The 115,343-nt window shown below is 61.7% G+C and carries 108 protein-coding genes and 1 tRNA gene (2 of these 109 cut by a window edge); 62 read left to right on the top strand and 47 right to left on the bottom strand.

The window, feature by feature from the left end:
• Positions 1-1,177, bottom strand: partial view of an ATP-dependent helicase gene (locus FYB92_RS12540; protein ID WP_003618305.1) — the 5' portion only. The gene continues 1,067 nt to the left of window position 1, outside the view; only the first 1,177 of its 2,244 coding nucleotides appear in the window; it begins with the start codon at positions 1,175-1,177; the stop codon falls past the left edge of the window.
• Positions 1,178-1,215: 38 nt separating this feature from the next.
• Between FYB92_RS12540 and FYB92_RS12535 the strand changes: the two genes are divergently transcribed.
• Positions 1,216-2,016 carry a JAB domain-containing protein gene (locus FYB92_RS12535; protein WP_332828768.1) on the top strand — a complete coding sequence of 267 codons (801 nt, stop codon included), beginning with the start codon at positions 1,216-1,218 and terminating at the stop codon, positions 2,014-2,016.
• Positions 2,017-2,019: 3 nt separating this feature from the next.
• Here the strand turns inward: FYB92_RS12535 and FYB92_RS12530 are convergent, their stop codons facing one another.
• Entirely contained in the window at positions 2,020-2,721 is a 702-nt protein-coding gene (locus FYB92_RS12530) for an HAD hydrolase-like protein (RefSeq protein ID WP_003618310.1), read from the bottom strand.
• A gap of 103 nt (positions 2,722-2,824) precedes the next feature.
• On the opposite strand from FYB92_RS12530, the gene FYB92_RS12525 reads away from it, so the two are divergent.
• Complete coding sequence (locus tag FYB92_RS12525) at positions 2,825-3,517, top strand: RadC family protein (RefSeq protein WP_003618313.1); 693 nt, start codon at positions 2,825-2,827, stop codon at positions 3,515-3,517.
• Between the two features lie 75 nt (positions 3,518-3,592).
• Here the strand turns inward: FYB92_RS12525 and FYB92_RS12520 are convergent, their stop codons facing one another.
• The 3 genes from FYB92_RS12520 to FYB92_RS12510 form a co-directional block, all read right to left on the bottom strand.
• Positions 3,593-4,786 (bottom strand): 5-(carboxyamino)imidazole ribonucleotide synthase, encoded by a 1,194-nt coding sequence (locus FYB92_RS12520; protein ID WP_332828767.1) that lies wholly within the window; start codon positions 4,784-4,786, stop codon positions 3,593-3,595.
• Positions 4,783-5,241, bottom strand: coding sequence for a 5-(carboxyamino)imidazole ribonucleotide mutase (gene purE, locus FYB92_RS12515; protein WP_048858915.1), 459 nt, complete (start codon positions 5,239-5,241; stop codon positions 4,783-4,785). The genes FYB92_RS12520 and purE overlap by 4 nt, the downstream gene beginning before the upstream one ends.
• A 132-nt stretch (positions 5,242-5,373) precedes the next feature.
• On the bottom strand, positions 5,374-5,574 hold the full coding sequence (locus FYB92_RS12510) for a YdcH family protein (RefSeq protein WP_003618318.1): 201 nt from the start codon (positions 5,572-5,574) through the stop codon (positions 5,374-5,376).
• 162 nt (positions 5,575-5,736) lie between these two features.
• Here FYB92_RS12510 and FYB92_RS12505 point away from each other — a divergent pair, with 162 nt between their 5' ends.
• On the top strand, positions 5,737-5,907 hold the full coding sequence (locus tag FYB92_RS12505) for a YdcH family protein (RefSeq protein WP_064504908.1): 171 nt from the start codon (positions 5,737-5,739) through the stop codon (positions 5,905-5,907).
• Between the two features lie 63 nt (positions 5,908-5,970).
• Here the strand turns inward: FYB92_RS12505 and FYB92_RS12500 are convergent, their stop codons facing one another.
• The 3 genes from FYB92_RS12500 to rpmE all read right to left on the bottom strand — a co-directional run bounded on the left by FYB92_RS12500 (position 5,971) and on the right by rpmE (position 7,931).
• Entirely contained in the window at positions 5,971-6,549 is a 579-nt protein-coding gene (locus tag FYB92_RS12500) for a DUF1013 domain-containing protein (protein WP_040510500.1), read from the bottom strand.
• 366 nt (positions 6,550-6,915) lie between these two features.
• Positions 6,916-7,497, bottom strand: a complete 582-nt coding sequence (locus FYB92_RS12495; protein WP_003618323.1) for an Hsp20 family protein — start codon at positions 7,495-7,497, stop codon at positions 6,916-6,918.
• A gap of 203 nt (positions 7,498-7,700) precedes the next feature.
• Positions 7,701-7,931 (bottom strand): 50S ribosomal protein L31, encoded by a 231-nt coding sequence (gene rpmE / locus FYB92_RS12490; RefSeq protein WP_003618327.1) that lies wholly within the window; start codon positions 7,929-7,931, stop codon positions 7,701-7,703.
• A gap of 348 nt (positions 7,932-8,279) precedes the next feature.
• Here rpmE and mscL point away from each other — a divergent pair, with 348 nt between their 5' ends.
• Positions 8,280-8,774 carry a large-conductance mechanosensitive channel protein MscL gene (gene mscL, locus FYB92_RS12485; RefSeq protein WP_003618329.1) on the top strand — a complete coding sequence of 165 codons (495 nt, stop codon included), beginning with the start codon at positions 8,280-8,282 and terminating at the stop codon, positions 8,772-8,774.
• A gap of 262 nt (positions 8,775-9,036) precedes the next feature.
• Positions 9,037-9,423, top strand: coding sequence for a hypothetical protein (locus FYB92_RS12480; protein WP_003618332.1), 387 nt, complete (start codon positions 9,037-9,039; stop codon positions 9,421-9,423).
• 405 nt (positions 9,424-9,828) lie between these two features.
• Here the strand turns inward: FYB92_RS12480 and secF are convergent, their stop codons facing one another.
• The 3 genes from secF to FYB92_RS12465 form a co-directional block, all read right to left on the bottom strand.
• Entirely contained in the window at positions 9,829-10,782 is a 954-nt protein-coding gene (secF, locus tag FYB92_RS12475; RefSeq protein WP_332828766.1) for a protein translocase subunit SecF, read from the bottom strand.
• Positions 10,783-10,793: 11 nt separating this feature from the next.
• Positions 10,794-12,347, bottom strand: coding sequence for a protein translocase subunit SecD (gene secD / locus FYB92_RS12470; RefSeq protein ID WP_075594966.1), 1,554 nt, complete (start codon positions 12,345-12,347; stop codon positions 10,794-10,796).
• Between the two features lie 69 nt (positions 12,348-12,416).
• Positions 12,417-12,545: a hypothetical protein gene (locus FYB92_RS12465; RefSeq protein ID WP_332828765.1), complete on the bottom strand. Its 129-nt coding sequence runs from the start codon at positions 12,543-12,545 to the stop codon at positions 12,417-12,419.
• A gap of 122 nt (positions 12,546-12,667) precedes the next feature.
• On the opposite strand from FYB92_RS12465, the gene FYB92_RS12460 reads away from it, so the two are divergent.
• Positions 12,668-13,678, top strand: coding sequence for a Gfo/Idh/MocA family protein (locus tag FYB92_RS12460; RefSeq protein WP_040511674.1), 1,011 nt, complete (start codon positions 12,668-12,670; stop codon positions 13,676-13,678).
• A gap of 265 nt (positions 13,679-13,943) precedes the next feature.
• Here FYB92_RS12460 and FYB92_RS12455 read toward each other — a convergent pair whose 3' ends face one another.
• The 3 genes from FYB92_RS12455 to FYB92_RS12445 all read right to left on the bottom strand — a co-directional run bounded on the left by FYB92_RS12455 (position 13,944) and on the right by FYB92_RS12445 (position 18,539).
• Positions 13,944-15,755, bottom strand: coding sequence for an ABC-F family ATP-binding cassette domain-containing protein (locus FYB92_RS12455; RefSeq protein ID WP_062808719.1), 1,812 nt, complete (start codon positions 15,753-15,755; stop codon positions 13,944-13,946).
• Positions 15,756-16,004: 249 nt separating this feature from the next.
• Positions 16,005-17,384: a trehalose-6-phosphate synthase gene (locus FYB92_RS12450; RefSeq protein WP_040511677.1), complete on the bottom strand. Its 1,380-nt coding sequence runs from the start codon at positions 17,382-17,384 to the stop codon at positions 16,005-16,007.
• A 417-nt stretch (positions 17,385-17,801) separates the two neighbouring features.
• A complete protein-coding gene (locus tag FYB92_RS12445) occupies positions 17,802-18,539 on the bottom strand; it encodes a response regulator (protein ID WP_003618344.1) in 738 nt (245 codons plus the stop codon).
• Between the two features lie 124 nt (positions 18,540-18,663).
• On the opposite strand from FYB92_RS12445, the gene FYB92_RS12440 reads away from it, so the two are divergent.
• The 11 genes from FYB92_RS12440 (at position 18,664) to thiL (ending at position 30,389) form a co-directional block, all read left to right on the top strand.
• A complete protein-coding gene (locus FYB92_RS12440; protein WP_075632130.1) occupies positions 18,664-19,200 on the top strand; it encodes a sigma-70 family RNA polymerase sigma factor in 537 nt (178 codons plus the stop codon).
• A gap of 127 nt (positions 19,201-19,327) precedes the next feature.
• On the top strand, positions 19,328-19,894 hold the full coding sequence (locus FYB92_RS12435; protein WP_332828764.1) for a sigma-70 family RNA polymerase sigma factor: 567 nt from the start codon (positions 19,328-19,330) through the stop codon (positions 19,892-19,894).
• A 168-nt stretch (positions 19,895-20,062) separates the two neighbouring features.
• Positions 20,063-20,248 carry a NepR family anti-sigma factor gene (locus FYB92_RS12430; RefSeq protein ID WP_040511681.1) on the top strand — a complete coding sequence of 62 codons (186 nt, stop codon included), beginning with the start codon at positions 20,063-20,065 and terminating at the stop codon, positions 20,246-20,248.
• On the top strand, positions 20,249-22,060 hold the full coding sequence (locus FYB92_RS12425; RefSeq protein WP_408902369.1) for a sensor histidine kinase: 1,812 nt from the start codon (positions 20,249-20,251) through the stop codon (positions 22,058-22,060).
• A 96-nt stretch (positions 22,061-22,156) separates the two neighbouring features.
• Positions 22,157-23,875, top strand: a complete 1,719-nt coding sequence (gene cydD / locus FYB92_RS12420) for a thiol reductant ABC exporter subunit CydD (RefSeq protein ID WP_075594964.1) — start codon at positions 22,157-22,159, stop codon at positions 23,873-23,875.
• Positions 23,875-25,572, top strand: a complete 1,698-nt coding sequence (cydC, locus tag FYB92_RS12415) for a thiol reductant ABC exporter subunit CydC (RefSeq protein ID WP_247065877.1) — start codon at positions 23,875-23,877, stop codon at positions 25,570-25,572. The genes cydD and cydC overlap by 1 nt, the downstream gene beginning before the upstream one ends.
• Before the next feature lie 152 nt (positions 25,573-25,724).
• A complete protein-coding gene (locus FYB92_RS12410) occupies positions 25,725-26,099 on the top strand; it encodes an OmpA family protein (RefSeq protein ID WP_332828763.1) in 375 nt (124 codons plus the stop codon).
• 61 nt (positions 26,100-26,160) lie between these two features.
• Entirely contained in the window at positions 26,161-27,999 is a 1,839-nt protein-coding gene (gene recQ, locus FYB92_RS12405; protein ID WP_075624181.1) for a DNA helicase RecQ, read from the top strand.
• A gap of 218 nt (positions 28,000-28,217) precedes the next feature.
• The gene (gene nrdR / locus FYB92_RS12400) at positions 28,218-28,724 is read left to right on the top strand and encodes a transcriptional regulator NrdR (RefSeq protein ID WP_003618354.1); all 507 of its coding nucleotides are present in this window, start codon (positions 28,218-28,220) and stop codon (positions 28,722-28,724) included.
• A gap of 86 nt (positions 28,725-28,810) precedes the next feature.
• A complete protein-coding gene (nusB, locus tag FYB92_RS12395; RefSeq protein ID WP_075624174.1) occupies positions 28,811-29,362 on the top strand; it encodes a transcription antitermination factor NusB in 552 nt (183 codons plus the stop codon).
• Positions 29,363-29,405: 43 nt separating this feature from the next.
• A complete protein-coding gene (gene thiL / locus FYB92_RS12390; protein WP_332828762.1) occupies positions 29,406-30,389 on the top strand; it encodes a thiamine-phosphate kinase in 984 nt (327 codons plus the stop codon).
• Positions 30,390-30,601: 212 nt separating this feature from the next.
• Here thiL and FYB92_RS12385 read toward each other — a convergent pair whose 3' ends face one another.
• Positions 30,602-31,771, bottom strand: coding sequence for a hypothetical protein (locus FYB92_RS12385; RefSeq protein ID WP_062808725.1), 1,170 nt, complete (start codon positions 31,769-31,771; stop codon positions 30,602-30,604).
• A 150-nt stretch (positions 31,772-31,921) separates the two neighbouring features.
• Here FYB92_RS12385 and FYB92_RS12380 point away from each other — a divergent pair, with 150 nt between their 5' ends.
• The 4 genes from FYB92_RS12380 (at position 31,922) to FYB92_RS12365 (ending at position 34,795) form a co-directional block, all read left to right on the top strand.
• Positions 31,922-32,740, top strand: a complete 819-nt coding sequence (locus FYB92_RS12380; protein ID WP_332828761.1) for an SDR family NAD(P)-dependent oxidoreductase — start codon at positions 31,922-31,924, stop codon at positions 32,738-32,740.
• 223 nt (positions 32,741-32,963) lie between these two features.
• Complete coding sequence (glk, locus tag FYB92_RS12375) at positions 32,964-33,944, top strand: glucokinase (RefSeq protein ID WP_192264704.1); 981 nt, start codon at positions 32,964-32,966, stop codon at positions 33,942-33,944.
• A gap of 47 nt (positions 33,945-33,991) precedes the next feature.
• Complete coding sequence (locus tag FYB92_RS12370) at positions 33,992-34,120, top strand: hypothetical protein (RefSeq protein WP_264986177.1); 129 nt, start codon at positions 33,992-33,994, stop codon at positions 34,118-34,120.
• Between the two features lie 327 nt (positions 34,121-34,447).
• Positions 34,448-34,795 (top strand): hypothetical protein, encoded by a 348-nt coding sequence (locus FYB92_RS12365; protein ID WP_003618367.1) that lies wholly within the window; start codon positions 34,448-34,450, stop codon positions 34,793-34,795.
• A 53-nt stretch (positions 34,796-34,848) separates the two neighbouring features.
• Here the strand turns inward: FYB92_RS12365 and msrA are convergent, their stop codons facing one another.
• From msrA to FYB92_RS12345, 4 genes are all read right to left on the bottom strand, one after another.
• Positions 34,849-35,397, bottom strand: a complete 549-nt coding sequence (msrA, locus tag FYB92_RS12360; protein ID WP_332828760.1) for a peptide-methionine (S)-S-oxide reductase MsrA — start codon at positions 35,395-35,397, stop codon at positions 34,849-34,851.
• Positions 35,398-35,582: 185 nt separating this feature from the next.
• Entirely contained in the window at positions 35,583-38,279 is a 2,697-nt protein-coding gene (locus FYB92_RS12355; protein WP_192264702.1) for a valine--tRNA ligase, read from the bottom strand.
• Between the two features lie 653 nt (positions 38,280-38,932).
• Positions 38,933-40,372 carry a TolC family outer membrane protein gene (locus FYB92_RS12350; RefSeq protein WP_040511690.1) on the bottom strand — a complete coding sequence of 480 codons (1,440 nt, stop codon included), beginning with the start codon at positions 40,370-40,372 and terminating at the stop codon, positions 38,933-38,935.
• Between the two features lie 126 nt (positions 40,373-40,498).
• The gene (locus FYB92_RS12345; RefSeq protein ID WP_062809837.1) at positions 40,499-41,197 is read right to left on the bottom strand and encodes a protein-L-isoaspartate O-methyltransferase; all 699 of its coding nucleotides are present in this window, start codon (positions 41,195-41,197) and stop codon (positions 40,499-40,501) included.
• 185 nt (positions 41,198-41,382) lie between these two features.
• Between FYB92_RS12345 and FYB92_RS12340 the strand changes: the two genes are divergently transcribed.
• From FYB92_RS12340 to FYB92_RS12315, 5 genes are all read left to right on the top strand, one after another.
• Positions 41,383-41,456, top strand: a tRNA-Cys gene (locus FYB92_RS12340).
• A 271-nt stretch (positions 41,457-41,727) separates the two neighbouring features.
• A complete protein-coding gene (locus FYB92_RS12330; RefSeq protein WP_408902400.1) occupies positions 41,728-42,816 on the top strand; it encodes a tyrosine-type recombinase/integrase in 1,089 nt (362 codons plus the stop codon).
• Between the two features lie 899 nt (positions 42,817-43,715).
• Positions 43,716-44,156, top strand: coding sequence for a glycoside hydrolase family protein (locus FYB92_RS12325; RefSeq protein ID WP_332828759.1), 441 nt, complete (start codon positions 43,716-43,718; stop codon positions 44,154-44,156).
• The gene (locus tag FYB92_RS12320) at positions 44,153-44,590 is read left to right on the top strand and encodes a hypothetical protein (RefSeq protein ID WP_225578658.1); all 438 of its coding nucleotides are present in this window, start codon (positions 44,153-44,155) and stop codon (positions 44,588-44,590) included. The genes FYB92_RS12325 and FYB92_RS12320 overlap by 4 nt, the downstream gene beginning before the upstream one ends.
• A gap of 306 nt (positions 44,591-44,896) precedes the next feature.
• Positions 44,897-45,157 (top strand): hypothetical protein, encoded by a 261-nt coding sequence (locus tag FYB92_RS12315; RefSeq protein WP_332828758.1) that lies wholly within the window; start codon positions 44,897-44,899, stop codon positions 45,155-45,157.
• Between the two features lie 50 nt (positions 45,158-45,207).
• On the opposite strand, the gene FYB92_RS12310 is transcribed toward FYB92_RS12315, so the two are convergent.
• From FYB92_RS12310 to FYB92_RS12290, 5 genes are all read right to left on the bottom strand, one after another.
• Entirely contained in the window at positions 45,208-46,575 is a 1,368-nt protein-coding gene (locus FYB92_RS12310) for an AAA-associated domain-containing protein (protein ID WP_003618377.1), read from the bottom strand.
• Between the two features lie 9 nt (positions 46,576-46,584).
• The gene (locus FYB92_RS12305; protein WP_408902399.1) at positions 46,585-48,228 is read right to left on the bottom strand and encodes an ABC transporter permease; all 1,644 of its coding nucleotides are present in this window, start codon (positions 48,226-48,228) and stop codon (positions 46,585-46,587) included.
• Positions 48,229-48,302: 74 nt separating this feature from the next.
• Positions 48,303-48,794: a dUTP diphosphatase gene (gene dut / locus FYB92_RS12300; protein ID WP_332828756.1), complete on the bottom strand. Its 492-nt coding sequence runs from the start codon at positions 48,792-48,794 to the stop codon at positions 48,303-48,305.
• Positions 48,791-50,092: a bifunctional phosphopantothenoylcysteine decarboxylase/phosphopantothenate--cysteine ligase CoaBC gene (gene coaBC / locus FYB92_RS12295; protein ID WP_332828755.1), complete on the bottom strand. Its 1,302-nt coding sequence runs from the start codon at positions 50,090-50,092 to the stop codon at positions 48,791-48,793. The genes dut and coaBC overlap by 4 nt, the downstream gene beginning before the upstream one ends.
• A gap of 13 nt (positions 50,093-50,105) precedes the next feature.
• Positions 50,106-50,912 (bottom strand): class I SAM-dependent methyltransferase, encoded by an 807-nt coding sequence (locus FYB92_RS12290; protein ID WP_332828754.1) that lies wholly within the window; start codon positions 50,910-50,912, stop codon positions 50,106-50,108.
• Positions 50,913-50,941: 29 nt separating this feature from the next.
• Here FYB92_RS12290 and mutM point away from each other — a divergent pair, with 29 nt between their 5' ends.
• From mutM to gyrB, 6 genes are all read left to right on the top strand, one after another.
• Positions 50,942-51,808 carry a bifunctional DNA-formamidopyrimidine glycosylase/DNA-(apurinic or apyrimidinic site) lyase gene (gene mutM, locus FYB92_RS12285; RefSeq protein WP_062808736.1) on the top strand — a complete coding sequence of 289 codons (867 nt, stop codon included), beginning with the start codon at positions 50,942-50,944 and terminating at the stop codon, positions 51,806-51,808.
• Between the two features lie 103 nt (positions 51,809-51,911).
• On the top strand, positions 51,912-52,181 hold the full coding sequence (rpsT, locus tag FYB92_RS12280; RefSeq protein ID WP_003618383.1) for a 30S ribosomal protein S20: 270 nt from the start codon (positions 51,912-51,914) through the stop codon (positions 52,179-52,181).
• A gap of 377 nt (positions 52,182-52,558) precedes the next feature.
• A complete protein-coding gene (gene dnaA, locus FYB92_RS12275; RefSeq protein ID WP_332828753.1) occupies positions 52,559-54,013 on the top strand; it encodes a chromosomal replication initiator protein DnaA in 1,455 nt (484 codons plus the stop codon).
• A 111-nt stretch (positions 54,014-54,124) separates the two neighbouring features.
• Positions 54,125-55,249, top strand: a complete 1,125-nt coding sequence (gene dnaN / locus FYB92_RS12270) for a DNA polymerase III subunit beta (RefSeq protein WP_075624171.1) — start codon at positions 54,125-54,127, stop codon at positions 55,247-55,249.
• 25 nt (positions 55,250-55,274) lie between these two features.
• A complete protein-coding gene (recF, locus tag FYB92_RS12265; protein ID WP_332828752.1) occupies positions 55,275-56,399 on the top strand; it encodes a DNA replication/repair protein RecF in 1,125 nt (374 codons plus the stop codon).
• 98 nt (positions 56,400-56,497) lie between these two features.
• On the top strand, positions 56,498-58,966 hold the full coding sequence (gene gyrB / locus FYB92_RS12260) for a DNA topoisomerase (ATP-hydrolyzing) subunit B (protein WP_040511702.1): 2,469 nt from the start codon (positions 56,498-56,500) through the stop codon (positions 58,964-58,966).
• A gap of 145 nt (positions 58,967-59,111) precedes the next feature.
• On the opposite strand, the gene FYB92_RS12255 is transcribed toward gyrB, so the two are convergent.
• A complete protein-coding gene (locus FYB92_RS12255) occupies positions 59,112-59,789 on the bottom strand; it encodes an HAD-IA family hydrolase (RefSeq protein WP_239015761.1) in 678 nt (225 codons plus the stop codon).
• Between the two features lie 72 nt (positions 59,790-59,861).
• On the opposite strand from FYB92_RS12255, the gene glmU reads away from it, so the two are divergent.
• From glmU to FYB92_RS12220, 7 genes are all read left to right on the top strand, one after another.
• The gene (gene glmU, locus FYB92_RS12250) at positions 59,862-61,256 is read left to right on the top strand and encodes a bifunctional UDP-N-acetylglucosamine diphosphorylase/glucosamine-1-phosphate N-acetyltransferase GlmU (protein WP_408887737.1); all 1,395 of its coding nucleotides are present in this window, start codon (positions 59,862-59,864) and stop codon (positions 61,254-61,256) included.
• Positions 61,256-63,079 (top strand): glutamine--fructose-6-phosphate transaminase (isomerizing), encoded by a 1,824-nt coding sequence (gene glmS / locus FYB92_RS12245; RefSeq protein WP_075632086.1) that lies wholly within the window; start codon positions 61,256-61,258, stop codon positions 63,077-63,079. Before glmU ends, glmS begins: the two co-directional genes overlap by 1 nt.
• Before the next feature lie 54 nt (positions 63,080-63,133).
• Positions 63,134-64,123, top strand: a complete 990-nt coding sequence (locus FYB92_RS12240; RefSeq protein ID WP_075594946.1) for an FAD-dependent oxidoreductase — start codon at positions 63,134-63,136, stop codon at positions 64,121-64,123.
• 24 nt (positions 64,124-64,147) lie between these two features.
• Entirely contained in the window at positions 64,148-64,345 is a 198-nt protein-coding gene (thiS, locus tag FYB92_RS12235) for a sulfur carrier protein ThiS (protein ID WP_003618401.1), read from the top strand.
• Positions 64,346-64,354: 9 nt separating this feature from the next.
• Positions 64,355-65,128 (top strand): thiazole synthase, encoded by a 774-nt coding sequence (locus FYB92_RS12230; RefSeq protein WP_003618403.1) that lies wholly within the window; start codon positions 64,355-64,357, stop codon positions 65,126-65,128.
• Entirely contained in the window at positions 65,125-65,757 is a 633-nt protein-coding gene (locus tag FYB92_RS12225) for a thiamine phosphate synthase (RefSeq protein ID WP_192264679.1), read from the top strand. The genes FYB92_RS12230 and FYB92_RS12225 overlap by 4 nt, the downstream gene beginning before the upstream one ends.
• Before the next feature lie 354 nt (positions 65,758-66,111).
• On the top strand, positions 66,112-68,739 hold the full coding sequence (locus tag FYB92_RS12220) for a cation:proton antiporter (RefSeq protein WP_332828751.1): 2,628 nt from the start codon (positions 66,112-66,114) through the stop codon (positions 68,737-68,739).
• 342 nt (positions 68,740-69,081) lie between these two features.
• Here the strand turns inward: FYB92_RS12220 and FYB92_RS12215 are convergent, their stop codons facing one another.
• Both FYB92_RS12215 and lysA read right to left on the bottom strand, forming a co-directional pair.
• Entirely contained in the window at positions 69,082-71,874 is a 2,793-nt protein-coding gene (locus tag FYB92_RS12215) for a DUF4175 domain-containing protein (protein WP_332828750.1), read from the bottom strand.
• Entirely contained in the window at positions 71,871-73,229 is a 1,359-nt protein-coding gene (gene lysA, locus FYB92_RS12210; RefSeq protein WP_075624167.1) for a diaminopimelate decarboxylase, read from the bottom strand. The genes FYB92_RS12215 and lysA overlap by 4 nt, the downstream gene beginning before the upstream one ends.
• Before the next feature lie 268 nt (positions 73,230-73,497).
• Here lysA and FYB92_RS12205 point away from each other — a divergent pair, with 268 nt between their 5' ends.
• Positions 73,498-73,920 (top strand): cytidine deaminase, encoded by a 423-nt coding sequence (locus tag FYB92_RS12205; protein WP_075594941.1) that lies wholly within the window; start codon positions 73,498-73,500, stop codon positions 73,918-73,920.
• A gap of 310 nt (positions 73,921-74,230) precedes the next feature.
• Here FYB92_RS12205 and FYB92_RS12200 read toward each other — a convergent pair whose 3' ends face one another.
• Positions 74,231-74,425: a hypothetical protein gene (locus FYB92_RS12200; RefSeq protein WP_003618417.1), complete on the bottom strand. Its 195-nt coding sequence runs from the start codon at positions 74,423-74,425 to the stop codon at positions 74,231-74,233.
• On the bottom strand, positions 74,422-75,861 hold the full coding sequence (gene argH / locus FYB92_RS12195; RefSeq protein ID WP_075632085.1) for an argininosuccinate lyase: 1,440 nt from the start codon (positions 75,859-75,861) through the stop codon (positions 74,422-74,424). Before argH ends, FYB92_RS12200 begins: the two co-directional genes overlap by 4 nt.
• Positions 75,862-76,093: 232 nt before the next feature.
• Here argH and FYB92_RS12190 point away from each other — a divergent pair, with 232 nt between their 5' ends.
• The 9 genes from FYB92_RS12190 (at position 76,094) to FYB92_RS12150 (ending at position 85,151) form a co-directional block, all read left to right on the top strand.
• A complete protein-coding gene (locus FYB92_RS12190) occupies positions 76,094-76,891 on the top strand; it encodes an N-formylglutamate amidohydrolase (protein WP_332828749.1) in 798 nt (265 codons plus the stop codon).
• A 68-nt stretch (positions 76,892-76,959) separates the two neighbouring features.
• Positions 76,960-77,844 (top strand): shikimate dehydrogenase, encoded by an 885-nt coding sequence (locus tag FYB92_RS12185; RefSeq protein WP_075632127.1) that lies wholly within the window; start codon positions 76,960-76,962, stop codon positions 77,842-77,844.
• A gap of 44 nt (positions 77,845-77,888) precedes the next feature.
• On the top strand, positions 77,889-78,497 hold the full coding sequence (gene coaE, locus FYB92_RS12180) for a dephospho-CoA kinase (RefSeq protein WP_075632083.1): 609 nt from the start codon (positions 77,889-77,891) through the stop codon (positions 78,495-78,497).
• Positions 78,494-79,174 carry a DNA polymerase III subunit epsilon gene (gene dnaQ, locus FYB92_RS12175; RefSeq protein ID WP_075632082.1) on the top strand — a complete coding sequence of 227 codons (681 nt, stop codon included), beginning with the start codon at positions 78,494-78,496 and terminating at the stop codon, positions 79,172-79,174. The genes coaE and dnaQ overlap by 4 nt, the downstream gene beginning before the upstream one ends.
• A 149-nt stretch (positions 79,175-79,323) precedes the next feature.
• A complete protein-coding gene (locus FYB92_RS12170; RefSeq protein WP_003618431.1) occupies positions 79,324-81,669 on the top strand; it encodes an adenylate/guanylate cyclase domain-containing protein in 2,346 nt (781 codons plus the stop codon).
• The gene (locus FYB92_RS12165) at positions 81,666-82,574 is read left to right on the top strand and encodes an ABC transporter permease (RefSeq protein ID WP_075632081.1); all 909 of its coding nucleotides are present in this window, start codon (positions 81,666-81,668) and stop codon (positions 82,572-82,574) included. Before FYB92_RS12170 ends, FYB92_RS12165 begins: the two co-directional genes overlap by 4 nt.
• A 2-nt stretch (positions 82,575-82,576) precedes the next feature.
• Positions 82,577-83,272 (top strand): hypothetical protein, encoded by a 696-nt coding sequence (locus FYB92_RS12160; protein WP_003618435.1) that lies wholly within the window; start codon positions 82,577-82,579, stop codon positions 83,270-83,272.
• Positions 83,272-84,228 (top strand): MlaD family protein, encoded by a 957-nt coding sequence (locus FYB92_RS12155; protein ID WP_003618437.1) that lies wholly within the window; start codon positions 83,272-83,274, stop codon positions 84,226-84,228. Before FYB92_RS12160 ends, FYB92_RS12155 begins: the two co-directional genes overlap by 1 nt.
• Complete coding sequence (locus tag FYB92_RS12150; protein ID WP_075632080.1) at positions 84,225-85,151, top strand: hypothetical protein; 927 nt, start codon at positions 84,225-84,227, stop codon at positions 85,149-85,151. Before FYB92_RS12155 ends, FYB92_RS12150 begins: the two co-directional genes overlap by 4 nt.
• Positions 85,152-85,599: 448 nt before the next feature.
• On the opposite strand, the gene FYB92_RS12145 is transcribed toward FYB92_RS12150, so the two are convergent.
• The 7 genes from FYB92_RS12145 to sucC form a co-directional block, all read right to left on the bottom strand.
• The gene (locus FYB92_RS12145) at positions 85,600-87,063 is read right to left on the bottom strand and encodes a SulP family inorganic anion transporter (protein ID WP_075632126.1); all 1,464 of its coding nucleotides are present in this window, start codon (positions 87,061-87,063) and stop codon (positions 85,600-85,602) included.
• 482 nt (positions 87,064-87,545) lie between these two features.
• Positions 87,546-88,073 (bottom strand): 6-carboxytetrahydropterin synthase, encoded by a 528-nt coding sequence (locus tag FYB92_RS12140; RefSeq protein WP_332828748.1) that lies wholly within the window; start codon positions 88,071-88,073, stop codon positions 87,546-87,548.
• Positions 88,073-88,819, bottom strand: a complete 747-nt coding sequence (gene queC / locus FYB92_RS12135; RefSeq protein WP_003618445.1) for a 7-cyano-7-deazaguanine synthase QueC — start codon at positions 88,817-88,819, stop codon at positions 88,073-88,075. Before queC ends, FYB92_RS12140 begins: the two co-directional genes overlap by 1 nt.
• A gap of 1 nt (position 88,820) precedes the next feature.
• On the bottom strand, positions 88,821-89,456 hold the full coding sequence (queE, locus tag FYB92_RS12130) for a 7-carboxy-7-deazaguanine synthase (RefSeq protein WP_075632078.1): 636 nt from the start codon (positions 89,454-89,456) through the stop codon (positions 88,821-88,823).
• A 56-nt stretch (positions 89,457-89,512) separates the two neighbouring features.
• On the bottom strand, positions 89,513-90,505 hold the full coding sequence (bioB, locus tag FYB92_RS12125) for a biotin synthase BioB (RefSeq protein ID WP_408902398.1): 993 nt from the start codon (positions 90,503-90,505) through the stop codon (positions 89,513-89,515).
• A 173-nt stretch (positions 90,506-90,678) separates the two neighbouring features.
• Positions 90,679-91,551 (bottom strand): succinate--CoA ligase subunit alpha, encoded by an 873-nt coding sequence (gene sucD, locus FYB92_RS12120; RefSeq protein WP_003618449.1) that lies wholly within the window; start codon positions 91,549-91,551, stop codon positions 90,679-90,681.
• Positions 91,551-92,753: an ADP-forming succinate--CoA ligase subunit beta gene (sucC, locus tag FYB92_RS12115; protein WP_003618452.1), complete on the bottom strand. Its 1,203-nt coding sequence runs from the start codon at positions 92,751-92,753 to the stop codon at positions 91,551-91,553. The genes sucD and sucC overlap by 1 nt, the downstream gene beginning before the upstream one ends.
• Positions 92,754-92,937: 184 nt before the next feature.
• Here sucC and FYB92_RS12110 point away from each other — a divergent pair, with 184 nt between their 5' ends.
• From FYB92_RS12110 to mltG, 11 genes are all read left to right on the top strand, one after another.
• Positions 92,938-93,762, top strand: coding sequence for a ferritin-like domain-containing protein (locus FYB92_RS12110; protein WP_332828746.1), 825 nt, complete (start codon positions 92,938-92,940; stop codon positions 93,760-93,762).
• 29 nt (positions 93,763-93,791) lie between these two features.
• Entirely contained in the window at positions 93,792-94,694 is a 903-nt protein-coding gene (locus FYB92_RS12105; protein WP_332828745.1) for a Dabb family protein, read from the top strand.
• Complete coding sequence (locus tag FYB92_RS12100) at positions 94,691-94,813, top strand: hypothetical protein (RefSeq protein ID WP_332828744.1); 123 nt, start codon at positions 94,691-94,693, stop codon at positions 94,811-94,813. The genes FYB92_RS12105 and FYB92_RS12100 overlap by 4 nt, the downstream gene beginning before the upstream one ends.
• Positions 94,810-95,571 (top strand): glycine betaine ABC transporter substrate-binding protein, encoded by a 762-nt coding sequence (locus tag FYB92_RS12095; RefSeq protein ID WP_062808751.1) that lies wholly within the window; start codon positions 94,810-94,812, stop codon positions 95,569-95,571. The genes FYB92_RS12100 and FYB92_RS12095 overlap by 4 nt, the downstream gene beginning before the upstream one ends.
• Positions 95,572-95,600: 29 nt before the next feature.
• Entirely contained in the window at positions 95,601-96,839 is a 1,239-nt protein-coding gene (locus FYB92_RS12090) for a class I SAM-dependent methyltransferase (RefSeq protein ID WP_332829014.1), read from the top strand.
• Positions 96,839-97,366: a YdcF family protein gene (locus FYB92_RS12085; RefSeq protein ID WP_332828743.1), complete on the top strand. Its 528-nt coding sequence runs from the start codon at positions 96,839-96,841 to the stop codon at positions 97,364-97,366. Before FYB92_RS12090 ends, FYB92_RS12085 begins: the two co-directional genes overlap by 1 nt.
• Before the next feature lie 65 nt (positions 97,367-97,431).
• On the top strand, positions 97,432-98,403 hold the full coding sequence (gene fabD / locus FYB92_RS12080) for an ACP S-malonyltransferase (RefSeq protein WP_075632075.1): 972 nt from the start codon (positions 97,432-97,434) through the stop codon (positions 98,401-98,403).
• 71 nt (positions 98,404-98,474) lie between these two features.
• Positions 98,475-99,236 (top strand): 3-oxoacyl-[acyl-carrier-protein] reductase, encoded by a 762-nt coding sequence (fabG, locus tag FYB92_RS12075; protein WP_332828742.1) that lies wholly within the window; start codon positions 98,475-98,477, stop codon positions 99,234-99,236.
• A 269-nt stretch (positions 99,237-99,505) separates the two neighbouring features.
• The gene (locus tag FYB92_RS12070; RefSeq protein WP_003618476.1) at positions 99,506-99,745 is read left to right on the top strand and encodes an acyl carrier protein; all 240 of its coding nucleotides are present in this window, start codon (positions 99,506-99,508) and stop codon (positions 99,743-99,745) included.
• A 72-nt stretch (positions 99,746-99,817) separates the two neighbouring features.
• Positions 99,818-101,104, top strand: coding sequence for a beta-ketoacyl-ACP synthase II (fabF, locus tag FYB92_RS12065; protein ID WP_003618478.1), 1,287 nt, complete (start codon positions 99,818-99,820; stop codon positions 101,102-101,104).
• 51 nt (positions 101,105-101,155) lie between these two features.
• Entirely contained in the window at positions 101,156-102,145 is a 990-nt protein-coding gene (gene mltG, locus FYB92_RS12060) for an endolytic transglycosylase MltG (protein ID WP_075624444.1), read from the top strand.
• A 127-nt stretch (positions 102,146-102,272) separates the two neighbouring features.
• Here the strand turns inward: mltG and FYB92_RS12055 are convergent, their stop codons facing one another.
• The 8 genes from FYB92_RS12055 to FYB92_RS12020 all read right to left on the bottom strand — a co-directional run bounded on the left by FYB92_RS12055 (position 102,273) and on the right by FYB92_RS12020 (position 109,824).
• The gene (locus tag FYB92_RS12055; protein ID WP_062808756.1) at positions 102,273-103,052 is read right to left on the bottom strand and encodes a lipid-binding SYLF domain-containing protein; all 780 of its coding nucleotides are present in this window, start codon (positions 103,050-103,052) and stop codon (positions 102,273-102,275) included.
• A gap of 152 nt (positions 103,053-103,204) precedes the next feature.
• Positions 103,205-103,993 (bottom strand): inositol monophosphatase family protein, encoded by a 789-nt coding sequence (locus tag FYB92_RS12050; protein ID WP_048859330.1) that lies wholly within the window; start codon positions 103,991-103,993, stop codon positions 103,205-103,207.
• Positions 103,994-104,045: 52 nt separating this feature from the next.
• Positions 104,046-104,576, bottom strand: coding sequence for an MmcB family DNA repair protein (locus tag FYB92_RS12045; protein ID WP_408902366.1), 531 nt, complete (start codon positions 104,574-104,576; stop codon positions 104,046-104,048).
• Positions 104,577-104,986: 410 nt separating this feature from the next.
• Positions 104,987-105,784, bottom strand: a complete 798-nt coding sequence (locus FYB92_RS12040; protein WP_062808758.1) for a nucleotidyltransferase family protein — start codon at positions 105,782-105,784, stop codon at positions 104,987-104,989.
• Positions 105,781-106,563, bottom strand: coding sequence for a sterol desaturase family protein (locus FYB92_RS12035; RefSeq protein WP_003618490.1), 783 nt, complete (start codon positions 106,561-106,563; stop codon positions 105,781-105,783). The genes FYB92_RS12040 and FYB92_RS12035 overlap by 4 nt, the downstream gene beginning before the upstream one ends.
• A complete protein-coding gene (locus FYB92_RS12030) occupies positions 106,560-107,678 on the bottom strand; it encodes an LptF/LptG family permease (RefSeq protein WP_003618491.1) in 1,119 nt (372 codons plus the stop codon). Before FYB92_RS12030 ends, FYB92_RS12035 begins: the two co-directional genes overlap by 4 nt.
• Positions 107,675-108,913 carry an LptF/LptG family permease gene (locus FYB92_RS12025; RefSeq protein WP_048858922.1) on the bottom strand — a complete coding sequence of 413 codons (1,239 nt, stop codon included), beginning with the start codon at positions 108,911-108,913 and terminating at the stop codon, positions 107,675-107,677. Before FYB92_RS12025 ends, FYB92_RS12030 begins: the two co-directional genes overlap by 4 nt.
• On the bottom strand, positions 108,913-109,824 hold the full coding sequence (locus FYB92_RS12020; RefSeq protein ID WP_332828741.1) for a metallophosphoesterase: 912 nt from the start codon (positions 109,822-109,824) through the stop codon (positions 108,913-108,915). Before FYB92_RS12020 ends, FYB92_RS12025 begins: the two co-directional genes overlap by 1 nt.
• A gap of 184 nt (positions 109,825-110,008) precedes the next feature.
• On the opposite strand from FYB92_RS12020, the gene FYB92_RS12015 reads away from it, so the two are divergent.
• Positions 110,009-110,986, top strand: a complete 978-nt coding sequence (locus FYB92_RS12015) for a diacylglycerol kinase family protein (RefSeq protein ID WP_332828740.1) — start codon at positions 110,009-110,011, stop codon at positions 110,984-110,986.
• Between the two features lie 7 nt (positions 110,987-110,993).
• Positions 110,994-111,980: a hypothetical protein gene (locus tag FYB92_RS12010; RefSeq protein ID WP_332828739.1), complete on the top strand. Its 987-nt coding sequence runs from the start codon at positions 110,994-110,996 to the stop codon at positions 111,978-111,980.
• Here the strand turns inward: FYB92_RS12010 and spt are convergent.
• The 3 genes from spt to FYB92_RS11995 all read right to left on the bottom strand — a co-directional run.
• A complete protein-coding gene (gene spt / locus FYB92_RS12005; protein WP_332828738.1) occupies positions 111,955-113,166 on the bottom strand; it encodes a serine palmitoyltransferase in 1,212 nt (403 codons plus the stop codon). The two genes, FYB92_RS12010 and spt, sit on opposite strands and share 26 nt — an antisense overlap.
• Positions 113,167-113,171: 5 nt before the next feature.
• Positions 113,172-113,423: an acyl carrier protein gene (locus FYB92_RS12000; protein ID WP_003618505.1), complete on the bottom strand. Its 252-nt coding sequence runs from the start codon at positions 113,421-113,423 to the stop codon at positions 113,172-113,174.
• 217 nt (positions 113,424-113,640) lie between these two features.
• Positions 113,641-115,343 carry the 3' portion of a fatty acyl-AMP ligase gene (locus FYB92_RS11995; RefSeq protein WP_181920726.1) on the bottom strand. The gene runs 34 nt beyond the window's last position, so 1,703 of the gene's 1,737 nt are visible here — the last part of the coding sequence; the start codon falls outside the window, past its right edge; its stop codon occupies positions 113,641-113,643.

Below are 115,343 nucleotides of genomic sequence, written 5' to 3'. Positions count from 1 at the left end.
AGGGCAGGCCGATGGTGATCAGCCGTTCCTCGAACGCGCGGGTCTGGAACCCCGCACGGACCAGGATCGCGCATTCCGACAGGGGATGCCCGTCATTGTGCAGGCGCTCCAGCTCCTCGCCCACCATGCGGGCCTCGTCATCGGAATCCCATACGGAGATGACGCGCACCTTCTCGCCCTCCGCATCCTCGCGCCCGGGGTGCAGCGTCTTGCCCAACCGTTCCTCGTTATGGGCGATCAGGCCCGACGCCGCGCCAAGGATCTGCCGGGTGGAGCGGTAGTTGCGCTCCAGACGGACGACGTGGGCGCCGGGGAAATCATGTTCGAAGCGCAGGATGTTTTCCACTTCTGCCCCGCGCCAGGAATAGATCGACTGGTCATCATCCCCCACGCAGCAGATGTTGGCCTGTCCCTCCCCCCGCTGTGCCAGCAGGCGCAGCCACAGATACTGGATCGTGTTGGTGTCTTGGTATTCATCAACCAGGATATAGCGGAAGAACCGGTGATACTGCGCCAGCACGTCGGGATGGGTGCGCATGATTTCGGTCATGTGCAGCATCAGGTCGCCAAAGTCACAGGCGTTGAGCTGGATCAGGCGCTTTTGGTAATCGGCATAGATCTCGCGGCATTTACCATCCGCAAAGTCGCAGTCCTCTGCCTTGCTGACGCGTGATGGGGTCAGGCCACGGTCCTTCCACCGCTGGATGACGCCCATGATTCCCTGCGGCGGCCAGCGTTTGGTGTCGATATGGCGTGGTTCGATCACCTGTTTGAGCAGGCGGACCTGATCGTCGGTATCAAGGATGGTGAAACTGCCCGACAGTCCGACATATTCCGCATGGCGGCGCAGCATGCGCGCGCACAGGGAATGGAACGTGCCCAGCCACAGCCCCTCCACCGGCGCGCCAAGCAGACCGGCGACTCGTTCACGCATTTCGCGTGCGGCCTTGTTGGTGAAGGTCACGGCAAGGATCTGGTTCGGTCGCGCGCGACCCGACAGCAGGATATGGGCAAAACGCGTCGTCAGCACGCGCGTCTTGCCCGTGCCCGCACCGGCAAGGACAAGCAGCGGGCCGTCCGTCGTTTCGATCGCGGCGCGTTGCTCCGGGTTGAGCCGGGCAAGGTAATCGGGTGCACGTTCGGGGGGAACGTGGTCGGGGGGGAAAAGACTGTCCATCACGCGGTTATCTATAGCAATGTCAGTCCCGGCAGGCCATGACCACGCGCACCGGACCCGCATCATTGTGGAATGGGTGTGTGATCGGCCATGATGGGGTCGATGAAGGCAGTGATGGTGAAAGAGACGTGGTGGCGCGTATAGGCGGTGGCGCAGGCAGCCCCGGTGGCCATCGTGCCCGCATGCGTGCGCGGATACGCACCGCGGGCGGGATGTCGCTGGCGGATTATGAGATATTGGAGGTCCTGCTTTTCGCCGGGGTTCCGCGACGTGACACCAAACCGATGGCCAAGGATCTTATCGCGCGTTTCGGCTCTTTGTGCGCCGTTCTGGCGGCGGGGCCAGATGAACTGCGCGCTGCGGGCGTGGGGCCACGGGCCTGTTCCGTGCTGGCGCTGCCCGTGCTGGTGGCGCGACGGCTGTGCCGCGGGGATGCAAGGCCGCAGCCCTATATTCATGACCTGCATGCGGCCTGGACCCATTATGCCACCACGCGCGCGGCCATGGCGGGGGTGCCTGCGCCGGGCGGACGCGGGCAGGTGACGATCCTGCTGCTTGATGCGACGAACCGCCTTGTGGGGGATGAACGGGTGGCGGATGGTTCTGCGGCCGATATGTGCCGTGCGATCCTGCAACGTGTGCTGCATCTGCATGCGGTTTCGATGGTGGTGGTGTGGGATGGCGGGACAGTCCCGCCCACCACGCGACAGATGGAGGACGCGGCCACCGTCATGCGGCAGGTGGAGGCCCATGGCCGCCTCCTTTCCACGGTGATGCATGATTGCATCATCGCGGGGGACGGGGGCTGGACCTCCCTGCGTCGGGAAAAGATGCTGTAGGGATCAGGCGGCGTGTTTCGCCATCAGGCGGAACTGCGTGTCGATTGCCTCAAGCAGTTCGCCAGGTTGGCTGACCAGTGCGTCGGCCCCCGCGGCAACCAGTTCGTCATGCCCGCCATATCCCCAGAGTACGCCAAGCGCGCGGACATGGTTTGCATGTGCGCCGGTGATGTCGAACCGGCGATCCCCGATCATCAGCGCGTGGTTGCGCGCGACATCATGTTCACGCAGCAGTGCCGCGATCAGTTCGGGTTTTTCCGCGCCGCTGTCATCCGCACGTGCGCCCGACATCCCGTCGAAATATTGCGACAGGTCGCGCAGATGCAGGATCTTGCGCGCGAGGTAGCGGGGTTTCGACGTGGCGATGAACAGCCGCGTCCCCGCCGCATGCAGGCTTTCGATCACATGGCGCATCCCGTCGAACACCGGGCTTTTGCGCATGCCGCCGCCTTCGTAATGCCTGCGGTAAAGGTCCATTGCCTCATCCACGCGGTCATCGCCGTAATGGGCAAGGATATGTGCCAGAAGATCGCGCAGCGGTGGCCCCACCACCCATGTCAGGTCAATCGACAGGTCGGGTTCATGCCCAAGGTCGCGCAGCACGGCATGGATGGATTCGATGATGCCATCATGTGATCGGATGATCGTGCCATCAAGGTCGAACAGGACCGCATTGCGCGGGGCGGGGGGAGCGGAAAAATTCATACGGGTATGTAACCTCCGTCTGTTATCGATTATTGGACCTTACTATGCCCTGTTGTCGGGCTGTCTGTCGCGAATTTATCGACATTTACGGATCGACCCGCAAATGGGAACTTATGCCCCCCGACATGATACAGCCTCCGCCCCATGGGGGGACGCCGGCGATGGCGGGGAAATGGACGACCGGGCATTGCTGCGTCATGTGCTGTGTACGCTGGAACCGGGGAATGCGGATATCGACATGTTGCTTGATATCCTGCTGGCCCGTTTCGGTTCCGCCGGGATGGCGCTGTCGGCCCATCCGCACGACCTTGATGCGGTGCTTGGTACCCACCCGCTGCTGTCACCCATGATCGCCACGGTGCGCGAGGCGGCGTTGCGCATGCACCGTGCCTATGTCCGCCATGGCGACGCCCTGTCAGGGCACGGGCGTATTGTGGATTACCTGCAGGCAGTCATGGCGCATGACTGTACGGAGCAGTTCCGGGTGCTGTTCCTCGATGCGGAATATCGCCTGATCGAGGACCGCGTCATGGGGGTTGGCACCGTGGACCAGGCGCCGGTTTACCCGCGTGAGGTCATGCGCCGCGCCCTGGACCTTGATGCGCGTATCCTGATCCTTGCGCATAACCATCCCAGCGGCGATCCCATGCCGTCGGCCACGGATATCCAGATGACCCTGCATATACAGCAGGTGGCCAGTGTCATGGGCATCCACCTGCACGATCATTTCGTGGTCGGGAACGGGCGCAGCATCAGCTTTCGCCGGATGGGGCTGATTGCCGACGATAATCGGTGATCCAGCAGTCGGTATTTCATGGGCGGCATGCATGTTGCATGCCCGGTTTACAAATGCCGGACCGGCCGCCGGTCTTCAGGGGGAGTGTTCCCCCTGGTTCCCACCGACATCATGCCCATCAGCATCCCCATTAACCTCCATAGGGGACGCCAGCGGGCCAAGGGCATCTTCCACCCCGAATTCGCCAGGCAGTCCCCCATGCGGGAACAGCACATTGACATGCCCCATCTTGCGCCCGGGGCGGGCCTGCGCCTTGCCATAATGATGCGCCAGCAGGCCGGGCGTCGCCATGATCCGGGGCCATAGCGCCATGTCATCCGGCCCGATCAGGTTTTTCATCACCGCATCATTGTGCCGTGTCGCAGGCGGCAGCGGCAGGCCGGTTACAGCGCGGACATGCATCTCGAACTGGTCCACGGGACAGGCATCCATTGTCCAATGCCCTGAATTATGCGGGCGTGGCGCAATTTCATTGACCAGAAGCCCGCCATGGCGATCGACGAACATCTCCACCCCCATGATGCCGATCAGGTCGAGCGCGCGGGCGATGTCCGTCGCCAGTTCACGCGCGCGCGTGGCAAGTCCGGCGGGAATACGCGCCGGCGCAAGGCTGAGGTCAAGGATGCCATTGTGGTGACGGTTTTCCGTCGCATCGAACGCCACGACCTCGCCCATGGCATTGCGCGCGACCATCACGCTGACCTCGCAGGCGAAATCGACCATGCCTTCGGCCACCAGTGGATGGGGCGACAGGCGGGCGAAGGCGGGGGCAAGGTCTTCGGGCGTATGGATGCGCGCCTGTCCCTTGCCGTCATAGCCCAGGCGCGTGGTCTTGAGGATGAAGGGATAGCCCAGTGTCTCTGCTGCGACGGCAAGGTCGGAGCCGGTCTCAATCAGGTAGAAAGGGGCCAGCGGGATGCCCGCATCGCGCAGGAATGTCTTTTCCGCGATGCGGTCCTGGCTGATGCGCAGGATACGGCCCGACGGATGCACCGGACATAGCGAGGACAGCAGGTCCAGCCCGTCAGCGCTGATATTCTCGAACTCGAACGTCACGACATCGACCGCAGTGGCAAAGCGGCGCAGCGCATCATGGTCGTCATAGGCCCCGATGGTCACGGCATGCGCGACCTGCGCGGCAGGGCCATCGGCCTCGGTCGTCAGGATGTGGGCACGAAAGCCAAGGCGGGCGGCGGCAATGGCCGACATACGCCCCAGTTGGCCGCCCCCCACGATGCCAAGGACGGCGTTCGGGCAAAGCGGTTTCATGTCACGGGTTCCTGCGCGACGGAGTCCGTCTGTTCTGCGCGCCAGTCCTCCAGCCGGGTGGCCAGCGCCCCATCGCCAAGCGAGAGGATGGAAGCGGCCAGCAGCCCCGCGTTCTTTGCCCCGGCCTTGCCGATGGCAAGGGTTCCGACCGGCACGCCACCGGGCATCTGTACGATCGAAAGCAGGCTGTCCATGCCCTTGAGCGCCTGGGATTCAACAGGGACGCCCAGCACCGGCAGGCTGGTCCATGCCGCGCACATGCCCGGCAGGTGTGCGGCCCCACCCGCACCCGCAATGATGACCGAAAGCCCCCGCGCCCGCGCCGTGCGGGCATAATCCGCCAGACGGTCGGGCGTGCGGTGGGCCGACACGATGCGGATTTCATGGGCAATGTCCAGCGCCTCCAGCACGGCGGCGGCATGGCGCATCGTTTCCCAGTCGGACTGGCTGCCCATGATCAGGCCCACGCGCACGGCGCTGTCCCGGGGGGAGGAAGGGGCGGGGGAATTGGTCACGGCGTCTGTACTTTCACGACTTTCGGGCGGGGAAAAGGATCATGCCCGCGGCAGATAGGCGAAACGCCGCGATCAGGCAATGCTGTCGGGGATCAGTCGACTTTCAAGCCACATGATCTCGTCCTTGAGCAGCAGCTTGCGCTTCTTGAGGCGCTGGATCTGCAACCGGTCCACTGGGTGTTCGCCCATCCGGCTGATGACGGTGTCAAGGTCGCGATGCTCGCTGCGCAGTTCGTGCAGCTTGCGAAGGAGGGTATCCCGGTCTGTCAGCATGGCGCTCCATCCAGCACATGAACATGACGCCATCCTAAGCACATTGCAGGCAAAAAACGAAATGATGGCGAATTCGCCGTCATGCAGGATTTTGTCATGGCATATGGCGTGCCGCTTGCGTTAGCGTACCCCGTCGTAGCCAAACATGCTGGAGGAGATTCCATGCTGTACGAAGCGCGTATCAACAGCCTCAAGACCCGTCACGCCCGTCTGGATGACCAGATATTTGACGAAGACAGGCGGCCAATGCCCGACCAGCGGGTACTGATGCGACTCAAGCTCGAAAAACTGCGGCTCAAAGAAGAAATAGAGCGGCTCAGCGTGCGGGGCTGAACCTTACGGGCCAGCCGGTCCCTGCTGTATTGACGGCAGGGACCGGGGCACGCAGGGCGGAAATCAGATCGGATCGTTGTCGAGTTCGATGGGCTGCGGCACGGCCTGTCCCTCCCGGGCGAGGCGTTCGTTTGCTGCCGTCACCATCGCATTCAGGTCGGTCTGACTGCACAGGCCCAGGATGACCGGATCGCGTGGCTTGATGTTCGGGCTGTTCCAATGCTGGCGGCTGCGGACCTTTTCAATGGTGTCCTTGGTCGTGCCCAGCAGCTTGACCATCTGCACTTCCGACAGTTGCGGGAAATTGCGCAGCAGGAATGCAATCGCATCCGGGCGGTCGTTACGCTTGGCCACGGGGGTATAGCGCGCGCCCTTGGATCGGCGGTGGATCGGGTTGGGGGCAGGCAGGATCTTCAGCCGCTGGGCCGGGTCCTTTTCACAGCGTTCGATTTCCGCCTGCGTCACCTGATGGTTTTTTACCGGGTTATAACCCACGATCCCCTGTGCCACTTCACCATCGGCGATGGCCTGTACCTCAAGCGGGTGCATGCCGCAGAATTCAGCGATCTGGGTAAAGGTCAGCGCAGTCTTTTCAATCAGCCACACTGCGGTGGCCTTGGGCATAAGGGGCAGAGCGTTCATTGCAAAACAGGTCCTACTGCGTGTGATGGCGCCACGCGCAGGCACCTTGGAAAGAAGGGCAAATCGTCAATGCCGTGGAAGGCATCGTGCGTGCCTGCTGGCGCGCAAAAAACAAAAGCACTTGAAGCAAGGGATATGAAGGTGACGCACCCAAAAGGTCAAGGGCCGTATGCGTGTGTGGCACCATTTCATTTGACCGACCCACTGGTGATCGACCCACAGGGCATACCCCAGATCCGACCCATCAGGACAGGCCAGTCATATAAAGCCAGTCAGACAAAGCCAGACAGGGCAGGCACACCAGACACGAAAAAGGGGAGGCTGCATGCAGCCTCCCCCCTTGGCTTGGTGCCGGGTGGATATGGGTCAGGCCGCCTGGCGCGATGTGCCCGCATGGTCCGCTGTTGTTGTGCCTGACGCTGATGCGAAGGGGGCGTGTGACTGCGGTGCGGCGGTGGCTGCGTTTCCTTCGTCAGTGCTGCCGGGCGTCAGGGTGTCCGGGGTCTGGGCGCCCGGGGCCGGGGTGGCGGTGCCTGACGAAATGGGAATGCGGCGTGGCTTCAGGGCTTCGGGAACGACATGGCGCACCGCAATGCAGAGCAGGCCATTATCGAGGTTGGCATTTTCCACCACGATATGGTCAGCCAGCACAAAGCGGCGTTCGAAGGCGCGCCGTGCGATTCCACGATACAGGATTTCACGGTCGGGCTGTCCGCCCGTCACACGTCCCGCCACCACAAGCGTGTTGTCCTGTACCGTCAGTTCGATGTCATCGGGGCCGAATCCTGCCACCGCCATCGTCAGCATATAGCGCGACTCCGCCACCTTTTCGATGTTGTAGGGGGGGTAGGACGGGCTGACGGGGTTCTGTGCCGCTGTATCCACAAGTTGCGCCAGACGGTCGAACCCGATCGCGCTGCGGAACAGGGGGGCAAAATCGTAACTCATGAAAAACCTCCTGGATATGAGCAAGGCCTGTTGTCATGTGGTCCCCCACGGGGGGCGGACCACGATCATGTCGGTATCCATCGCGACCCGACATCGGCATCGCGACCCCCTGGAAATGGAAATGCCCGGCGCCTTTTTCAAGGGCCGGGCATTCATGGACTGACAGGCAGGCTGATATACGCAGGAAGGAATCCTGGTGTGCCTCAGCCCTTCTTGCGCTGGCCCAGGCCACCGAACTTCTTGTTGAACTTGGCAACCTGGCCCCCGGTGTCGAGCATGCGCTGCACGCCTGTCCACGCCGGATGCGACTTCGGATCGACGTCAAGGCGCAGCGTCGCGCCGGGCGTGCCATAGCAGGAGCGCGTCTTGTACTCGGTGCCATCGGTCATGATGACGGTGATTTCGTGGTAGTCGGGGTGGATGCCGGACTTCATGTTCACAGACTTTCGTGCTGAATGGCCCCGATGCCGACCGGGGCAGGAGTTTCGCAGGCGTATAGACGAGGACGCCCGCCCGATCAACATCTGATTGCCGCGCGATCTGGCTATTCTGTATCGGCCCCCCTGCATCGGTCCCCCTGCATTGGCTGTCCTGCATGTGCGTGGCGTACTGCATCGCGCATGTATCCGTGGCGTTACAATATCCCCGCAACTTGTGAAATTCTGTCACCCGTAAGCATCACTTTTACTGTTGTCGAGACAGTATGTCATTTCCCCTGTCGTAAATGTGGCGGGGGGTTGTTAGACAGGTTGCAGAATAGTTTTCAAAAGAGGAAGACACAGATGGCGCAAAAGCCTACGCATCTGCATGTGCCCGATATTCATGCTCCCGGCTGGCTGGGGGATTTTCGTGCGTTCCTGATGCGCGGAAACGTGGTGGACCTCGCGGTCGGTGTAATCATCGGCGCGGCCTTTACCGCAATCGTCAACAGCCTGGTGAAGGACATCTTCACCCCGTTCCTTGGCCTGCTGATCGGGGGGATCGACTTTACCAACCTGTTCATCACCCTGCGTGGTCCCCACATGCCCACCCTGGCGGAGGCGCAGAAGGCCGGGGCGGTGACGCTCAATCTTGGCGTCTTCCTTAACGCCGTGATCCAGTTCATTATTATCGGCTTTGTGATTTTCTGGGTGGTGCGCATCATCTCCCGCTTTGCCGAAAAGAAAGCCGCCGCACCCGCCGCTCCCCCGCCGCCGCCGCGCAGCGAGATCCTGTTGCAGGATATCCTTGACGTCCTCAAGGAACAGGAAAAATCGAAGACACCCCCCACCGCCTGATCCTTCGATCACGCATCGTGGCGAGATGATCTGCAAAGGGCGGGTTCCGGCATATGCCGGCCCCGCCTTTTTTTATGCCTGCGCCAATCCGTGGGCCCGCCCATTCGGGGTGGGCGCAGGAAACAGGTGACACAGGAACAAGAAGTACCAAGAATTACAGGGCGACATGTTTCAAGGAGGCGTCATCCGATATCCTTGCCCATGGAGTGGGGGAACGTGCTAGGCTCGGGGCCTGATGAAAAGTATTTTCAGGCAACTCCGCATGTCGGCCATCGCCATGGCCGGGTGCTGTATCCTCGCTGCCTGTCATGGGCAGGTAAGGGACGTCAATCACCTGCCCCCCGATGTGCAGAGCTATCTGCTGGTCACGACCTATGCGATGGCCGAAGGCGGCCTGCTCAGTCGTGTGCAGGACGGCGCCTTATCGCGTGAGCAGGTGCAGGATATGTCGATTTCGCTGAAATACGGCAAACTGATGATCCTGAACAACCTGATGCACCCGTCGCGGCGCAGGCGCGAGCGCGCGCGCCAGGCGGTTGAACTCATTATCGCCTGTACGGACCAGCCCGACATGACGCGCAAGGATGCCCCACCCGCGCCACGCTGCATCCCCGATGCCCGCACCCTGCTGAAGAATGCCGGGCGATAAGAGATTGTTTGAAAACAAGTCATTGATAAAAAAGGAAAGTTTTTGGGTGCTGCCTTTTTTCAGAAAGACAGCGTCTTCTGAAGCTTTTTAGAAAAAGCTTCACCAAAAACCTTTATAATTTCAGGGTATTATCGATCCTGACTTTTCAAACAGTCTCTAAGTCATGAAAAATGCCGCCTTAATATAATCAAGGCGGCATCCAGAATATCTTTGGTTTCAGGGGGCAACTGGTTGAAGGGGTAGAACCAGCAGCCCACTGAAATCGTTGGTCAAGCTTTTTCAAAAAGCCCTGCAAGATACCGCCTTTTCAAAAGAAAAGGCGGCACAGGAACTTTTCTGTTTTCTTCTCAGTGGGGTATTTCAAGAACCTTGCCATTCCAGAGGGACGGGAGGCCCTGATGGGGTTCAGTTTCGTGCCCCCGGTCGTGCATTGCGCCGCAGCCGCTTTTCACCCAGCAGCAAGAGCAGGGGGGCGGCGATGAAGATGGACGACGACGTCCCGACCACGATCCCGAACAGCATAACCCAAGCAAAGCCCGAAAGGCTGGCCCCCCCGAACAGCGCGAGCGGCAGCGCGGCAAGGAACACCGTGGATGAGGTGCCCAGCGTGCGGCTCAGTGTTTCGTTGATCGACAGGTTGATCAGTTCCGCCAGTGGCATGGAACGATATTTACGCAGGTTTTCGCGGATGCGGTCATACACCACCACCTTGTCATTGGTGGAATAGCCAAGGATCGTCAGGATGGCCGCAACCATCACCAGATCGAATTCGAAATGGGTCAGCACAAGGAACCCGACCGCCTTGGTCAGGTCCAGCACAAGCGTGACCACGGCGCTGACCGCGAATTCCCACTCAAAACGGAACCAGATATAGGCAAGGATCATCAGAAGGCTGATGCCCAGTGCAAGCATGCCGTTGCGGAACAGTTCCGCCGAAACGGAGGCCCCGACTGCATCCGCGCGCAAAACCTGCGCGCCGGGGATCGTGCCGATGGCATGGCGCACGGCATCGACCATGCCCTGCGTTTCGGCTTCATGCGCGGGGTCGCTCTGCGGTGGGGTATCAAGGCGGATCAGCACATCATCGGGACTGCCAAAGGACTGCACCCCCGCTGCCGTGACATGTTGTGTGGCCAGTGCCGCGCGGATGGCCGACACGTCGGCTGGTCCCTGCGTATGGGCTTCCACCACGATGCCGCCACGAAAATCAAGGCCAAGCGTCAGGCCCGGATGGAAGAACAGGATCAGGGACGCGACCGACAGCACGGCCGATGTCGCAAGCCCGATGAAGCGCCCGCGCATGAAGTCGATTTTCGTGCCACGGGGGACAAAACGCAAAAGGGGACGATCAAGGATCATGTCAGCGCGCCTCAGACCGGCAGGACTGTCGGACGGGTGCGCGCATACCAGCGCACCATCAGCATCCGTGACAGCACAAGGGTGGTAAACAGGGTCGTCACGATGCCGATCGTGATGGTCAGGGCAAAGCCCTTGACCGGCCCGGTTCCGAAAACGAACAGCATGACATGCGCAAGCAGCGCGGTGGCATTACTGTCGATGATGGTGGAGGTCGCGCGTTCGAAACCCGCCTGCATCGCCTGAAGTGCGGTGCGGCCACGTGCGATTTCCTCGCGGATGCGTTCATTGATCAGGATGTTGGCATCCACCGCCATGCCAAGGGTCAGCAGCATGCCCGCCATGCCCGGCAGCGTCAGCGTCGCTTCGAACATCGACAGGATGGCGATCATCAGCACCAGGTTGGCCATCAGCGCGATATTCGCATACCAGCCGAACCGGCCATAAAACAGGGCCATGAACGCGATCACGAGCACAAGCCCCGCCAGCAGGCTCATCGCGCCTGCCCGGATCGAATCGGCGCCCAGCGACGGCCCGATGGAGCGCTGCTCGATCACGTTCAGCGGCGCGGGCAGCGCGCCTGCGCGCAGCAGCAGCGCCATGTCGGTTGCCTGTTGCGCACTGAACCCGCCGGTGATCTGGCCCGAACCGCCGGTGATGGCGGTACGGATGACCGGGGCCTCGATCACCTTGTTATCCAGTACGATGGCAAAACGTTTGCCGACATTGGCGCGTGTAACCTCGCCAAACTGGCGCGCGCCGACGGAATCAAAGGTGAAGTTGACGGCCCATTCGCCGCTTTGCTGGTCAATGGAGGCCGATGCGTTCGTCAGGTCCGCGCCATCGACATCCACATGGGTGTAGATCGGCAGCGTGCCCTGTGAGGTCTCGCTCATCGGCACGATGGTCACGCCCGGCGGCGGCACGGCCGAACCGATTGCGGAATCCGCGACAAGGTGAAACGTCATCTTCGCCGTTGTGCCCAGAAGGTGCTTCACGCGCTCGGGGTCGCTGATACCTGGCAGTTCGACGATGATCCGGTCTTCGCCCTGACGGGTGATCTGCGGGTCGATGGCCCCGGTGGCGTCAATGCGGCGGCGCACGATCTCGATTGACTGTGTGATCGCATCGCGCGCGCGCTGGTGGCTGGCCTCGTCGGACAGGGCGACGGAAATCAGCCCATCGGGCGTCTGGGTCACGGTGAACTCTGACGGCACGTTCATCGGCATCGCCCGCAATGCCTTGAGGTCGGCTTCGGCTTCGGCCGGTGCGCGCGGGGCGAACGTCACCGCATGCGTGCCCGTTGTGAGGTTGCGATACCCCAGCCCGCCCTTCAGCAGTGTCTGGCGTGTCTCATCCGTCAGCGTCCGCAGCCGGTCGGAGGTGACGCTGTTCATGTCCACCTGCAACAGCAGATAGGACCCGCCGCGCAGGTCAAGCCCAAGGTGGACCTGCCGCCAGGGGATGGATTGCGCGGGCTGGCGCATGAAATTGGGCAGGCACAGCGCCAGGCCGATCAGGCATATGCCAATGACCGAAGCCATCTTGAGCCGACTATAATACATCATGACTGAAAGGAGTGCTCCCCACGCCCGGCCGCGGCCGGCTCCCTGTCTGTTGGTCTCGTATCTGTGGCGTCATGGCGTCATGGCGCATGACAACAGGGCGGGAACATGCCGGTCCACAGCGCAGGATGCAACCGCTGTTGCGGTGGTCGGGGTCATTGCGTTGCCGTTTTGTCGCATCCATGTGGGGTCTGGGGGCATGTCCACCCCCCATGCGTATTACAATATGCATCATCGGACGTGCGGGGCACGCGGGTTGTGAAACGCGTCCATTCATGACACTGCTCGGACATGAAAAAGCATGGTGTGGAGCGGCGGTAATGATGCAGGCACGGTCGGATGGCGCGATGGCGGGACGCCGCCTGCGGGTTGGAATCGCGGGCGCCGGGCATTTCGGGCGGTACCATGCGCTCAAGGTCGCGGCGTCCACGCGTGAAGCCCTGTCGGGCATTTATGATCCCGACCATGCGCGTGCCGAAAATGTCGGACAGGAGGCCGGGGGCGCACCCGCGCTGTCCTATGCCCGCTTGCTGGAGGTTTCGGACGCCATCGTGGTGGCCGCACCCGCCGAATATCATTTCGACCTGGCGCAACAGGCGCTGGAGGCGGGGCGGCATGTGCTGGTGGAAAAGCCGATCGCCGCCACGCTGGAACAGGCCGACCGCCTTGCCGCGCTGGCCACCGGGCATGGGCTTGTGCTGCAGGTTGGCCATCTGCTGCGTTATTCGGCGGAACATCGCGCGATTACCGAACGTATTACCCGTCCCCTTTATATCGAGGCGACACGCATCGCGCCGTACAAGCCGCGTGGAACGGATGTGTCGGTCATTCTTGACCTGATGATCCATGACCTCGATCTTGTGCTGGCGATCGTGGACAGTCCCATCGCCAGTGTCGATGCATTGGGCGCCGCCGTCAGTTCAGAGCATGAGGACATCGCCAATGCCCGTGTCCGGTTTGAAAATGGTTGTGTCGCCACCATCACCGCCAGTCGCATTTCCCTCAAGACCGAGCGGCGCATGCGTCTGTTTTCGCAGGAAGGATATCTGTCGGCGGATTTCATGCGCCGCGAACTGACGATGATCGGGCGCAAAAGCGGCCTGCCCCTGCCGGGGACGGGTGGTTTCAGGCGACAGAGCGTGACATGGAACGACCATGACACGCTGGCGGCGGAACATGAGGCATTTGCCGCGTCCTGCCTTGATGGCGCACCCGTTCTGGTGGATGCACAGGCCGGGCGGCGCGCACTTGCGGCGGCCCTTGCCGTGGGGCAGAGCATCGCCGATACCCGCGCGCGTATGGAGGTATCGGGACTGCTGCAGGGAGTGGATTAAGCGGTTATTTGGGGTGGCTTTTCAGGTTGTTTGAAAAAGCCCCCAAAATAACAATTTTTTTTCAGTAGGTTATCGGTTCCATCGCATTCCGGGCAGACTTTTGGAGACTGTTTGAAAAGTCAGGCGATATAACATCCTGAAATGATAAAGGTTTTTGGTGAAGCTTTTTTCTTAAAAAGCTTCGAAAGACGCCGCCTTTTTTCCAAAAGGTGGCACCCAAAAACTTTTCCTGTTTTCTATCAACGAGTTGTTGCCAAATAGTCTCTTAGTTCGATTTCAGGGATTCACGGAGCATTTCAAGCTCCAGCCACCGTTCTTCCGCTGCCGTCAGCCTGGCCTGCGCGTCTTCCAGTTTCCGTGTCGTGCTGGTGAAGGCATTCGGGTCACGGGCATAAAGGCCAGGATCGGCAAGGACGGTGCGCAGTTGCTCGATCTCCGCCTCCATGTCCGCGATCTGTCCAGGCAGGCGTTCAAGCGCATGCTGGTCCTTGTATGACAGCTTACGGCTTGCCGGTTTCGTAACAGGGGCCTGCGTGGCCCGTGCCTTGGGCGGGGTGGGGGCAACGTGCCGGGTGGCAAGGGTCGCATCCTGCCGTTGCGCCAGCATGTCGCTGTAGCCCCCGGCATATTCGATCCACCGCCCCGCGCCTTCCGCCATCAGGACGGAGGATGCGACACGGTCAAGGAAGTCACGGTCATGGCTGACCAGCAAGACAGTGCCCGAATATTCCGCAAGCATGTCCTGCAACAGGTCGAGTGTTTCAAGGTCAAGGTCGTTGGTCGGTTCGTCAAGAACCAGAAGGTTTGACGGCCGCGCCAGCGCACAGGCCAGCATCAGCCGCCCCCGTTCCCCCCCCGACAGGACGCCCACCGGCGTGCGGGCCTGTTCGGGGCGGAACATGAAATCCTTCATATATCCGATGACGTGGCGTTTTTCATGCCCGACCTGCACCATGTCGCCGCCCCCACCCGTCAGCGTGTCGGCAAGGGTGCTGTTGGGGTCAAGCTGCCTGCGCTGCTGGTCCAGTGTGACGATGGACAGCGCCGTGCCAACCGTGACGGTACCACTGTCGGGCGTATCCAGCCCCGTCATCAGGCGCAGCAACGTACTCTTGCCCGCCCCGTTGGCCCCTACGATACCCAGCCTGTCGCCGCGCAGGATACGCAGGTCGAGATCACGCACGATGTCGTGCGCGCCATAGGATTTGCACAGGTTTTCGGCAACGGATACCAGCTTGCCCGACAGTTCGGATTCCCGCGCTTCCATCCTTGCCCCGACGGCGGGCTTGATCGCTTCGCGCCGGGTCTGGCGCAGGGTGGCAAGTTCGGCCACACGGCGGACATTGCGCTTGCGCCGCGCCGTCACGCCATAACGCATCCAGTCTTCCTCGCGCGCGATCTGGCGATCGAGCTTGTGCGCCTCGCGCTCTTCCTGCTCCAGCACCTCCTCGCGCCAGGTCTCGAACCTGGCAAAGCCGTGGTCAAGCCTGCGCGTGATCCCACGGTCCAGCCAGACGACCGAGCGCGACAGCGTTTCCAGCAGGCGACGGTCATGGCTGATGATGACCATGGCCGAAGACAGCGACAGAAGTTCGCGTTCCAGCCATTCGATGGTCGGCATGTCGAGATGGTTTGTCGGTTCATCCAGCAGCAGCAGGTCAGGTTCCGGCGCCAGTGCGCGCGCCAGTGCGCAGCGTCGTGCCTCGCCCCCCGACAGGTTGGCCGGGTTTTCAAGCCCCGTCATGCCCAGTTCCGACAGAAGCGCCGTCGCCCGGTAATCCGGATCGCCCGGCCCCATGCCCGCCAGTACGTAATCCAGCGTCGTTTCAAACCCTGACAGGTCGGGTTCCTGCGGCAGGTAGCGCACGGTCGTGCCCGGTTGAAGGAAGCGTGTGCCAGAATCCGCCTGCAATTCGCCCGTGGCAATGCGCAGCAATGTCGATTTGCCGCAGCCATTGCGCCCGACAAGGCAGATGCGTTCGCCCGGCGCCACGCCAAAGCCCGCCCCGTCAAGGAGCGGCGCACCGCCGAGGGTCAGGGTGATATCCTGAAGGAGGAGAAGGGGAGGTAAGGCCATGCGCGTTTGTCACCTACTCCCGCCGCAGGCGCAAGGGGGACGATCACACCCGGCCGGGGCGCGCCCAAGCGTCACATATCCCCAAACACACCCCTTTGGGATACATATTTATGGGACATGCGCACGGAACATATATTCCGTCAGGCAGGGGCGTTGGCCTGCTTTCACGCCGTGGTCCCGATCACCGCGTCAGTGTCCGCGACGGGTTCTATGGGCGCGTGTCAGCGTACGAGCGTTGCCGGGTGCGTGTTATCGGGCAACGGTGGCTTCGAGCGTCCGCAGGAATGCCTGCCCCCATCCCAGTGCGGTGCAGCCCTCCAGATGCGTGCGGCATGCCTGCCAGCGTTCGCGGCGTTCGGCCTTGGGCATGCCCAGCGCACGGTTCAGCGCATCGGCAAGGTCATCATGGTCCAGCGGATTGACCAGCAACGCCGCCTCCAGCTGCCGGGCGGCCCCGGCCATGCGCGACAGGATCAGAACGCCCGGATCATCGGGGTCCTGTGCCGCAACATATTCCTTGGCCACCAGATTCATGCCGTCACGCAGCGGCGTGATATAACCGATCTGCGCCTGGCGCATGTAACCGGCCACGACACGGCGCGCGCTGCCGCGCGTCAGGAAACGCAGCGGGGTCCAGTCGGCCTGCCCGCGCTGTGCATTCAGCTTGCCGATCATCCCTTCGAGTTCCTGGCGCAATGCCCTGTAGGAGGGGACATCCACCCGGCTTTCAGCGGCAATCTGCAGGAACGTCACGTTGCGTTGCCATATGGGATAGCTTTCAAGCAGGCGGTCATAACCTGCCAGCCGGTCGCACAGGCCCTTGGTCGGGTCCATGCGATCCACCCCGAAAATCAGTTTCCGCCCGGCAAGGGAGGAACGCAGTTGCTTCAGTTCCGGGGCCTCTACTGCCTCGGCGGCGGTCCGGGCGAAGGCATCGGGGTCGATTTCCACCGCGAAGGAGCCAACGCGCACCGTATGCCCCTCGAACGACAGGGTATCTGGGGCAACCAGCCTGGCGCCTGCCGTGCGTTGTGCGGCAAAGATGAAATTGGCGGTGTCGTCGCTGGTCTGGAAACCCAGAAGGTCCGCGCACAGCATGTCCCGCAGGAATGTGCCCCCGTCTGGCGCGATGGCCAGCATGTCTGGCGCGGGGAAGGGGGTATGCAAGAAGAAGCCGATCGGCATGTTGACCCCCTTGCGGCGCAGTTGCGCGGCAAGGGGCAGCAGGTGATAGTCGTGGATCCAGATCGTATCGTCGTCGCGCAGCAGTGGAAGCAGGTTTTCGCAGAACCGTTCGTTTACCGACCAGTAGGTCGAAAGTTCGCGGCGTTCGAAATGTATGAACTCCGGCAGGGAGTGCATCAGCGGCCACAGGGTCGAGTTGGAAAAGCCGGTATAGTAATGTTTGTGTTCGGCCGGTGTCAGGCCGATCGTGGCGTATTCGACCCCCCCTGCGTGCTGGATCTGTGGCGGGGTGGTTTCCGCATCCGCGCTGGTGGTGCCGTTCCACCCGAACCACATCCCGCCCTGCAGTGCGAGCAGGTCATGCAGCACAACCGCCAGCCCCCCGGGCCTCAGGCCCTCCTTGGGAACGGGGACGCGATTGGAGACGATGACCAGCCGTTTCATATTTTCCTCTTCCAATCTGTCCGGGCATCCCTGCCGGCGCGTAGGCCCGTTCCCGGCCGATGCGTTCCTTGCTGGCATGCGTGACCAAGGGTGCCATCACAATGTCGCAGGGGGCAGGCCCGACGCAAGGCGGTCGTTGTCATGCCTGTACCGCGCGACTGTTCTGCGTCCTGCCCCGGTGTTGTGGGGTGTTGCCCCACCCCATAGGCAGGAAGGGCCGGGCAAGGGCAAAGGTAACAGCAATATGCACACGCCCTGCCGTCCCGCCCCGGTCGATCCTGTGGGCGGTACGGTGATCGGCCGCAGGCAGTTACAAGGTCAGTCCAGTATGGTCGGCCCGGACGCGTTCATCAGGATTTCGGGTCCAGAACGCTGGTTTCAGGGGCGCTGCTTTCAAGTGGGCTGGTTCGGGGCGTGTTAGCTTAGGGGCAGGCCACCACTGACTGCCTGATACGTTGCGATCGCCAGTGTCAGGGGCTCAAACGGTTTGGTGATGACAAAGGCGGGTTCAATGCGTTCCCCCGTCAGCAGGCGTTCGGGATAGGCGGTGACGAAGATCACGGGAATGTTCTGCTGTTGCAGGATCTGCGATACGGCCGCCATGCCATCACCCCCCGCACCAAGGTTGATGTCGGCAAGGATGAGGCCGGGACGTGTGCGCGTCGCGATTTCGATGGCTTCCTTTTCCGTTGCGGCGACACCGGCGATCCTGTGTCCGCATTTATGGACCAGTTCTTCGATATCCATCGCGATGATGGGTTCGTCCTCGATGATCAGGACATTCGTCTGCGCGCATGAACGCAGGCCGGAATATGCATGTTCCAGCGTGACGCGCGCCGTATCTTCGTCCAATCCCAGAACGCGCGCCGCATCCGCAAGGCTCAGTTCCTCAAGTGCGGTCAGCAGCAGCAGTTGCCGGTCCAGTACCGTCAGCTCGCCAGTGGCGCACTGCGCGGTGGAAGACATGTAATGGCGCGATATCCATTGGTACAGGCGCAGGCGCGGGCGCAGGGTGGGATCATCGACGGCGATAAGTTCACGCAGACTCTCGGCCACGAGGAGATCCCCCCGTGACTGGCTGCCGGACAGCGCCCTTGCATAGCGTCTGGCGTAAGGAAGGGCGCGGAGCAGATCTTGACGCCGGGAAAGCGGCATGTGGACTTTATCCCCCCGAAGAAATTGTTACACCATAAACCATTACGGCGTTAGGCTGCCTGACCAAGGAGAGTTGAACACACTGACCCAGAGCATATCAGCCAATACGCAGAGCGTAACCCAACTGCGCAAGGAGATCATGTCTCTTTTGCCGCAATTGCGGGGCTTTGCCAGATTTTTGACCGCGGAGGTGTCCTCCGCCGATGATCTTGTGCAGGAAACGGTCCTGCGTGCGCTGGCCGCGCTGGATCAGTTCCAGCCGGGCACGAACCTGCGTGCGTGGCTTTATACCATCGCGCGCAACCTTTTTTATGAAACCGCGCGCAGGCGCAGGCGTGAACGTGATGTGATGTCTGATTACGCCGCAAGTCCCGACCTTGCGCGTTCCGACGCACCCGCCAGCCGTGGCGATGACCTGCGCGACCTTGATGGGGTGATATGGCGGCTGACGCCCCGCCTGCGCGAGGCGCTGTTGCTGGTGGGGGTGCAGGAAATGACCTATGCGGAGGCGGCGGACGTATGCGGCGTAAGCGTCGGCACGGTCAAGGCGCGGGTGTCGCGCGCGCGGGCGCAGATCATGGTCATGGTGAACGCCGCGCGTGATGGCGCGGCAATGCCCGATCTGTCCGGTATGTCCCCACACGACGATCCCCCGGAATAAGGGGCAGGGGACGGCCGCTTTGGCACCATGGGGCGTGGGGTGGGCTACAACTCACGGTTATGTTACAATGCGGATGCAACCCTTTTCCCGGCCCGTTCATTGGACGGGTATGAAAGGGGACAAGACAATGACAAATGACTTTCACGACCAGGTGATAGCACTCCTGCCCCGACTGCGGGTTCAGGCCCTGTCCTTGACGCGTAACCGCGCGGCTGCTGATGACCTTGTGCAGGACGCCGTGTGCAACGCGCTATCCGCGCAGCACAGCTTTACCCCCGGAACGAACTTTCCCGCATGGATGCACCGTATCCTGCGCAACCGCTTTATCTCCGACCTGCGCAAGAAGCGCGAAACCGGCGATATCGAGGATGTTCCCACCGCAGCGCTGGCATGCAGCGGCGCGCATGAGGAACGCCTTGCGGTCAAGGAACTGGCCAGCGCGATGGACCGCCTGCCCGCCGATCAGCGCGAGGCGCTGGTGATGGTTGTCATGCAGGGCATGAGCTACGAGGAGCTTGCCGAAGCCAGCGGATGCGCCGTTGGCACCGCCAAGAGCCGCGTTTTCCGCGCCCGCCGCCAGCTTGAGACATGGCTTGAAGGTGAGGAGCAGAGCACGGAGACGGTGCGCCTGCGTGGAGTCGTCGCCCGCCTGCGTCAGGGGGGCGTCGCCCGCGACGAGCTTCGCTCGCGCTAGGGGTATTGGTTACCAATTCTTAAAAATGGCACTTTGAATTGTGATCAAAATGTGGCACGGGAGGAGGCGGGGTCTTGGTTGTTCCCGACTTCTTTCGGAAAATAGATTGCAACTGCGATGCTTATCCGAAGTTTGTGGGTAGATGAATATAAGCTTCGGGATGATGAGATGCCGTTAAAGGAGAACTGTCCTCCTAGGCAACAACCAGATAAAAAAAGCAAAAACAGTTCGGATGATGCATTCGAACTGTGGTTGAAGCGGGGACTGCACCAATTGTTCGATGATGTGGCCAACGAACCGGTACCTGACGAACTGCTGCGCTTGATAGAAAACGACCGCGAGCGTAAAAAATAGATGAACACCATGTTCCGCCGTTCCGCCCCCAGGAATGGCGAGGGCAGGTCGTACCGCACCCTTCTTCGTATCGGGCGTATGTTCGATGCGGTGCGGGTGCGGATGATGGCCATCATCCTGTTCGCGGCAATGCCCATCGCCCTGATCGGCGCGGTGCAGGCATGGCGTAATTATCACAAGACACTTGCCGCCCCCGGTTATCGTACCGACATGACGCTGGAGCGCGTTAACCTCGAAATCCGTCATGAGGTCGATGACCTTGGCAGCATGCTGCGTGTCGTCGGCCATATGGCGCTTGATGACGAAGGTATCCGGCGCATGCTGGAACTGGCGCAGTCCCTGACGGGGCATCATTATGACCAGATCGCGCTGGTGGATGCGTTGGGCAACATCGTGACGCAGGTGGGGCGGACAGAGGGCGCGCATCGCCTTGTCCTTGACGACATGCCTCGTTTCCAGGGGGACGTGCGTGTCTCCTATATCAATGGCGGGGCGGAGTCCCACAACCTTCCCATCGCCTTTCGCGTGACCGTTGCAACCATGATCGGCGATGGCAGCGGCCACCTTGCCCGTAGCGGGTTCCTGACGGCCATCATGCCGCTGTCGTGGGCGGACCGGAAGCTGCGTCCGGGTGATCCCCGGCTTGATATCGTCGTGCGCGACAATCCGGTTGCGATATGGGTGCTCAACCCCGACGGGTCCGCCGCCGCCCCCCTGTGCGGGGATTGCGACTGGCCCCTGATGCCGTCGGCCATGCTGCTGGGGCGGGTGCAGCGGATCATGCGCAATGGGCATGACCATGCGCGTGGCACCCTGCCTGATGGCGCCTTCTCCCTTGGCCGGGTGGAAGGTGGTGTGTTCGTGCTGGCCGCGACGCGGCGCAATGCAAAGGAACGCCATGCGGTGCTGATGTTCGCCATTGCGCTGGTCAGCAGCGGGCTGCTGTTGCTGACGGGGTTGCTGGGTGCTTCGAAAAGCGCGGATGTGCTGATTGTCTCCCCCCTGCGCAAGCTCACCGCGTCGGTCAATCTGTGGCAGCTTGGCGGTGTGTATGATGTGCGTTCCAACTGGGCGATGCCGTTCGAGGTGCGCCAGCTTGCCCATGCCTTCAGCAAGGCGACACGCCGCCTGGCGCGCCATGAACGTCGGCTGGAACGTGCGGCCGTGCGGCAGGAGCTGCTGCTTAAGGAAATGCACCACCGGGTCAAGAATAACCTGCAGATCGTGGCCTCCCTGCTGAACCTGCAGGCCGGGCGTATCACGCAGCCCGCCGCGCGGGAGGAGTTCGCGCAGGCGCGTGACCGTGTGCGCGCGCTGGCGACGCTGCATCGGTATCTGTACGCCGAAGGTGGGTTGTACAACCTGAATATGCAGAGTTTCGTGCGTGAACTGTGCGGTCAGATCATGCATGCGATCGGGGAGGCGGATGACGGGCGCATCACCCTTGATATCCAGGTGGAAGACCTGCTGATGGTTCCTGATCAGGCGGTGCCGCTGGCCCTGATCGTGACGGAGGCGGTTAGTAATACCATAAAATACGCCTTCCCCGATGGTGCGCGCGGCACGTTGGAGGTCGGGTTGCGTCAGGTGGACAGGATGCGCGCCTGCCTGTGGATCGCCGATGACGGCGTGGGCATGGCGGCGGGGCGCGTACGGCGCGGAAACGAGGAACGTAGCGGCATCGGGCTACAGCTTATCCGTGGTTTCGCCCGGCAACTGGGGGGGGAGTTGCAGATGTTCGAGGAAAACGGCACGCGTTATGTGCTGGTGTTCGTCCTGCAGCAGCCCGAACCCGATCAGGATGATATCTGAGGGGTAAAAATTGCATGGCTGCCCCATGCCAGCGTTACACCCCCATGGGGCCTGATGACTGTCCCTGATCCGGTTCATTCGGTATAGGGAGCGATCATGAGTGATGACAAGACAGTGATGAAGGCGTGGACGCGGGCGCAGTCACGTCTGGGGCGCAGGCAGGCCATGCCGGTCGTGTGCCTTGGCCTGATCTCCAGCATGCTGGGCGCGGGGCAGGTATGGTGCGTGGCCAATGTGCTGGGCCATGTGCTGCTGCCGTCCGGTGCGGGGATATCTGCGCAATGGTCCCTGATGGGGCTGGTGGTCGCAGCGGTGCTGCGCGCCGTGTGCCAGGCGCTTTCGGACATCGCGGCGGCACGCGCGGGCATGCATGCCCGCAGGCGGCTGCGTGGCGATGTCGTGTCTTCCATCCTTAATGGCGGTCCCGCCCTGCTGCGTCAGCATCACAGCGGCGCGCTGACGGCGCTGACGGTGGACCGGATCGAGGCGCTTGACGGTTTCTTCGCCCGCTGGCTGCCTGCATCCGTGCTGTGGATGGCCGCGCCCTTCATCCTTGGTGTCATCGCCGCTTTCGTGCAGCCCGGCTCGGCGCTGGTCATGGCGTTGTGCGGGATCGCAGTGCCATTCGGGCAGGCGCTTTTCGGGATCGGGGCGGCTGTTGCCTCACGCAACCAGTTCCTTGCGATGCAGCGGCTACAGGCGCGCTTTCTTGACCGTGTGCGCGGGATTGCGACCATCGTGCTGGCCGGGCGGACGGAGGACGAGGCCCGCAGGCTGGCTGCTTCCGCCGATGACCTGCGGCGGCGCACGATGAAGGTGCTGCGTGTGGCGTTCTTGTCTTCGGCATCCATTGACTGTGCCATGGTCGTGGCCTTGGTGGTCATTGCGCTGCGCAACGGGGCGGCGCTGCTGGCGCTGCACCAGTCGGGGGCACCGGCGGCGCAGATGACGGAAACGGCGGTACGCGCCCTGTTCGTGGTGCTTCTGGTGCCGGAATTCTTTGCGCCGTTCCGCGGGCTGGCGCTGGCGTATCAGGATCGTGCCCATGCCTCTGGCGCTGCGGCGGCGATGCTGGCACTGCCGTCCGCAACCCAGGTCCGCGCGGCGGAGGAGACGGTCCTTGACGCAGGTGGACACCACGGTGTTGGCGTGCGTTTCGAACATGTCGATTTCACATGGGATGCCGCGCGCGGCCCCACCCTGCGTGATGTCAGCTTTAGTGTGCCCGCCGGTCAGACGGTGATCCTTGCCGGGCCTTCAGGTTCGGGCAAGTCGAGCCTGATTGAAATGCTGCTTGGCTTCATTGCCCCGGCGCGGGGACGGGTGCTGCTGAATGATACGGACATTACGACGATCCTGCCGCAGGCGTTGAGCGAGATGATCTCATGGATCGGGCAGAAGCCGGTGCTGTTTGCGGGTACCTTGCGCGAAAATATCCTGTTCGCCCGTCCCGACGCGGACGAAGGCGCGGTGCAGGCGGCAATCCGTGCCGCGTCGGTTGATCGCTTTGCCGAAGGGCTGCCACAGGGACTGGAAACCCGTATCGGCGAAGGTGGGTTCGGCCTGTCGGGTGGGCAGGCACAGCGCATCGCGATTGCGCGGGCTTTCCTCAAGGACGCGCCGCTGCTGCTGCTGGATGAACCGACATCGCATCTCGACCCCGCGACGGAGGCAGACGTCTTCGACTGCCTGCGCAGGTTGGCGCAGGGCAGGACGGTCATCCTTGCCAGCCATTCGGCGGCGGTGGGCACCTTTACGGGGCAACGGGTCGATCTTGACCATGGACAGGTGATTTCAGGGGAAACGGCGGCATGATGCGTTCGCGCACGGAACATCGTCACCATACCGGCCGGCGGGGGCATGTCCTTGCGCCTGTCCTGACGATCCTGTCGATCTGGAGGCTGCGCGCGCCGTTGCTGACGGCGGGGTGCATCCTGTCGCTGCTGGCGCTGTTATGTGGCCTGTTGCTGACGCGTGAGGCGGGGATACGTGTCGCGGGCATGGCGATGGGCGGCATCGTGATTACGGTTGCCGCACTGCGTGTGCTTGGCATCGCCCGTGTTGTCATGCGTTATGTGGAACGCCTGGTGACACATGACGCGATGTTCCGCGCGCTGGCGGATGTGCGTGTGTGGTTTTTCCGCCATCTGGCGCGGGGTGCGGCGGCAGGGCTTGGTTTCCGTCGTGCGGGCGACCTGCTGTCGCGGCTGGTGTCGGATGTGGAGACGCTGGACGGTCTGTATCTGCGCATCTTCGTGCCGCTGGCTGGGGCGCTACTGGTGCTGCCGTTCCTGTTCATTGCAATCAACCTGGTCAATTCGCCGCTGGCCATCGCCATTACCGTGCTGTTCGCACTGGGGGCGTTCGTACTGCCCGCATGTGCCGCCGTGCTGGCGCGGCGTGATGGCGGGCTGGTCAACCACCATGCCGCACAATTGCGTATTGGTGTGCTGGACATGGTCAGCGGCCTGCGTGAAATCCGTACTTTTGGGGCCGAAGGGCGCATGCTGGCGCATGTCACGGCGCGTGACGACGCCCTGTTCCGCGCACAGATGCGCCAGTCACGTGCGCTCGCGCTTGCAGGGATGGCATCCTATCTGTGTGGGCAGGCGGCGGTGGTCGTGGTGCTTGCGGCGGCGCTGGGTATCGGCGGCATGGGGCCGCTGGCCCCGCTGCCTGCGGCAGGTGTGCTGTTCCTGACGGTTGCGGCGTTCGAAAGCATCGGCGGCCTGACCCGTGCCGGTGCGCTGGCGGGAAATGTGACGCGCGCGGCAGAGCGTGTGGTGGCCGTTGATATCCCCCCCCATGCGGCAATCGCGCAGGGGAATGCCCCGGCCCCGGCGGGTACGGATATCCGGTTTGAAAACATCCATTTCCGTTGGGACAGCGATCGTGTGCCGGTATTCGACGGCCTGTCGCTGGATATTCCCGCAGGCAGCCGTGTGGCCGTGCTGGGACCGTCGGGGGCGGGCAAGTCCACGCTGGCGGCACTGTTGCTGAAGGTCGTGTCCCCGGATGCGGGGCGTGTGCTGCTGGGTGGGGTTGATATCGCGACCATCGGTGATGATGCACTGCGGCAGCGCATGGCGTGGCTGTCGCAGGCAACGCACCTGTTCGAGGATACGATTCGTGCAAACCTTCTGCTTGGGCGGCCCGATGCCTCTGATGATGATTTGTGGGTCGCGCTGGACCGGGCGCGGGTGGGGGATCTGGTGCGTGACATGCCCGAGGGGCTTGAGACATGGCTTGGCGAAGGGGGCGCGCGTGTTTCCGGCGGGCAGGGACGGCGCATCGCGCTGGCGCGGACCCTGCTGTCGCAGGCGCCGATCCTGATCCTTGATGAACCCGCCACCGGGCTGGATGCCGGGACGGAACAGGAATTCCTGCGCACCCTGAACGAAGTGACGCAGGGACGCACCGTCATCCTGATCGCCCATCGTTTGACGGGGGTGGAAGAACTGGATCAGGTATGGCGTATTTCTGGCGGTCATGCCGTCACGACAGCGCAGTAATGGGCGTCGTGTGGCCGGAAAGGATTGACGCAGGCAGGCGCAGCGGGCACGAAGTAGCGGAAATTAGGGGTCATATCGTACCTGCGTAACAATAATGGGGCGCGGCCGCGACGATCCCGTGTAAAATATATTTTTATCAGGAGTGGTCCATCATGCGTCGCCTGTCTCTCCTTTTGGGTCTTGGTCTTCTGGCGGGTTGCGCGGGGGGACATCCCGCGAAGTTCGTTGTCTTCTTTACCCAGAATTCTACCCAGCTCGACACCCCTGCCCAGACGGTCATTTCCCAGGCGGCGCAGCGCGCGCTGGCGCATAATGCCACGGTCCGCGTCGAAGGCTATGCCGCGGCGTCCAAGGATCTGTCGGCTGATGAACTGCTGGCGATCGACCGCGCCAAGATCGTGGCCCGCCAGCTTGCCGTTGATGGCGTGGATGCCAGCCGCATCCGCCAGCAGCCCCGTGGCCCCGTGAATAACGAGGACGGCGCCCTTGCATCCCGTCGTGTCGAGATCGAGGTCGTCCGCAACTGATCCCCGCCGCAATGAGGCCGCCGGTGACGTGGGCCCTGCATGTGGTGGCGGGTCTGTGACGATGGCCGCGGATATCGACATGTCCCCGCGCGGCATATTGTCGCGTGTCTTTGGCTTCCCTGATTTCCGCGGCCTGCAACAGCAGGCGGTGGATCAGGTCATGGCGGGGCAGGACTGCCTCGTCCTGATGCCGACCGGTGGCGGCAAGAGTGTCTGTTACCAGGTGCCCGCGCTCAGTCGCCCGGGCACCGGTCTTGTCATCTCCCCCCTGATCGCATTGATGGACGATCAGGTCGCGGCCCTGCGCCAGCTTGGCGTCAATGCCGGCGCCCTGCATTCGGAGCAGGAGGCCGATGACGCGGCGCGTGTCCGTTCGGACCTTGCGTCGGGGCGGCTGGATATCCTGTATGTCTCGCCCGAGCGGCTGCTGTCGCCGGGAATGCTCGAACGTCTCTCGCGGTTGACATTGTCGGTCATCGCGATTGACGAAGCGCACTGCATTTCCGCGTGGGGGCATGAATTCCGTCCCGAATACCGCGCGCTTGCGACCCTGCCGGACCATTTCCCCGGTGTGCCACGCATCGCGCTGACCGCGACGGCAGACCCGCGCACGCAAAGCGATATCCTCGAAGCCCTGGCGATGCCTGATGCCACGGTGCTGAAGGCAAGTTTCCATCGCCCCAACCTTGATGTCGTGGTGCGTCCCAAAACATCGGAAATGCGCCAGCTTGTCGGCATCCTTGACCGGCACAAAGGGGAGGCGGGCATCGTCTATTGCGGCAGTCGCAACAAGACGGAGCGGATTGCAAAATCCCTGTGCGATCGCGGCTATGTCGCGCTGGCGTTCCATGCGGGCCTGTCACCGGTGGAAAAGCGCGCCGCCCTGATGCGGTTCCGTTCGGGGGAGGCCGTCATCATCGTGGCCACCATTGCGTTCGGCATGGGAATCGACCGTCCTGATGTCCGCACGGTCGTGCATCTGGACATGCCATCCTCGCCCGAGGGATATTATCAGCAGATCGGTCGCGCCGGGCGTGATGGGGAGGCAGCCGAAACCGTGCTGCTGTACGGGGGGGACGATATCGCCCGTGCCCGTTACTGGCTGGAACAGTCAAATGCCCCCGAGGCCCAGCGCCGGATCATGAGCGCCCGGCTGGAGGCGATGATTGCTCTGGCCGAGACGACAGGATGTCGGACAGAGGCGCTGTTGGCATGTTTCGGCGAACGTCTGGAACAGCCTTGCGGGCATTGTGACAACTGCCGCAACCCCGCAGTGACATTTGATGGCACGGTTGCGGCGCAGAAAGTGCTGTCGGCCATTTATCGCACGGGGCAGCGTTTCGGGGCGGTACATGTGGCTGCCGTCCTGCGTGGCAAGACGTCCGACATGGCCACACGGCATGGCCATGACCGGCTGAGTGTCTATGGCATTGGCAAGGACCGGCCGGAGGCCTTCTGGCGTGGTGTGATCCGGCAGTTGATTGCCCGTGGCGCGATTCGTGTGAGTGGCGAATATAATGCGCTTTCCCTTGACGAAGCACGGGCGCGTCCCATCCTGAGGGGGGAGGAGGTTGTCTCCCTGCGCGAGGATGCGACCGATGACCTGCGTGCGGCGGCGGCAGGGGAACGACGTGGCGGCAGCGGCCGGTTCGATCCCGACACGCTTGCGCCAGAGGTGGCGGCGGTGTTTCGCGCGCTCAAGGCGTGGCGGCTGGGGGAGGCGCGGGAACAGGAAATCCCGCCTTATGTGATTTTCCACGATGCCGTGCTGCATGACATCGCACAGGAACATCCCACCAGCCTGCATGAACTTGGCACCATAAAGGGGGTCGGGTCGTCAAAGCTGGAACGTTATGGCGATGCGGTGTTGCAGGTCCTGTCCGAAACGCCACTGACCTGATGGGGCGAAAGTAACATCCTGCGATCAGGATGAAGTTCTTGGCGGTGCTTTTTGAAAACAGCGTCCGGGATCGTCGTATTTTTTTGAAATGGGGTGTCCGGGAACTGTTATTACTGTTTTCAATGCGTTATTTTGAAACAGTTTCCAATGGATGATGAATGCGCGCGCCCTCAGGGATCCCTGGGGCGCGGCATTCCTGCCTGAATTGAGTGGTTGCCATGCGTTGTCCGTTTTGTGGACATGAAGATACCCAGGTCAAGGACAGCCGCCCGCATGAGGACGGGGCCGCGATCCGCAGGCGCCGCATCTGTGCATCATGTGGGCAGCGTTTCACGACGATAGAACGGATTCAGTTACGTGACCTTATCGTCGTCAAGGCCGATGGCAGGCGCGTGCCGTTTGAACGTGACAAGCTGGCCCGTTCCGTACGCATCGCCCTGCGCAAGCGCCCGGTGGACGAGGAGCGTATCGAACGTATCGTCAATGGCCTTGTCCGTCATCTTGAGGCGGCGGGAGAGCCGGATATCCTCTCGGTCGATATCGGACGCAGGGTGATGGAAACTTTGCGGGAAGTCGATTCGGTTGCTTATATCCGCTTTGCCAGCGTGCATTGGGATTTCAGGGAAACCAAGGATTTCGCCGCGATACTGGAGACGATCTCCACCTCGGTTGCGGCGGATACGGCCCCACGGGAAGGGGATGACCCGCCAATAGGGGACAAATGACGGCGAAAGCCTATGGACCCCATGCGCCAAAGAGGCGATGAAGCCCAGCATTGCGCACGACGCCCGACAGGCAGGAGAGAGTTGAGATGACACAGACAGGCGCCCCCGCCCCCGATGACACCCCCCGTAACGACAGGAACAGGTCACGCACGGCATCGCGTGTGGGCGCGGTGCAGGCCCTGTTCCAGATCGAGCAGGGGGGCGATAACGCCGAAAATGTGGTGTCGCAGTTCACCCATCACCGCCTGCCGACCGGCAAGACGTCGCTGGGTTATGCCGAAGGGCAGGTGCCCGATGCCGATATACGCCTGTTTACCGCCATCGTGCGGGGCAGTGTGGCCCGGCAGGCGGATATCGACGCGATGGTGGCGGATGTCCTGCCTGCCTCCTGGCCGATGGATCGCCTTGATCCCGTGCTGCGCGCGCTGCTGCGTGCGGCGGGCGGGGAACTGACGGCGCAGGACCCGGCACCCAGCCGCGTGATCATCAATGAATACATGGATGTCGCGCACGGTTTCTTCTCTGGTGACGAACCGCGCATGTTGAATGGCGTTCTCGATGCGATGTCACGCCGTATCGCGGGGACGGATGCTGCGCCTGCGACTCCGGCGCCCGGTGCGGAACCTTCGGCCATCTGAGCCACATACGCGACGGCACGGGGGCGCAGGGAGGGACAAGGCGATGTCCAGTCACCCAACAGGGGAAACAGGTGCCGTGCCTGCGGAATTCGGCTTTATCGGGCGCATCTTCCGCCCCCTGGCGGGTGAAGGTGCGCTCGACCTGCGGGATGATGCCGCCGTCATGACCCCGCCCCCGGGGCGCGAAATGGTGATGGCCGTCGATGCAATGGTCGAGGGCGTGCATTTCCTGTCCGATGACCCTGCCGACACGGTGGGGCGCAAGCTGTTGCGCTGTAACCTGTCCGATCTTGCCGCCATGGATGCGACGCCGCTTGGCTATCTGCTGACGGTGGCGCGGCCCCGGCATCTTGCGGAGGCATGGTTTGTGGCCTTTGCAGGGGGGCTGCGTGTGGATCAGGATGCATACGGGCTTGGCCTGCTGGGCGGGGATACGACCTCAACCCCGGGGCCTGTGGTGCTGTCGCTGACGATCGTGGGGCATGTGGCCCCCGGATGCGCGCTGCGCCGCACGACGGCGCGTGCGGGCGACGGACTGTGGGTGACGGGCACCATCGGTGATGGGGCGCTGGGGCTGCTGGCGCTGCGTGGACAGGTGCCGGATCCCGACCATGCCCTTGCCGCGCGCTATCGCCTGCCATGCCCGCGTCTGGGGCTTGGGTTGCATGGCATTGCCTCGGCCGCGATGGATGTCTCGGACGGCCTGGTACAGGATGCCGGCCATCTGGCGCGGGAAAGCGGGCTGGGCGTGGTGATCGAGGTCGATCAGGTGCCGCTGTCCGATGCCGCGCGGGCGGCGGGGCCACAATGGCGCGAAACCTGCCTGACGGGTGGCGATGACTATGAACTGCTGCTGGCGGTGCCACCTGATCATGAACAGGCCCTGTTGGCGCGTGGCCGCCATCACGGGGTGCGTATGACGCGCATCGGACGGTTCGTCGATCCCACGGCTGGGACCGGTGTCAAATTATATGATGCGCAGGGGAATGTGGTGAAAGTCGCGCGGACAGGGTGGAGCCATCTTTAGCCGCCATGTGGCTGGCGGGCGTCCTGAAGCGGTGATCTAACAGGCATGATCCCCAACATCAGCGGCTCTTGGTGACGCTTTTTTCCCAACTGCCGCGCGCCATGCTGCATGTGGGGAAATACACTCCCGCCCCGCGACCCCTATCGGTTTATGATATATTATTTCAAAGGGCCGCCGGGATCGTGATGGGCGATGGAAATGGGGTCTGTGGCCTATAGGTCATCATCCGTCAGGGGACGGTCATATACGCGGTAACGTTTGTAGGGATGCGGCGTGATCCGTTCGATCAGGCGGCGGATCGGCAGGTTGCTTTCCAGAACCCAGCCAAGTTCCACCGTGCGGTAAGGCAGGGTACGACCGCGCTTCATCAGTTCGGAAATCGCCAGTGCGGGCATGATCGCGCCAAGTGCCGTGCCCTCCAGCCGGGAACTGACGCCCAGCAGGATGACGCGCGCGGAATGGAATTCATGCCGCAGGAGCCGCTTGCCGAGTTTCAGCCATCCCACCGGTGACGGCGCACCGCCAAGATCGGCGGAGATGTCATAGACATTGGGCACCACCAGCGCGAAGGCCACCGGGTCGCCATCCTGTTCGATCAGGACATAATGTTCGGGCTTCAGCAGGGGGCGAAGCTCGCTGATCATGCCGTTCATCTCGTCACGGGTCAGCGGGAGGGAACCCCAGTTGTTGCGCCATGCGTCATTATAAAGCCGACGCAGGGTTTCCCCTTCTTCGTGCAGGCGGCTCATGTCCAGCCCGCGTGTGGTGATGCTGCCCAGCCGGCCTTCGCCCATCTTCAGGCTGGAGGGGACAAGGTGCGCTTCCTCCGCATCGGGGCCGGTGAAGATGCGGTAGGCGAGGAGGTCTTCGCGCCGGATCATGCCGCATGCTTCCATCATGGCGGGCATCCAGTGCGGGTGCCACGGCATGGCCACCATGGGCAGTTCGTGCTGCCCCTCGATCATCATCCCGAACTCGCCATTGCTGTTGGGCGTCTGGGGGCCGCGCATGACCTTCATCCCGCGTTCACGCAGCCATGTCGCCGCCGCGTCGATCAGTGCGGAAACAACGCCAAGGTCATCCACCGCGTCCAGCGCCCCGAAGAAGCCGACCTGTTCACCTATATGGTCGATGGCGACGGGGTCGATCTGTGCAGAGATGCGGCCCACGGCCTGTCCGTTACGGGTTGCAAGGAAATACTGCGCCTGCCCCCGGCGGAAAAACGGGTTGCGGGTGGGCAGCAGCAGGTCGCGCTGCACCATGTCAAGCGGTGCCACATATCCCGGCAGCCCTGCATACAGCAGGCGCGGTAACTGGATGAAGGTGGTCATCTGACGAAAACCGGAAACGGGAATAATGACAAGTTGGTCGGCTTCGTTCATGACCTGTCCGCAGCTTCCTGACTGTGCTGGCGTCAACCGTTGCCGCGCCGGGGCATGGCGTGGCGGAGATGCCCGCGAGTGGTGTAGAAGGTTGAATAACCCGTTCGTTGTGCTGATGGCACAAAATGGTGGTGGAAAGGAAGACAGACAATGGAATCACAGCCCAGCCAGACCATGAACGGGGCCCCCGGACGGGCGCTGATTACAGGTGCGTCGGGGGGGATCGGCGCGGAACTGGCGCGGCTTTATGCACGACGGGGATGGAATCTTGTGCTGTGGGGTCGGGATGCGACCCGGCTGGAGGCAATTGCGCGGGACTGTCGCCAATGTGGCGTGAATGTCATGGTGCGTGCGCTTGACCTGCAGGACGGGCGTGCCGCCATCGCCGCCTATCGCGAGGATGACGCGGCCATGCCCATCGACCTTGCGATCCTTGCGGCGGGGCTTGGCGACATGAAAACACCGGACGAGGTGACCGAAAAGGCGGAGATGGTGCTCGAACTCGGGCTGGTTAATTATGCCACGCCGTCCGCCATGGCCGCCGCGGCGGCAGAGGCCATGGTCCGGCGCCGGCGCGGGCATATCGTTCTGGTGGGGTCGGTTGCGGCCTTTCATGCCATCCCGTTCGCCGCCGCCTATTCCGGGTCCAAGGCCGGGCTGAAGCGTTTTTCGGAATCGCTGCATATGGCGCTTGCACCGCATGGCGTGGGGGTGACGCTGGTATCGCCCGGATTTGTCGATACGGCGATGAGCCGCCGTGTGGTGGGATTCAAGCCATGTTTGCAGACCCCGGCCGCCGCCGCGCGACAGATTGCCGGGGCGGTGGAACGCGGGCAGGCGCATCTGGTGTTCCCGTTCCTGTTTTCCATCCTGCGCCTGGTGGATGCCATCGTGCCATGGCCGCTGAAGCGATGGATATTGTCGCGACTGAAGGCCGGGCAGGTGCCGCGTGGGCAGATATCCCAATAATGGGCAGGAAAAGTAATATTATTGTGATATTGTGCCGGAATTGATGGGATAACGTGACTTTTATCAATGTCATTCGTTCCCCCCTGCCGTAGCTGGGGGCGTAACCCATGATTATTTTAGAGGATCTGATTTGACGGGGACGGGGCCTGCGACGTTTCATGCCGTACGCAACCCCTGCACCCCCGAAATAAGATTGCCTGCTGACTGCGGAGAGTGATCCCACATGAAAGAAATCGTAGCCGTCGATATCGGGGGAACCCATGCGCGTTTCGCGCTGGCCCACGTGGAAGGCGGCCGTGTCGTCAGCCTTGGCGAGGCGACGACCCTGAAATGTGCTGAACATGCCAGCCTGCAACTGGCGTGGGAGGCGTTCGGTCGTGTGGTGGGACGTCCCCTGCCACGTGCGGCGGGCATTGCCGTGGCCTGTCCCATCAAGGGCGATATCCTGAAGCTGACGAATAACCCATGGGTCATCCAGCCCGCGCAGCTTGGGGCCAAGCTCAGTATTGACGAACATGTGCTGGTCAATGATTTCGGCGCCGTCGCGCATGCCGTGGCACAGGTTGGCGAAGAAAGCCTGCAACATGTCTGCGGCCCGGATATCCCCCTGCCCAAGGAGGGGATCATCACGATCGTGGGGCCGGGCACCGGGCTGGGTTCGGCCTATGTCGTGCGGCGCAAGGGTGGCTATTTCGTGTGCGAGACCGAGGGGGGGCATATAGATTTCTCCCCGCTTGATCAGTTCGAGGACCGTATCCTTCAACTTCTGCGTCTGCGTTATCGGCGGGTGTCGGTCGAACGCGTGGTGTCGGGGCCGGGTCTTGCCAACCTGTATGAGGCGATTGCGGAAATCGGCAACCTGCCGGTGCGCACGCGTGATGACAAGACATTGTGGACCATGGCGCTTGACGGCAGCGATCATGTCGCGGGGGCCGCGCTGGAGCGGTTCTGCCTGTCGCTGGGCACGGTTGCGGGCGACCTGGCGCTGGCGCAGGGCGGCGGCAGCGTCGTCATCGCCGGTGGCCTGGGCCTGCGTCTGGCCAAGCATCTCGGCGCTTCGGGCTTTGCTGAGCGGTTTGTGGCCAAGGGACGCTTCGAAAGCCTGATGGCTGCGATGCCGGTCAAGCTGATTACCTACCCCCAGCCTGGACTGCTTGGCGCGGCAGCCGCGTTTGCCGAAGCCTATCGCGATACTACGGCCTGAAGACAGTTCTCTTTACCATCCGACGTCAGATGCGTCAGGAACGGGCGGTGGGGATCATCCTGCCGCCCTTTTTTATGGCAGGTTTGGGGATGGTGCAGTCTGAAAACAGTGCAACAACAAGAGTTTTCCTGAAGCCGGGAGAGATTGGAAAACCATTTTTGTTAGAGACTGTTTGAAAAGTCAGACTCGATAACAAACTGAAATTATAAAGGTTTTTGGTGAAGCTTTTTCTAAAAAGCTTCAGAAGACGCTGCCTTTTTGAAATAAGGTAGCACCCAAAAACTTTTCCTGTCGGCAGGATTTCTCCTGATCGTTCCTGCTATATCATCATATGGGCTTTGTTATTATCGCACCTGATATAATTTATTGTAGGGATGGGTGTCTGTGAACATGCCTGTTCTGGTGGGGGCTGCGGCGCGGACGGGTGCCAACCCTTCTTCATCAGGTGCGCAGTTGGTACGGAAACGATAGAAGTGTCAGGACAAGCCGATGGAGAAGACCCGATGAACCTCAAGCCAATCCTTGATGCCTATGCCGCGCTGTCCGCGCAGATGGACCAGAGTTCCAGTGGTGTGCTGGAAATTGCGGCCTTGTTGAAAGAGGGCGCAAAGAACCAGGACCCGCAGGCAGTCGCCTGCATGAAGCTGGTGCAGGAGCTTGCAGCCTCGCATGAGGCTGAGCACCAGAAACTTGCGGGATTGTGGCGTGAACTCAGCACGGCCATCCCCACCTTGCCGAAATATCCCGAAGATGGCGTCAACGGGGTCGCGGTGGAACAGGCGCAGTCCCCACGGCTGGGGCTGAGGTCATTTTTTGACGGGCTGATGGATGGCTTTGATCCCAAGCCCTGATGCACGGCCAATGCCACCTGTCGCCAGATTGCGGCGCTCAGGTGGCATGATCTTCAGGTATGTACCAGCCGGTCGCGGAACAGCTTGCGGATTTTCGCGATCTTGGGCGGGATGACTGCACTGCAGTAAGGGTTGCCGGGATTTTTGGCGAAATAGTCCTGATGATAGGTTTCAGCAGGATAGAAATGCTCCAGCGGAACAATCTGCGTTACGATGGGATCGGGCCACAGCTTTTGCGCCGTCAGTTCCGCCCACACCTGATGGGCGATCTGTGCCTGTTCAGTGGACAGGGTAAAAATGGCGGAGCGGTACTGCGTGCCGACATCGTTTCCCTGCCGGTTCAGGGTCGTGGGATTATGCAGGGCAAAAAACATGCCCAGCAGGTCGCGATAGGACAGGATGGCAGGATCGAATTCGATCCGCACGACCTCCGCATGTCCTGTTCTGCCGGTGCAGACCGCTTCATAAGTCGGGTCGGGCATATCGCCACCGGCATAGCCAGGTTCGATAGAAAGCACACCGCGTATTTCACGCAAGGGGGCTTCGATACACCAGAAGCATCCACCGGCCAGAACGGCTGTCTCTGTCTTGTGCTGTGTCATGGGGGGCTTCCTGCCTTGCCTTGAAAACAATAAAGATGTCTGGTGAAGCGTTTTTCAAAAAGCTTCAAAGGACGCCTTGTTCTTCAAAAGAGTCCCACCATAAACACCTGATTTTCATCGAACGGCCGTTTTCGAACCGTCCGTGAAAGGTTGGGGACGCCGCAGGATGCCCTGCGACGGCACGATCAGGAAATGCGCGCCAGTGCGGCATCAAGGCGCACGCGTTCCGCACGGAATGCAGCCAGGCGTTCGCGGTTTTCCTCCACCACTTCGGGCTTGGCGCGGGCGACAAAGTCCGCATTGCCAAGCTTGCGCTCGACTTTGGTGATTTCCCCATCGACCTTGCCGCATTCCTTTTCCAGGCGCTGGCGTTCCTGCGACAGGTCGATAATCCCCGCAAGCGGCAGGATCAGTGTGGCTTCGTCCACCACCAATTGCGCCGCACCCTGCGGCATGTCGCCTTCCAACGGCAGGACTTCGGACACGCGGGCCATACGGCCGATCGCCTCGGACCATTTTTCAGCGCGCGCCACTGTTTGCGCCGAGGCATCGCGCAGCAATACGGGGGCAAGGCGTGACGGCGGCACGTTCATTTCCGCGCGCACGGTACGGATTTCGGTAATGAAACGGACCAGCCATTCCATTTCCGCCCCGGCCTGCGCCGCATCGGTCACGGTATCGGGCTTTGGCCACGCGGCCTGCATCAGGCTGCCTTGCGCGCCATAGCCAAAGCGGTGCCAGAGTTCATCGGTGATGAACGGCATGACCGGTTGCAGCAGGCGCAGGATCAAACCCAGCACATGCGCGGTGACGGCACGGGTTTCTGTCGCCTCTGCCGTGTCGCCTTCCGTGTTGAAGACAGGTTTGGCGAATTCAAGGAACCAGTCGCAAAAACAGTTCCAGACAAAGCGGTAGCATACGCCGGCATATTCATCGAAACGGAAGGATTCCAACGCCGCCGTGGCATCCGTGATCGCGCGCCCTGCCTCTGCCAGCAGCCAGCGGCCCAGTGGTGAGGTAACGGTGGCGGGATTGAAACCGGCCACCGGGGCGACGCGGTTCATTTCGCAAAAACGTGCGGCGTTCCACAGCTTGGTGGTAAAGGAACGGTATTCCTCCACCTTCTTGCGGCCCAGCTTCACATCACGGCCCAGACCCGTCAGGGCACAGATCGTAAAGCGCATGGCATCCGCGCCATAGGTGTCGATCATCTCCAGCGGGTCGATGCCGTTCCCCTTGCTTTTTGACATCTTTTGCCCGCGTTCATCACGGACCAGCCCGTGGATGAACACCTTGCGGAACGGCACGTCCTTCATGAAATGCAGGCCCATCATCATCATCCGGGCAACCCAGAAGAAGATGATGTCAAATCCCGTGACCAGTACGTCCGTCGGGTAATAACGCGCCAGTTCGGGTGTCTGGTCCGGCCATCCAAGGGTGGAGAACGGCCACAGCGCAGAGGAGAACCACGTGTCAAGTACGTCGTCATCGCGTGTCAGGACCTCATCACGGCCATAATGCGCGCGGGCCTGGGTTGTGGCATCGGCCTCGTCATGGGCGACGAACACGTGTCCATCCGGGCCATACCATGCCGGGATGCGATGGCCCCACCACAACTGGCGGCTGATGCACCAGGGCTGGATGTCGCGCATCCATGCAAAGAAGGTGTTTTCCCACTGCCGCGGCACGAATTCGACACGCCCTGTCTCCACCGCCTCGATCGCGGGGGCGGCAAGGGTGGCTGCATCGCAGTACCATTGCGTCGTCAGCCGGGGTTCAACCACTGCGCCACTGCGTTCGGCATGGGGAACCTGGTTTGTGTGTGGCTCGATCTTTTCCAGCCATTCCAGCCGTTCAAGCTCGGCGACGATGGCCTTGCGCGCCTCGTCGCGCGGCATGCCCTGCAACGTGCGGACAAAGGCCGGATCGGCGATGCCCGCTTCGGCGCGCAGTTCGTCGCTGATTTCCTCCAGCGTGATGCGCGCGTCCGCGTCCAGCACGCTGGGCATGTCGAGGTTATGGCGACGTCCGACCTCGAAATCGTTGAAATCATGCGCAGGCGTGATCTTCACTGCGCCGCTGCCCTTTTCGGGGTCGGAATGCTCATCCGCCACGATACGGATGCGCCGTCCCGTCAGCGGCAGGATTACCGATTGCCCCACAAGGTCGGCATAGCGGGCATCATCCGGATGGACCGCCACCGCCATGTCGCCCAGCATGGTTTCGGGCCGGGTGGTTGCCACCGTAATGGTGCGGCCGGGCTGCCCCTCAACAGGATAGCGGATGTACCACAGGCTGCCACGCATTTCCTTGTTATCGACCTCAAGGTCGGAAATGGCGGACCGGAATGCCGGGTCCCAGTTGACAAGGCGCCGGTCGCGATAGATCAGCCCCTCGCGGTACAGGGTTACGAACACTTCGCGCACGGCCTTCGACAGCCCCTCATCCATCGTGAAACGCTCACGCGGCCAGTCGAGGGAGGAGCCAAGGCGACGCAACTGCGTGGTGATGCCGCCGCCAGACTGCGCCTTCCAGTCCCACACGCGTTTTTCGAAAGCCTCACGCCCCAGTTCCTGCCGCGACGTGCCTTCCTTTTGCAGCATGCGTTCAACCACAAGTTGGGTCGCGATGCCTGCATGGTCGGTGCCGGGCTGCCACAATACGTCGCGTCCCTGCATGCGGCGCCAGCGGATCAGCGTATCTTGCAACGTCATCGTCAGGGCATGCCCGACATGCAGCGTGCCCGTGACGTTGGGGGGGGGGATCATGATGGTATAGGGGCGGTGCGGACTGTCTGGATCGGCGGCGAATGCTCCGCATCCCTCCCATAATGCGTAAAGGGAGGTTTCTGTCTCGCCGGGGGAGAAAGACTTATCGAGCATTGCTAAAAACCAGATCCACCTAAATCAGACGCAGGGCGCACGACATGTCCGCCGCACGCAGATATACCCCAATCCGCCACGAAAGAAACGGCGCAAGATGTCCCGGCGATCAAGGGGCGATCAAGGTATGATGACGCGACGTGCCAGAAACCTGCTGTCATATGGCTCGATTGCACTGTGGCGTGGGGGGGAGGGGAGGCTTGGAAACAGCGCGATTGATAAGGAACTGCAAAAATCTGGGATGTTGATTTTTTAGAGACTGTTTGGAAAGTCAGGCTCGATAACACACTGAAATTATAAAGGTTTTTTGTGAAGCTTTTTCTGAAAAGCTTCAGAAGACGCCGCCTTTTTTGATCAAAAGGCGGCACCCAGAAACTGTTCTTGTTTTTTATTAATGACTTGTTTTCAAACAATCTCTTGGAAAATATAATATTTTCGAATGATTTTTAAAAAATCGTTGCCAGAAGATTTCATTGTCCCGATGGATTGCTTGCCCGGGCTTTTAACCTGCCCCCAGAGCTGGCCCGGACACCCATCAGCCTGTTCTTACTCTTTGGGAAGCAGGATTTCACGGCAGGGCGTCTCGATATGGGAGTGCAGGTTGTCAGAAGCTGTTGATGCAGAGTCTTCTTTCAACAAGGCCATTCCGCCATTCAGCGTCCCGGTTCCTTGACAGCATAATCGCTGATGCCCCACAGCCGGTCATGCACGGCCTTGTAATATGCTTTTTCGTTATAGAGCGGCACATCCAGGTTCAGGTCGCGCGCCGTCAGCCGCCCGATCGCCGCGACCTCCTGATAGGAGGCCTGCACGAGGCTGCCGAGACTCATGACAAGGGCGACCTGTGCCTGCAACAGGGTTTCCTGCTGCTGCAGGACCGCAAGCGTCGTGCCAGTGCCCACAATGGCCTGCCGCTCCACCCCGGCAAGGGCGGAGACATTGGCGGAAATCGCCTCGCGGTTGCTGGTGATGGCCGCGCGGTTTGCAAGGATGCGCTGCCAGCTTGCCTGTGCAAGCTGTATGGCGCTGCGGCGCTGGACTTCCACCGCGCGGTGGGCCTGAATGACCTGCTGCTTTGCGGCGCGCACGGCCGCATATTCGCTCCCCCCCTGATAAATCGGGACCGAGGCGGAAATGAGCGCCATTTTGTTATCGTAGTTGGAGCGTCCTTCCTCCTGATTGATGTCGTGGGCGTAGCTGGCCTGCGCACTGATGGAGGGGAGGAGGGCCGCGAAGGCAACGCCTACCGCGTCCTTGCGCGCGGCTTCGTCAAACAGGGCGGCAATGACGTTTGGGTTGTTTTCCACCGCGCGTGTGGTGGCATCCTGTTCCGACTGTACCGGCAGGACAAGTGGCTGTGGCGGTTGCAGGTCGTCCGGGGCCTCGGCCCCCACCACCTGCTGGTAGGTTGCGCGCGCCGCCTCCAGCGTGCCTTCGGCCTGCTGGCGTGTGGCCCGTGCGGCGGACAGTGCGGCAAGCGCCTGCGCCACATCGGTATGTGTGATTTCGCCCCCACGCGCACGTAGCTCTGTGGTGTGGAGCTGTTCTTGATACACTTTTTCGTTATTTATATCGATTTCAAGGATCTGCTGATCCTCGATCACGCCGACATAGGCGTTGACGACATCTGTAAAGACCTGCTGTTCGGTCAGGATCAGGCGTGCGCGTTCAGCCATCACGTCATGTACGGCCCGGTGGGTGGAGGCCGTGGTGCGTCCGCCGGTATAGATGGGTTCGCTGATATTCACCCCTGCGCCATAGCCGGGCAGGTCATAACGGCGGCTATAACCGTTTCCGCCGCTTTCGGGCGCCATCATCATGTTGCCGCTGTAATAGCTCATGTTGGCGGTGCCGGTAATCGTCGGTCGCCATCCGCCCAGGGCGGCGGGAACCTGCTCATCCGTCGCGCGCAGGGTGGCGCGTTCCCTGCGCAGGACTGGATTGCTCAGATACGCGCTGGCCAGTGCCTCCTGAAGGGTGTGGGGAACCGCGACAGGCGCCGATGATGGCGGGGGGATGGGCCTGCGTGCCAGTGCGGTGCCCGCATGCAGGCTGGCGGCAAACCCGATTCCCGCGACCCAGTATCCCTTCATGTAATATCCCCAGCGTCGGCCCATGACGCAGGCGTGCCTGCCTGCGTGGCAGACACTATCTTCAGGATATTGCAGTCAGGTTAACCACCTCCGGCAATGGGTGCGATATCGGGTGCAGCATTGTATTCAGGCATAGGCCTCGAACGAAAATGCGGGGGCAGGGGCAAGTTCCGGCAACAGCGGCACATTCGCGTCGAATATCGTGGATGTTGCGCTGCCATCCTTTGTGGGGGTCACGATGCATACCGATGCCACCCCGCCTTCGGGCCAGACAGGGGCGACGATCCGTCCATCGGGTGCGCATTGCGCAACGATGGCCTGCGGGATGGCGCGGACCGCACCGTCGATCAGGATGAGGTCATATGGTGCATCACCCGCCAGCCCGGCCGACAGGGGGCCGATATGCCATGATACATCAGGTGCGAACGTCCGGCACAGGGATTGGCCGATGGCAGCAAGGGTCTTATCGGATTCTACCGCATCAATCCGCAGCCCCTCCTGCATTGTACAGGTCAGCGCGACGAGGTAGCCCGTCCCCGCAGCCACCACCAGCACACGTTCGCCTTCACGCGGGGCGGCGGTCTGTAACATGCGTGCGATCACGCGTGGCTCCGTCAGGGCCCGTCCATCCGGCAGCGGCAGCGACTGGTCCGCATATGCGAATTCCCGCAGGGATTCGGGGGCGGCAAGTTCGCGCGGCACGCGGCGCATGGCGGCGATGACGCGTGGGTCGTTCACCTGCGCGGGCCGGATCTGCGCATCGACCATGCGCTGGCGTGCGGCCTCGTAATCAAGGGGGGGATGTTCGATAACGTGCTGGTTCATGGCCTTCCCTTCCATCGGCTCCCTGCAGGCAGGGACGGCGATCCGTGCAATCGCGACGGGTGCGTAATTTTTATTTCCCGCATGTCCTGTTCTATTCCCGCTTTTCATGTCTGCCTAGCAGGTGGCCCGCACACAACGGCTTGACCTGCGACGCGATAAAGGAGATATAGCCCTTGTCCCGGTAAGGTCCGGTGGCAGAGTGGTGATGCAGCGGACTGCAAATCCGTGAATGTGGGTTCGATTCCCGCCCGGACCTCCAATCCTTCCATGACAGGGAAGGACCGTTGTTGACATATTCCCCGAAAAACAGACGTTTTTATCGCATAACTGTGGACATGCGATGACATGGGGAGTCACTGAATAATGCAGCTTATGGGGGTATCCGTGGGGGTATCGTCAAAAGGGCGGGGGTATCAATGCTGACGGACGCTGCCGTCAGGCGTGCCAAGCCCCAGGAAAAGCCGTACAAGATACCCGGCTCGGGTGGTTTGCATGTTCTGGTCAAGCCAAATGGCTCACGCCTGTAGCGACTGAAATATCGCTTTGGCGGCAAAGAGAAACTGCTTTCGATCGGCGCATATCCCGAGGTTTCGCTATCCGGTGCCTGCAAGGCGCGAGATAGCGCGAAGGAGGAATTACGCGCAGGACGGGATCCGTCACTGACAAAAAAGCAGCGTCGCGCCGAGGCCGCCTGTACCAAAAACCATCTCCGATCGGTTGGAGAGGCATGGTTGAAAATCAAAAAACCGGTCTGGAGCGAGGTTCATTCGCAAAATGTTGAATATACGCTCCAGCGGTTCATCTGGCCGAAACTGGGCAATATCCCCGTGACCGACATCAGCCCGCCCATGGTGCTGGAGGTTATAGAAGGAATCGGCAGGACAGGGTCACGGGACACTGCGCAGCGCGTCCGGCAGCGACTATCGGCGATTTTCATTTATGGCATCGCCTGCGGCCTCGGTCATTCTGATCCAGCAGCAGTCATCAAGGAGGCGCTGCCACCTGTCCAGAAAGGCAATTTCCCCGCGATCACCGATCTGGAGACCCTACGCGGCCTGCTGCGGACGATCGAGGATATACCGGCCCATCCAGTGATGCTGCTGGCAATCAGGTTCCTGGCGCTCACTGCCGTTCGTCCAGGAGAGGTGCGCTCCATGCCCTGGACCGAACTCGACGGGGATACGTGGCTGATACCAAGCGCACGGATGAAAATGCGGCGTCCGCATCTTGTTGCGCTGTCGCGTCAGGCGCAGGAAACGATTGATGCAGTCAGGACCCTGACAGGTCGGGGACCGCTTGTTTTCCCGAATGCCCGGTGGGCTCATAAGCCGATGTCGGACAACGCGATGAGCATATTACTGAAACGCGCAGGATTTGCGGGCATACACGTTCCGCACGGATTTCGATCATCGTTTTCGTCGATCATGAATGAGAAATATCCGCAGGACAGGGCAATCATTGACCAGATGCTGGCGCATGTGTCTCAGGACAAGGTCGAGGCTGTCTATAATCGGGCAGAACATCGGGACCGAAAACGACAACTGGCGCAAGATTGGGCCGATATGCTGCTGGATGGTTTTTGCCGTCCAGCAGACTTGCTTTCCCATCGACGACGCTAATGCCACCCTCTCCGCAGACAGAACGCCCGGTCAGTCAGTGTCAGATCATCGCCGACGGCACGACCGGCGTACGCGAAGCGCACTGATTCACGTTCCCATTCTCGACCAGTTCCATCACCCGTTTCTGCAAGGCCGACATTCTCCTTCCTCCTTAACCGCCTGTCCGTATCAATGATGCAGAGGCAGACAGGCGGCAGTCGCCCTCATGTCGGACATTTGCGGGTGGCTGAGAGTTCGCAAAACCGGGCATTGGTGAAGTTCCGCCAGCCTATTTTCCATCTGGTATCCGCGCGCGGTTTTTGCTATATATTAAATACGGTTCGGCTAGTTCCGCTCACTGAGCTGGACTTTCCCACAAAATCATGATCCTCCCAGAAATCGCTATGGTAGAACTATAGCACGGATCACCCGCGCACATGCAAAGCCCACCCTGACCCGGCGGGCTTTTTTGTGTCTGCATTTCAGGACATGTCATGTCGAATACCAACCAGCATCTCGCCCTGACATGTTGCATGAGCGAACACCAACTCGTCAGCGTCGTCAGATGCTATCTGCCAAGCCATAAAACCCTTAACCGGACAGAAGATCTGGTTAGATCAGCTTCGGGGCTGCGGAAATAGCTGGGGCTAGGCGTCTCTCTCTGACTACGTGCTGATTAACTTTTTAGCTTATCTGTCGCATCAAGCCACAGGAAATGAGGAAGTATGTCTGGATCGAATCGTCCTTATAATCCGTCCCACACTCCGTCGCCGTCAGAAACACCACGGGCTCCCAGCGCAATTAAGATGTCGCTTCAAGGACGCGGTTTTATTGAACGTCATGAGGAGCAAAGGGGCGTCAGCAATCGTTTGCACTGGCCGGGCGGGGCGTCGGGGGTAACGCTCGGGCCTGGCTATGACATGCGCGATCGTTCCCGGGCTGAGATTGAGCAGAAATTGCGGGCTATCGGCATCAACTCTAGTCTGGCGTCGCGTGTGGCGGCGGGGAGCGGTCTGCGTGGCGAAGCGGCCAGGCGCTTCGCCCAGGATAACAGAAATCTCGTCGATCTGTCAGACCTTCAGCAGAGACGCCTTTTACAGGTCAATCTACCGAGCTATGAGGCGATCGTTCGTCGGGGCATCCATGTCTACCTGACACAAAATGAGTTCAATGCCCTCGTGTCGTTCGTCTATAATCCAGGAAGAGGTTGGGCGGGTGTCCGTGCTGCTATCAACAGCGGCGACAAGCTCAAGGCTGTCAGGATAATTGAGGAGCAGGTACGCTCGAAAGGCAAGGTCTTGCGCGGTCTGGTCCGGAGACGACACGATGAGGCCATGCTTCTGCTGAGAGGACGATATTGATAATCCGCGTTATCCTGAGCCTGATTTGCGTCGTTTGTATCGGCGGGGTTGCCCTCGCGGGTACCAAGCCGGAGTCTTTGGAGGAACTGACCTACAATCTCAATACGATGTTCAACGAAGAACTCGATGGAAAAGCGTTTTTTAATGGGCGCCTGATCGTGCGCGTCGAACGTGTTTCGACCTGTGTGTCAGCGGTCTGGACCCGCAGCGGCGATGTCGGATCGCCGTTGCGGCGCGACCTGCTGGAATGGAACAAAATGTTCGATGGCGATCCTCGGATCGAGGCTCAGTTTTACTATTTGACGTTCGTCTATACTGACCATCGAAGCGACGATGTTGTATCCATGCCTCTTACGGCGGATCCGGATCATTTCGAAGATTCGGCGGGTGTCTACCTCCCAGCGTGCCAACCGAAACGGCATGATCGCAAGTGAGTATCTCTACGCCGGGTGACCCGGCCGGAAACATAACGCTCTGCGGGTCTGCCAGAGCAGACCCCATTCAGATGGGATCATCTGAATGGGTGAAGATTCTTGCAAAAACCGATGAAACAGCGGCTTGCTAGCTGAACTAGAGCATGTCCACTTTATTCCGGCTCATATCCAGCGGCTGTAAAGAAGTTGGCGCATTCATCAGGAGTAAAAGCATCCAGGACGGATCCGGCGGCGTCCCACAGGACCTCCATGTGCCCTGAAAAGCATATGGTTATCGTGAAAATATCAAGATGAGGACATGACCCCGTGACAGCGGGGCTGATCCTTTTCCCAATTCCCAAATGTGTCGATACCCTGCTTTCCTTGTTACACAAGGGATGCCTGAATCTGCTTGCCTGCGACAGGTCTGCGCAGCAAAAAATATTCTTGGATTTGTTTTTTTGGCTACTTGGAAAAACGGGACCAGAAACCCGCTTGAATCATAAAAGCCTTGAAGGAAACTGCCTTTCTGGGAAAATCTGGCATCACAAACTTTATGGATTCCTGTCCGTTATTATTGCCAAATAGCTTTCTGTAAAGCCGCAGTTTCTTGAGGGTTTTTAAGGCAGGCTCCCTGCTCAGGCCGCGCCATTGCCACGGTCGCGGTCGTCAAGGAAAAGCTGGTCCGCTTCCTCATCAAAATCGAACAGTTCGGCGTATCGTGCCCACCCGATCAGGGTCTGTAGCGTCTGCTTGGCATAATCGGGGGACATGCCGTCTTCCAGCTCATCGCGGAAACGTTCGGCGCTGGCGCGGTGGTTGGGGCGTTCATCCAGGACCGATCGGATGGAACGCACCATCGGAATGTTACGCAGCAGGCTGTGTGACAGGATCTGCTTGCGCTCGTCATGCTCGCTCTGGACAAAGCGCATGCCCTGTGGCGTCAACAGGATGTCCCCATCCTCCAGTTCGGCAAATCCCAGAAGCTGGAGTGACTCGCCAAGCGGGAACAGGTCGTCGAGTTCCAGTTGCAGCCGGCTGGCAAGCAGCGGCAGGTCGGCACGCCCGTCGAGCGGGTCCGCCGCCAGCGTTTCCATCATGCCGACCATGGTGTTGATCGCAAGGCGGGGCAGGGCGATGGCTTCGATCGGCGGGGGGGTATTGGCCATTCCTGCTTCGGTCAGGTCTGCTTCGGAAACGACTGGCGCACGGCGGGTCATCAGGGCATAGATCCGGTCCACGAACTGCCGGAAGGCCGCATCTTCGCGATTGCGGGGGTGATCGAACGGGACGCTGAGTTCATGCGCCACCCGCCCGGGGTTGGAGGAGAAGATCAGGATGCGGTCGCACATCAGGACCGCTTCTTCGATATTGTGTGTCACCAGCAGGATCGACTTGATCGGCAGCTTGTGTTCGGACCATAGCTCCACAAGGTCGGTGCGCAGGTTTTCCGCCGTCAGCACGTCAAGCGCGGAAAAGGCCTCATCCATCAGCAGCAGGTCGGGATGCACCACCAGCGCACGTGCCAATCCCACGCGCTGGCGCATGCCGCCAGACAGTTCCTTGGGATACGCATTTTCGTAACCGCCCAGACCGATCAGGTCGATCGCACGTTCGGCCAGGTCGGCGCGTTCGGCTGCGGGAACGCCCTTTGCCTCCAGCCCCAGTTCGACATTCTTCTGTACCGTCAGCCATGGGAACAGTGCGAATGACTGAAACACCATGGCGATGCCGGCGGCGGGGCCGGTCAGCTTTTTGCCTTTCCAGACCACCTCGCCCGATGTCGGTGTCAGCAATCCGGCGATAATGCGTAAAAGTGTCGATTTGCCTGATCCCGAACGACCCAGCAGCCCCACGATCTCCCCCGAATGCAGGGTCAGGTTCACATTGTCCAGCACGACCAGGTCGGTGGCGCTTTCCTTGTGATAGGCCTGCTTGCAGTCAACGACCCGGACCAGGGTCTCACTTTCGGGAGGGACATGCGGGGAGGGTGGTGCGGAAGGCATCTGGTGCTTTCAGTTGAAGGTGAAGTGGCGTGCGGCGTAATTGGCCAGCGGACGCCACACCGCACGGTTGAACAGCAGGACGAACAGGGACATGACCACCATTCCCAATCCCACGCGGTCGGTCGCGCCGTCGATCGTCGCCTGCGCGATATAGGCGCCAAGGCCTTGCGCGCGCAAAGTGGTGGAGCCCCAGCTTGCCATTTCCGTGGCGATGGCGGCATTCCATGCCCCGCCCGATGCGGTGATCGCCCCGGTGATGAAAAACGGCACGATACCGGGCAACATGACGCGCATCCACCATAACGTGCCGCGTACCTGGAAATTGCGCGCGGCCTCCAGCAGGTCTGTGGGATAGGACGATGCCCCGGCCACGATGTTGAACAGGATGTACCACTGCGTGCCCAGCAGCATCAGCGGTGTCAGCCAGATATTGCTGTTGAGGTGGAAGCGCACGATGAACAGCACAAACAGCGGAAAGAACAGGTTGGCGGGAAAGGCGGCCATGAACTGCGCCACAAACTGCGCCCGGCGCGCCCGGCGGGCGTCAAGGCCCAGCCAGATGCCCACCGGCACCCATATCAGCGACGCCACCAGCAGCGTCACCAGCACACGCAGCAACGTAAGGCCACCCAGCCCCATGACCTGGAACACCTGTGATGCGGTGAAATGCCCGGCGGCATAGGTCAGCACTTTTTCCCCAAGGACAAGGGTGCAGCCGCCAAGGCACGCCCACCATGCGATATCGAGCATACGGCCCGACATATGTGATGGCGTAACGTCGGAGGGCGCTCGCCCGATGCGCAACCAGCCGATGAAGGTCAGCGCCCGTCCCAGTGCGTCGCTGGCGCGGCGCAGCAGGGACGTCCGGCGCAGCAGCGCCAGCACCCACGGGTCGGGTGCGGCCTCGCCCTGCGTGTCCTCGATGCTGAAGCGTGCTGACCACGCGACAAGTGGGCGGAAAAGCAACTGGTCATAGGCAAGGATGACCGCCAGCATGGTCACGATGGCATACAGGATCGCCAGCAGGTCGCGATGCGCGATGGCAGTGCCGACATACGATCCGATGCCTGGCAGGGCGATGTCGGTATTGCCCACGGTGATTGTCTCGGAATAGACGACCATGAACCACCCGCCGGACATGGAAATCATGGCGTTCCACACCAGCGAGGGAATGGCGAACGGAACCTCCAGCCGCCAGAAGCGCTGCCACGCCGTCAATCCGAAGCAGCGGGCGGCTTCTTCAAGGTCGGCAGGCACGGTGCGCAGCGACTGGTACATGCTGAAGGCCATGTTCCATGCCTGACTGGTGAAGATCGTAAAGATCGCGGCCAGTTCGGCCCCCATCATCCGGCCGGGAAAAAGCCCAAGGAAAAAGACCACGGTAAAGGTCAGGAACCCAAGGATCGGCACGGATTGCAGGATATCGAGCACCGGGACAAGGATCTGTCCCGCGCGACGGCTTTTCGCCGCCCATACGGCATAGGTAAAGGTAAAGACCACCGACGCCAGCAGGGCGGCGAACATCCGAAATGTCGTGCGCAGGGCATAGCCCGGCAGCCATGACGGATCTAGGTGGATGGCCTGCGCCGTGGCGGGCGACAGCGGCACCAGCATGTGCCGCCCCACCGTGGCCAGCGCCACGGCGAAACCCATCAGGATAACAAGCCCGACCAGGTCGAACAGGTTGGGCCGGACCCTCAGGCCGTGGGTGGGAAGGGGCGGTTCGTTCACCCTGTCGTCCCCGGTATCGCGCCCGCCGTCACGCCCGTGTCCGTGCTGCCAAAGCCACCCGCACCGCGCGCGGTATCGTCCAGTGTCTCGCACTCTTCCCACATGCCGCGCACGACCGGGGCCAGCACGGCCTGTGCGATGCGCATGCCACGTTCGACCACAAAAGGTTCTTCGCCGGTATTGAGCATGATGATGCCGATCTCGCCACGATAATCCTCGTCAATCGTGCCGGGGGAATTGGGCAATGTGATGCCGTGTTTAAGTGCAAGTCCCGAACGCGGGCGGATCTGGAGTTCGTATCCCGCCGGCAGCGCAATGCACAGGCCCGTGGGCACCAGGGCGCGTCCCCCGGCCCAGATCGTCACGGGGGCGCTGACGGCCGCCACGAGGTCCATCCCCGCCGCCCCCTGTGTCGCATAGGCAGGCAGAGGCAGCCCCACGGCATGCGCAAGGCGGCGGATACGAACGGGCAGGGTGGGGGGGGTCATGCAGGGACTCCATCAGGGGGAAGGTCGGGTGTATCGGTGCCGGGACTGTCGGGTGCGATGTCGAATGCCGCCGTGATCCTGCGCACAAGACCGCACGCCACCGCGTCCTTTGACATCCGGGGCCAGTGTTCAGAACCTGTGGCGGTGATCAACGTCACCTCGTTTTCATTACCCCCCATGATGCCGGTTTGCGCGCGGACATCATTGGCAATGATCCAGTCACATCCCTTGCGCTTGCGCTTGGCTACGGCATTGTCGCGCACGTCGTCGGTTTCCGCGGCGAAGCCCACCACCAGGCGCGGACGCGCCGGGCCGGGGCGCGACAGGTGGGCCAGGATATCAGGATTGGGTACCAGCGCCAGCGAGGGCGGCGGCGCGCCAGGGGTTTTCTTGATCTTGCTGGTGACGGGGTTGGCGATGCGCCAGTCGGCCACGGCGGCGGTGCAGACAGCGATATCGCACGGCATGGCGGCATCGCAGGCGGCCAGCATCTGCACCGCCGTTTCCACCCGGTGCAGCGTAACACCCGGCGGGGGCGGCAGGATGGTCGGCCCGCTGATCAGCGTGACCGCCGCCCCCGCCTGCGCCAGTGCGTCGGCAATCGCATATCCCTGCCGCCCGGACGAACGGTTGGCGAGGTAGCGCACCGGGTCGATCGGTTCGTGGGTCGGGCCTGCCGTGACCAGCGCGCGCAGGCCATGCAGCGGCCGCAGGGCAGGGCGCGGGACGGGGAAGTGGACGGGGGGCTGGACGGGGCGCAGGGCATCCATGATGGCGTCGGCGATCATGGCCGGTTCGCTCATCCGGCCCGGTCCGGTTTCGTTACAGGCCATCACGCCATCTTCCGGGCCGACGAATGTGACGCCGCGTGCGGCCAGTGTCGCGACATTCGCGCGGGTGGCGGGGTGCAGCCACATGCGGACATTCATCGCGGGCACGGCCATGACGGGTGTGTCTGTCGCCAACAGCACCGCGCCTGCCAGGTCATCGGCAAGGCCGGCGGCCATGCGCGCCAGCATGTCGGCCGTGGCAGGGCATACGACAATCAGGTCGCTGCCCCGTGACAGGGCGATATGCCCCATTTCGTGTTCGTCCGTCAGGGAAAACAGCTCTTCGGACACGCGCTCCCCCGTCAGGGCCTGCAGGCTGAGGGGGGTGACGAAACGTGCGCCCGCACGTGTCAGGATGGTACGCACCCGCACGCCCCGTTCCGTCAGGCGGCGGACCAGTTCCAGCGCCTTGAATGCGGCGATCCCGCCGCACACAATCAGCAGGACGGACGGGCGCGCGTCTTTCATCGGGCCGTCCCCTTCAGATGCGCCAGCCCGAATGGATCGCCGCGATCCCACCCGACAGGTTCTGGTAGGAAACGCGTTCCATCCCGGCCTCGCGCATCATGTCGGCAAGTGTCTCCTGATCGGGGAACATGCGGATGCTTTCGGCAAGGTACTGGTAACTTTCGCGGTCGCCCGCGATGGCCGCCCCCATGCGCGGCAGGACCTGGAATGACCATGCGTCATAGACCGGGGCCAGCGCCGCGACCTGCACGCGTGAGAATTCGAGGCACAGGAACCGCCCGCCGGGCCGCAGCACGCGCCGTGCCTCACGCAGGACCTGCAACTTGTCCGTGCAGTTGCGCAGCCCGAACGCGATGGAGACACGATCGACGGAACAGTCCGCGATGGGAATGGCCTCAGCATCGACGGCGACGAAATTCAGGCCGGAGACGAGGCCGCGCGACAGGGCGCGGTCGCGCCCGACCGCCAGCATGCTGACATTGATGTCCGACAGGATCGCAGGGCCCCCGCCCCCACGCAGCCAGCCGAACGAGATGTCGCCCGTTCCCCCCGCCAGGTCGAGCAGGCGCAGGTCCGGGTGTGGGCCAAGTTCGGTGACGAAAATCTTTTTCCATGCCCGATGGATGCCCAGGGACATGACATCATTCATGATGTCATATTTGCCCGCGACACTGTCAAAGACCTCGCGGACCATGGATTTCTTTTCCGTGACCGGGACGTCGCGGAAACCGAAATCGGTCGTGCCAGAGGGCGCGCCGCCTGGTGCTGCGCCGGCGGACGGGAATGGGGCGGATTGGGTGTGGTGGCTATTGTCGCTCATGATCGGGAGATATAACCTTATAATCAGTCATGCCGGAACTCCCTGAAGTAGAAACTGTGATGCGCGGGATGCGATTGCATCTCGAAGGTCACCAGATTGCCACTGCCACTCCCCTGCGCGAGGGGCTGCGCTGGCCATTTCCGCCCGGACTGGGCGACTCGCTGCGCGGGCGGGTGATCGCGCGCTTCGAGCGACGGGGGAAATATATCCTCGTCCATCTTGATGATGGTCAGGTGCTGCTGATGCATCTTGGGATGTCAGGGCGTGTTGTGCTGGGCCATGACACGACCGTGCCCGCCGCGCGGCATGAACATCTGGTTATCGTCACGGTGCAGGGCGCGCGCTGCGGGTTGGTGGACCCCCGGCGGTTCGGCATCGTGGACCTGCTGGCGCCCGGGACGGCCATGTCGCACCCGCTGCTTGCGCGCATGGGGCCCGAACCGCTGGGTAACGGGTTCGACGCCGTGGGCCTGGCCCGCGCGGCGCGCGGGCGGCGCAGCCCGATCAAGGCATTGCTGCTGGATCAGCGTGTTGTCGCGGGGCTGGGCAATATCTATGTGTCCGAAGCACTGTTTCGTGCGGGCGTGCATCCCGAACGCGCGGGGGCAAGCCTTGATGAGGCACAGTGCGCGGCCCTGGTTGCCAGTATCCGCGATGTCCTGACCGAGGCGATCGCCGCGGGCGGGTCGAGTCTGCGTGATTATGTGAAGCCCGATGGGGAACTGGGATATTTTCAGCATGCGTGGCGTGTCTATGGCCGTGAGGGGCAGGGATGTCCCGACTGTCCCGGCCTGCCGCAATGCACGGGCGTGCAACGTATTGTACAGGCCGGGCGATCGTCATTTTTCTGCCCCCGGCGGCAGGAAACCGCGACGGTGACGCAAGACTTGTCTTGACGGATGGGGAGGGTGTGGACTAGACCGCCATCCTGATATCTGGATGTCCGCAACTATCGGGTGGCGGACCGCCGTAACCTGATTTTTTGCTGAACTGAGAACGATGGCCAATACTGCATCAGCGCGTAAGCGCATTCGTCAGACCGAGCGCCGTAACGCGCGCAACACCGCCCGCATTTCCCGCGTGCGCACCTTCGTCAAGAAGGTGGAGACCGCGATCGAAGCCGGCAAGAAGGAAGACGCGTCCGTCGCCCTGCGCGCGGCGCAGCCCGAACTGCAGCGCGCAGTCGGCAAGGGTGTCATGCACGCCAACACTGTTGCCCGTCGTATTTCGCGCCTGTCCGCGCGTATCAAGGCGCTGGCTGCGGCCTGATCCATTAAATGGATCAATGACGGCCCGCACGAAGAAAGTATTTTTCGTGTAATGATCAGGACTGCATCGTGCCATTTCGGCATGATGTGGTCCTTTTTATTTGCGGATTACTTCTTTTGTGTTGCTGTTTTTGTCGCGGATTCGGTTTTGAACGTCCTTCGGCCAGATTCCCGTTGCTTCCTCCGATTCCCTGCACTAACTTCTGATCATCCTCATCGGTATGCTGCTGGGGCGTCGAGGTATCGGCGCATGGGTTTTCGTGCATTCATGGCGCGGAAAACGCGAACGTGTCCGCAGGCGTTGGGGTGTTGTGTTTAATGTTGAACAGGCATTTCGCGGGCGCGGACTGTCATGTCCCTGAATGGCCGGGAGTGAAGATGACGGGCGGACTGGAAGGATATGACGAGGTTGCCGAAGCGAATGCCCAGAAGAGCATTCTCGACATCCATTGGTCGCGTATCTGCGCCCGCCTCAAGGCCGAGGTCGGGGAGGTGGAATACAACACCTGGCTGAGGCAGATGGGCGTCGGGCCCGTGGACGAGGACGAAATCACGCTGTACCTGCCCACGCGTTTTCTGCGCGACTGGGTCCGGGGACAGTATGGCGATCGGCTTGGCGCGTTGTGGCATGCGGAAATCCCGGCCATCCGGCGCGTTGAACTGCAGGTCGCCCGTGGCCCGTCGCCCGCAGCGGATGGCGATGCCTCCGCCGCGGAATCCGGTGCCTCTTCCGCCGCAACCCCGCCCGCGATGCCCGTCATGGATGCCGTGGTGGTGGAGGAGCCCCGCGCTGCCGAGGTGCGCAGCGACCTCGCCGCCCCGCTTGACCCGCGTTTTACGTTTGATACGTTCGTGGTCGGCAAGCCCAATGAATTTGCCTATGCCTGTGCCCGTCGCGTGGCCGAACGCCCGTCGAGCCCCGGCTTCAACCCCCTGTTCCTGTATGGTGGCGTCGGGCTGGGCAAGACGCACCTGATGCATGCGATCGGGTCGGAACTGGTGCGGGAGGGGCGTGTCTCGGTCGCGTATATGTCGGCTGAAAAGTTCATGTACCGCTTCATCGCCGCCATCCGTTCGCAATCGACGATGGAATTCAAGGAGCAGTTGCGTTCAGTCGATGTCCTGATGATTGATGACCTGCAGTTCCTGATTGGCAAGGACAATACGCAGGAAGAATTTTTCCACACCTTCAACGCGCTGGTTGATGCCGGGCGGCAGATCGTGGTGTCGGCGGACAAGTCGCCCTCTGACCTGTCGGGGCTGGAGGATCGCCTGCGCACGCGTCTTGGCTGTGGAATGGTGGCTGATATCCATGCCACCACGTTCGAGCTGCGTATCTCCATCCTGGAGGCGAAGGCCACCGCCTCGGGGGTCGAGGTGCCCGCCAAGGTGCTGGAATTCCTTGCGCATAAGATCACGTCCAACGTGCGTGAGCTTGAGGGCGCGCTCAACCGCCTGATTGCGCATGCCAACCTGTTCGGTCGTCCCGTTACGCTGGAGACGACGCAGGATGTGCTGCATGACATCCTCAAGGCGAATAACCGTCGCGTGACGATCGAGGAAATACAGCGCAAGGTTGCCGAACACTGGAATATCCGGCTGACGGACATGTCTTCGGCGCGGCGTTCGACCGTTGTTGCGCGTCCCCGGCAGGTGGCGATGTTCCTGTCAAAGCAGCTGACATCGCGTTCGCTGCCCGAAATCGGGCGCAAGTTCGGCAATCGTGACCATACCACCGTGATCTATGCCGTGCGCCGGGTGATGGAACTGATGGAACAGGACCCCGCCTTTGCAGAGGATGTCGAACTTCTGCGCCGGATGCTCGAAAGCTGATTTTTCGCCTGTCGCCCTCTTTTCGCATGTCTGTCAGGCTGCTAGACTTATTGCCCCCATCACGCCGTCCTGTAACGGGCCGCGCCGTCGGGCAAGGAGGATTTGTTACACATGAAGCTGAAGGCTGATCGCGCGACCCTGCTCAAGGCGCTGCTGCATATTCAGGGCGTGGCTGAGAAGCGTAACACCATCCCCATTCTTGCCAACGTCCTGATTAACGTCACGGACGGGTTGATGACCATGACGGCCACCGACATGGAAATCGCGGTGGTGGAAGGGATCTCGGCGGAGACCCTGCGTGATGGTGCCGTAACCGCGCCGGCGGCCGTGTTGTGCGATATCGTGCGCCGCCTGCCCGATGGGGCGGTGGTCGAACTTGATCAGGCGGGCGGCGATGCGCCGCTTGCGCTGCGGGCGGGGCGTTTCAGCACCAGCCTGAATGTGCTGGACGTGGATGATTTCCCCTCCATGATGGCCGGTGCGCTGCCGCATGATTTCACCATTGCGTCGCAGGCGCTGCGCGGGCTGATTGACCGCAGCCGGTTTGCCATCTCCACGGAGGAGACGCGCTACTACCTCAATGGCATCTATTTCCATGTGGCAGAGACCCCGCAGGGGCCGATGCTGCGCGCCGTGGCGACGGATGGCCATCGCCTTGCCCGCGTGGAAACCGACCTGCCGGACGGGGCGGCTGGCATGCCGGGCGTCATCATCCCGCGCAAGACCGTGAATGAACTGCGCAAGCTGCTTGAGGAAGGGCCGGAGCATATCGGCGTTGCCCTGTCCGATACACGTATCCAGTTCACCGTGGGGAACGTGATCCTGACGTCAAAGCTGATTGATGGGACTTTCCCGGAATATGAGCGCGTGATCCCCACCGGCAATGACAAGGTCCTGCATGTCGGCAAGAAGATATTTTCCGACGCGGTATCGCGTGTGGCCGCCATCAGCCAGGAACGTTCCCGCCCGGTAAAGCTGGCGGTGACGCAGAATCTGCTGACCCTGTCCGCCGCCAGTCAGGATCAGGGCACTGCGACGGAAGAACTTGACGATACCCATGTCGTGTATGACGCCAGCCCGATCGAAATCGGCTTTCAGGCGCGTTATCTCAACGATATTACGGACCAGATCGAAAAGAACGTCGAATTCGCGTTTTCCGACAGTTCCGCTCCCACCATCGTGCGCGATGTGGACCGTCCTTCGGCATTGTATGTGCTGATGCCGATGCGCGTCTGACCGCGTATCGGGTTTCCGGGCGCGTATGGCCCATCTTTCGCGGCTTGTCCTGACGGATTTCCGCAATTACCGCCATCTGTCATGGACGCCCACGTCACCGGTCACGGTGATCGTGGGCGAAAATGGCAGTGGCAAGACCAACCTTCTTGAATCCGTCTCCCTTCTGCTGCCTGGACGTGGGTTGCGTGGCGCGCGTGTGGCCGACCTGCCGCGTCATGGCGGCACACGTTGGGGCATCGCGGCCCGCATTGACGTGCCCGACGGGGTTGAGGCCGGGATACGCGACCTTGCTGTGGGGTCTGATCCGGCGCGGCCCGACCGTCGTGTCGTGCGCCTTGATGGGGAGGCATTGCGCAATCGCACCCGTGTTTCCGATTTCCTGTCCGCCGTCTGGCTGACACCACAGATGGATCGCCTGTTTCAGGAAGGGGCGGCGGGGCGGCGCCGTTTCCTGGATCGCCTGGTCCTGGCGATGGAGCCGGGGCATGCGCGTGAACTGGCCGCTCATGACCATGCAATGATGCAGCGCAACCGGCTTTTGCTGTCGGGTGGGGGGGATGGCGCATGGCTGTCCGCGCTGGAGGATGCGATGGCGCGTCACGGCGTTGCCGCCACGGCGGCGCGTGCAGGGCTGGTGGCCCTGCTCAATGGTGATGATGCCGCATTATGTGACGGGTTTCCCGCAACCGCGCTGACACTGGAAAGCGAGATCGCGCAGCATCTGCGCCACATGCCTGCCCTGGCGGTGGAGGACTGGTTGCGCGAACAGCTTGCGGCCTCCCGGCAGCGCGACCGCGCGCGGGGCAGCGCCTTCCTTGGCGCGCATCGCACCGACCTGCATATGCATGACCGCGCCACGCGACGCGGTGCGGCGCAGTCAAGCACGGGACAGCAAAAAGCAATGCTGGTCGGTGTCGTGCTGTCGCATGCCCGCCTGATCGCGCGGGCGCGTGGGCAGGCGCCGCTGATCCTCCTTGACGAACCGCTGGTGCATCTGGACGAGGTCCGGCGCAATGCGCTGTTCCGCGCCATCGGGCGGCTGGATACGACGGTAATGCTCAGCGGTACGGACGCGGCGCAGTTCGAGCCTTTGCGCGATCAGGCCGCCTTCGTCATGCCCCATGAAGGCGCTCTGCTTCCGAATCCCTGATTCCCCCGATTTATGAAGGGGAAAGCTTGGTTACAGGCGCGTGTTCGATGTATAACACATGCTCAACGCGTGACCCTGTTGTGGAGCATCTGTCCGGCATGTCTGACCCATCCAATCCCGATCAGAAACACGATGCCGAGGGGGAGGAAATTCCCGTCACAGGTGCGGATTATGATGCGGCTTCCATATCGGTTCTCAAGGGACTGGACGCGGTGCGCAAGCGTCCGGGCATGTATATCGGTGACACCGATGACGGTTCCGGCCTGCACCACATGGCGTTCGAGATCATCGACAATGCAGTGGACGAGGCGCAGGCCGGTTATGCGACCACCTGCATCGTGACGCTTAATGGTGACGGCAGCGTCACCGTGCGCGACAATGGTCGTGGCATTCCCACCGACATGCATCATGAGGAAGGGATCAGCGCGGCGGAAGTTGTCCTGACGAAGCTGCATGCAGGCGGCAAGTTCAACCAGAATTCCTACAAGGTATCAGGGGGTCTGCACGGCGTGGGGGCCGCGGTCGTCAATGCCCTGTCCGAATGGATGGAGGTGCGGATCTGGCGTAACGGGCAGGAACATATGATCCGCTTTCGCGCGGGCGAACGCGATGCGCCGCTCAGCGTGGTGGGGGACAGTGACGAACCGCGTGGCACACAGGTCACGTTCAAGCCGAGTGCCGAGACCTTCGCCATTGTGGAATTCCAGTTTTCCGTGCTGGAGCGCCGGCTGCGCGAACTGGCCTTCCTCAATTCCGGGCTGGCCATCATCCTGCGTGACGAACGCCATACCCCGGTGCGGGAGGAAGCGTTTCATTATGAAGGCGGCCTGAGCGCCTTTGTCGAATGGCTGGACCATGGCAAGACCCCGATTGTGGAACCACCGATTACCGGCAGCCTCCAGAATGAGGATAATGGCATCAAGGTCGAATTCGCCCTGACATGGAATGACAGTTTCCATGAAACGATGCTGTGCTTCACCAACAATATTCCGCAGCGCGACGGCGGATCGCATCTTGCGGGTTTCCGCCAGGCCCTGACACGCATCGTTGGCCGCTATGCGGAGGCGAATGCCTCCAAGAAGGATTCCCACGCCCTTGCGGGGGAAGACATGCGCGAGGGCCTGACGGCGGTGCTGTCGGTCAAGGTGCCAGATCCCAAATTCTCGTCACAGACCAAGGACAAGCTGGTGTCGTCGGAGGTGCAGCCCGTTGTGCATGCCGCCGCCGCCGACATGATCTCCCACTGGTTTGAAACCCATCCCAAGGAAGCGCGCCAGATTGTCGCAAAGGTGATGGATGCCGCCGCCGCACGTGAAGCGGCGCGGCGCGCAAGGGAATTGACGCGGCGCAAGGGGGTGCTCGACATCTCCTCTCTTCCGGGGAAGCTTGCCGACTGCCAGGAACGTGACCCTGCCAAATCCGAACTGTTCATCGTGGAGGGAGACTCGGCAGGGGGGACGGCCAAGCAGGGGCGTGACCGGCGTTTCCAGGCGATCCTGCCGCTGAAGGGCAAGATCCTGAATGTGGAGCGCGCGCGCTTTGACCGTATGCTGGGGTCGGCGGAAATCGGCACGCTGATTACCGCGCTGGGCACGGGCATCGGGCGTGGTGATGTGGAGCATGGCGGCTTTTCAATCGAGAAGCTGCGTTACCATCGCATCGTCATCATGACCGACGCCGATGTCGACGGCTCACACATCCGCACGCTGCTGCTGACGTTCTTTTTCCGCCAGATGCCCGAACTGATTGAAAACGGCTATCTCTATATCGCGCAGCCGCCGCTGTACCGCGCCAAGCGCGGTAATGACGAACGGTATCTCAAGGATGATGCGGCGCTGGAGCAATATCTGCTCGACAAGGCGCTGGCGCATGCGACCCTGCGTTACGGCGACGGGCGCGAAGTCACGGGGGAGGCAATCCATACCGATGTTGCCTTTATCCGTGACGTGGCGCGCGCGCTGTCGCGCCTTGCGGTGCGTGCCCCGGTCTGGGTTCTGGAACAGGCGGCGATCGCGGGTGCGCTGTCGGCCAATCCGGCGGCCACGCCCGAACGTGTCATTGCATTGCAATCGCGTCTGGATGCCGTCTCCATGGAATCGGAGCGTGGCTGGAAGGTCGCGGCAAGTGCCGATGGGCTGGAAATGGCGCGTAGCGTGCGTGGCGTGGGCGAGGTCTATCGTCTTGATCCCGCCTCCCTGCGCAGTGCCGAAGTCCGCTGGCTGGCGGAGCATCATGGGCGCATCGCAACCGATTTCGACAGCAAGGTGGAACTGTCCCTCGACAGCCAGACCATAGCGCTTGATGGCCCGGCCTCGGTTTATGAACGTATTATCGCGCAGGGGCGGCGCGGTCTGTCGATCAACCGGTTCAAGGGACTGGGCGAGATGAATGACGCGCAGTTGTGGGAAACCACGCTCGATCCCGCCATGCGCACCCTGTTGCAGGTGCGGGTGGGTGATGTGGAAAACGCGGCGCAGGTGTTCTCTACGCTGATGGGCGATGTGGTCGAACCCCGGCGCGATTTTATCGTGGGGAACGCCCTGAAGGTTGCCAACCTCGACGTCTGATGGGGTGGGGGCGCGTCACGCATCGGGAAATCATGAAAATTTGGGGGTGCCGCCTTTTGCCAGAGGGGTGGCATCTCCGAAGCTTCGTGAAAAAAACTTCGCCAGAGATTTCATGAATTCACGGTGCGAAAGCGACGTGATGGCCTTATTCGGGGATCAGGTCCCGGGCAATGTGCGGGATTTCGGAAATGGAATCCGCGCCCGCCGTTGCCCCGGCCTCCATTTCGGGCATGCCATATCCCCATCGTGCAAAAATGCCGCGAACATGTGCGCCCGTCGCTGCGGCGATGTCGTTACGGTGGTCGCCCACCATGATTGCGCGTTGCGGCACGCCCCCGGCCATGGCGATCGTGTCCAGCAGGTGCCGCGGGTCAGGCTTGCGCACGGCAAAACTGTCGCCACCGCCCACTGCATCGAACCAGGGGGCGAGTTTCATGACCTGCAGGATATGCTGTGCCGCCGCCACCGGTTTGTTGGTGCAGACCGCAAGTTTCCATCCCGCGCCCCTGAGGCTTGATAAAGTGGCGCGGGTGCCGGTGAAGGGATGCGACAGGTCGGTCGAATGTGGGGTATAGTCCGCCATGTAGTGGCTGACGGCCTCGTCAGGGTCGATATCGCGCGCACCGTCGCCCGCATGCGCCAGCAGGCGGCGCACCAGAACGCCGACGCCGTCGCCAATCATGGGGCGCAGAATGTCGGGCGTGATGGGGGGCAGGCTGTAATGGCGCAGCAGGCGACAGGCGCAGGCAGCAAGGTCCGGCAGGCTGTCGATCAGCGTGCCGTCCATGTCGAAAACCGCCAGGCGGGGGGGAAGGGCAGGCATCCGGCACTCCTCGGTGGTAGCAATCGGAAAATCTAAGTGATGGTATCTTGTTCCTCTCCGGGTTTGACAGGTCTGCCGGGCGGGGGCTACCCGCAAAAAGTCATGAGCACCATTCCCTCCTCCCCCTCGTCTTCCCCATCCCGTCCTGCCACGGCGGTCATCCTTGCCGCAGGGCGGGGCACGCGCATGCGTTCGGAACATCCCAAGGTCATGCATCCTCTGGCGGGACGGCCGATGCTGCGCCACCTGCTTGATAATGCTGAACAGGTGTTTGACCGCATTGTCGTGGTGATCGGTCCGGGGATGGAGGAGGTCGCGGCCCTTGCCGCGCCGCATGTCGCGGTGGTGCAGGCCGACCGTCTTGGCACCGCGCATGCGGCCCTTCAGGCGCAGGCATATTTTGGCACGGGTGATGTCGCCGTCCTGTATGGGGACAATCCGCTGATTACCGCGCAGACCATGCGCGATCTGCTGGCGTGCCGCAGGCTTCCCGGTGTGGGGCTGGCGCTGCTGGCGATGCGGCCTGCCAATCCGGGACGTTATGGCCGTGTCGTGACACAGGGCGACGAAGTGGTGCGGATTGTCGAATGGGCCGATGCCACGCCGGACGAACGTGCGATCGACCTGTGCAATGCGGGTGTGCTGTGTGCCGATGCGCACGATTTTCGCCGGTGGCTGGACGCCGTGCGCAATGACAATGCGCAGGGCGAATACTACCTCGGCGACGTGGTGACGCAGGCCGTGGCCGATGGGGTGGGTGTGCGCGCCGTCGTGGCGGCGGAAGATGAACTGCGTGGCATCAATTCGCGCGCCGAACTCGCGGTGGCGGAAGCCAGCGTGCAGCAGCGCCTGCGCCACGCCGCCATGGAAAAGGGCGTGACCCTGGTTGCCCCCGATACGGTGTTCCTGTGCGCCGATACCGTGCTGGCGCCGGACGTGGTCATCCATCCCCATGTCGTGTTCGGCCCCGGTGTCACGGTGGAACGCGATGTGGAGGTGCGGTCATTCTCCCACCTGGAGGGATGTGTTGTCAGGCACGGTGCGCTGATCGGGCCCTATGCCCGCCTGCGTCCCGGCAGCGACGTGGGCGCGCATGCGCATGTCGGCAACTTTGTCGAACTCAAGGCCACGACGCTGGGTGAGGGGGCGAAGGCCAATCACCTGACCTACCTTGGCAATGCGCAGATTGGCGCGCGCAGCAATATCGGCGCAGGCACCATCACGTGCAATTACGATGGCGTGTTCAAACATACGACCACCATTGGGGAAGGCAGTTTTGTCGGGTCGGATTCGATCCTTGTCGCACCGGTGACACTGGGTGCGGGGACGCTCACGGCGGCGGGCAGCGTGATTACGGATGATGTGCCGGATGACGCCATGGCGTTCGGGCGGGCAAAGCAGGAAAACAGGGCCGGATACGCAAGGACCTTCCGCGACCGGCTCAAGGCAGCGAAGGAGCGTGGCTGATGTGTGGCATTGTCGGTGTCGTTGGCAGGAACCCGGCCACCCCGGTCATTTTCGATGCGCTGCGCCGCCTTGAATATCGCGGATACGATTCGGCGGGTATCGCGACGCTGGAAAACGGGCAGGTGGACCGCCGTCGCGCGGCGGGAAAACTCGACCACCTCGCCACTGTGCTGGCGCGTGTGCCCCTGCCGGGGGGGACGGGAATCGGGCATACGCGCTGGGCCACACATGGGGCGCCGACCGAAAACAACGCCCACCCGCACGGCACCGAACGCGTGTCGGTCGTCCATAATGGCATCATCGAGAATTTTGAGGAATTGCGCCGCGAACTTGAGGCCGCGGGACAGGTTTTCTCCACCGAGACCGATAGCGAGACGATCGCGCAGATGATTGACTATCACCTGCGTCGTGGCCTTTCCCCGCGTGATGCCGCGCATGAAACGCTGAAGCGGTTGGAAGGGGCGTATGCGCTGGCGATGATCTTTGCCGGGCATGACGGCATGGTCATCGGCGCCCGCCATGGCGCGCCGTTGGTGGTGGGATTTGGCGAGGACGAAATGTTCCTTGGTTCCGACAGCCTGGCGCTTGCGCCGCTGACGCGCCGGATTGCCTATCTCGATGACGGGGACTGGACCATCGTAACGCCCGGCGGGGCAGAGTTTTTTGACATGGAGGGCAGGGCCGTCACGCGCCCCATCCGAACCACCGCGCTGATCGCGGGATCGGTGGGCAAGGACGGGTATCGCCACTATATGGAAAAGGAACTGCACGAACATCCCGTCGTGATCGGGCAGACTCTGCAACGCCTGATTGATCCGGCGACGCGGCGTGTCGTGATGCCGGACCTGCCCTTTGACCTTGCCGCCGTCCCGCGTGCGGTGATGACGGCGTGTGGTTCCGCCTTTTATGCCGCGATGATCGGGCGTTACTGGCTGGAGCAGTACGCGCGCCTGCCGGTCGATATCGATGTCGCAAGCGAGATGCGTTATCGCGACCCGCCGTTGGTGCCCGGCGGGCTGGGGCTGCTGATTTCCCAATCGGGGGAGACGGCCGACACGCTTGCCGCCCTGCGCGGGATGCGGGCGGCGCAACAGCATATCGTCTCTGTCCTCAATGTGGAGCAGAGCACCATGGCGCGCGAAAGTGACGCGGTGCTGGGTACGGTGGCAGGGCCTGAAATCTCGGTCGCGAGCACCAAGGCATTCACGGCGCAGCTTTCGGTCCTTGCCTGCCTGACGGTTGCACTGGGCCGGGCGCGCGGGCATCTGGACGCGGCGGCGGAGGAGCGGATGGTCATGGCCCTGCTTGACCTGCCAAGTCGGGCGAACGAGGTATTCGCACAGCGCGATGCCATCCGCCGCATGGCCGCGATCGTCGCGGAGGCGCGTGATGTTTTGTATCTGGGGCGGGGATCTTCCTTTCCGGTCGCACTCGAAGGGGCGCTAAAGCTTAAGGAGATCACCTATATCCATGCGGAAGCCTATGCTGCGGGCGAGATGAAGCATGGCCCCATTTCCCTGATCGACCGCACGGTACCGGTGGTCGCGACCGTGCCGTCTGGCCGCCTGTTCGACAAGACGCTGTCGAACCTGCAGGAAGCCCGGGCGCGTGGCGGGCGACTGCTGGTCTTTACCGATACGCAGGGCGCCCCCCGCCTGCGTGACCTGGCCGAGGTGGTGGTGGAAGTCCCCACCGTGGACGAGTTCACCGCCCCCATCGTACAGACCATCCCGGTGCAGATGCTTGCCTATGAAGTGGCGCTACTGAAGGGGACGGACGTGGACCAGCCCCGCAACCTCGCCAAATCGGTCACGGTGGAATAGCGTTCGCACCACCACGACAGATCAAGGATTTAGCCGATGTCACCATCGTCGCACATGCCTGCTCCATCCCCCCCATCAGCCCATGGGCCGTCCGTTCTGGTGCTGGGCGCGGGTGTGTCGGGCATGACGGCCGCCGTGACCCTGGCTGAACGTGGCGCGCGCGTGGTGGTGCATGAGCGCGGACCACGCATTGGTTCCGGCGCGTCATGGAAGGCGGGCGGGATGCTTGCCCCATGGTGCGAGGCGGAGTCCGCCACACCAGAGGTAACGGAGCAGTCGTTATCCTCGCTGGACTGGTGGGATGCGCATGTGCCCCAGGTGGTGCGTAATGGCACGCTGGTCCTCGCCCCTGCGCGCGATGTGGGGGAAATTGCGCGTTTCGGGCGGCGCACGTCCCATTTCCGCACGATCGGGGAGGCGGAAATCGCGCAACTGGAGCCCGAACTTGCGGATCGTTTTTCCCGCGCCCTGTTTTTTGAACATGAAGGTCACGTCAACCCGCGTGACGCGCTGCTGGCGCTGGGCCGCAAGGTGGAGTCCCTTGGTGGCCGGATCGTGTGCAATGCACCGATGTCCTATGATGCGGGTGCGTATGACTGGATCGTGGATTGCACCGGCATTGCCGCGCGCGATGTGATGCCCGACATGCGCGGTGTGCGGGGCGAGATGCTGCTGCTGCGCTGTCGCGATATTACGCTGTCGCGGCCGGTGCGCATGCTGCATCCGCGCATCCCGGTTTACATCGTCCCGCGTGCCGAACATGTGTTCATGGTGGGGGCAACGATGATCGAGAGTGAAAATGCCGGTGGCATGACATTACGGTCGATGGTGGAACTTCTGGGGGCGGCCTATGCCCTGCATCCGGCCTTTGGCGAGGCGGAAATACTGGAAACCGGAACCGGCCTTCGCCCGTCATATCCTGACAACATGCCTGCCGTCCGGCGTGATGGTAAGCGAATTTATGTGAATGGCATGTACCGCCACGGCTTCTTACTGTCCCCGGTCAGAGCGCGCGAGGCGGCGGACATCGTATTTGGCCCCTGACCACGCACTACGAGGAGAATGCGGATGAAGATCCTTGTAAATGAGGAAGTTCATGACGTTGGCGTGCGGACGCTCGACGCCCTGCTGCATGAACTCGGCTATGGCGACGCCTGTGTTGCCACTGCCGTCGATGGTGATTTCGTCGCGGCGGCCCGGCGTGGCGCACATGCGCTTCACGAAGGGTGCCGGGTGGAAATCCTGGCCCCGATGCAGGGGGGATAGGCACACGACATGACCCTGTTTTATGGAACGGAACTGTCCTCACGCCTGATGTTGGGGACGGCGCAATATCCCTCGCCCGAAATCCTGGCCGATGCGGTGCGGCATGCGCAGGCAGGTGTCGTGACCGTATCCCTGCGCCGTGAATCGGCGGGACAGAGGGCGGGACAGGCATTCTGGAACCTGATTCGTGATCTTGGCGTGCCGGTCCTGCCCAATACCGCAGGCTGCCACAGCGTGCGTGAGGCCGTGACCACGGCACAGATGGCGCGCGAGGTCTTTGGCACCGACTGGATCAAGCTGGAGGTGATCGGGGAGTCCGATACGCTCCAGCCCGACATGTTCGCTCTGGTGGAGGCCGCGCGCCTCCTGACCGAGGATGGGTTCAAGGTTTTCCCCTATATGACAGAGGATCTGGTCGGTGCGGAACGGCTGCTGCGCGCCGGGTGCGAGGTGCTGATGCCATGGGGCGCGCCGATCGGGTCGGGCAAGGGATTGAATAACCTGTTCGGTCTGCGTGCGCTGCGGGCGCATTTTCCCGGTGTTCCATTGGTGGTCGATGCCGGGATCGGGGTGCCGTCGCATGCGGCGCAGGCGATGGAGCTTGGTTATGATGCGGTGCTGATCAATACGGCGGTGGCAAAGGCAGGCAATCCGGTGGAAATGGCGCGCGCGTTCGCCATGGCGGTGGAGGCCGGGCGCATGGCATATGTTGCCGACCCGATGGAGGCGCGCGACATGGCGGCGCCATCCACGCCCACGATCGGGCAGGCGGTACTGGCATGAGGGCACTTCCATCGCGCATTTATCCTGTTGTTGATCGTGCCGACTGGATCGCGACGTTGGGGCAGGCTGGTGCAAAACTGATACAATTGCGCCTCAAGGACATGGCCGAAGATGCGCTGCGCCTGGAAATACGCCGGGGTGTCGCACTGGCGCACCTGCATGGTGTGTGCCTTGTCCTCAATGATTACTGGCGTCTTGCGATCGAGGAGGGAATCGACTTCATCCATCTGGGTCAGGAAGACCTGGATGAGGCCGACCTGCCCGCGATCCGCCGTGCTGGACTGCGCCTTGGGGTCAGCACCCACAGCCATGATGAACTGCAGCGCGCGCTTGACGTGCGACCCGATTATGTTGCGCTGGGGCCGGTATGGCCGACAAAACTGAAGAAAATGCCATGGGGGCCACAGGGGGTGGACCGCCTGCGTGAATGGAAACGTTTGGTGGGGGACCTGCCTTTGGTGGCCATTGGCGGGATTACACTTGCACGCGCACCGTCCTGTATCGCGGCGGGCGCGGATTGCGTTTCCGCCGTGTCGGATTTCATTCGCATGCCCGATCCCGCGGCGCAGGTCCGTGCGTGGCTGCATGCGACGCAGGTATCGAAACAGGGGGATGACGGGACGGTCTAATTTCTGTGTATTATATGCAACGAGGATGTGGCATAAATACAATCCAAGGTGTAGGCGAAATTTTCATGAAAGACATGCCACTCTAGGGCAGATCCTGTTTGAATGCGTGCATTCAGACAGGTGAAGATGCTCGTAAAAACAATAAACCGGAGCATTTTCACCGAACCGGTTTTCGGTGGAATGCCCCAGGATCGCAGGCCTGCCGCCGGCCATCGTGGCGGGCGGAAAATGGTGACGCGGCGTTTTTTATCCTCGTCCAGCCGGACAATCTTCGGGTGGCGGACATATTCTGTCCATGGTTTCGCGACAGGATGGTTCTGGACGGGGCTTGGTTTCCAGAATTGAGGGCGTTGAATGGCGATAGCGGGTCTTGCGGCAATTCTGATGGCGATTGCCATGTTGCTGGTGGTCGTCAGTACCGTGCAGCCGATTGCCCGTCGTCTGGAACTGTCGGAAACGGTTCTGCTGGCTATCGTTGGCATTGTCATCGGTGGTGTGGCTGACCTTGTCCTGCGCAGTGCGCATCTGGAGATTTTCAGCGGGGCGGCGGAAACGCTGCTGGATTTCCCGCTTAACAGCGAAGCCTTCTTGCTGATTTTCCTGCCGATCCTCGTTTTTCAGGGCGCGCTGGGTATAGATGTGCGCCGCCTTGCGCATGAAACGGCCACGGTTCTGTTGTTGGCGGTGGTTGCGGTGGTGGTGTCCACCGCCACGATCGGCCTGGCGCTATATCCCTTTGCGGGCCTGCCGCTGGCGGTGTGTCTGCTCCTTGGTTCCATCGTGGCGACGACCGACCCGTCCGCCGTGGCCGGGATCTTTAAGGAAATCGGCGCGGCCAGCCGCCTGACCCGCCTGGTGGAGGGGGAGGCGTTGCTGAATGATGCGGCGGCGATCTCCATCTTTTCCATCCTGCTGGCCTCCATCACCGCGCATCACAAGATCATGCTGGGTGGTGCGGTGCTGGAATTCCTGGTGTCGTTTGCAGGCGCGCTGGTGATCGGGGTGGTTTTTGGCCGTCTGACACTGATGCTGATCGCAACCATCGGGGCCGCGCCTGCGGCGGAGATTACGTTGACGGTGGCGTTGCCGTACCTGTCCTATATCGTATGTGATGAATTCCTCGGCTTTTCCGGTGTGGTGGCCACGGCGGCATCGGGACTGACGATTTCCATCTATGGACCATCCACCTTCCGACCGCAGACGTGGCGGTTCCTTAATGAACTGTGGCAGCAGCTTGTGTTCTGGGCGGGGTCGCTGGTGTTTGTGCTGGCCTCCATGCTGGTGCCGCGCCTGCTGGCGGGAATGACGCGCTGGGATTGCGTGCTGATCCTGATTGCGACAGTGGCGGGACTGCTGGCCCGTGCCTCCGTCGTGTTCGGAATGCTGCCCATCCTTGCCGCCACGCGCCTGTCGCCACCTGTGCCGAATCCGTTCAAGGTCACGATGGTCTGGGGCGGGTTGCGTGGTGCGATCACACTTGCCCTCGCGCTGGCGGTGACGGAAAATGAGCATGTCTCCACCCAGATCGCGCATTTTATCGGCATTATCGCCACGGGATTTGTGCTGATTACCCTGTTCGTCAATGGCACGACGTTGCGTTATCTCGTGCTGTTCCTGAAGCTGGATCAACTGCCGCTGATTGATCAGGCGTTGCGCCACCAGATCCTTGCCATCGGGTTGGGCGAGGTGCGTGACCAGACACGCGAAGTGGCGGGGGAACTGGGCTTTTCACGCAATGTCACCAATTCGGTGGTGCAGTTCCTTGACCGGCGTGTCACGACGGAGCAGCAGGCGAACACGTTCGACACCGCGTTGGGCGACCGGCAGCGCGTGACGCTGGCGCTGATCGTGATTGGCAATCGTGAACGCTCCATCCTGCTTGACCTGTTTCGCATACAGGGCCTGTCGCGGCGTGTGATGGAAACATTGCTGCGTTCGGCCGAGGCGATGGTCGATGGCGCACGGCTGGAGGGGCGTTTTGGCTATGTCCGTGCGTTACGTCGCAGGCTGAGGCCGTCGCTACGTTTTCGTATCGCGCAGGCCATCCATCATCGGCTGCATTTTGACCTGCCGTTGATGTACTGCATGACCGAGCGGTTCGAGATGCTGATGATCGCGCATTTCGTCTCCCTCTCCCTGACGCGATTCATGCGTACCCGCATGGAACCGACCCTGGGTGTGCGTATCAGCGAAATCGTCGGCGAGGTGCTGGGACGGCAGTGCAAGCTGCTTGACGAGGCATTGCAGACACTGCGCCTGCATTACCATGGTTATTCCGAAGCGCTGGAAAACCGGATGCTGCGACAGGTTGCCCTGCGGCTGGAGGAAGAAAAATATGATTCCCTGCTTTCGGAATCCCTGCTGAGCGATGAATTGCATCGCGAACTGCACCGTGATGTGGAACAGCGGCGCGCGCATCTGGATTTCCGGCTGAAATTCAATATCAAGGCCGGGATCGAGAGTCGGATTCACGGTTTTGCCATCTTCACGGGGCTGCCGGCTGGGGTGTTGCACGACCTGTCGATGAAGATGTCGCTGCATTTCTCCTCTCCGGGGGAGCGTCTGTACAAGCGTGGCCAGAAAGTGCGCACCATCTATTTCATCAGCGCGGGGCTGGCGGAGACGCATTATGCCGAACGTGACGTGCGTTTCGGCGCGGGTGCGGTCATTGGTGCGGAAGAGGCATTGAGTGGCGCACGGGTCGCCGCGACCAGCCGGTCGTTGCAGTTCGGCCATTTCCTGACGATGAGTGCGCGGACCTTCCGTCGGCTTGTGGATGAATATCCTGTCGTGCGTGACAATCTGGCAAAGCTGGCGCAGGCCTGCGCGGATGGTGATCTGCCCGATGCCCGGCTGCTTCCGGGGGAGGGAAAGGACAAGCCGGGTGTGCCGCCCTCCTATGACGCGATCGAACTGGCGACCGCGCCGGTCACATCCGTCATGTCGGCGCATGAAGGGACAGAGCAGAAGCAAGGGGATTGAGCATCTGTCTGCCACCCAATAGTGACAAACGTGGCAGAATGGCGTCGGCATGCCGTAGGGCATGCAAAACAGAGATTGCAGATTTCCCCATCAGAGAGTGTTTGAAAACAAGCCATTGATAAAAAAGAAAAGTTTTTGGGTGCCGCCTTTTTCCCAAAAGGCGGCGTCGTCTGAAGCTTTTTGGGAAAAGCTTCACCAAAAAACCTTTATAATTTCAGGATGTTATCGGGCCTGACTTTTCAAACGGTCTCTATGCCTTCGCAGGGGGAAGTCCTGTTGGGGAAAGACGACACCAGAAACTTTTATGGCTTCAGGTGCGCGCCGTGCTTCCCCATACCCGGATCAGAACGACTGGAGCAGCCGGTCGAGATATTGCAGTTCTTCGGGTGGGCGGGTGCGGTCCGAATCCCGGCGGCGCAGTTCCTGTTCGATTTCACGTGCGCGTTCGCGGGCGGCCTTGTCCGGCACATGGGTATCGCTGTCCATGCCGGCATGGTCATCCCCGGTTTTACGTCCCAGCGGGTCGCGGGGTTCGTTGCCCGCATTGTCGGGTGTTTCCTCTTCGTCCGGCTGTCCCGGTTTCGATCCGCCTGATCCCTTGCTTCCGGCCAGGGAAGGCAGGAAAATCGTCATGCCCTTGCCCGATCCTCTGGTGGACTGACGCATCTGCTGCCCACCTTTTTGCAGGTCGGCCAGAACCTTGCGCTCCGCTGTTGCGGCATCAGTATCCTGACCTGCCGACAGGGCGGTGCGCACGGCCTTCATGTCCGATAACGCCTGTTTCAACGCGGGAACGTCCTTGCCGCTCAGGGTCTTGAACTCATTACGCAATTCATGCAGCGCACGCGCCAGCGCATGCTGGGTCGCGCGGTCGGCATGCTGTTGCACCTCATGTGCCTCCGGGGTCTGGCTTTCGGCGGCAGGTGGCTGCGTGGCTGCGGGGTTGGACTGACCCGGCGGGGTCAGGCCCAAATGCCGCAGCAGTTCTGGCGTGGACATGTTCGACAGGTCTTCCCCGTCGTTCATCGTGTCCATATCGGTCTGGCGTGCTGCCGCGCTGGCCGCATCCTGTTCGATTCGTTGCTGGGTATGATCCAGCAAGGTGGATTGCTGGTGGATCAGGTCACGCAGTGCTGCCTGCTGTTCGTGCATTTCCTGGCGCGCCTGGTACTGGCGTGCGGCCTGCATGATGTCCTGCGGCGTGGCATTGCGCATCTGGTTGGCCATGTCCTCCATCTGATGGAGCCGGTCGAGTGCATCGGCGGAACGTCCGTTTGCGGCGTCCTCCTGAAGCTGTTGCATCATACGCGACAGGTTCTGTTCCCCTGTCTGTGACATTTCCGGCATGGCGGGGATGGCGGAATGGTCACGCATCGCCTGCGTGATCAGGGCCTGCATCTTGCGCTGGATCGCATCCCTGAGCGCCTGCACGCGGCGTTGCAGTTCGGCCTGCTGCTGTGCCGAACGGGTGGGTTTCCCATCGGGTTCGCGCATATGTTCGATCTGCGCATCAAGGGCTTCTTCGGCCATCTGGATATCGAAATCGGCCTGGCTGTTCGCGATATCGTCGTGGCGGTCATGTTCGACATCCAGCGCCAGATACCATAAACGGCCCACAGCCTGATCGATCGCCTGTGTGGTATCGACTTCATGCAGGCTCAGCAGGTAGGACACGCTGCTCAGGGCGATCATCAGGCCGGGGCTATGGGTCATCGGCGCGGATGTCATGCCCAGCCCATGCAGTTCTTCGCCCGCGATGAAACGGCTTTCGCGACCAAGGGCGAGGCGCTTGCGGATATCAAGCAGCGCCTTGGCCATCGGGTTATGGAATGTGCGCGCGCCAAGGCGGAAATGTACCGGGGCAGAGGTCGCGCCCGTGCCGCTGTCGCTGGTGGCAAGCAGTGTGGCGACGACATCTTCCCCTGCCCAGGGATCTGATGACAGGTCGGGTGTTGCGACTGCTTCGGCCGTATGGGGGTGCCCATTCAGCGGGATCGGCACCGAAAGGACGCGCGGATGGGCGCTATGTTCGTCCCCCGTCAGGCGCATTTCCACACGCAGCGATGCAATGCCATAGGGTTGTGAAACCTTGTAGGGCAGGCGGGTGCGCCATTCCCCGTCCTTTGCGCCGGGGTTCGGGCCCCATGTGACGCTTGGTGCGGGGTTGGGGGTAACCTTCAGGTCCCATTGGCTCAACACGCGGCCACGTCCACGCAGGGTCAACGCGCCATCCGCCAGAAGCGGCGTTTCCACGGACCAGTTGGCAGGGTCCAGCGCATGGAATCCATGCGGGCCAAGACTTGTGCCTTTCGCGGTGGAACGCGCGCGCAACACCGGTTCCCCATGCAATCCCGTTACCGTCACACTCAGGACAGCGCCTGCGGGAATGGTGGCTGTGCCCTTGCGATCATCCAGAAAGACCGGCGCACCGGGGGCATAGGCAGGCATGGTGATCCATGCATGGATCTGTGGCCGTGGCGTATCCGCATCGTCCGTGCCGGGAATGAAGGCCGCACCGATTCGTCCCGGTGCCGCCCCCCCGGCCCACAGCAGCCCGAGGGCGAGCAGCGGGGCAAGCGCCAGAGTGGCCCACGATGTTTCACGCCCCACCGGCCACAGGCGTGGCCACCCAGCCTTCAACCGCCCGACCCGCGCACCGGTGCGTTGCAGGTGGATCCGCCACAGGGCTTCGGCTGCCCGGGTTGCGGCCGGATCGGTGGGAGAGGCGACAGGCGTGTCGAGCAGGGTTTGCAACGGGCGGTCCTGCAGGGCCGATGCCTGTTCAATGCGCCGGTCAAGGGTTGCGTCATCCGGTGCATGGCCCTGGCGGTAACGGCGGATGCCCCATGCGGCGCATCCCGCCCCCAGTGCCAGCAGTGCTGCGGCATGCACCCCGTCAGGCAGGTGTTGGGGAAGGCGCAGCAGGCCCAGAAGCGCCACGCCGCCAGCCACGTCCGCGATGGGGAGCATGATGGGCCACAGGCGTTCGACCCACAGGACGCGACGTGCCCGTGTCCGTGCCCGCGCAAGACGGGCGGGAAAGGAGGACATGCCCGATGCCGCCGCCGATGATGCCGGGGGCGCTGCGGGATCGCGTGCCGGCACGTCGGTCGGAATGTCGCGGGCCTGCGTCATTCTGCTCCGGCGGGATGGGTCAGGGGATCGGGGATGATATCGCCTTCCCACAGGGATTCGACCTTCTGGCGCGCGCGGATCACGTCCCACCGCGATCCGTCCACCAGAACCTGTGCGGCCATGGCGCGTGCATTGTATGTCGAACTCATGACCATGCCATATGCACCGGTATCGAGCAGCGCCACGCGCGCGCCGTCATGCAGGCGCGGCAGGGTGCGGTCATGTCCGAACGTATCGCCGCTTTCGCACACGGGGCCAACGACATGCACCTGTTCGGACGGGGCGACGGCATCGCGCGCCGACAGCGGGATGATGCCATGCCATGCGTCATACAGGCTGGGCCGTGCAAGGTCGTTCATTGCCGCGTCCAGCACGATGAAGGGCGGCATGCCGTCATATCCGCGCTTGCGCAGGACAACGGTGCTGAGGAGTACGCCCGCGGGTCCGGCCAGCCAGCGTCCGGGTTCGATCTCCAGCCGCGTGCCAAGATCGCCAAGTTCTATGCGGATGGCATGGGCCAGAGCCTCTGGCGCGCCTTCGGTTTCATGGCGGTAGGAAATGCCAAGGCCGCCGCCGCAGTCAATCACGTCCACCCCCAGCCCTCGCGCACGGATGGCGCGGACCAGATCGGCCACGCGGGCATAGGCCGCGCGATAGGGCTGCATCCGTTCGATCTGGCTGCCGATATGCACCGCGACACCTGCTGCATGGAGGCCCGGCAGGCTGGCCGCATGGGCATAGAGTTCGACCGCCCGGTCATAGGGAATGCCGAATTTGTTGCCCGCAAGTCCGGTCGTGATCTTGGCGTGGGTTCCGGCATCGACATCGGGGTTGATGCGCAGCGCCACCGGCGCGGTGCGCCCGCACGCCACGGCGACGGCCGACAGCAGGTCGAGTTCCTCCGCGCTTTCAACATTGATCCGGGCGATTCCGTGATGCAGCGCCAGTTCCATTTCCGCACGCGTTTTGCCCACGCCGGAAAAGACGATTTCACGTGCGGGGATACCGGCGGCGATGGCGCGGCGCAGTTCGCCGCCACTGACGACATCAGCCCCGGCCCCCTGTGCGTGCAGGATCTTCAGGATGGCAAGATGGTCGTTCGCCTTCACCGCGAAATGGATGTCCACATCCAGTCCGGCATCACGCATTGCCCGGTCCAGCCGGTGATAACGCGTGCGCAATGTCTGTGCGCCCATCACCCATGTGGGGGTGCCAAGCGCATCGGCAATTGCATTAAGCGGTACGTCCTCAAACACCAGCCCGTCGATGGCATGCATCGAAAGGGCAGGGCGCACGGCCAGCAGGTCCTGTAATGTCGGGTCCTGCCCCGGGTGGGTGGAAAATGTATCAGCCATCGCGACAGGATACCGGTTCACCCTGTACGTTCCAAGGTGCTTGTGACGTAATTCATGCTGTTGCATGCCACGATCAGGGGAATGGGAGATTGCAGGTCAATGTTCTGACAAAAAACAATAAAATTTGGGGATCTGCCTTATTCGTCAGGCAAGGGGGGCGTTCCTTGAAGCTTTTTGAAAAAAGCTTCATCAAAAAACTTTCTTGGATTTGCGCGGTGTTTCGTGGGCAGGTTTTTGACTGCGGTCACGAAATGCAGGGAAAGGCACCATGGAAGCAGTTGAGGCAGGGAACACGGAACATGAACGACGTCTGATCGGTGCCGCGGTCGCGGTGCGGGGCAATGCCCATGCGCCCTATTCAGGATTTGCGGTGGGGGCAGCGGTGGAGGATGGCAGTGGCCGTATCTTTGCCGGGTGTAACGTGGAAAATGCGGCCTATCCCGAAGGTACCTGTGCGGAGGCCGGGGCCATCGCCGCGATGGTGGCGGCGGGGGGGCGGGTGCTGCGTCGGGTGGTTGTATGCGGTGGCGGTGCGCAGCCATGCTTTCCCTGTGGGGGGTGCCGACAGAAAATACGCGAGTTCGCGGCGCATTCGCTCAGGATCGACATGGTCGATGCGCAGGGGAATGTGCTGGCACGCCGCACCCTTGGCGATCTTCTGCCCGATGGGTTTGGGCCAGAGCATCTGTAAGGGATGGTAGGATAACCACCTGATAAGAATTGGGAATTTTTAGGAAAGCTTTTCCTGGGTTTTGAAAGGCGCTGCCGTTTTCAAAAAAGGCAATGCCACAAAACTCCCATCACTCCTTGTCGGGGCGCTGTTTTCAAACCGTCTCGAATAGAGACGATTTGAAAAGTCAGTCTCAATAACATTCTGAAATTACAAAAGTTTTTGGTGAAGCTTTTTTTAAAAAGCTTCAGAAGACGCCGCCTTTTTGGAAAAAGGCGGCACCCAAAAACTTTTCTCGTTTTTTATCAATGATGTGTTTTCAAACAATCTCTTAACGGTCAGGCGCGGGATAGGTCCGGTTATAGGTGAAGTCCGACCGTGGGCCGGGAGGCTGGGGCGGGCCGATTCGCCCGCAGGCCCCCAGCACGCTGCCTGCCACCGAAAGCGCGATGATGCACGTCATGGCCCATGCCATGCGTGCCCGGCGGGAGTGTGCCCCGCGGGAGTATGCATGACGGGTGTTCATGCCTTTTTCCCTTCTTTTTCCGCCGCCAGCGCCTTTTGCCAGCGTCCGGCCTGTGCACGCACATTGTCAGGTGCAGTACCGCCAAGGCTGGTGCGTGACGCCAGTGATGCCTCCACCGTCAGTACGTCGAAGATATCGGCGGTTATGCCGGGTTCTTCGGCCTGCATCTCCTGCAACGTCAGTTGCGACAGGTCCACGCCACGTGCTTCCGCCTTGCCCACCAGGCGGCCGGTGACGTGGTGGGCGGTGCGGAATGGCAGCTTCAGCACCCGCACCAGCCAGTCGGCCAGATCGGTCGCGGTGGAAAAACCCGAACCGGCGCAGGCCCGCATCTGCTGTGCATTGACACTCAGGTCGCGCACCATGCCATCCATCGCCGCCAGGGACAGGGCAGCGGCGTCGGTTGCGGCAAAGACCGGTTCCTTGTCTTCCTGCATGTCCTTGGCATAGGCCAGCGGCAATCCCTTCATGACCGTCAGCAGCCCGACCAGCGCCCCCATGATGCGCCCGCCTTTCGCGCGGATCAGCTCGGCCGCGTCGGGATTGCGCTTTTGCGGCATGATGGACGAACCGGTGGTGAACGCATCGGACAGGCGGATGAAGGAAAATGGGGCCGAGCACCAGATGACGATTTCTTCCGCCAGGCGCGACAGGTGCATCGCCATGATCGACAGGGCGGAGAGATATTCCAGGGCGAAGTCGCGGTCGGACACGGAATCGAGCGAATTGGCCGTAGGGCGGTCGAACCCGAGCGCGCGCGCCGTCATTTCACGGTCGATGGGAAAGGACGTGCCCGCCAGTGCCGCCGATCCCAGCGGGGATTCATTAAGCCTGCGTCGCGCGTCCGACAGCCGCCCGCGATCGCGGCCCAGCATTTCGACGTAGGCCATCAGGTGGTGGCCGAATGTCACGGGCTGCGCGGTCTGCAGGTGGGTAAAGCCGGGCATGGGCGTTGCGGCATGTTCCATCGCGCGCGCGCACAATGTTTCGATCAGGGCAGTAACCTGTGCATCAAGTCCGTCGATGGCGTCGCGCACCCACAGGCGGAAATCGGTCGCGACCTGGTCATTGCGCGAACGCGCGGTATGCAGGCGCTTTCCCGCCTCGCCGATGCGCTCGGACAGTCGGGCCTCGATATTCATGTGGATATCTTCGAGCGCGGTGCTGAAATCAAAGGTACCGGCCGCGATCTCCGCGGCGATGTCCTTCAGCCCCTCGCGGATCCGGGCTTCGTCCGTGGGGGTGATGATGCCGGTTTTCGCCAGCATTGCCGCATGCGCAAGGGAGCCCGCGATATCCTGTCGCCACAATGCCTTGTCAAAACTGATGGAGGCATTGATGTCCTGCATGATGGCCGCAGGCCCCCCGGCGAAACGTCCGCCCCACTGGGCGTTTGCCTGATGCGTGTTGGTGGTGTTCTTTTCATTTGCAGACATGTCGTCGCGCCCCAGCCATCTTTAACGGACCCCGTAGATGCCGCGCCCTGGCGCGACCGACGCACCCTAATGACGGGGGGCGGCGCGTGCAATCGCGTCCTGAGGCGCCATCATGATGCAAAAGTGGCCCATGGCGTGAAAACAGATCGCCCGCGCCCCCTTTCGTTCAGGGCCGGTGGCCGGTAGGGTCTGCCAAAATGCAAGATCACGGACAGGAGTTGTCGGGACCGCCATGAATATGACGCGCCTTCTGGGGGACGAAGATCCGTCGCCGGTGGTTGAATTCGGCCCTTTCGCCACGGTGCAGGGGGAACGCGGGCCCGATTCGCCGTTCCTGTTCGTCAGCGATCATGCAGGTCGCGCGGTTCCACGGCGTCTGGGGACGCTGGGTGTCGCGGATGACGACTGGGATCGCCATATCGCATGGGATATCGGAATCGCCGGAATGGGGCGGGCGCTGGCCGAACGTCTGGGCAGCCTGCTGATCGAGCAGGCCTATTCCCGGCTGGTGATCGACTGCAATCGCGCGCCGGGGCACCCGACCTCCATCGTCCGTGAAAGTGACGGCACGCAGGTGCCGGGCAACCTTGACCTGACGGCCGAGGATGAAGGCGCACGGGTGGCGGAGATATTTCATCCCTATCACAACCGGATCGCAACCGAACTGTCGGCGCGGCATGGGGCGGGCATGCCGCTCATCCTCGTGGCGCTGCACAGTTTTACGCCGGAAATGAATGGGGTCAGCCGTCCATGGCATGCCGGTGTCCTGCATAACCGCAACCCGGCCTTTGGCCTGCGGGTGCGCGATGTCCTTGCCCGCGAAGATGGCCTCGTCATCGGCAGCAATGAACCCTATGCCCTGACGGATGTCAGTGATTACACCATTCCCACCCACGCAGAAGGGCGCGGCCTTGCCTATCTGGAACTTGAGGTGCGTCAGGACCTGATCGCAACGCCGCAGGGGCAGGATGAATGGGCGGCGCGCCTTGCGCGGATACTGCCACAGGCATGGGAAGGAATGGGGGCATGACGCAGGATTTCGATCCCCGCACTGATGCTGCCGGTGTTGATGATATCGAGGCGGGGGACATGGCGGCCATGCCCGCGCCGCGCCGGATCGGCGGGCATACGGCGCTTGCGGGGGTGATCGGCTGGCCGGTGGAACATTCACGTTCGCCGCTGATGCATAATTTCTGGCTGGCGCAGTACGGGATCGACGGGGCGTATGTGCCCCTGCCGGTCCGTCCCGGCGCGTTTGACGTTGCGGTGCATGGCTTGCGCGCTGCGGGGTTCCGTGGGGCGAATGTCACGATCCCGCACAAGGAAGCGGCCTTTCGCATCGTCGACCGGCTGGATCGTTCGGCACGGCGGTCGGGTTCGGTCAATACGCTGGTTTTCGCACCCGACGGGGCCATCGAAGGGTTTTCGACCGATGGTGACGGCTTTGTCGCCAATGTGGAGGCGCATGGCATTGTGGTGAAGGGCGGCCGGGCGCTTCTGCTTGGCGCCGGGGGGGCGGCACGGGCCATTGCCGCCAGCCTGCTTGACCGTGGGGTCGCATTGACCATCGCCAACCGTACCCTCGCACGGGCGCACGAACTTGCTGATGCCATGCGCGCGGACGCCGATGCGGGGACGATGGTCGATGTTGCGCCGTGGGATGCGCTCGATACGGTGTTGCCGGGGTGCGACATGCTGGTGAATACAACGTCGCTGGGGATGGATGGCGGCCCGGCAGGTGGCCTGCCGGTCGATCTGGCGCGGGCGGCGTCCAGATTGGTGGTGTGTGACATCGTCTATGTCCCACGGCAGACGGTGTTGCTGCATGATGCGGCGGCGCGTGGCCTGCGTTACGTGGACGGCCTGGGCATGCTGATCCATCAGGCGCGGCTGGGCTTTCGTAAATGGTTCGGCACGGACCCCGTCATCGGGCCGGAGGTGGAGGCACTGCTTGATGCCGACCTTCGGGGGGAGCGGCGCTGACGCGGCCTGGCGATATGCGTGGGCATCGGACCCGATCCGGCGGGATGAGCATTATCGGGCTGACCGGTGGCATCGGGATGGGCAAGACCACGGTGGGCGCGATGTTGCGCAGGCTGGGCGCGTGGATATTTGATGCGGATGCCGTCGTGCATCGCCTGCAGGCGCCTGGCGGCCGGGCGCTGCCCGCGATCGGGCGGCTTGTCCCTGATGCCGTGCGTGATGGCAGGCTGGATCGCGTTGCCCTGCGGCGTGCCGTGGTGGCTGATCCCGCATTGTTCAGGGCGCTGGAGGCGATCATTCATCCGATGGTGTTCGATGAATGCCGCAGGTTCCTGCGCGCCGCGCACCGCGCCCATAGCCCGATGGTGGTGCTGGATATCCCGTTGCTGTACGAGGCGGGAATGGACCGGTTGTGTGACCGGGTGATCGCCGTCAGCGCGCCATGCGCGGTACAGCGCGCGCGCGTGCTGGCGCGTGGTCACATGACCCCCGCGCAGGTGGACGCCATCATCGCGCGGCAGATGGATGACCGGCAACGCCGGGCGCGGGCCGATCATGTGATTTACACGGGGCTGTCGCGCGCGCTGACATGGCGGCAGGTCCATGCGGTGGTGGCGCTGGTGCGCCGTGAACAAGAAAGGGGCCGGAGATGAAGCGTTCCATCCTGTTTGATACCGAAACCACCGGGCTTGACCCGCTGAACGGTGATCGCGTGATCGAGATTGCGGCCCTCGAACTGATCGGCGACCTGCCAAGTGGCCGCAGTTTCCGCGTGCTGATCGACCCCGAACGCGATGTGCCGGAGGAGGCGTCGCGCGTGCATGGCTTTACCCGCGCGGATCTGGAGGGGCAGCCGAAATTTGCGCAGATTGCGGACGAATTCCTGGCGTTCATTGGTGATGACGAACTGATCGCCCATAATGCGGCCTTCGATTTTGGGTTCCTCAACGCCGAATTCAGGCGCGCCGGGCTGCCGGAACTGGCGATGACGCGTATGGTCGATACGTTGCAGATTGCGCGGGCACGCTTTCCGGGAATGCCCAACAGCCTTGATGCGCTGTGCCGTCGCTTTTCCATCGACCTTTCGGCCCGCACGACCCATAACGCCCTGCTCGACTGCAAGCTGCTGGCAGAGGTTTATATCGAACTCAGCGGCGGCAGGCAGCGTGGCCTCGGCCTGTCGGTGGAGGAAGGGGGCACGCCAAGTGCCGCCTATGACTATACCCGTCCCGCAGGCCATGCCGTGGTGCGTGTTGTCCCTGATGCGGCGGAAATCGCGGCCCATGGGCGGTTTGTCGATGAAATATCGGACCCATTATGGCGGGCTTGAAGTTTTTTTTACCTATGTCGGGTGTAATCGGTGTTTGCGTTGTCCCATTGTCATCGCTTTCATGCGCTGTGGGTGTGGCCGTATGCGCCAGCATGATCTAGGATCACACCAGCGTAGCGTCAGGTTATTGTAAAGACAGGAAGAGAGCAGTGTCCCCGGACGAGATTGTCGATCCCTCGGTTGCCCCTTCCGACCAGTTCAGGCGTTTTGTCACCCATGTTGGGATTCCCGTCGCGGGGGTCCTGATGGTCATTGCCGTGATTGCCGGTGTTGGCTGGCACTCCTATCGCACGGTGCGTAACGGGGCGCTAAGCCTGACCCACAGCCTGCTGCTGAGCCAGCAGGAATATGTCGGGAATGAAGTGAACAACTTCCTCGCACCGGCCTCCGCCGGGGCGGTGATCGCGCGCGATATGCTGATGCACGGCAATCCCACGGTCGAAGACAAGATCTTTTACGGCTACAGCAGCAGCATGCTGCGCAACGTGCCGCAGATCCAGTCATACTACCTTGCCGACAGCGACGGCAATTTCAGCCTGGTGCAGCGTGGTCCCGACAATAAGGGGCTGGAGCAGATATCGCTGCAGAACAAGGGCACGCCCGACGCCACGTTCGTCCATCATATCTTCGATGATAACGGCAAGCTTGTCAGTGAGCAGAAGACCAAGGCCAATGGTTACGACCCGCGCCTTCATGTCTGGTACCAGCAGGCGGTCAAGGCGGGAAAGATGGTCTGGACCCCGCCCTATATCGTCGAAGTTACCAAGCAGATGGCGATTTCGGCGGGCATGCCCTACACCACCGCAAGTGGCAAGACCTATGTCTATGCCATCAATATGTCACTCAGCCATCTGACGGACTTCCTCGATGCGCTGAAGATCGGGCAGAGCGGGCATGGTGTCCTGCTGGACCAGTCGGGACATGTGCTGGCGGGCCACAAGATGCATGAGATCGAGGTCGCAGCCCACGGCGATCCGGAAAAGATGCTGCTGGACCCGGTGCATTACCCGGTGATGTCCAAGGCATTCGACCAGTACCGCGTCCACAGTTATGGCACACGCACCCTGCGCAACAAGGGGCAGAACTATATCACCATGCTGTCGCCGGTGCCGCTTGCGTCGCAGAACTGGGTGCTGATGCTTGTCGCCCCCGAAAGCGATTTCGCGCAGTTTGCCAAGGCCGACGGACGGCAGAACCTGTTCTTTGCGTTCCTTGTCGTCATCATGTCCTCCATCCTTGCGGTGCTGTTGTTCCGGCAGGGACGCAAGACGGAACATGTGCAGCATGACCTTGAACGTTTCCGCGCGATTTCCAATTACGAAAGCCATTCGCTGCAGACGGTCGCGTCCTATCCCGAATTGTTCAATCCGTCTGATGATGCGCTGATCCTGACGGAAAGCCTGGTGGACCTGTCACAGGCGCGGCGTGCGGGGATATGGCGCATCTTGCATGATGGCGCCACGCTGATGTGCATCGATTCATATGACCGCCAGCAAGATGCCCATTCCGGTGGGTTCGAACTGTCCACCAGCGAACTCAAGACATTTTTCGATGCGGTATCCCATGGGGATTCACTGCTGGTTGCCGATGCGTCCACGGATGAGCGGACGGCCAATTTCTATCGTCTTTACATGCGTTCGATGGGAAGCCACAGCCTGTTCCTTGGCCCGATCCTTGGGGCGAATGGACCTGTGGGTGTCATCACGCTGGAGGATGCGCCGCAGGCCGCGCTGGTGACGCATTTTGTGGACATGATCGCGGGTATCGCTGCGACCCGCTTCTCCGCGCAGCATTATTCGGCGGTCGAGGCCGCGCGCGCCGAACTCGCCGAGAATGAGAAGGTGGAAGAAGAAGCCCCCGACGCCAGCCAGGGCTTCCTCGTGCCGCCGGGTTCGCTGAAGGTTGATGGTGCCTATCCGCTCGATGTTGATCCTTCCAAGCTTGAAGGGTTCTATCCCGCCGTGGCGATCATGGTCATCAGCCTGTCGGATATGGTGCTGACGTCGCAGAATGACCCGTCGGAAAATCTGAAGCTGATTGATGCAATGGCGCAGCAGCTTCAACAGATCGCGCATCATTACGGGCTGTATTCGATCCGTATGCTGGGCCACCGGCTGGTATGCGTGGCCGGGTGTTCCAAGACCCCGGACAAAAGCGCGCCGCAGCGGATGGCGAATGCAGCGCTTTCGATGCGTGAAGTGACGATGTCGATGCTGGCGAAGGCTGACCTCGACCCGGTTTTCCGCATCGGTATTGATGTCGGGCCGGTCTTTGGCGGGCTGCTGGGGCAGGAACCACGGGTATTCAACCTGTGGGGGGATGCCATGGGCATGGCCGAACTGATGGCGCAGGGCGCGCCCGATGCGGGCACGATCCAGGTGACGGAGGAAATGTACCTCAGCCTGCGTCAGTCGTTCCTGTTCCGTGAACGTGGACGTTTCTTCGTGCCGGGTCTGGGGCTGACGCGGACATATGTGCTGGCCGGACGGCGATGACCCCGAACGATCCCAAACTCCATGAGGTGACAGCGGGGCCATCGGCCACGCCCGCGCCAGGTAGGACGGCGGCGCCTGACGCGCCATCCGCGCCGCCGCCGGTGACACGCTTCCTGCTGCGGGTTGCGCCATGGCTTGCTGCGATCGGGCGTTTCGTGCGCCATCAGGTGCGCTTTACCCTCATGCTGGTGGGGGCGGGATGGGGGACCCTGCGTGAAAGCCTGCGTCCCAATGCGTGGCGCAGGCCGGTTGTTTTTGAATTCCGCAGTTGCCTGCGGCAGGTTATCGCCGGGGGGCTGATCAGCACGGTCGTTACCGCCACGCTTGCGGGCCTGATGGTGGTGTCGCAGGCGGCGTACTGGCTGGGTTTCGCCGGGATGGCGCAGATGACGGGCTCGATCCTCGTCTCTGTCCTTGTGCGTGAAATCACCCCCATCCTGATGGGGATCATCCTGCTGGGCCGCAGCGGCATGCTGTCACTGACGCAAATCGGGCTGATGGTGCTCAATGGGCAGGTACGGACCATGCAGGCCCGTGGCCTCGACCCGTTCCTGACACTGGTGATGCCGCGCGCCTTTGCCTTCATGGTTGGTGGTTTTTCGCTGGGGATAATCTTTGCGGTGGTGTCCCTGCTGATGGGCTTCTTTGTCGCGCACGCGACGGGGGCGATCAATTCCTCTGTATGGACGTTCTTCTTTAACGTGCTGGCGGCGATGACGACGTGGGATTATCTGATTATCCCGCTCAAATTCCTGCTCGTTGGCTTTTTTGTCGGGCTGGGGGCATGTATTTCCGGCCTGACCGTCAGCAATAATGATACGATCGCGACATTGATGCCGCGTGGTTTCGCCCGTGGCATCATGCTCATCATGGTGGTCAACATCCTGTTCATGCTGGATTTCTGACGATGGTGGCAAACGCTCCCCTTCTGGAACTGCGTCAGGTCGTTCCCTCGTTCGAGGAAACGGGACTGATGCCCGTACCCTATGATTTCCGGCTGATGCCTGGTGACTGCGCGGTGATCGACTGTCGCGATGCCGGGCGTGCCGCGATGTTCGCGGACCTGTGTTCGGGCATGATTTCGCTGTCGCAGGGGACATGCAGGTTCATGGGGCTGGACTGGGGCACGCTTGCGGACCGGCAGCTTAATGCCCTGCGTGGGCGTATCGGGCGCATCCCGCGCGCGGGGGGGTGGATCAACATGCTTGGCACCCACCTGAACATCATGATGCAGGAACTTTACCACACCACGGACGCGTTGGAGGATGTCGTCGCGGCGGCCACGGTCCTGGGGGAAAGATTTGGTTTCCCCGGCCTGCCGATCAGCACGCCCGACCACCTGTCCACCGCGGACCTTGCGCGGGCGGCATGCGTCAGGGCTTTCATGGGGCGGCCCGACCTGCTTGTTCTGGAGGATATATCCGATATGCTGCCAGCGGAAATGGTGCTTCCGTTTCTAGAGACCCTGACCGCGGCGCGCGACCGGGGATGCGGTGTGGTCTGGCTTGCGCGGCATACCTCGTCATGGAGTGTCTATCGCAAGGCGGTGAACATTCACATGCGCCTTCTTGATGAAGGTCTTTTCCCCATGCGGGTGATATAATGGCACAGAAACAGCAATCCTATGGAATCCGTCAGCTTGTCCGTGTCCGCTATGCGGATGAATGGGTTGGTGTTCTTGTTCTTTTTTCACTGCTGATCCTGTTCGGCGCGGTGCTGGAGGCCGGTGTCCTGCGAAGCTGGCTGACGCCGGCGGGGCGGCTGCGGATTGTCCTGCCTGAAAATGGTGTGGGCGGCCTGTCGGTGGGTGACAACCTGGAGGTGATGGGCATTCATGCCGGTACGATCCGCCGGGTGCGGATCAATCCGTCTGGAGGTATGTATGCGATTGCCGAAATTGATCCTGACATCGAACCCTATATCCGCCGTGACAGCGCCGCCGTGATCCGGCGGCAGTTCGTGGTGGCTGGGGCAAGCTATATTGATATCTCCCGTGGCACGGGTGACAAGCTGGACTGGAGCTATGCTGTCCTGAATGCGACGAACGCCCCCAATCCGGCGGATACGATCACCCAGACCTTTGCCGACATCCGGGCGCGTATCATGCCTGTGCTGGACAATGCGCAGCATATGATGGCGACGATGGACGCCACGATTACGGACATGCATGCGGGCAAGGGATCTGTTGGCCGCCTGATGACCAATGACGACCTGATCCGTCAGGCGGAAACGACGATCACCACCCTGAATGCCACGATTTCGCAGCTTACGCCCATCGAGGGGCAATTGGCGAACGTCATGAAAAAAGCCGATGCCAGCATGGCCAACGTGCAGAAGGCAACGGGCGACCTGCGCAACGCATCGCCCCAGCTTCCGGCCATTACCAAGAACCTCAACGATGCCAGCCAGCAGCTTCCGGTGCTTCTGGTGCAGGCGCAGACAACAGCACACAGCCTGCAACAGCTTGTGGACCAGTTGCGCGGCATGTGGCTGCTGGGTGGTCATGGCACGCCTGCGAAGACGCATGGCCGGCTCTCTCCGCGGAAGGTGCAGCCATGATGCGTGCAACTTATCTGGCATCGGTTGCCATGGTCCTCGTGCTTGCCGGTTGCGGGGGCGGGGGAAAGGTCGCAGCCCCGACCGACGGTACCCTGTCACAGGATATGGAGACAGGGCGTGACGCGGTGGACCTTGGCCGGCTGTCGGTGGCGGAGGGACAGTACCGTGCCGCAGGTGTCCGGGCGCTGGCGCGCGATGATGTCGCCGCCATCGGGGATGCGGGCTATAACCTTGCGGTTGTGCAGCTTGATGAAAATCGCCCACAGGATGCCCTGACCACCATTGCCTCTACCCGTGCCGCGCTGTCTGTGCGTGGGGCGCAGTCCGATGATACGGGGCTCGACCTTGTGCAGGCCGGTGCGCTTTACCGGCTTGACCGTTTTGATGAGGCCGCGAACAGCGCGACATCGGCCGCGCGCGCGTCTGATTCCGCGATTGTGGAGAAGGCGCAGCTTTTGTCGGGTATTATTGCCGATGCCCGGGGGGACCGGGCGACGCTGGATAAGGTTGCGGCCTATTTTACCCAACTGCCGAAAACTGCGGCATGGTCATGGCTGGCGGATGCGCAGGAAATCACGGCGCGCAGGTTGCTTGCCGATGGTGGGAATGCGCAGACGGCGTATCAGGACGCGATGCAGGCGGTTGCCGCCCGGCAGACGCATGTGGAATATCGCGATATGGCCCGTGGGCTGAGTGTGGCCGCGCGTGCGGCGGGGCAGGTGGGCAATGCATCGCAGGCGGCAGCGCTGTATCTGCGTGCCAGCCAGAGCGCGCAGAAGGAAGGCGATACGCAGAATGCCGATGCGTGGCGCAAGCTGGCTGGAACTCTTAACATGCCGGACCCGTTTGCTTCCCCTGCGAATGACAGCACAACCCAGCCCAAGGCGGCTGCCACTGCCACTGGCGCTGTTACACAGAAATAAGAGACTGTTTGAAAAGTCAGGATCGGTAACACCCTGAAATTATAAAGGTTTTTGGTGAAGCTTTTTCTAAAAAGCTTCAGCAGACGCTGCTTTTTTGAAAAAAGGCAGCACCCAAAAACTTTTCTTTTTTATCAATGACTTGTTTTCAAACAATCTTTAAAGGACTGTTTCCTGACCAACAGGCATAAAGGGGAACGCAGTCTCCAGCGGTGGCTTTTCAGGACAGATCACCGGGCACCGTCTTGTCGCAGAAATATGGTGTCCTGAAATTCTCGGCGGCTTGAAAATACAGGTCCATTAACCCGTTGGATGAATTTTTTGACAGGGCTTTGTTTCAAACGTCTTTGAAAAAAGCCCTGCTCAGGAAGTCTGTCATTCCTTATGGACGGGTTGTTTCAAAAATCCTGTGATGGGGTTTGGTTTGTTTCAAAGTCCATGACCGGCCTGCTTATTGTGCCGTGACTTCAATACTGGAATGGCGGTTGACCAGTGTGGCGCTGGCGGCATTCAGCCCGATGACCTCCACCGTCATACCATTCTGGCGCATTTTTCCGACGATATTTTCCAGCGCACCGACTGCCGTCATATCCCACAGATGTGCCTGTCGCAGGTCGATCCGGACATGCCGGACATTGTCGCGTATGTCGAAGGCATCGGTGAAACTGTCGGCGGAAGCAAAGAAGACCTGACCCGTGACGACATAGGTGCGGATATCCTGTGTGGCATCGCAGGTGCTGCGGATATCAAGCATCTTCGACACCTGAAAGGCGAAGAACACGCCATTGAGGAGTACCCCTGCGAGCACACCTGCCGCAAGGTCATGGGTGGTGACGACGACCGCCACCGTCAGCACCATGACCGTACTTGACAGGCGTGGATGGTGCAGCAGGTCACGCAGCGACGACCATGAAAATGTGCTGGCGGAAACCATGATCATGATGGCCACCAGTGCTGCCACCGGCACCCGCGCCACCCACGGGCGCAGCGCCACCATCAACAGCAGCAGGAATGCGCCAGCGACAAAGGTTGAAAGCCGTCCCCGTCCGCCATAACGCAGGTTGCCCACGGTCTGTCCGATCATGCCACATCCCGCAATGCCACCAAACAGGCCCACGGCGATGTTGGCGATGCCAAGGCCGGTGCATTCCATGCGCTTGTTGCTGTGGGTTTCGGTGATGTCATCGACAACGCTGGCGGTCATCATGGATTCCAGCACGCCCACCGTCGCCATGGCGAGGGCATAGGGGGCAATGATCCCCAATGTCGCGCCGCTGAAGGGGATATCGGGCCAGACAAGATGCGGCAGGCTGTCGGGCAGGCGTCCAAGGTCCGCCACCGTATGCAGCGGCATGGGAAAGCATGCCGCGATCGCACTGAGGATCACGATGCAGATAAGGGGGGAGGGAATGGCGGTAAAGAATTTCGGCACGCCATAGATAATGGCAAGACCCAGTGCGATCATGGCGTAAGTATGCCACGAGACATGCATCATATGCGGAAGCTGCGCGGAAAAGATCAGGATCGCCAACGCATTGACGAAACCGGTTCGTACTGGACGTGAGACATAGCGCATCAGGACATGTAGTCGCAGCAGGCCAAAGATCACCTGAAACAGGCCAGCCAGCAGTGTAGCGGCCAGCAAGTATTGCACCCCATGTCCCCGCACCAGTGCTGCCGCCACCAGTGCGACGGACCCGGCCGCCCCGGAAATCATGCCTGGCCGCCCCCCGGCAAAGGCGATGACCACGCTGATGACGAAGGAGGCATATAACCCCACCTCTGGATCGACACCTGCGACAAAGGAAAAGGCAATCACTTCGGGGATCAGCGCAAAAGTCCCCACCATTCCTGCAAGGATGTCGCGCCGTATGTTGCCAAACCATTCGTCGCGATAATGTATCAGTCCATTCATCCGTTCATTTCCATTGTGGTCGATGCAGGTGCGTGCGCCTCCATGCCCGTGCATGCGTCATGCCCGCTGTGCCTGCAGGGTCGGGTCATAAAATGCACAGGATTGCGCAGATCATAACAGGTCGGTGGAACGGGTCGGGGAAGTTTTCAATCCGCTACTTGCCGGTAAAAGAGTGTTTGAAAACAAATCATTGATAAAAAACAAGAAAAGTTTTTGGGTGCCGCCTTTTTTCAAAAAGGCGGCGTCTTCTGAAGCTTCTTGGAAAAAGATTCACCAAAAAACCTTTATAATTTCAGTATGTTATAAAGCCTGACTTTTCAAACAGTCTTTAAACGAAGAAACGATCGGATGCCATGCCTTGGCGGGAGGAGAAGCGTCACGGGAAATCAAGCATCCGCTTAGCTTCTGGATTAAAAACGCAATGATATTATAATGTCGTGTGAGAAAATATAATAATTCCAGTCAGTTGTCGTGAATTCTATTCAGGTGTCCGCAATGCTCATATCCGCGCGTCGCCACCAGCATTCCTGCGGTGGGCGGGGGGTGGGTAACATCAGCAGCGGATCACCAGCATAGCGCACGGTATTGGTTGGCGTTTCCTCAAGCACAATTTCCGCACAGGTCAGCAGATCCCCATCGGCATGCAGAAAGGCATTGAGCTTTGCCATCATCAGGCACGCCATCAACTCTGTCGTGGGATCACCGGGGGTGACGACAATCCGGCCTGCGCGTTCGGGTTCATGCGCGCGGAACCATGACAGCAGCGGATCGCCCTCGCCAAGCTGGAAGGCGTGGTCGAGGCTGTTATCGACAAAGGCATGCCATGTCCCCTTGGCACGGTGGAAGGGGACGACCATGTTCTGCGTCCCATCAAGGCGATCGGGACGGGTCGGGCGCAGGGTTACACGGACATATTCATTATGCCCATGGGGCACGGTGCAACGCTCGCTTTCCCCCGACAGCAGCCGGTGCGCCATGCAGAAACGTCGGGTAAAGACCAGTTCAAGCATCAGATGTCATGGCCCTGTGTCATGGCCCTGAAACGTTCCCACCCCGCGCGTCGCAACTGGCAGGCGGGGCATGTGCCGCACCCATGCCCCCATGGATGCATGACCCCGCGTGTGCCGAGGTAGCAGCTATGGCTTTCACGATTGATCAACCCGACCAGCGCATCGCCGCCCAGTTCCTGGGCCATCAGCCATGTCTGTGCCTTGTCGATCCACATCAGCGGCGTATGCAGCACCAGTCGGCTGGCCATGCCGAGGTTGAGTGTCACCTGCAATGCCTTGATCGTATCGTCGCGACAGTCGGGATAGCCTGAATAATCCGTCTCGCACACGCCGGTGACGATGTGGCGCGCGTTGCGGCGCGCGGCAAGAGCGGCGGCAAAGGTCAGGAAAATGATATTGCGTCCCGGCACGAATGTCGTGGGCAGCCCGTTTTCCCCCAATGTAATCTCGGCCTCGCGCGTCAGGGCCGTATCCGAGACCGCGCCCAGCGCGTCAAGCGAGAGTGTATGGTCCGGGCCAAGCCGCGCCGCCCATGCGGGGTCAAGCCGCGCCATCCCGTCACGCAGCGCCGCGCGGCAGGACAGTTCGACACTGTGGCGCTGCCCGTAATCGAAGCCCAGCGTTTCGACATGCGCAAAGCGCGATAGCGCCCATGCCAGACAGGTTGCCGAATCCTGACCGCCCGAAAAGACGACAAGCGCGCTGTCACCCGATGGCCCGGCGGCGGAAGTTGCGGGAATGGTCATGTCAGGGAATCCCGATCAGCTTGTGTGTCTGCAACGAAAGCCGCCATTGCGGATGCGCCATGCAATACTCCACGGCGCGGCCGGTATTGGACACACGTTCCGGGCCATCCATCGGTTGCAGCCAGAATTGTGCGAAATCCAGCCCAGCCACCTGTTCGGGCATCAGGTCAGGCTGTGGAAAGACCAGTTTGAGTTCATGCCCTGACGTCTGCACCAGGGGCGCCCCTGCCTTGGGGCTCATGCAGATCCAGTCGATCCCGTCGGGCGCGCGTATGGTCCCGTTGGTTTCCACGGCAATGAAAAACCCCCGCGCATGCATCGCCGCAACCAGCGCGGCATCAAGCTGTAGCAGGGGCTCCCCCCCCGTAAAGACGACAAAGGCGTCCCTGCGCGATGCGGCCGGCCATGCGGCGGCAATCGCATCGGCCAGCGACGCGGCATCGGCAAAACGCCCGCCCCCCATGCCATCCGTGCCGATAAAGTCCGTGTCACAGAACCGGCACGTCGCGTCGTCACGGTCAATTTCGCGGCCAGACCACAGGTTGCAGCCCGCAAAGCGGCAGAAGACAGCAGCCCGGCCGGCCTGGCTGCCTTCCCCCTGCAATGTGGGAAATATCTCCTTTACCGTATAGGACATGATGCGACGTGACCTTGTATGGACGCAGATGCAAGGAGGCGGGTGGACGGGGCCGTTCAGGCGCCGGACGTATGCATGCCCAGCCGTTGCAGCAGGCGCATGTCGCGGCTGGCGGCAGGGTTGGGCGTGGTCAACAGTTTCTCGCCATAAAAAATGGAGTTCGCCCCCGCGAGGAAACACAGCGTCTGTGCCTCGTCATTCATGTCCTCGCGTCCCGCGGCCAGGCGGACACGGCTGGTGGGCATGGTGATGCGCGCGGCGGCGATGATGCGCACGAATTCGATGGGATCGACTGTATCGGTGTCCTTCGCCGCCAATGGCGTGCCCTCGACACGGACAAGCATGTTGATCGGCACGCTTTCGGGATGTCGCGGCATGCTTGCCAGTGTCGCGATCAGGCCCGCGCGGTCGTTTTCGTCCTCGCCCATGCCGACAATCCCGCCACAGCAGACATTGATGCCCGCATCGCGCACGTTCGACAACGTATCCAGACGGTCCTGATAGGTGCGGGTGCTGATGATCTCCCCATAATATTCAGGGGAGGTGTCGAGGTTGTGGTTATAGTAATCCAGCCCCGCGTCACGCAGGCGGTGCGCCTGTGCATTGTCGAGCATCCCCAGCGTCACGCAGGTTTCCATGCCCAGGCTTTTCACGCCTTCGACCATGGCGCACACGGTTTCCAGATCATGTTCCTTGGGCGAACGCCATGCCGCCCCCATGCAGAAACGCGCAGCCCCCGCGTCACGCGCGGCGCGGGCTTCCTTCATGACGGTTTCCACGGCCATCAGGCGGCTGGCCTTGACGCCGCCATCCTCGTGCAGGGCGCTTTGCGGACAGTAGGCGCAGTCCTCGGGACAGCCGCCTGTCTTGATCGACAGCAGGGTGGAAATCTGCATTTCCGTCGGGTCGAAATGTTCGCGATGGACCGCCTGCGCGCGAAACAGCAGTTCAGGGAATGGCAGGGCAATCAGGGCTGCGACCTCGTCGCGGGTCCAGTCGGTCCTGATTGATGGCGGCGGCGGGACCGGCGTTGTGGTCGCATGCGGCATGGTGGCCGCGATAATGCCATCGGACATCTGGCGGGATCCTCGGACGGTTCAGGGGTTATGAAAAGCAGCATCTGCCATACAATGCCGTTCCTTGTCACGGACTGCGCGGCGGTGCCGGATATTTTTTGGCGTGTGGCCGGTGTGGGGGACGCCCATGCGTCCCCCGTGGGGTGTCAGCCCAGGATACGCGCCAGCGTGGTGCCCAGCTCTGCCGGGCTTGCGCTGATATGGATACCGGCCTCGCGCATGGCCTCGATCTTGGCGGCGGCGGTTTCGTGCCCCCCCGTGATGACCGCGCCCGCATGGCCCATCCGGCGGCCCGGTGGTGCGGTCGCCCCGGCGATGAAGCCGACGACCGGCTTTTTCGTGCCGCTTGCACGGATCAGTTCCGCGCCCTCGATTTCCGATGTGCCGCCGATTTCACCGATCATGACGATCGAATGGGTGTCGGGGTCCGCGATCAGGCGTTCCAGCACATCGGTGAAATCCATACCCTTGACCGGGTCGCCGCCAATGCCGACGCAGGTGCTCTGCCCCTGCCCGATGGCCGAGGTCTGGGCCACGGCTTCGTATGTCAGCGTGCCGGAGCGCGAGACGATGCCCACATGGCCACGGCGGTGGATGGGGCCGGGCATGATCCCGATCTTGCATTCACCGGGCGTGATGACACCGGGGCAGTTCGGGCCGACCAGCAGGCTTGATGAACGTTCCAGCGCCATGCGCACCCGCACCATGTCCAGGACGGGAATACCTTCGGTGATACACACGATCAGCGGGATTTCAGCCGCAATCGCCTCCAGTATCGCATCGGCCGCACCGGCGGGCGGCACATAGATGACCGAGGCGTCGGCGCCGGTTGCCTCGCGCGCCTGGGCCACCGTGTCGAATACCGGCAGGCCCAGATGGACTTCCCCGCCCTTGCCGGGCGTGACACCGCCAACCATGCGGGTGCCATAGGCGATGGCCTGTTCGGTATGGAACGTACCCTGTGCGCCGGTGAAGCCCTGTGTAATGACCTTGGTTGAACTGTTGACAAGAATGGACATCAGGCTGCTCCGGCGGTGCGAACGGCTGCGACGATCTTGCGGGCGGCATCGCCCAGGTCGTCGGCGGGAATGATGGTCAGGCCGGATTCGGCCAGAAGGGCGCGCCCGCGTTCGACGTTGGTGCCCGCAAGGCGCACCACCAGCGGCACGTTCAGGCCGGTGTCACGCGATGCGGCGATGATGGCCTCTGCGATCACGTCGCAGCGCATGATGCCGCCAAAGATGTTGACCAGGATACCGCGCACGTTGCGGTCCGACATCAGGATGCGAAAGGCCGCGGCCACGCGTTCCGTCGTCGCCCCGCCGCCGACATCAAGGAAGTTGGCAGGCGATTCGCCTTCCATCTTGATGATGTCCATCGTCGCCATCGCCAGGCCCGCGCCGTTGACCATGCAGCCGATCGACCCGTCGAGCCCGACATATGCCAGCCCGTGGCGCGCGGCCTCCCGCTCACGCGGGTCTTCCTCATCCTCGTCACGCAGTTCGGCAAGGTGGGGGTGGCGGTAAAGCGCGCTGTCATCAAAGGACATCTTGGCGTCGAGCGCCAGAAGGTCGCCCGATCCGGTGACGATCAGGGGGTTGATTTCCACGATGGCGGCATCAAGCCCGCAGAACGCGTCATAGGCGGCGCGCACGACATTTTGGAACGCGCGGATGGAACGTCCCGTCAGGTCGAGTTTCACCGCAAGGTCGCGCGACTGGTAATCGCAAAGGCCAAGGGCCGGGTCGATCACAGCCTTGAGGATACGTTCGGGGTGGGCTGCGGCGACTTCCTCGATCTCCATGCCGCCTTCGGACGACGCGACCACGGCGATGCGGCCATTGGCCCGGTCGACAAGGAGGGAGAGGTAGAGTTCACGCGCGATGTCACAACCCGATTCGATGTATACCTTGCGCACAATCCTGCCCTGCGGCCCGGTCTGTTTCGTGACCAGCGTGCGTTCCAGCATGGCGCGGGCCGCATGCCCGGCCTCTTCGGCCGTGCGTGCCAGGCGTACGCCCCCCCTGTCGTCCCCGGCGCCGGCGAAATGGCCCGCGCCACGGCCGCCTGCGTGGATCTGCGCCTTGACCACGGTCAGGGGCGCCGCAAGCTCGCGCGCGGCGCTGACCGCATCTTCGGCAGAGGTGGCGACACGACCGTCAGGCACGGGCATGCCGAACGAACGCAGCAGCGCCTTGGCCTGATATTCGTGAATGTTCATGTTGCGACCCAATCTGTCGTTTTTCTTGTTGTATGCGTAATGAGGCGTACACGATCCATGCGTGGTTTTACAACGATCCATGATACGCGGGCTTGGCGTAATGGCGAAACATGTGCCATGTCGTGCGGCGTAATGACATGTCCCGGTGGGGCTGACGGAGTTTATGCGAGAGTAACGGATTGCGATGAAACACTGGCGCATTGAACAGATGGACTGGGACGGGTTTGACCCGTCACTGGTAAATCCGGAGATCATTCCCCTCGTCAAGGCCGCGTCGGTGGTGGAGCGTAACGGAGTTGATTACGCCGCATATCTGAAAAACGTTTTTGCGGATGATCCCGATTTTCGCCAGGCGGCCGACAGGTGGGCGCATGAGGAGGTGCAGCATGGCGATGCGCTGGGCCGGTGGGCGATGCTGGCGGACCCGTCATGGGATTACATGCATGCCTTTGAACGCTACCGGGACTCGTATCGGCTGGATCTTGATGTCGATACCTCCATCCGGGGATCGCGCACAGGGGAACTGATCGCGCGATGTATGGTGGAGACGGGGACGTCTTCTTTTTATACCGCGCTGGCCGATGCAACGCAGGAGCCCGTGCTCAAGGCGGTGTGCAAGCAGATCGCCGCCGATGAATACCGTCATTTCAAGCTGTTTTATGACCATATGCACCGTTATCTGAAGCGCGAGAAGCTTGGTGTATGGCAGCGTGCGCGCATTGCGATTGGCCGTGTGGGCGAAAGCGAGGATGACGAACTTGCCTCCGCCTATCACACCACCAATGAAGCGCCGGGGCAGCCCTATGACCATCGCCGCTGTATTGCGGCGTATATGTCACGCGCGCTCAAGGTCTATCAGCCGCGCCATACCAACCGCGTGACGGGCATGATCCTCAAGACGATAGGCTGGACCCCGCATGGAAGGCTTCATGCGGTCATTGCACGCGTGTTTTACTGGCTGCTGAAATTGCAGCAGAAAAGATTTGCCCGCATGGCGGAGGCCACCTGAGGCGCATGGCAAGAAGGGACAGGGACGGGATGACGGTAAGGTATCGGCGCATGGCGGAACGCGGGTCGGTGGCGGGCATGGCCCCGCGCCTTGTGCTGGGCGTGGTCCTGTCTGGCGCGATCCTGTCCGGCGGGGTTCCGGTGATCGCCCCCCTTGCGCAGGCCCACGCCGATGCGCCGGAGACTTCTGCCGCCGCGCATGCTCCTATGACGCCTGTGCCGGGCGTATCTGTCCCTGTGGCGGCGCCTGAGGCTGTGGCTGCCACCGCTCCCGCTGCGCAATCCGCAGGTGCCACAGCAGGCATGTCCGGCGGTGTGTTGGCTGGCGTGTCTGCCCCGGCTGTCGCGGCACGGCCTGTGCCTGTGCCTGTGCCCGCGCCTGGGCCCGCCGTGCCGACCGGCCCCTTGCCCGTTGGTGGCCCCGCGGCCCCCGAACTGGGGGAGGAAGCACGGGCGGTGCGCCTGCAGGCGGCGCAGATCGGGCTGCGGGCCTTTACCGCGCCCGATTTCCATCCCGGCAAGGTCCGCCATATCGTGCTGATGCGCTTCTTGCCGACCATCACCGATGCCCAGCGCGCGGAAGTCGTGCGCAGGTTCATGGCGTTGGGGCAGGTATCGCGGCGTGACAATGGGCAGCAGGTCATCGCAGATATCGAGACCGGCGTGCAGATGAGTGGTGAGGGCGTGGATCAGGGCTTTGGGCAGGGGTTTGTCGTGACCTTCAATTCCGAAGGTGATCGCAATTACTATGTTGGAAAGCCGGTGGTCAGCGATCCTGCCTATTTCGATCCTGCGCACGAAGCGTTCAAGAAATTCGCCGCACCCTATATCATCGGGGTGCTGGTGTTCGATTATGCGCTGCCTGCGCATCAGGCGCAGCGCACGCGCCGCGCGGCGGTCATGCGACCGGGCATGACGCAGCAGCAGGGATGAAGATGGCCCCCGGCCCGTGCGGGACGGGGGCTGACATATCGGGGTTCGGGAGTGTCGCGCGTGTGCCGATCATGTGCGCCCGTCAGGAACGCACCCGCCAGAATGGAGAATTCGCATGACATCGGTCACGCTTGGACACCTGGACGAAACACTGCACGAGGCCACGGCCGCCGCCGTCGCGCGTGTGCTCGAAGCCTATGAGCTGGAAATCGAATATGTTCCCGCCACGCATGAGGCGTTGATGGCGCACATGCGTAATGGCGATATCGACCTGTTTGTGTCCGCATGGCTGCCCGATGTGGATGCGGCCTATCTTGACCCGGCGCTGGGGATGGAACCGCTTGGCGATCTGTATCGGCCTGAATTCGGCTGGTACCTGCCCACGGCCGCCGCCACGGGCCTGACCTCCATCGCCGAACTGGCCGCGGATGGCCATGATGTAAACCGTGAAATCGTAGCGGCGCAGTCCGTTCTGGACCGGGTGCGCCAGGGCGTTGCGGCCTATAACCTGACGGAACATGGTTTTACCATTGCGGCCCGCCCTGATGCGGAGGCGATGCAGTATGCCGATCAGGCGATCAAGGCCGGCGAACCGGCGGTCATCGCCCTGTGGCAGCCGAATTTCCTGCATTATGGCAGCACCAGCCTGACGCCGCTGCTGGACCCCAAGGGCGCGCTGGGCACGGCGCAGACGGCGCGGATGCTGGTGCGCCGTGCGGTGCGGGCGGACCTTGACAGCGACATGCTCGACGAACTCGACGAACTGACGCTGGGTAACAAGGTGGTCAGCGCGCTTGACCACGCCATGCGGGTCGAGGATATGAGCGCAGATGCCGCCGCCGAAGCCTGGCAGCGCGGCAAGCTGCTGCCGCGCTGAGGGCGGGATGGACGTGACCGGCGGTGGCGATGCGCGCGACGGGGGGACTGGCGGCCCAGTACGAGGTCTATCCCTATCCCGAGCGTGACCCGCGGGACGAGACGCGGCGGCTGCTGATCGGCAGCCCCAGCCATCTGCGTGAAATCGACTACTGGGTGTTTGGTGCGACCCGCGCGCGTTCGCAGCCATTGCGTGCGCTGGTCGCGGGGTGTGGCACGGGGGATGGGGCCATCATGCTGGCCACCCACATGTCGCGTGATGAACGCCCGGGCGAGGTCGTGTGCGTCGATCGTTCGGAACACGCCCTGCGCATCGCGCGTGAACGCGCGCAGGCGCGTGGGCTGGACAATATCCGTTTCGTGCCGGGGGACCTGACGCATCTGGATGCGCTGGACCTTGGCCTGTTCGATTACATCGACTGCTGTGGCGTGCTGCATCATTTGCCGGACCCCGATGCGGTGCTGTCATGCCTTGCGCGGATGCTGGCGCCGGGGGGCGGCATGGGGCTTATGGTCTATGCGCCTTATGGCCGGACCGGCGTGTATATGCTGCAAGATGCATTGGCGCGCCTGGCCCCGTTGGAGGAAGCACCCGCGCGCAGGCTGGATGTGGCGCGGCGGGTCATGCGCCATCTGCCGACAACCGCATGGCTGCGCCAGAACACCAACTTTGGCGATCATCTGACGGGCGGGGATGCCGGGCTTTATGACCTGCTGCTCAATCCACGTGACAGGGCGTATGACGTCACGGCGCTGTTTGGCCTGCTGGACCGGGCGGGGCTGGCGGTTGCATGCCTGATGGAACCACTGCGTTACGATCCGGCGCTGCTGCTGCCCGATCCGCGCCTGCGTGCGCGCCTGAAGGATATGTCCGAACGTCAGCGCGCCGCCGTGGCAGAGGACATCGCGGGCAACATGGCCACACATGTGGTGTATGTCACCCGTGCCGATACGCCGGTAACGCGCGCGGACCCGATGGCCGGTGATGCCGTGCCGGTGATGCGTGAAATCCCCGGTGTCGAGCTTGCGAAACAGATCGGGCCTGATGACCGGCTGCCTTTCGCGTTCGGCACGCTGGTGGTGCCTGTCGCGGTGCCGCCGCAGACGCGCGGACTGCTGCCGTTGATCGACGGGGAACGCACGGTGGGCGACCTTGCGGCCATCATGGAAACGCGCGGTATCTCTGCCGCGCGGTTTGCAACCATCTGGCGCACGATGTTTACCACCCTGTCCGGGCTGAACCGGGTCTTGTTGCGCGCCCCACGCTGATGGGGGCCGGCCGCCGCCTGCCGATTGTCATCTTCGGCGCGCGGGTCCGCCCGGATGGGACACCCTCGCGCACGTTGCGCCTGCGGGTGGAGGCGGCGGCGGCGTTCGCGCGCGATTGTGAAAATCCCCTGCTGATCCCGACAGGCGGCCCGCGTGACGGCCTGCCGTCGGAAGCACGGGTCATGGCCGGGCTGCTGCGTGAGCTTGGCGTGGCGGATGGGGACATCATGCCAGAGGAGACGGCGCGCGATACGCTGGACTCGGTGCTGGCATGTTCGCGGCTGTTGCGCGCAATCGGGCATGACGGGCCGGTGGCCGTCGCCAGCAGTGCCTATCACCTGCCGCGCTGCATGGTGTTGATGGCGCTTGCGCGGTGGCGTGTGGTGCGGGTTCCACCGCCACGGCATCCGGCCGCGCGTTCGGTGCCGCGACGATGGTTCTGGCGCCTGCGCGAAGGGGCGGCCCTGCCATGGGATGTGTTGCTGATGCTGGTGCGGCGGGCACGCGCGACATCACCTCATGATTGACAGGGGGGGCGTCGTGCCGCCATCACCGCAGGGATTTTTTGAACATTAAGCGGGACACGACAGCCATGCCTGTGCAAGCCTTTATTTTCCCCGGTCAGGGAAGCCAGTCCGTCGGGATGGGACGCGACCTTGCCGATGCGTTCGCGCCCGCGCGTGAAGTTTTCCAGGAAGTTGACGATGCGCTGGGCCAGCATCTGTCGAAACTGATGTTTGAAGGCCCGATCGAGGAGCTGACCCGCACGGAAAACACGCAGCCCGCGCTGATGGCGGTTTCTCTGGCCGTGCTGCGTGTGCTGGAGCGCGAGGGCGGTGTGGATCTGCGCACGCAGGTCGCGTTGGTGGCGGGGCATTCGCTGGGCGAATATTCCGCCCTGGCGGCGGTGGGGGCATTCGGCCTGACGCAGGCGGCACGCCTGCTGCGTGTGCGTGGGCAGGCCATGCAGAAGGCGGTTCCTGTGGGCAGGGGGGGCATGGCCGCGCTGATCGGCGTTGACCTTGAACAGGCCCGCGCCATCTGCGAGGAAGCCGCGGTTGTAAAGGAAGAAGGCCGGCCCGACCGACACGAGGTGATCGAGATCGCCAATGACAATGGCGGCGGCCAGGTGGTCGTGGCGGGTGAGAGTGCAGCCATTGAACGCGCGATCGCCATTGCCAAGGCACGTAAGGTCAAGCGCGCGCTGGCGTTGCCGGTTTCCGCGCCCTTCCACTGCTCCCTGATGGAACCTGCGGCCGAGGCCATGCACGATGCGCTGGCGCGTGAGGATATCCGCCCCCCCGTCATCCCGGTCGTTGCCAACGTGACGGCGGCGAAGGTGACGGACCCCGCCACCATCCGCGACCTGCTGGTGCGGCAGGTTACGGGCACCGTACGCTGGCGTGAAAGTGTGGAGGCAATGGTTGCGATGGGCGTCGACAGTTTCGTGGAGATCGGCGCGGGGAAGGTCCTGTCTGGCCTTGTGCGGCGCATCAATGGCGATGTGGCGACATGTTCGGTCGGAACCCCCGCGGATGTCGAGGCTTTCCTGGCAGCGCGCTGAGGCGCACCAGTTGCGGCGGCCCGGCAGGTGCGCGGGCCGCCATCCCAATAGCAAGGAAAATGGCTGTTCATATGTTCAGGCTTGATGGAAAGGTGGCGCTTGTAACCGGGGCGTCGGGTGGAATCGGCAGTGCGATCGCACGTGCGCTGCATGGGCAGGGGGCGTGTGTTGTCCTGTCTGGCACGCGTGAACAGGTCCTGCGCGATGTCGCGGCGTCCATCGTGCGCGACGCAGGCACGGATGAAGGGCGGCTGCATGTCTGTACCGCCGACCTGTCGGATGCGGCGGCGGCGGATGTCCTGGTCGCCACGGCAGAGGAAAAAGCCGGTGCGCCGCTTGATATCCTTGTCAACAATGCCGGGCTGACACGCGATACACTTGCGATTCGCATGAAGGACGAGGACTGGAGCCGCGTCATGGATGTGGACCTGTCGGCGCCGTTCCGCCTGTCGCGCGCGACGCTCAAGGGGATGCTGCGTCGCCGCAGCGGGCGTATCGTCAATATCGCCTCTGTCGTCGGGGTGACGGGCAATGCGGGGCAGGTGAACTATTCCGCCGCCAAGGCAGGCATGATCGGCATGAGCAAGTCCATGGCGCAGGAAGCCGGCGCGCGTGGCGTGACCGTCAATGTGGTGGCGCCGGGCTTCATCCAGACGGCGATGACCGATGTCCTGCCTGATGCGCAGAAGGAAAAGCTGGTTTCCGCGATTCCTCTGGGCCGGATGGGACAGCCCGATGATGTTGCCTCTGCGGTGGTGTACCTTGTATCACCACAGGCGGCCTGGGTGACGGGCGCTACGTTGCATGTCAATGGCGGCATGGCGATGTCCTGAGGCGGGATGTAGAGAATTTCGCTGGACACCGGGCCAGAAGTGGCAAAAAAGAAGGGTGAACGGGGCGGCGTATCCCCACAGGATGCGTCGCTGGCGCAAGGAAATGCGATGATCGCCTTGGCGGGGACACGCAAACCGTGCTAATCGCCCGCAGCTTCGTCCGAAGCGGGCCGGACGCTTTTCCCGCAGTTCCGGTTTGCGGGACGTTACCAGGACGAATGAGTTTCGAACCGCCCGTTTCTTCAGGGGCAGACAGGAAGCAGAGACAGATGAGCGAAATTGCCGATAAGGTTAAGAAGATCGTTGTCGAACACCTTGGTGTTGACGAAAGCAAGGTGACGCCGGACGCCTCTTTCATCGACGATCTGGGCGCCGACAGCCTGGACACCGTTGAACTGGTGATGGCGTTCGAGGAAGCCTTCAGCGTTGAGATCCCCGAAGATGCGGCGGAAAAGATCACGACCGTCAAGGACGCGATTGATTACATCGAGAAGCAGAAGGCCGCCTGAGCTGCGATTGCGGCTTTCATGGCTTGAGTAAAGAAACAGTCAGGTATTGTTGGATTCAGGGAGCAGGTCGGGTTGATACAGTCTGCCGGATTGGCGTCGAAGCAGCGACGCGTTGTTGTGACCGGTATGGGCATCGTCAGTCCGCTCGGGCTGGGGATTGAACATAACTGGTCACGTCTGGTGGCGGGGGAAAACGGCTTTGGCCACATTTCCGCGTTCGATCCGTCAGGATTGCCGGCGCATGTCGCAGGCGAGGTTCCGACCGGGCCCACCGAAGATAATTGCCTGACTCTTTCTGACTGGGTTCCTGTCAAGGACCAGAAAAAGATGGATCGCTTCATCCATCTGGGTCTGGTGGCAGCAACCGAGGCGGTCGAGGATTCGGGCTGGAAGCCTGAGTCCGAGGAAGACCGCTGCCGCACCGGTGTCATGATCGGCTCCGGGATTGGCGGTCTACAGACCATTTACGAGGCATCGGTCACGGTAAAGGAAGGTCGCGCGCGACGCCTGTCGCCCTTCTTCATTCCTTCCGCGCTGATTAACCTTGTGTCGGGGCATGTCTCCATCAAATACGGTTTCAAGGGGCCGAACCATTCCGTGGTGACGGCCTGCGCCACCGGTGTGCATGCGATCGGCGATGCCTCGCGCATGATCATGCTGGGCGATGCCGATGTCATGGTCGCGGGCGGCGCGGAAGCCGCCGTGTGTGAACTCGGCATTGCCGGATTCTGTTCCGCAAAGGCCCTGTCCACCCATTTCAACGACACCCCTGCCAAGGCATCCCGCCCGTGGGATCGCGACCGTGACGGGTTCGTCATGGGCGAAGGTGCAGGCATTGTCGTTCTGGAAGAATATGAACACGCCAAGGCACGTGGCGCAAAAATCTATGCCGAGGTCGTGGGATACGGGATGTCGGGCGACGCCCACCACATCACCGCGCCCGCAGCCGGCCATGATGGCGCGTTCCGCGCCATGCAGGGGGCATTGCGCAGTGCTGGTCTGACGCCTGCCGATATCCAGTATGTCAATGCACATGGCACCTCCACCATGGCAGATGATCTGGAGCTTGAGGCGGTTGAGCGCCTGTTTGGCGATGATGGGCGCAAGCTTGCGATGTCGTCCACCAAGTCGGCCATCGGGCATCTGCTGGGGGCGGCTGGCGCGGTGGAGGCGATTTATTCCATCCTTGCGATTCGCGATAACGTCGCGCCGCCCACGCTCAATCTTGACAACCCATCGCGTGAGAGTGTGATCGACCGCGTCGCGCATGAAGCGCAGGAACGTCGCATTGACACCATCCTGTCCAACAGTTTCGGCTTTGGCGGGACAAACGCCAGCATCATCCTGCGTGGTGTCTGACCACTGGGCCTGAAAAGCCCTGCCGGGCGGAGATGACGCGAAAGGGGTAACGTGCGTAAGGTTCTGGCCGGACTGGGTCTTGTTTTTCTTGTTCTGGTTCTGTCGGGGCTGGTGGGTATCGGGTTCGGGGCATGGGTATTCACCCGCCCTGGGCCGTTGCCTGATGCGCGTGTGGTTGTGGTGGCCAAAGGGGGCGAAGGCAGTGCCTATGCCTCGCTTCAGGCTGCGGGCCTCTTTCCCGATGATGCATGGATACATCCCGTCTTTCGTATTGCAGTACGCCTGACCCGTCCTGACGGGGCGCTGCATGCCGCCGAACTTACCTTTCCCGCCCATGCGTCGATGCAGCAGGTTCTGTTTGTATTGCGTCATGGCAGACCGGTCATTCATCGTCTGACCATTCCGGAGGGACGCTCGGCCCTGCAGATTGCGGCATTGCTGTCGGATGCGCCCGCGCTGGACGGGACGTTCATCCCCCCGGCGGAGGGGAGTGTGATGCCCCTGACCTATGATTATGAATGGGGGACGGGGCGTGCGGCGTTGCTGGAGCGTATGCAGCGCGCCATGAAGCGTGCGCTGGCCCATGCATGGGAAGGGCGCGTGCCCGATCCCGTCATTGCGGACCCGCAGGCGCTGCTGGTCCTGGCCTCCATGGTTGAACGCGAAACCGCCCTGCCTGAGGAACGGCCGATGGTGGCGCGTGTCTTTCTCAATCGCCTGCATCAGGGGATGCGGCTGCAATCGGACCCGACTGTGGTTTATGGCCTGAACCAGGGGGCAGGGCCATTGGGGCATGCACTGTCACATACGGATCTGATTACGCCCACGGCCTATAATACCTATGTCATACCGGGGTTGCCGCCCGGTCCCATATGTTCCCCCGGCGCTGCCGCGCTGGAGGCGGCGGCCCATCCGGCGGACGGGACGATGCTGTATTTTGTGGCCAATGGTCATGGCGGGCATGAGTTCGCCAGCAGCCTTGGCGACCATAACAGGCATGTCAGTGAATTCAGGGCGCATCAGATGTCAGGCAGGCCCTGAAGATTCTGGCCTGCGATGTCGTTGCAGGGCAACATATTGATATGATGTAAAATCAGGGATTTCATGGCGCTGCCTTTCGACGAAGGCAGCGCCCATGAACGCCTGTTTTTGCCAATTGACCCGCTGCTTACTGGCTGGGTAGGTCCTGGCTGTGGACCTGTCCTGCCTGTGCGGGTTGGGCGACGGGCTGGCTGGTGGTCGTGGTTGCGTTGGCGCCTGCGGGGACATTGGCCTGCGCTGTTGTCAGGACCTCGCTCAGCGCGCTGCGCAGGGGGTCGGCACCCGGATTGTTGACGCGCATGGAAATCACGATGTCTTCCGGCCCGACGACCTGGCTGTAATATGCCCGGTTGGCGGGGCTGTTGACCTTCAGCTTGGAGCCGCCAAGGGCTGCGCCCGCGAACAGGCCCTTTGATTTTTGTACGCCCATAATGTCGGTGTTATGCGATCCTGCCGTCCCACTTTCGATTCCCGAACCGGAGGATGCAAAGGATGTCCCTGCATCGGCCCCGAACTTGAATTGACTGTCGAGCAGCGATTGCACACCGTTATCGGTCATGACGAACATCATGATTTCGGCATCCTGCATGCCAAGTTGCAGGCCGAAATTAGCGGTTGCAATGGTATAGAATGCGGGGTCGGACCATGATCCACGCGCATCACGTGTCAGCAGGACACATCCACCGCTGCCGCCGCCAAAGGCGATGGACATGCGAAAGACGGACGGACATACGATCACGCCGCGTGCCTGTGCAAGGTAGCGGGTGATTTTGCTGGTGGATTTTGCCCCGGAAAAGATGTCCCGTACCGCCAGCGTGGCCCTATCGACAAGGTTCTGTTCCTTTTCCATGGTCGCGGTTGCGGCCATGGCGGCATTGCAGGGCAGCGCAAGCAGGGCTGCGGCCATTAAACTTTTGACGAAGAAACCGTTACGCACGCCTTGTGCTCCCTTTCGATCGTGCCGGACCGTGGCATGAACGGGCCTGTCCCACCCCATGATGGGACATGGCCCGCTTTCATGGCCGAATGATGGTTGGTTATGTCAATGTTCGACGCCCATCAATCCATGGATACGCCAACCGCGCGTGACAGTGCATCGGCAATATGCGGCGCCGCGGCAAGGATGGTCGCATCCCCTTCCAACCCACCATCACGCAGGAACGGCGACACGCGCGCGCCCGCTTCCTCCAGCAGGACGAGGGCGGCGGCGACATCCCACAGGTTGATGCTCATCTCCAGATAGCCGTCCTGCCGCCCACATGCGACTTCGGCCAGGGCAATGGCCCCGGACCCGCCGGAACGTGGCATTGCGCCAAGGCCCAGGATGGCATCAATCTTCTGCTGGAACACACCGGGTCCGACGCGGTTGCTCCATCCCATCTCGATCAGGGAACTGGCGGTGTCCGATACGGGGGAAGCATGGATACGCCGCCCGTTCAGGAATGCCCCATGGCCACGTATCGCGGTATAGGTTTCCCCCAGGGCCGGGGCCTCGATAATGCCTGCGATGGGGGTGTCGCCGTCCATCAGACCAAGGGAAATGCACCAGCGGTTGCGCCCGCGCGCGTAATTGGATGTCCCGTCAATCGGATCGACCACCCATCGCAGGCTGCCGGTGCGGGTGCGTCCCTCTTCTTCGCCCTGGAACCCATCCTCGGGAAACATTTCGCCAATCCGCTGGGAGATCAGGGCTTCCACTGCGCCATCGGTTTCAGTCAGCCAGTCCTGGGCAGCCTTCTGTGTAGCCTGCGGGCCGCCGGGGGCGGGGCGCATTTTCATCGCAAGGGCGGCGGCGTCGCGCACGACCGAACGGGCGGCTTCGAACCGGTAAAGAATGGGAGTGGACATGGGCTTTCCTTTCTTACTTTTACTGCGTTACCGCGCGGCAGTTTTGGACCTGTCATTCCGAACGTAGTGCCGTGTGTCGCACCGTGGCCAGTGCGGGGTCTTCCATCCGGTTCAGCCTCTGCGCCGCCAGCATGGCGAAACGGTGTGTTACGCTGCGCCGTCGTGCCGCCTGTAATGGGTGGTGCGGGGCGGGACGCATGATGGCGGCATCGGCAATCATATGCCTGAACCCAGCCATCATGGGGACATCGACGGTCATGATGCCGACATCCTGTGGCAGAACCTCTTGTGGGAAGGTCTGTGGCACCGCGAAATAGAATGCGTCGCACCACGGGCGATATTCCGGCCATTTCAGGTCGCCGCGGAAATCGGGCAATCCGGATTTGATTTCGATACAGGTGAACTGCCCGTTCGGGCTGAGGGCCATGACATCCGCGCGCCGCCGGTTTGGCAGGGGCATTTCGTGCAGCACCGCCCAGTCATGCTGTCCGCACAGATGGGCAATCGCGCGCCGGATCACGGGTTGTATGTCGGCGGTGGTCAAGGCTGGATCGGGCGCGCGCATGGGGGTGTCTGATGGCATGAAAGGCCCGCCCGGGAAACGGTGTGTAAATACAGAAAAGTTTTCGGTGTCAGGAAAGGCTTTTTCCCAAAGGCGCCTGAAGACATGGCCTTTTGAAATTATTGGGGACAATCCCACAAAAATTATTAATTTCGGCCGGGTCTTCCGTCTGTCGTTCTAAGAGAGGGTTTGAAAACAAGTCATTGATAAAAAACAAGAAAAATTTTTGGGTGCTGCCTTTTTTCAAAAAAGCGGCGTCTTCTGAAGCTTTTTGGAAAAAGATTCACCAAAAACCTTTATAATTTCAGGGTGTTATCGAGCCTGACTTTTTAAACAGTCTCTAAGGAACCGTTTGAAAACAACCTGTTGATAAAAGATATTTGGGTGGCACTCTTTTAAAAACGCGATATTTCGCCTTTCCGAACGGTTTTTCAGACGTTTTGGTGAACGATTGTGGTTTCCTGTCCGATCAGGCGTGTTACCAGTTCGAGGTCGGCAGGCTTGTCCACATCCACGGCGGCGCGACCGTCATTAATGGGGATCAGGCCAACGCGTGCGCCGGTCAGATGGCCGATGCGATCGCATACAGCCGCGCGCGTCAGGCGGCGCAGGACAAAACGCAGGAGTATCCCCAGCCCCAGAAGGCGCGCCATGCGCAGGGGATGTTTGCGGTCGTTTTCCAGCCGCTGCCATAGTTTCAGCACCGACATCGCGGCAGGCGTACGCAGGAAAAACAGGTTACAACCCGAAAAAGCACCATCGGCCAGACGGATCATCGTGCGTTTGGTATCCGGCACGTCGCGCGCGATGTCCGTATCCAGTGCGATGCCAGCGGACATGTCACAATTCGCGCGGGTGGAATCGGCAATGAATGCCGTGATCCATTCGGGACGTAGCAGGGCATGGTCCGCCGTCGTGACCAGAAGGGGCGCGCCGAGTATGCCCAACGCGTTCATGACGCTTGCACTTGGGCCTGCGGCCTCGGGGATGAATGTCACGGATGGGGGGACGGCGTCGCGTATGGCGTCGGGGCTGTCGATGCACACTACAACCCGACCCAGTCCTGGTACCTGCATCAGGGCGTCACATACCCGCGTGATCATCGGGCGGCCACAGACCGGCAGGATGGCCTTGTGCGAAATGCCCGCAGCCTGCGCCATGGGATCGCGTATGCCGCGCCTGCTCCCCGCGAGGATGAGGACATTCAACCCGGCACTGGTGGTGCTCATGCGGCGTTCCGGTTCGGATTCGCACCATCGGGGCGGTCGCGTGGCGGTGAACCGGTCAGGTCCATGACCCATGGGTAGCGTTGCGCCTCGGCCTGATCATATCCCAGGTTGAAGACGCTGGGACTGCGTCGGCAGCTTTTCGCATCAACGTAATAGCTGCGGAACAGCCGGTCGGCGATGAAGCTGGTAATGCCGTAATTGCCGTTTTCGTTGTGGAAGTGATGCAGCACATGGCGCTGCTTCATACGCTGTATCCACGACATTCTCGGCTTGTAATTAAGATGCTGGATACAGTGGAAGAATTCATAGATGCACGTGATCGTAAGCCCCGCGCCGAATGCGGCGGCAGCACCTGCGATCTGCCCGATGGCAAAGCCGATGGGAATGGTGACGATCGCGATGGTGGGAATGGTATTGAGGGGCGAACCGAACAGGACATCAAGCAGGTGCGGGTCCTGATGGTGGTCAAAATGGATGCGTTTCCACAGGGCGGATGTCCATTTCAGGCGATACAGAAACCGTCCGTGCAGGATGAAGCGGTGGATGGCATACCAGACCAGCGGATAGACAAGGACAACCGACGAAACGCTGATGACGACCGGCAGCCATGAGACGAATGTATGGACCATGATGCCAAAGCTGCACAGCGCCAGTGCGAAATAAAGCAGAATGGTCGGATAGGTGAGGTAGGCAATCCACAGTTGGCGAAGATTCATCTTCCCAAGGTCGAAGCTGCGCCCCGTCCTGAGCGATGTATTCTTCAGGGTGCTGGTAATCATCTCTCTTCTATCCTCAATAGCACTGTCACAACGCCGAGAATGAAAATTACGATCCCGACAAAAACCGCCACCACAGAGGGAAGCGTACCGGCATTGCCCAGTGCCCGCAATAACCCCTGGAATACGACAAATACCAGTCCCGCCCCAAGGCACCATACAGGAAGCCAACTACGTGCTCCGGCCCGGGGGGGGATATAAACCACAGGAATAGCCAATAACAGCATAACCGTAAATGTCAGGGGTAACATGATACGACCCAGTATTTCGGTCATGAAGAATGCCGGGGACTGGCTTGACGGAAAAGCATTATGCAGGACACGCACCATTGTCATGATTGACAGCGGCGTATTCTCCGACATCTGCAGCAGCACGTCAGGTGTCAGCGCGCGTGGCCAGTCAAGTGTGAGGCGCGTATCGTCCTGCAACGCGACATCTTCCACCCGTGTGGGGCTGAGGACCGTCAGCGCATGATCGGGCACGCCGCTCCACCGGTTGATGAAATAACGGACTGTCGGCAGGTGGATGACCTTCTGCAGGGCGCCTTCATCATCACGGCGATAGACGGTGACGTCATGCAGTTCCCGCCCGCCATGGGCAACGCCGCCGATATTGACCAGTGTCATGCCCGTGCGGAACCAGACGTCGCGCGTCACCCCGTTGGGGGCGGGGGCAGTGCTGTTCCACCACCGCGCCTGTGCGATCTCGCTCCGCGGGGCGACCTGATCGTCCACCACCACGCATAAGACCCCAAGGCCAAGCACGGCGGGCAGGAACAGGCGGAACAGCCCCGCAGTCGAGAGGCCGGCCGCCCGCATGATGGAAATCTCGTTCGAACTCGTCAACTGCACCAGCGTGATCAGTGCCCCGATCAGCACCGCAAGCGGCATGGCGTTGCCAAACAGCAGCGGCAGGCGGATCACGGCGTAATACAGCACCCCGGACAGGCCGAGATGCCGGCTCATGATTTCCGTGACCTCCTCCAGCAGCGCCAGGACTTCCATCAATGCGATGATGACCGCGGCGGTGATGAAGATCTTGGAGAGGAGTTCGCGCGTCAGGTATCCCACCAGGACGCCGCCACCAGGCAGCAGGGCGCGCATGACCCGACGCATCATGAATGTGAATCCTGAATACGCCCGGGCAGGCCATCAGGCGACAATGTGCGGCGGGCCGCGGGGTGTTCGGGCATCATCAGAATGCGAATGCCGCCACATCGCCATATCAGCGCCCAGACGCAGCCGATGCCAAAAACCAGTGTCGGCAGCCAGATCACCAGTAATGGCGACATATGCACGTTCGCAACAAGGCTGAGGCCCATTTGCAGGGTATGGTCGAACCCGACCAGCGCGATGGCCGCGATGGGCAGGCCAAGGCTGCGTTTCTGTCGTTTCGCCATAACGGCCAGTGCGCAGGCAAGCAGCGGGATGAACGGGATCGCCAGCGTCCGCGCAAGGCGGAAATGCAGTTCAGCGACAAGATAGGAATGCTTGATGCCCGGCATGCCATGACGGATGCCACGATACAGTTCAGGCAGCGTCAGTTCACGTTCCGTCTGCCCACGCGTGCGATATGCCTTCAGCTTGTCCAGTTGCGCATGCGGGGAAAACAGTTCCGTCGTATGGTCGAAATGAATGACGCTCGGGCTTTTGTCATGCCGGTCGGTAATGATGGTCCCGTCGATCAGGTCAAGGCGGATCTTGTCTTCATCATTGGGGATGTAAAGATATCCCTTACGTGCGGTGATATAACGCGTCAGGTCATGGTTGCTGTTGTCACGGATGAAGACCTTGAACATCCGTGATCCCGCATCATCCACCTTTTCCGCCGTCAGCATCAGGTCGTGTGACGGGGCGGCGAACATGTGCGATTGCAGGTGGGGGGCCCAGCCACTATGGCTGGCGAAATATAGGGCCGAGCGGTAATTGTAACGGGCATAAGGCTGTATGAACCCATAGAGCGAAAAGCTGAGCACACCGAGGATGGCCCCCACGACGATGAAAGGCCGCGCAATGCGGAACATCGACACGCCACTGGCCATCAGGGCGTCGATTTCGTGGTTCTGGCTCATCCGGCGGATAACGGAAAACACGCTGACGCACATGGCCGCTGGCAGCGCAAGGCCGAGATAATGGGGCACAAGGTCCGTCAGCAGTGATACGAACGTCTTCATCGAACTGCCGTTGGACGCCAGCAGGTTGAACAGCGCCAGAAGCCGTTCTAGCAGCAACGCCGCCATCACCACGCCCAGCGAGATGGAAAATGGCGGGGTGACCTGCTGCAGCAGGTAATGATCCAGCGTTCCGGGCATCAGTCCCCGGAAACCACGGCGCATGGACGGAGGAAGGTTCATCAGGGCGTGCTTATACCCGAAAGGGCCGGTGATGAAGCAGCGAAGGTGAAAATAATCGGTGGCGTGGTGGTGGCCTTTCCATCGGGCAGCATGATCCTGCGTGTGATTTCCATACGATAGCCCGTCATAAGGGAGGAGACATGCACCAGATTCCATGATGCCGCGCGTGCAGGGTCTGACGTATCGGTGGATGCGGACGCCACGCCCATGACAGGCACCGGGCCATTGCGGCCCGGGAGTGTGGCAAGCGTGGAGACATGGGTATGGCCATGCAGGACCAGTTCCGCACCATGTTGTGCGATACATGCGCCAAACCTGCCGGCATCCCGCAGGGACTTGCGCCGCGATGTCAGGTGCGCCAGCGGCGGATGGTGGATCATGATCACGCGGCATAGCCCCTGTTGGCCGGTTTCCTCCAGCACGGCGGCAAGCCGTGCGGCCTGATGCGCGCCAATGTCGCCCGATGCGTTGAAGCACGGGGTGGGATGGGCGGAATTGAGGCCGATCAGGGCGACAGGCCCGACCCGACGGACGAACGGAAAGGGAAGGGGGCCCATCCAGGGGCTCCACCGGCCGATGGTGGCGTGCCAGTCACTGCTGACCAGTGCATCATGATTGCCAGGCACCACCGTGACCGGCATCGGCAGGCGTGACAGCCACCGTTCCGCCTGCGCGCATTCGTCAGGCAGGCCCAGATTGGTCAGGTCCCCGGTCAGGGCCAGCATATCGACGTTATGGGCCGCAATATCTTCCATGACACGTTGCAGGGCGGCCGTGCGGTGGATACGCCGCCTGCGTTGCCATGACAGGTAACTCAGCACCCGCTTGTTCAGGAGATCCCCCGCACGGATGCGCAATGTGTCGATTGCCAGATGCGGATCGGAGGCATGTGCAATTAGAATATCGGTCAAAAGGCACTTTCCCCTGGATGCGTCTGGATGCGCCAGAATGGCGGCTTTGCAGGCTTTGCGATGACCGGGACACGCCATCTCGACGCGATATATGTCGAGAAGGGCGGGTTTTCCTGCCTTGCAATAAAAGGCAGATGGTTGCTTATGACCCGTACGTCAAATTTCTATACGATTGGGATCACCCGTGACACCACGCTTCGTCATTATCCATAATCCGCGCAGTCGGCGGAATCGAAGCGGGAATGAACATTACAGCATGATGGCCCGGCAGTCGCTGGGTGACAATTTCCTTACACCGCGGGCACCTGACGAACTGGTGAATACCGTGGCCGACCTTGCCCGGCGCAATGTGCAATGTATCGTCGTGGATGGGGGGGACGGCACCCTGAGTCATGTACTCAGCGCGGTCCATCATTACTATCGTCCGGACAACCTTCCCGCAATCGCGATCCTGCCTTCGGGCAATACGAACCTGATCGCGGGCGACGTGGGATTCGGCCTGCGTGGGATGGAGGCGCTATCACGGCTCAACCACCTTGCGGCAGGGGGGGATATGCGGCGCAATATCCGTCGTCGCCGTGGTCTTGTCGTCAGTTGGAGCGATCCGCAACGCCTGCCTGTCGTGGGTATGTTTCACGGGGGGGGCGCATTCCGGCGTGGTATCGAACTGGCGCACCAGCCTGCGATCCTTGATCGGTATTCGCATGAAATGGCGGTGATTGTGACGCTTTGTTCCTCCATCGCGCACCTGCTCTCGCGCCGTTCCCGGCAGGAATGGCTGCATGGAGATCAGGTCGCCGTCACGGTGGAGGATATCCCAAGGCGTAATGGCGCGTGCTTTTTGTTCCTGGCGACGACATTGCAGAAATTGCCGCACGGTGTGTGGCCGTTCTGGCAGGGGCATGATTCGCATGGTGACGGTATCTGGTACCTTGATGTGGCAGGGGGGCCACCGCGCCTGACGGGGGCTGTGATGTCGCTGCTGCGTGGGCGCGTGCCGACGTGGCTGCGGCGTAATGCTGCGTATGACAGTGGTTGCGCACGGCGGATACGGCTGGAGATGAAGGAGGATTTCGTGCTTGATGGTGAAGTCATGGATTCCGGCCCCGATGGCGTGACCTATCTGTCGGCCACGCCTCCCATCGACTTTATTCAGGCATGAGGGAAAAATGATCCCACAACAGACATCCAGCCCCCCTGATGCTGGTGCTGCTGGCGAAATCGCGCATCTGCTGGTGTCCGAACTGATCCAGCCGGTCGCGCCTGATATTACATCCTTTGTTACCGCCATGATTGGCCCGTCGCGGCCGCTGGGGGTGCTGTTTTATGGTTCCGCCCTGCGACAGCCGGATATGGATGGGATACTGGATTTCTATATCATCGTCGAACATCTGTCCGATTGGCCCGCCGGGGGCTGGGCGCGTACGGCCAACCGGCTTTTACCACCCAATGTGGAATATCATGAACGGCTGGTGGATGGACGGATGGTGCGTGCGAAGGTCGCGATCCTGACGCTGGCGCAATTTCGGCAGATGACCGGGCGGGGAACGCTGGATACCACCATATGGGCGCGTTTCTGTCAGCCGGTGCGTCTGGTCTGGGTGCGCGATGCGGTGGCCGCCGATACCATCCTGGCCTGCCTGATTCGCGCCGTGGCGATGGCCGCGCGCTGGGCCATGGCGCTTGGTCCCCGGCGGGGGCAGCCCGAAGAGTTCTGGAACGCGCTGTTTTCAAATACCTATGGCGCGGAATTGCGTGTCGAAAATAACCGTAAACGCCCACGTGCCATCGTGCAGGGGCATGAGGTACGTTACCGCGCACTGCTTGCCGCTGCGTGGCGTGCTGATGGGCTGCCTTTTATGGTGCAGGGCGATGTGCTTGTGCCACAGGTGGATGAGGTCTGGCGCAGGGGAATGCTGGATGGCTGGTGGTTGCGCCAGAAAATGGGGCAGCCGCTGAATATCGCCCGCCTTGCAAAAGGAACGTTCACATTTTCCGGTGGCGCGCGTTACATCGCGTGGAAAATCAAGCGGCATTCCGGCATAGACCTGCCGCTGTCACCCTTTGCCGAACGTCACCCCCTGATCTGCCTGCCGCATCTGTTATGGTCGTTGCGACAGGCAGGGTTCTTCAGGCGGAAACAGGCGCGCGATTGATGCCCAGTTCCCCGGCCACGGCGGCGAAAACACTGACGGCCTGATCGACCTGTGCAGGCGTATGCGTCGCCATGACGGAGGTGCGCAGCAACGGATGCTGGTCCGGCGTCGCGGGGGGCAGGCTGAGGTTGACGTAAACCCCAAGGTCCAGCAGCCGGTTCCAGAACATGACGGCCTGTTCAACATCATCAAGGATGACGGACACAACCGGGCTGGCCTGCGGCCCAGTCCGCAGGCCAGCGGCGTTCAGCCCAGCATGCAGGCGACGGGCATTGTCCATCAGTTGATGGCGCAGTTCCGGCCGGTTTTCCAGTTCATCAAGTGCCGCCATGGTTGCGGCGATAACTTCCGGCGGCAGGGAGGCGGTGAACATGTAAGGCCGCGAACACAGCCGGATCAGGTCCAGCCCGTCATGGTTGGAGACGCAGTAACCGCCGACGGTCCCAAGGCTCTTGGAAAAGGTGCCGACAACGAAATCAATGTCGTCTTCCACGCCGTCGGCTTCGGCCACGCCACGCCCATGTTCGCCCATGACGCCCACGGAATGTGCTTCGTCGGCCAGCAGCCATGCCCCGGTTTCACGCTTGACCTGTGCGAATTCCGCCATTGGCACGACATCGCCCATCATGGAATAGATCCCCTCCACCACGATAAGCTTGGCGCCGGGAGTACCATCAAGGCGACGCAGCCGCTTGCGCAGGTCATCGGCGTCGTTGTGGCGGAAACGGATGACCTGTGCATGGCCAAGGCGGCTGCCGTCATAGATGCTGGCATGGCTGTCGGCATCAAGCAGCAGGTAATCATCCTTGCCCGCCAGTGCGGAGATCGTGCCAAGGTTGGCCTGGTACCCCGTTGAGAACACCATGCAGTGGCGACGGCGGAAAAATGCCGCAAGCCGGGCTTCAAGCTGGCGATGCAGTCCCTGCGTGCCGTTCGCGATGCGCGATCCGGTCGTGCCGACCCCATATTTACGTGCGGCTTCGACGGCGGCTTCGATCGCGGCGGGTGACTGGCTGAGGCCAAGATAGTTGTTGGTGCCGAACAGCAGGGTTTCACGTCCCTCGATCAGCCCCACGGTGGAGGAAATCGGGCGTTCGATCACCACGTCAAACGGGTTGCGCCCACCCCCGGCTGTCACGGCGGAAAGCGAACGTGACAGCCCCTCATATTTCGAAAAAATGGACATGCGAATCAGGACGCCTGTTTGAGGGAAACGATACAGGCGGCCAGATCATCAATCGTGCGGATATCCGCCAGCCGGTCGAGGGGGACGGAGACGTCGAGCTTGTCCTCGATTTCCATGACGAAATTCATGACGGCCAGTGAATCGAAAGCCAGATCCTCGACGATCTTGCTGCCGCCATTGATATCACGGGGAACCTTGGGGTTCGCCAGCAGTGTCTGCACAATGATGGCCGAGACGTCCGCTACCGTTTCACTCATTATTACATCCTTATGGCATGACCCTGCCGGATATCACCGAAAAGGGGGTCAGCGTGTCGTTGCCAGAGTCCGGGGTTTTCCGGAACAGGGGGCCGCGCCAGATGGTGTCCCCCCATGAAGGAACCCCTTATGATTGAAAAGCGGTATTTTGACCAGTGCCGCTTTAACCTGTCAGCCGCGCATCCGTTCCCGCCACATGACGGGAACGGATATGGGCTCAGGCCACGGAAATGGTGGTGTCGATCGGTTTGAACGCCCCTGACAGCAGCATTGCCTTTGCCCGTGCGCGTGTCAGCTTGCCCGAAGACGTCTGCGGCAGGGTGTGGGGCGGCACAAGGATGACCGAAACATCGACGCCGTGCTGGCGCCGGAACAGGCTGGCGGTCTCATTGCGCAGGGTTTCGCGCGCTTCGGGGGTCGTGGCGCGGCACTGGACCAGGGCAACGATCTTTTCCCCTTCGCTTTCATCCACGGAAAAGACCGCGACGTCACGACTGCGCAGGGAGGCGATTTCCGTTTCGGCTGACCATTCCAGGTCCTGCGGCCAGATATTGCGGCCATTGATGATGATCAGGTCCTTGGCGCGGCCGGTGATGACCACTTGTCCGTCCAGCATATAGCCAAGGTCGCCTGTATTAAGCCACCCGTCGGCATCAACGACCTTGGCCGTTTCCTGCGGTTGACGGAAATAGCCCTGCATCAGGCTGGGGCCACGCACAAAGATTGTCCCAAGCTGCCGGTCCTTGACGACCTTGCCGTCGCTGTCGCGGATCTCAAGCTCGTGACCGGGCAGGACCTCCCCACAGATGACGAAGGTGCGCAACATCTGTGACGGGTCATTGGAAGGGGAGGCAATGTCCTGCGTTTCCAGGATGCGCAGGTCGATCGTATCGGTCTGGATACCCGAACCAAGCGGGACGAAACTGATGGCAAGGGTTGTTTCCGCCATGCCATAGCTTGCGGTAAAGGCGCGACTGTCAAAGCCGGAGGCGGCGAAACGTTCCGCGAAATCCTCCAGGATGTGATAGCGGATCATGTCACCGCCAATGCCCGCCACCCGCCAGCACGACAGGTCGAGTGAGATGGAGGTCGCCCGCCGCGCGCACAGTTCGTAACCAAAGGACGGGCTGTAGGAAATCGTGCCGCGATTACGGCTGATCAGGTCCAGCCAGACATGGGGGCGACGTGCGAATTCACGTGTCGGCAGCAGGTCAACGCTCAACTGGCACGTCATGGGGGTCAGAAAGAACCCGACCAGCCCCATGTCATGATAGAGGGGCAGCCATGAAACGCAGCGGTCCCCGGTTTCACGCACTTTCAGGCCATTCAGCGCGATGGCATGCGCATTTGCCATGCCAGAACGCTGCGTGACCGCGATCCCCATGGGAAAGCGTGTGCTGCCCGATGAAAACTGCAGGTAGGAAATATCGTCAGCCCTGACTTCTGGCAGGTCGGTCACGGTGATCGGCGTGGCCAGCAGATCCTCGGGGACACCGGCGAAACGCAGGTCTAACCCTTCGACCAGTTCGTCCTTCCACGAGGCGATGATGGAGGCGATGACCAGTGCGGATGCATCCGCGCTTGCCACCATACCACGCAGGGTTGCGACATACCCTTCGCGCCCGCCAAATGCCACGGGCAACGGCAGCGGGGCCGGGATCAGGCCGGCATACTGGCAACCAAAGAAGATGCGCGCGAAATCCCCATCGCTTTCCGCAACGATTGCAACCCGGTCCCCCGGCCGCAGTCCCAGCGACAAAAGGCGCTGTGCGACCTGGCGGGACTGCTCGCGCAAGGTGCGGTAAGGAAGTGCCTCTAGCAGTTCACCCCGGCCCGAGTAGATATTGAAACCGCTTTCGCCTTCCGCGGCGTAATCAAGCGCCTGCAGGAAGGTATCGAAATCGCCGTAGCGTCGCGGCT

The sequence above is a fragment of the Novacetimonas sp. GS1 genome (assembly GCF_036686925.1).
GTDB lineage: Bacteria > Pseudomonadota > Alphaproteobacteria > Acetobacterales > Acetobacteraceae > Novacetimonas > Novacetimonas hansenii.
This window is presented reverse-complemented; position numbering and strand designations above follow the sequence as displayed.

Coding starts and splice junctions, on each gene's coding strand:
- FYB92_RS12535 (WP_332828768.1), top strand. CDS start 1,216: ATGACCACGCGCACCGGACCCGCATCATTGTGGAATGGGTGTGTGATC.
- FYB92_RS12530 (WP_003618310.1), bottom strand. CDS start 2,721: ATGAATTTTTCCGCTCCCCCCGCCCCGCGCAATGCGGTCCTGTTCGAC.
- FYB92_RS12525 (WP_003618313.1), top strand. CDS start 2,825: ATGGGAACTTATGCCCCCCGACATGATACAGCCTCCGCCCCATGGGGG.
- FYB92_RS12520 (WP_332828767.1), bottom strand. CDS start 4,786: ATGAAACCGCTTTGCCCGAACGCCGTCCTTGGCATCGTGGGGGGCGGC.
- purE (WP_048858915.1), bottom strand. CDS start 5,241: ATGGGCAGCCAGTCCGACTGGGAAACGATGCGCCATGCCGCCGCCGTG.
- FYB92_RS12510 (WP_003618318.1), bottom strand. CDS start 5,574: ATGCTGACAGACCGGGATACCCTCCTTCGCAAGCTGCACGAACTGCGC.
- FYB92_RS12505 (WP_064504908.1), top strand. CDS start 5,737: ATGCTGTACGAAGCGCGTATCAACAGCCTCAAGACCCGTCACGCCCGT.
- FYB92_RS12500 (WP_040510500.1), bottom strand. CDS start 6,549: ATGAACGCTCTGCCCCTTATGCCCAAGGCCACCGCAGTGTGGCTGATT.
- FYB92_RS12495 (WP_003618323.1), bottom strand. CDS start 7,497: ATGAGTTACGATTTTGCCCCCCTGTTCCGCAGCGCGATCGGGTTCGAC.
- rpmE (WP_003618327.1), bottom strand. CDS start 7,931: ATGAAGTCCGGCATCCACCCCGACTACCACGAAATCACCGTCATCATG.
- mscL (WP_003618329.1), top strand. CDS start 8,280: ATGGCGCAAAAGCCTACGCATCTGCATGTGCCCGATATTCATGCTCCC.
- FYB92_RS12480 (WP_003618332.1), top strand. CDS start 9,037: ATGTCGGCCATCGCCATGGCCGGGTGCTGTATCCTCGCTGCCTGTCAT.
- secF (WP_332828766.1), bottom strand. CDS start 10,782: ATGATCCTTGATCGTCCCCTTTTGCGTTTTGTCCCCCGTGGCACGAAA.
- secD (WP_075594966.1), bottom strand. CDS start 12,347: ATGATGTATTATAGTCGGCTCAAGATGGCTTCGGTCATTGGCATATGC.
- FYB92_RS12465 (WP_332828765.1), bottom strand. CDS start 12,545: ATGCCCCCAGACCCCACATGGATGCGACAAAACGGCAACGCAATGACC.
- FYB92_RS12460 (WP_040511674.1), top strand. CDS start 12,668: ATGCAGGCACGGTCGGATGGCGCGATGGCGGGACGCCGCCTGCGGGTT.
- FYB92_RS12455 (WP_062808719.1), bottom strand. CDS start 15,755: ATGGCCTTACCTCCCCTTCTCCTCCTTCAGGATATCACCCTGACCCTC.
- FYB92_RS12450 (WP_040511677.1), bottom strand. CDS start 17,384: ATGAAACGGCTGGTCATCGTCTCCAATCGCGTCCCCGTTCCCAAGGAG.
- FYB92_RS12445 (WP_003618344.1), bottom strand. CDS start 18,539: ATGCCGCTTTCCCGGCGTCAAGATCTGCTCCGCGCCCTTCCTTACGCC.
- FYB92_RS12435 (WP_332828764.1), top strand. CDS start 19,328: ATGACAAATGACTTTCACGACCAGGTGATAGCACTCCTGCCCCGACTG.
- FYB92_RS12430 (WP_040511681.1), top strand. CDS start 20,063: ATGCCGTTAAAGGAGAACTGTCCTCCTAGGCAACAACCAGATAAAAAA.
- FYB92_RS12425 (WP_408902369.1), top strand. CDS start 20,249: ATGAACACCATGTTCCGCCGTTCCGCCCCCAGGAATGGCGAGGGCAGG.
- cydD (WP_075594964.1), top strand. CDS start 22,157: ATGAGTGATGACAAGACAGTGATGAAGGCGTGGACGCGGGCGCAGTCA.
- cydC (WP_247065877.1), top strand. CDS start 23,875: ATGCGTTCGCGCACGGAACATCGTCACCATACCGGCCGGCGGGGGCAT.
- FYB92_RS12410 (WP_332828763.1), top strand. CDS start 25,725: ATGCGTCGCCTGTCTCTCCTTTTGGGTCTTGGTCTTCTGGCGGGTTGC.
- recQ (WP_075624181.1), top strand. CDS start 26,161: ATGGCCGCGGATATCGACATGTCCCCGCGCGGCATATTGTCGCGTGTC.
- nrdR (WP_003618354.1), top strand. CDS start 28,218: ATGCGTTGTCCGTTTTGTGGACATGAAGATACCCAGGTCAAGGACAGC.
- nusB (WP_075624174.1), top strand. CDS start 28,811: ATGACACAGACAGGCGCCCCCGCCCCCGATGACACCCCCCGTAACGAC.
- thiL (WP_332828762.1), top strand. CDS start 29,406: ATGTCCAGTCACCCAACAGGGGAAACAGGTGCCGTGCCTGCGGAATTC.
- FYB92_RS12385 (WP_062808725.1), bottom strand. CDS start 31,771: ATGAACGAAGCCGACCAACTTGTCATTATTCCCGTTTCCGGTTTTCGT.
- FYB92_RS12380 (WP_332828761.1), top strand. CDS start 31,922: ATGGAATCACAGCCCAGCCAGACCATGAACGGGGCCCCCGGACGGGCG.
- glk (WP_192264704.1), top strand. CDS start 32,964: ATGAAAGAAATCGTAGCCGTCGATATCGGGGGAACCCATGCGCGTTTC.
- FYB92_RS12365 (WP_003618367.1), top strand. CDS start 34,448: ATGAACCTCAAGCCAATCCTTGATGCCTATGCCGCGCTGTCCGCGCAG.
- msrA (WP_332828760.1), bottom strand. CDS start 35,397: ATGACACAGCACAAGACAGAGACAGCCGTTCTGGCCGGTGGATGCTTC.
- FYB92_RS12355 (WP_192264702.1), bottom strand. CDS start 38,279: ATGCTCGATAAGTCTTTCTCCCCCGGCGAGACAGAAACCTCCCTTTAC.
- FYB92_RS12350 (WP_040511690.1), bottom strand. CDS start 40,372: ATGAAGGGATACTGGGTCGCGGGAATCGGGTTTGCCGCCAGCCTGCAT.
- FYB92_RS12345 (WP_062809837.1), bottom strand. CDS start 41,197: ATGAACCAGCACGTTATCGAACATCCCCCCCTTGATTACGAGGCCGCA.
- FYB92_RS12325 (WP_332828759.1), top strand. CDS start 43,716: ATGCGCGATCGTTCCCGGGCTGAGATTGAGCAGAAATTGCGGGCTATC.
- FYB92_RS12310 (WP_003618377.1), bottom strand. CDS start 46,575: ATGCCTTCCGCACCACCCTCCCCGCATGTCCCTCCCGAAAGTGAGACC.
- FYB92_RS12305 (WP_408902399.1), bottom strand. CDS start 48,228: ATGGGTTTCGCCGTGGCGCTGGCCACGGTGGGGCGGCACATGCTGGTG.
- dut (WP_332828756.1), bottom strand. CDS start 48,794: ATGACCCCCCCCACCCTGCCCGTTCGTATCCGCCGCCTTGCGCATGCC.
- coaBC (WP_332828755.1), bottom strand. CDS start 50,092: ATGAAAGACGCGCGCCCGTCCGTCCTGCTGATTGTGTGCGGCGGGATC.
- FYB92_RS12290 (WP_332828754.1), bottom strand. CDS start 50,912: ATGAGCGACAATAGCCACCACACCCAATCCGCCCCATTCCCGTCCGCC.
- mutM (WP_062808736.1), top strand. CDS start 50,942: ATGCCGGAACTCCCTGAAGTAGAAACTGTGATGCGCGGGATGCGATTG.
- rpsT (WP_003618383.1), top strand. CDS start 51,912: ATGGCCAATACTGCATCAGCGCGTAAGCGCATTCGTCAGACCGAGCGC.
- dnaA (WP_332828753.1), top strand. CDS start 52,559: ATGACGGGCGGACTGGAAGGATATGACGAGGTTGCCGAAGCGAATGCC.
- dnaN (WP_075624171.1), top strand. CDS start 54,125: ATGAAGCTGAAGGCTGATCGCGCGACCCTGCTCAAGGCGCTGCTGCAT.
- recF (WP_332828752.1), top strand. CDS start 55,275: ATGGCCCATCTTTCGCGGCTTGTCCTGACGGATTTCCGCAATTACCGC.
- gyrB (WP_040511702.1), top strand. CDS start 56,498: ATGTCTGACCCATCCAATCCCGATCAGAAACACGATGCCGAGGGGGAG.
- FYB92_RS12255 (WP_239015761.1), bottom strand. CDS start 59,789: ATGCCTGCCCTTCCCCCCCGCCTGGCGGTTTTCGACATGGACGGCACG.
- glmS (WP_075632086.1), top strand. CDS start 61,256: ATGTGTGGCATTGTCGGTGTCGTTGGCAGGAACCCGGCCACCCCGGTC.
- FYB92_RS12240 (WP_075594946.1), top strand. CDS start 63,134: ATGCCTGCTCCATCCCCCCCATCAGCCCATGGGCCGTCCGTTCTGGTG.
- thiS (WP_003618401.1), top strand. CDS start 64,148: ATGAAGATCCTTGTAAATGAGGAAGTTCATGACGTTGGCGTGCGGACG.
- FYB92_RS12230 (WP_003618403.1), top strand. CDS start 64,355: ATGACCCTGTTTTATGGAACGGAACTGTCCTCACGCCTGATGTTGGGG.
- FYB92_RS12225 (WP_192264679.1), top strand. CDS start 65,125: ATGAGGGCACTTCCATCGCGCATTTATCCTGTTGTTGATCGTGCCGAC.
- FYB92_RS12220 (WP_332828751.1), top strand. CDS start 66,112: ATGGCGATAGCGGGTCTTGCGGCAATTCTGATGGCGATTGCCATGTTG.
- FYB92_RS12215 (WP_332828750.1), bottom strand. CDS start 71,874: ATGACGCAGGCCCGCGACATTCCGACCGACGTGCCGGCACGCGATCCC.
- lysA (WP_075624167.1), bottom strand. CDS start 73,229: ATGGCTGATACATTTTCCACCCACCCGGGGCAGGACCCGACATTACAG.
- FYB92_RS12205 (WP_075594941.1), top strand. CDS start 73,498: ATGGAAGCAGTTGAGGCAGGGAACACGGAACATGAACGACGTCTGATC.
- FYB92_RS12200 (WP_003618417.1), bottom strand. CDS start 74,425: ATGAACACCCGTCATGCATACTCCCGCGGGGCACACTCCCGCCGGGCA.
- argH (WP_075632085.1), bottom strand. CDS start 75,861: ATGTCTGCAAATGAAAAGAACACCACCAACACGCATCAGGCAAACGCC.
- FYB92_RS12190 (WP_332828749.1), top strand. CDS start 76,094: ATGAATATGACGCGCCTTCTGGGGGACGAAGATCCGTCGCCGGTGGTT.
- FYB92_RS12185 (WP_075632127.1), top strand. CDS start 76,960: ATGCCCGCGCCGCGCCGGATCGGCGGGCATACGGCGCTTGCGGGGGTG.
- coaE (WP_075632083.1), top strand. CDS start 77,889: ATGAGCATTATCGGGCTGACCGGTGGCATCGGGATGGGCAAGACCACG.
- dnaQ (WP_075632082.1), top strand. CDS start 78,494: ATGAAGCGTTCCATCCTGTTTGATACCGAAACCACCGGGCTTGACCCG.
- FYB92_RS12165 (WP_075632081.1), top strand. CDS start 81,666: ATGACCCCGAACGATCCCAAACTCCATGAGGTGACAGCGGGGCCATCG.
- FYB92_RS12160 (WP_003618435.1), top strand. CDS start 82,577: ATGGTGGCAAACGCTCCCCTTCTGGAACTGCGTCAGGTCGTTCCCTCG.
- FYB92_RS12155 (WP_003618437.1), top strand. CDS start 83,272: ATGGCACAGAAACAGCAATCCTATGGAATCCGTCAGCTTGTCCGTGTC.
- FYB92_RS12150 (WP_075632080.1), top strand. CDS start 84,225: ATGATGCGTGCAACTTATCTGGCATCGGTTGCCATGGTCCTCGTGCTT.
- FYB92_RS12145 (WP_075632126.1), bottom strand. CDS start 87,063: ATGAATGGACTGATACATTATCGCGACGAATGGTTTGGCAACATACGG.
- FYB92_RS12140 (WP_332828748.1), bottom strand. CDS start 88,073: ATGCTTGAACTGGTCTTTACCCGACGTTTCTGCATGGCGCACCGGCTG.
- queC (WP_003618445.1), bottom strand. CDS start 88,819: ATGACCATTCCCGCAACTTCCGCCGCCGGGCCATCGGGTGACAGCGCG.
- queE (WP_075632078.1), bottom strand. CDS start 89,456: ATGTCCTATACGGTAAAGGAGATATTTCCCACATTGCAGGGGGAAGGC.
- bioB (WP_408902398.1), bottom strand. CDS start 90,505: ATGCCGCATGCGACCACAACGCCGGTCCCGCCGCCGCCATCAATCAGG.
- sucD (WP_003618449.1), bottom strand. CDS start 91,551: ATGTCCATTCTTGTCAACAGTTCAACCAAGGTCATTACACAGGGCTTC.
- sucC (WP_003618452.1), bottom strand. CDS start 92,753: ATGAACATTCACGAATATCAGGCCAAGGCGCTGCTGCGTTCGTTCGGC.
- FYB92_RS12110 (WP_332828746.1), top strand. CDS start 92,938: ATGAAACACTGGCGCATTGAACAGATGGACTGGGACGGGTTTGACCCG.
- FYB92_RS12105 (WP_332828745.1), top strand. CDS start 93,792: ATGACGGTAAGGTATCGGCGCATGGCGGAACGCGGGTCGGTGGCGGGC.
- FYB92_RS12100 (WP_332828744.1), top strand. CDS start 94,691: ATGAAGATGGCCCCCGGCCCGTGCGGGACGGGGGCTGACATATCGGGG.
- FYB92_RS12095 (WP_062808751.1), top strand. CDS start 94,810: ATGACATCGGTCACGCTTGGACACCTGGACGAAACACTGCACGAGGCC.
- FYB92_RS12090 (WP_332829014.1), top strand. CDS start 95,601: ATGCGCGCGACGGGGGGACTGGCGGCCCAGTACGAGGTCTATCCCTAT.
- FYB92_RS12085 (WP_332828743.1), top strand. CDS start 96,839: ATGGGGGCCGGCCGCCGCCTGCCGATTGTCATCTTCGGCGCGCGGGTC.
- fabD (WP_075632075.1), top strand. CDS start 97,432: ATGCCTGTGCAAGCCTTTATTTTCCCCGGTCAGGGAAGCCAGTCCGTC.
- fabG (WP_332828742.1), top strand. CDS start 98,475: ATGTTCAGGCTTGATGGAAAGGTGGCGCTTGTAACCGGGGCGTCGGGT.
- FYB92_RS12070 (WP_003618476.1), top strand. CDS start 99,506: ATGAGCGAAATTGCCGATAAGGTTAAGAAGATCGTTGTCGAACACCTT.
- FYB92_RS12055 (WP_062808756.1), bottom strand. CDS start 103,052: ATGGCCGCAGCCCTGCTTGCGCTGCCCTGCAATGCCGCCATGGCCGCA.
- FYB92_RS12050 (WP_048859330.1), bottom strand. CDS start 103,993: ATGTCCACTCCCATTCTTTACCGGTTCGAAGCCGCCCGTTCGGTCGTG.
- FYB92_RS12045 (WP_408902366.1), bottom strand. CDS start 104,576: ATGCCATCAGACACCCCCATGCGCGCGCCCGATCCAGCCTTGACCACC.
- FYB92_RS12040 (WP_062808758.1), bottom strand. CDS start 105,784: ATGAGCACCACCAGTGCCGGGTTGAATGTCCTCATCCTCGCGGGGAGC.
- FYB92_RS12035 (WP_003618490.1), bottom strand. CDS start 106,563: ATGATTACCAGCACCCTGAAGAATACATCGCTCAGGACGGGGCGCAGC.
- FYB92_RS12030 (WP_003618491.1), bottom strand. CDS start 107,678: ATGATGCGTCGGGTCATGCGCGCCCTGCTGCCTGGTGGCGGCGTCCTG.
- FYB92_RS12025 (WP_048858922.1), bottom strand. CDS start 108,913: ATGAACCTTCCTCCGTCCATGCGCCGTGGTTTCCGGGGACTGATGCCC.
- FYB92_RS12010 (WP_332828739.1), top strand. CDS start 110,994: ATGATCCCACAACAGACATCCAGCCCCCCTGATGCTGGTGCTGCTGGC.
- spt (WP_332828738.1), bottom strand. CDS start 113,166: ATGTCCATTTTTTCGAAATATGAGGGGCTGTCACGTTCGCTTTCCGCC.
- FYB92_RS12000 (WP_003618505.1), bottom strand. CDS start 113,423: ATGAGTGAAACGGTAGCGGACGTCTCGGCCATCATTGTGCAGACACTG.